The sequence below is a fragment of the Methylolobus aquaticus genome (assembly GCF_054172105.1).
The window spans coordinates 1-115,343 of the sequence record NZ_JBSYXP010000010.1; the positions used below are offsets into that span (position 1 = coordinate 1).

At 62.3% G+C, this 115,343-nt stretch carries 88 protein-coding genes and 1 tRNA gene; 52 read left to right on the forward strand and 37 right to left on the reverse strand.

All coding sequences use genetic code 11. The features are described 5' to 3' along the window. Positions 1-73 precede the first annotated feature (73 nt). The 4 genes from ACW73L_RS14065 to asnB form a co-directional block, all read right to left on the reverse strand. Positions 74-4,141 carry a PAS domain S-box protein gene (locus ACW73L_RS14065; protein ID WP_498922877.1) on the reverse strand — a complete coding sequence of 1,356 codons (4,068 nt, stop codon included), beginning with the start codon at positions 4,139-4,141 and terminating at the stop codon, positions 74-76. Next, positions 4,138-4,803 carry a class I SAM-dependent methyltransferase gene (locus ACW73L_RS14070; protein WP_498922878.1) on the reverse strand — a complete coding sequence of 222 codons (666 nt, stop codon included), beginning with the start codon at positions 4,801-4,803 and terminating at the stop codon, positions 4,138-4,140. Before ACW73L_RS14070 ends, ACW73L_RS14065 begins: the two co-directional genes overlap by 4 nt. A gap of 133 nt (positions 4,804-4,936) precedes the next feature. After that, positions 4,937-5,608, reverse strand: coding sequence for a HugZ family pyridoxamine 5'-phosphate oxidase (locus ACW73L_RS14075; protein ID WP_498922880.1), 672 nt, complete (start codon positions 5,606-5,608; stop codon positions 4,937-4,939). 77 nt (positions 5,609-5,685) lie between these two features. Continuing rightward, on the reverse strand, positions 5,686-7,503 hold the full coding sequence (asnB, locus tag ACW73L_RS14080) for an asparagine synthase (glutamine-hydrolyzing) (protein WP_498922882.1): 1,818 nt from the start codon (positions 7,501-7,503) through the stop codon (positions 5,686-5,688). A gap of 311 nt (positions 7,504-7,814) precedes the next feature. Here asnB and ACW73L_RS14085 point away from each other — a divergent pair, with 311 nt between their 5' ends. Then, the gene (locus ACW73L_RS14085; protein WP_498922883.1) at positions 7,815-8,591 is read left to right on the forward strand and encodes an RNA polymerase sigma factor FliA; all 777 of its coding nucleotides are present in this window, start codon (positions 7,815-7,817) and stop codon (positions 8,589-8,591) included. Between the two features lie 108 nt (positions 8,592-8,699). Continuing rightward, entirely contained in the window at positions 8,700-9,311 is a 612-nt protein-coding gene (locus ACW73L_RS14090; protein ID WP_498922885.1) for an ABC transporter substrate-binding protein, read from the forward strand. 42 nt (positions 9,312-9,353) lie between these two features. On the opposite strand, the gene ACW73L_RS14095 is transcribed toward ACW73L_RS14090, so the two are convergent. The 7 genes from ACW73L_RS14095 to ACW73L_RS14125 are packed head-to-tail and all read right to left on the reverse strand — an operon-like array spanning position 9,354 to position 19,290. Further along, positions 9,354-10,997, reverse strand: coding sequence for a CopD family protein (locus ACW73L_RS14095; protein WP_498922886.1), 1,644 nt, complete (start codon positions 10,995-10,997; stop codon positions 9,354-9,356). A 6-nt stretch (positions 10,998-11,003) separates the two neighbouring features. Then, complete coding sequence (locus tag ACW73L_RS14100; RefSeq protein WP_498922888.1) at positions 11,004-11,390, reverse strand: copper resistance CopC family protein; 387 nt, start codon at positions 11,388-11,390, stop codon at positions 11,004-11,006. A gap of 33 nt (positions 11,391-11,423) precedes the next feature. Next, the gene (locus ACW73L_RS14105; RefSeq protein WP_498922890.1) at positions 11,424-12,812 is read right to left on the reverse strand and encodes an aspartate aminotransferase family protein; all 1,389 of its coding nucleotides are present in this window, start codon (positions 12,810-12,812) and stop codon (positions 11,424-11,426) included. 34 nt (positions 12,813-12,846) lie between these two features. After that, positions 12,847-15,489, reverse strand: a complete 2,643-nt coding sequence (locus tag ACW73L_RS14110) for an MMPL family transporter (protein ID WP_498922891.1) — start codon at positions 15,487-15,489, stop codon at positions 12,847-12,849. Positions 15,490-15,527: 38 nt separating this feature from the next. Then, positions 15,528-16,247 carry a phosphorylase family protein gene (locus ACW73L_RS14115; protein WP_498922893.1) on the reverse strand — a complete coding sequence of 240 codons (720 nt, stop codon included), beginning with the start codon at positions 16,245-16,247 and terminating at the stop codon, positions 15,528-15,530. Next, on the reverse strand, positions 16,240-18,195 hold the full coding sequence (gene shc / locus ACW73L_RS14120) for a squalene--hopene cyclase (protein WP_498922895.1): 1,956 nt from the start codon (positions 18,193-18,195) through the stop codon (positions 16,240-16,242). The genes ACW73L_RS14115 and shc overlap by 8 nt, the downstream gene beginning before the upstream one ends. 24 nt (positions 18,196-18,219) lie before the next feature. Continuing rightward, the gene (locus ACW73L_RS14125) at positions 18,220-19,290 is read right to left on the reverse strand and encodes a phytoene/squalene synthase family protein (RefSeq protein ID WP_498922897.1); all 1,071 of its coding nucleotides are present in this window, start codon (positions 19,288-19,290) and stop codon (positions 18,220-18,222) included. A gap of 344 nt (positions 19,291-19,634) precedes the next feature. Between ACW73L_RS14125 and hpnH the strand changes: the two genes are divergently transcribed. After that, positions 19,635-20,747, forward strand: a complete 1,113-nt coding sequence (gene hpnH, locus ACW73L_RS14130) for an adenosyl-hopene transferase HpnH (RefSeq protein ID WP_498922899.1) — start codon at positions 19,635-19,637, stop codon at positions 20,745-20,747. A 178-nt stretch (positions 20,748-20,925) separates the two neighbouring features. Here the strand turns inward: hpnH and ACW73L_RS14135 are convergent, their stop codons facing one another. The 3 genes from ACW73L_RS14135 to ispA all read right to left on the reverse strand — a co-directional run bounded on the left by ACW73L_RS14135 (position 20,926) and on the right by ispA (position 24,413). Beyond that, positions 20,926-21,441, reverse strand: a complete 516-nt coding sequence (locus ACW73L_RS14135) for an adenine phosphoribosyltransferase (protein WP_498922901.1) — start codon at positions 21,439-21,441, stop codon at positions 20,926-20,928. Positions 21,442-21,443: 2 nt separating this feature from the next. Continuing rightward, positions 21,444-23,354, reverse strand: a complete 1,911-nt coding sequence (gene dxs / locus ACW73L_RS14140; protein WP_498922903.1) for a 1-deoxy-D-xylulose-5-phosphate synthase — start codon at positions 23,352-23,354, stop codon at positions 21,444-21,446. 156 nt (positions 23,355-23,510) lie between these two features. Next, positions 23,511-24,413: a (2E,6E)-farnesyl diphosphate synthase gene (ispA, locus tag ACW73L_RS14145; RefSeq protein WP_498922905.1), complete on the reverse strand. Its 903-nt coding sequence runs from the start codon at positions 24,411-24,413 to the stop codon at positions 23,511-23,513. A 242-nt stretch (positions 24,414-24,655) separates the two neighbouring features. On the opposite strand from ispA, the gene parE reads away from it, so the two are divergent. After that, a complete protein-coding gene (gene parE / locus ACW73L_RS14150) occupies positions 24,656-26,542 on the forward strand; it encodes a DNA topoisomerase IV subunit B (RefSeq protein WP_498922906.1) in 1,887 nt (628 codons plus the stop codon). 18 nt (positions 26,543-26,560) lie between these two features. On the opposite strand, the gene ACW73L_RS14155 is transcribed toward parE, so the two are convergent. Together ACW73L_RS14155 and ACW73L_RS14160 are read right to left on the reverse strand one after the other, a co-directional pair. Then, entirely contained in the window at positions 26,561-28,933 is a 2,373-nt protein-coding gene (locus ACW73L_RS14155; RefSeq protein WP_498922907.1) for a fatty acid cis/trans isomerase, read from the reverse strand. A gap of 4 nt (positions 28,934-28,937) precedes the next feature. Next, positions 28,938-29,843: a D-hexose-6-phosphate mutarotase gene (locus ACW73L_RS14160; protein WP_498922908.1), complete on the reverse strand. Its 906-nt coding sequence runs from the start codon at positions 29,841-29,843 to the stop codon at positions 28,938-28,940. Between the two features lie 193 nt (positions 29,844-30,036). Here ACW73L_RS14160 and ACW73L_RS14165 point away from each other — a divergent pair, with 193 nt between their 5' ends. From ACW73L_RS14165 to ACW73L_RS14180, 4 genes are all read left to right on the forward strand, one after another. Beyond that, positions 30,037-30,645: a CDP-alcohol phosphatidyltransferase family protein gene (locus ACW73L_RS14165; RefSeq protein WP_498922909.1), complete on the forward strand. Its 609-nt coding sequence runs from the start codon at positions 30,037-30,039 to the stop codon at positions 30,643-30,645. Then, entirely contained in the window at positions 30,645-31,586 is a 942-nt protein-coding gene (locus tag ACW73L_RS14170) for a phosphatidate cytidylyltransferase (protein WP_498922910.1), read from the forward strand. Before ACW73L_RS14165 ends, ACW73L_RS14170 begins: the two co-directional genes overlap by 1 nt. A 14-nt stretch (positions 31,587-31,600) precedes the next feature. Next, on the forward strand, positions 31,601-32,263 hold the full coding sequence (locus tag ACW73L_RS14175; RefSeq protein ID WP_498923110.1) for a lysophospholipid acyltransferase family protein: 663 nt from the start codon (positions 31,601-31,603) through the stop codon (positions 32,261-32,263). A gap of 159 nt (positions 32,264-32,422) precedes the next feature. Next, positions 32,423-33,085, forward strand: a complete 663-nt coding sequence (locus tag ACW73L_RS14180; protein WP_498922911.1) for a DUF2231 domain-containing protein — start codon at positions 32,423-32,425, stop codon at positions 33,083-33,085. 88 nt (positions 33,086-33,173) lie between these two features. Here ACW73L_RS14180 and ACW73L_RS14185 read toward each other — a convergent pair whose 3' ends face one another. The 3 genes from ACW73L_RS14185 to ACW73L_RS14195 form a co-directional block, all read right to left on the reverse strand. Continuing rightward, on the reverse strand, positions 33,174-35,570 hold the full coding sequence (locus tag ACW73L_RS14185; protein WP_498922912.1) for a TonB-dependent receptor: 2,397 nt from the start codon (positions 35,568-35,570) through the stop codon (positions 33,174-33,176). A gap of 287 nt (positions 35,571-35,857) precedes the next feature. Then, positions 35,858-36,955, reverse strand: a complete 1,098-nt coding sequence (gene nadA, locus ACW73L_RS14190; protein ID WP_498922913.1) for a quinolinate synthase NadA — start codon at positions 36,953-36,955, stop codon at positions 35,858-35,860. A 91-nt stretch (positions 36,956-37,046) separates the two neighbouring features. Next, complete coding sequence (locus tag ACW73L_RS14195; protein ID WP_498922914.1) at positions 37,047-37,826, reverse strand: ParA family protein; 780 nt, start codon at positions 37,824-37,826, stop codon at positions 37,047-37,049. Positions 37,827-37,971: 145 nt separating this feature from the next. Between ACW73L_RS14195 and leuS the strand changes: the two genes are divergently transcribed. Genes leuS through holA form a run of 3 tightly spaced genes read left to right on the forward strand, consistent with a single transcriptional unit; the run spans position 37,972 to position 41,978 of the window. After that, positions 37,972-40,422 carry a leucine--tRNA ligase gene (gene leuS / locus ACW73L_RS14200; protein ID WP_498923112.1) on the forward strand — a complete coding sequence of 817 codons (2,451 nt, stop codon included), beginning with the start codon at positions 37,972-37,974 and terminating at the stop codon, positions 40,420-40,422. 12 nt (positions 40,423-40,434) lie between these two features. Next, positions 40,435-40,950: an LPS-assembly lipoprotein LptE gene (locus ACW73L_RS14205; protein WP_498922915.1), complete on the forward strand. Its 516-nt coding sequence runs from the start codon at positions 40,435-40,437 to the stop codon at positions 40,948-40,950. Next, entirely contained in the window at positions 40,947-41,978 is a 1,032-nt protein-coding gene (gene holA / locus ACW73L_RS14210; protein ID WP_498922916.1) for a DNA polymerase III subunit delta, read from the forward strand. Before ACW73L_RS14205 ends, holA begins: the two co-directional genes overlap by 4 nt. A gap of 14 nt (positions 41,979-41,992) precedes the next feature. Here holA and pqqE read toward each other — a convergent pair whose 3' ends face one another. From pqqE to pqqA, 5 genes are all read right to left on the reverse strand, one after another. Then, complete coding sequence (gene pqqE, locus ACW73L_RS14215) at positions 41,993-43,126, reverse strand: pyrroloquinoline quinone biosynthesis protein PqqE (protein ID WP_498922917.1); 1,134 nt, start codon at positions 43,124-43,126, stop codon at positions 41,993-41,995. Beyond that, positions 43,095-43,376 carry a pyrroloquinoline quinone biosynthesis peptide chaperone PqqD gene (pqqD, locus tag ACW73L_RS14220; RefSeq protein ID WP_498922919.1) on the reverse strand — a complete coding sequence of 94 codons (282 nt, stop codon included), beginning with the start codon at positions 43,374-43,376 and terminating at the stop codon, positions 43,095-43,097. Before pqqD ends, pqqE begins: the two co-directional genes overlap by 32 nt. A gap of 4 nt (positions 43,377-43,380) precedes the next feature. Then, positions 43,381-44,109 carry a pyrroloquinoline-quinone synthase PqqC gene (pqqC, locus tag ACW73L_RS14225; RefSeq protein ID WP_498922920.1) on the reverse strand — a complete coding sequence of 243 codons (729 nt, stop codon included), beginning with the start codon at positions 44,107-44,109 and terminating at the stop codon, positions 43,381-43,383. Between the two features lie 14 nt (positions 44,110-44,123). Next, complete coding sequence (gene pqqB, locus ACW73L_RS14230; RefSeq protein WP_498922921.1) at positions 44,124-45,038, reverse strand: pyrroloquinoline quinone biosynthesis protein PqqB; 915 nt, start codon at positions 45,036-45,038, stop codon at positions 44,124-44,126. 85 nt (positions 45,039-45,123) lie between these two features. Continuing rightward, positions 45,124-45,198 carry a pyrroloquinoline quinone precursor peptide PqqA gene (pqqA, locus tag ACW73L_RS14235; RefSeq protein WP_129884644.1) on the reverse strand — a complete coding sequence of 25 codons (75 nt, stop codon included), beginning with the start codon at positions 45,196-45,198 and terminating at the stop codon, positions 45,124-45,126. A gap of 306 nt (positions 45,199-45,504) precedes the next feature. On the opposite strand from pqqA, the gene ACW73L_RS14240 reads away from it, so the two are divergent. Next, the gene (locus ACW73L_RS14240) at positions 45,505-46,134 is read left to right on the forward strand and encodes a hypothetical protein (protein WP_498922922.1); all 630 of its coding nucleotides are present in this window, start codon (positions 45,505-45,507) and stop codon (positions 46,132-46,134) included. Positions 46,135-46,230: 96 nt separating this feature from the next. On the opposite strand, the gene ACW73L_RS14245 is transcribed toward ACW73L_RS14240, so the two are convergent. After that, positions 46,231-46,809 (reverse strand): c-type cytochrome, encoded by a 579-nt coding sequence (locus ACW73L_RS14245; RefSeq protein ID WP_498922923.1) that lies wholly within the window; start codon positions 46,807-46,809, stop codon positions 46,231-46,233. Further along, complete coding sequence (soxC, locus tag ACW73L_RS14250) at positions 46,796-48,082, reverse strand: sulfite dehydrogenase (RefSeq protein ID WP_498922924.1); 1,287 nt, start codon at positions 48,080-48,082, stop codon at positions 46,796-46,798. Before soxC ends, ACW73L_RS14245 begins: the two co-directional genes overlap by 14 nt. A 310-nt stretch (positions 48,083-48,392) precedes the next feature. On the opposite strand from soxC, the gene ACW73L_RS14255 reads away from it, so the two are divergent. From ACW73L_RS14255 to ACW73L_RS14310, 12 genes are all read left to right on the forward strand, one after another. Further along, positions 48,393-49,085: a rhomboid family intramembrane serine protease gene (locus tag ACW73L_RS14255; RefSeq protein ID WP_498922925.1), complete on the forward strand. Its 693-nt coding sequence runs from the start codon at positions 48,393-48,395 to the stop codon at positions 49,083-49,085. 10 nt (positions 49,086-49,095) lie between these two features. After that, positions 49,096-50,592, forward strand: a complete 1,497-nt coding sequence (locus tag ACW73L_RS14260) for an FAD-linked oxidase C-terminal domain-containing protein (protein WP_498922926.1) — start codon at positions 49,096-49,098, stop codon at positions 50,590-50,592. After that, complete coding sequence (glcE, locus tag ACW73L_RS14265; RefSeq protein ID WP_498922927.1) at positions 50,589-51,680, forward strand: glycolate oxidase subunit GlcE; 1,092 nt, start codon at positions 50,589-50,591, stop codon at positions 51,678-51,680. The genes ACW73L_RS14260 and glcE overlap by 4 nt, the downstream gene beginning before the upstream one ends. Before the next feature lie 3 nt (positions 51,681-51,683). Beyond that, positions 51,684-52,928 carry a glycolate oxidase subunit GlcF gene (gene glcF, locus ACW73L_RS14270; RefSeq protein ID WP_498922928.1) on the forward strand — a complete coding sequence of 415 codons (1,245 nt, stop codon included), beginning with the start codon at positions 51,684-51,686 and terminating at the stop codon, positions 52,926-52,928. A gap of 128 nt (positions 52,929-53,056) precedes the next feature. Then, positions 53,057-53,593: a hypothetical protein gene (locus ACW73L_RS14275; RefSeq protein WP_139558630.1), complete on the forward strand. Its 537-nt coding sequence runs from the start codon at positions 53,057-53,059 to the stop codon at positions 53,591-53,593. Between the two features lie 122 nt (positions 53,594-53,715). After that, positions 53,716-55,107 (forward strand): tRNA (N6-isopentenyl adenosine(37)-C2)-methylthiotransferase MiaB, encoded by a 1,392-nt coding sequence (miaB, locus tag ACW73L_RS14280; RefSeq protein WP_498922930.1) that lies wholly within the window; start codon positions 53,716-53,718, stop codon positions 55,105-55,107. After that, positions 55,079-56,089 carry a PhoH family protein gene (locus ACW73L_RS14285; RefSeq protein WP_139558628.1) on the forward strand — a complete coding sequence of 337 codons (1,011 nt, stop codon included), beginning with the start codon at positions 55,079-55,081 and terminating at the stop codon, positions 56,087-56,089. Before miaB ends, ACW73L_RS14285 begins: the two co-directional genes overlap by 29 nt. Continuing rightward, a complete protein-coding gene (gene ybeY, locus ACW73L_RS14290) occupies positions 56,082-56,537 on the forward strand; it encodes an rRNA maturation RNase YbeY (protein WP_498922931.1) in 456 nt (151 codons plus the stop codon). Before ACW73L_RS14285 ends, ybeY begins: the two co-directional genes overlap by 8 nt. After that, positions 56,534-57,397 carry a CorC family transporter gene (locus tag ACW73L_RS14295; RefSeq protein WP_498922933.1) on the forward strand — a complete coding sequence of 288 codons (864 nt, stop codon included), beginning with the start codon at positions 56,534-56,536 and terminating at the stop codon, positions 57,395-57,397. Before ybeY ends, ACW73L_RS14295 begins: the two co-directional genes overlap by 4 nt. Positions 57,398-57,534: 137 nt before the next feature. After that, on the forward strand, positions 57,535-57,942 hold the full coding sequence (locus tag ACW73L_RS14300; protein ID WP_498922935.1) for a hypothetical protein: 408 nt from the start codon (positions 57,535-57,537) through the stop codon (positions 57,940-57,942). 74 nt (positions 57,943-58,016) lie between these two features. Continuing rightward, positions 58,017-58,418: a hypothetical protein gene (locus ACW73L_RS14305; RefSeq protein WP_498922937.1), complete on the forward strand. Its 402-nt coding sequence runs from the start codon at positions 58,017-58,019 to the stop codon at positions 58,416-58,418. 473 nt (positions 58,419-58,891) lie between these two features. Then, a complete protein-coding gene (locus ACW73L_RS14310) occupies positions 58,892-61,123 on the forward strand; it encodes a heavy metal translocating P-type ATPase (RefSeq protein WP_498922938.1) in 2,232 nt (743 codons plus the stop codon). Positions 61,124-61,190: 67 nt separating this feature from the next. Here the strand turns inward: ACW73L_RS14310 and ACW73L_RS14315 are convergent, their stop codons facing one another. Together ACW73L_RS14315 and ACW73L_RS14320 are read right to left on the reverse strand one after the other, a co-directional pair. Next, complete coding sequence (locus ACW73L_RS14315; RefSeq protein WP_498922939.1) at positions 61,191-62,249, reverse strand: FAD:protein FMN transferase; 1,059 nt, start codon at positions 62,247-62,249, stop codon at positions 61,191-61,193. A gap of 1 nt (position 62,250) precedes the next feature. After that, positions 62,251-64,128: a potassium transporter Kup gene (locus ACW73L_RS14320; RefSeq protein WP_498922940.1), complete on the reverse strand. Its 1,878-nt coding sequence runs from the start codon at positions 64,126-64,128 to the stop codon at positions 62,251-62,253. A gap of 351 nt (positions 64,129-64,479) precedes the next feature. Between ACW73L_RS14320 and ACW73L_RS14325 the strand changes: the two genes are divergently transcribed. From ACW73L_RS14325 to ACW73L_RS14360, 8 genes are all read left to right on the forward strand, one after another. After that, the gene (locus ACW73L_RS14325; RefSeq protein WP_498922942.1) at positions 64,480-64,965 is read left to right on the forward strand and encodes a (2Fe-2S) ferredoxin domain-containing protein; all 486 of its coding nucleotides are present in this window, start codon (positions 64,480-64,482) and stop codon (positions 64,963-64,965) included. Between the two features lie 239 nt (positions 64,966-65,204). Then, positions 65,205-66,842 carry an NAD(P)-binding protein gene (locus ACW73L_RS14330; RefSeq protein WP_498922944.1) on the forward strand — a complete coding sequence of 546 codons (1,638 nt, stop codon included), beginning with the start codon at positions 65,205-65,207 and terminating at the stop codon, positions 66,840-66,842. Positions 66,843-66,846: 4 nt separating this feature from the next. Then, complete coding sequence (nifJ, locus tag ACW73L_RS14335) at positions 66,847-70,434, forward strand: pyruvate:ferredoxin (flavodoxin) oxidoreductase (RefSeq protein ID WP_498922945.1); 3,588 nt, start codon at positions 66,847-66,849, stop codon at positions 70,432-70,434. Positions 70,435-70,445: 11 nt separating this feature from the next. Beyond that, on the forward strand, positions 70,446-71,435 hold the full coding sequence (locus tag ACW73L_RS14340; RefSeq protein ID WP_498922947.1) for a dihydroorotate dehydrogenase-like protein: 990 nt from the start codon (positions 70,446-70,448) through the stop codon (positions 71,433-71,435). Positions 71,436-71,594: 159 nt separating this feature from the next. Beyond that, on the forward strand, positions 71,595-71,945 hold the full coding sequence (gene rsfS, locus ACW73L_RS14345; RefSeq protein WP_498922949.1) for a ribosome silencing factor: 351 nt from the start codon (positions 71,595-71,597) through the stop codon (positions 71,943-71,945). 119 nt (positions 71,946-72,064) lie between these two features. Beyond that, the gene (rplM, locus tag ACW73L_RS14350) at positions 72,065-72,493 is read left to right on the forward strand and encodes a 50S ribosomal protein L13 (protein WP_129884636.1); all 429 of its coding nucleotides are present in this window, start codon (positions 72,065-72,067) and stop codon (positions 72,491-72,493) included. Between the two features lie 20 nt (positions 72,494-72,513). After that, positions 72,514-72,906 (forward strand): 30S ribosomal protein S9, encoded by a 393-nt coding sequence (gene rpsI, locus ACW73L_RS14355; RefSeq protein WP_129884637.1) that lies wholly within the window; start codon positions 72,514-72,516, stop codon positions 72,904-72,906. Positions 72,907-72,977: 71 nt separating this feature from the next. Then, positions 72,978-73,051: transfer RNA gene (locus ACW73L_RS14360), tRNA-Gln, on the forward strand. 310 nt (positions 73,052-73,361) lie between these two features. On the opposite strand, the gene ACW73L_RS14365 is transcribed toward ACW73L_RS14360, so the two are convergent. After that, a complete protein-coding gene (locus tag ACW73L_RS14365; RefSeq protein WP_498922951.1) occupies positions 73,362-73,730 on the reverse strand; it encodes a hypothetical protein in 369 nt (122 codons plus the stop codon). A 1,310-nt stretch (positions 73,731-75,040) separates the two neighbouring features. Further along, positions 75,041-76,141 carry a hypothetical protein gene (locus ACW73L_RS14370; protein WP_498922952.1) on the reverse strand — a complete coding sequence of 367 codons (1,101 nt, stop codon included), beginning with the start codon at positions 76,139-76,141 and terminating at the stop codon, positions 75,041-75,043. Between the two features lie 1,532 nt (positions 76,142-77,673). Here ACW73L_RS14370 and ACW73L_RS14375 point away from each other — a divergent pair. The 6 genes from ACW73L_RS14375 to ACW73L_RS14400 all read left to right on the forward strand — a co-directional run bounded on the left by ACW73L_RS14375 (position 77,674) and on the right by ACW73L_RS14400 (position 84,450). After that, positions 77,674-78,594 carry a tyrosinase family protein gene (locus ACW73L_RS14375; protein WP_498922954.1) on the forward strand — a complete coding sequence of 307 codons (921 nt, stop codon included), beginning with the start codon at positions 77,674-77,676 and terminating at the stop codon, positions 78,592-78,594. Between the two features lie 33 nt (positions 78,595-78,627). Beyond that, on the forward strand, positions 78,628-79,059 hold the full coding sequence (locus ACW73L_RS14380) for a hypothetical protein (protein ID WP_498922956.1): 432 nt from the start codon (positions 78,628-78,630) through the stop codon (positions 79,057-79,059). Positions 79,060-79,081: 22 nt separating this feature from the next. Next, positions 79,082-79,441: a hypothetical protein gene (locus ACW73L_RS14385; protein WP_498922957.1), complete on the forward strand. Its 360-nt coding sequence runs from the start codon at positions 79,082-79,084 to the stop codon at positions 79,439-79,441. A 265-nt stretch (positions 79,442-79,706) separates the two neighbouring features. Then, on the forward strand, positions 79,707-83,081 hold the full coding sequence (locus ACW73L_RS14390) for an ELWxxDGT repeat protein (protein ID WP_498922959.1): 3,375 nt from the start codon (positions 79,707-79,709) through the stop codon (positions 83,079-83,081). A 148-nt stretch (positions 83,082-83,229) separates the two neighbouring features. After that, complete coding sequence (locus ACW73L_RS14395; RefSeq protein ID WP_498922961.1) at positions 83,230-83,637, forward strand: hypothetical protein; 408 nt, start codon at positions 83,230-83,232, stop codon at positions 83,635-83,637. Between the two features lie 456 nt (positions 83,638-84,093). After that, entirely contained in the window at positions 84,094-84,450 is a 357-nt protein-coding gene (locus tag ACW73L_RS14400; protein WP_498922962.1) for a response regulator, read from the forward strand. On the opposite strand, the gene ACW73L_RS14405 is transcribed toward ACW73L_RS14400, so the two are convergent. Continuing rightward, on the reverse strand, positions 84,366-84,899 hold the full coding sequence (locus ACW73L_RS14405) for a DUF4410 domain-containing protein (RefSeq protein WP_498922963.1): 534 nt from the start codon (positions 84,897-84,899) through the stop codon (positions 84,366-84,368). The two genes, ACW73L_RS14400 and ACW73L_RS14405, sit on opposite strands and share 85 nt — an antisense overlap. Before the next feature lie 302 nt (positions 84,900-85,201). On the opposite strand from ACW73L_RS14405, the gene ACW73L_RS14410 reads away from it, so the two are divergent. Beyond that, entirely contained in the window at positions 85,202-86,134 is a 933-nt protein-coding gene (locus tag ACW73L_RS14410) for an ATP-grasp domain-containing protein (protein WP_498922965.1), read from the forward strand. A gap of 99 nt (positions 86,135-86,233) precedes the next feature. Here ACW73L_RS14410 and ACW73L_RS14415 read toward each other — a convergent pair whose 3' ends face one another. Next, entirely contained in the window at positions 86,234-87,253 is a 1,020-nt protein-coding gene (locus ACW73L_RS14415) for a sodium:calcium antiporter (protein ID WP_498922967.1), read from the reverse strand. A gap of 114 nt (positions 87,254-87,367) precedes the next feature. Here ACW73L_RS14415 and ACW73L_RS14420 point away from each other — a divergent pair, with 114 nt between their 5' ends. Together ACW73L_RS14420 and ACW73L_RS14425 are read left to right on the forward strand one after the other, a co-directional pair. After that, complete coding sequence (locus tag ACW73L_RS14420) at positions 87,368-88,390, forward strand: lipase family protein (protein ID WP_498922969.1); 1,023 nt, start codon at positions 87,368-87,370, stop codon at positions 88,388-88,390. Between the two features lie 100 nt (positions 88,391-88,490). Beyond that, positions 88,491-89,054 (forward strand): HdeD family acid-resistance protein, encoded by a 564-nt coding sequence (locus ACW73L_RS14425; RefSeq protein WP_498922970.1) that lies wholly within the window; start codon positions 88,491-88,493, stop codon positions 89,052-89,054. A gap of 31 nt (positions 89,055-89,085) precedes the next feature. Here the strand turns inward: ACW73L_RS14425 and ACW73L_RS14430 are convergent, their stop codons facing one another. Beyond that, complete coding sequence (locus tag ACW73L_RS14430) at positions 89,086-90,084, reverse strand: glycosyltransferase family 2 protein (RefSeq protein ID WP_498922971.1); 999 nt, start codon at positions 90,082-90,084, stop codon at positions 89,086-89,088. Positions 90,085-90,273: 189 nt separating this feature from the next. Here ACW73L_RS14430 and ACW73L_RS14435 point away from each other — a divergent pair, with 189 nt between their 5' ends. Next, on the forward strand, positions 90,274-90,741 hold the full coding sequence (locus tag ACW73L_RS14435; RefSeq protein ID WP_498922972.1) for a hypothetical protein: 468 nt from the start codon (positions 90,274-90,276) through the stop codon (positions 90,739-90,741). Between the two features lie 484 nt (positions 90,742-91,225). After that, positions 91,226-91,912 (forward strand): hypothetical protein, encoded by a 687-nt coding sequence (locus tag ACW73L_RS14440; protein WP_498922974.1) that lies wholly within the window; start codon positions 91,226-91,228, stop codon positions 91,910-91,912. A gap of 147 nt (positions 91,913-92,059) precedes the next feature. Here the strand turns inward: ACW73L_RS14440 and hxlAB are convergent, their stop codons facing one another. Next, a complete protein-coding gene (hxlAB, locus tag ACW73L_RS14445; RefSeq protein ID WP_129884177.1) occupies positions 92,060-93,229 on the reverse strand; it encodes a bifunctional 3-hexulose-6-phosphate synthase/6-phospho-3-hexuloisomerase in 1,170 nt (389 codons plus the stop codon). 261 nt (positions 93,230-93,490) lie between these two features. Here hxlAB and ACW73L_RS14450 point away from each other — a divergent pair, with 261 nt between their 5' ends. The 5 genes from ACW73L_RS14450 to ACW73L_RS14470 all read left to right on the forward strand — a co-directional run bounded on the left by ACW73L_RS14450 (position 93,491) and on the right by ACW73L_RS14470 (position 100,833). Further along, positions 93,491-94,261, forward strand: coding sequence for an HAD-IIA family hydrolase (locus ACW73L_RS14450; protein WP_498922976.1), 771 nt, complete (start codon positions 93,491-93,493; stop codon positions 94,259-94,261). 172 nt (positions 94,262-94,433) lie between these two features. Then, entirely contained in the window at positions 94,434-95,027 is a 594-nt protein-coding gene (locus tag ACW73L_RS14455; RefSeq protein ID WP_498922977.1) for a DUF937 domain-containing protein, read from the forward strand. Between the two features lie 364 nt (positions 95,028-95,391). Beyond that, entirely contained in the window at positions 95,392-97,920 is a 2,529-nt protein-coding gene (locus ACW73L_RS14460) for a glycogen/starch/alpha-glucan phosphorylase (RefSeq protein ID WP_498922978.1), read from the forward strand. A 457-nt stretch (positions 97,921-98,377) separates the two neighbouring features. After that, complete coding sequence (locus ACW73L_RS14465; protein WP_498922979.1) at positions 98,378-99,568, forward strand: capsular polysaccharide export protein, LipB/KpsS family; 1,191 nt, start codon at positions 98,378-98,380, stop codon at positions 99,566-99,568. Beyond that, positions 99,565-100,833, forward strand: coding sequence for a capsule polysaccharide biogenesis protein (locus tag ACW73L_RS14470; protein ID WP_498922981.1), 1,269 nt, complete (start codon positions 99,565-99,567; stop codon positions 100,831-100,833). The genes ACW73L_RS14465 and ACW73L_RS14470 overlap by 4 nt, the downstream gene beginning before the upstream one ends. A 17-nt stretch (positions 100,834-100,850) precedes the next feature. Here ACW73L_RS14470 and ACW73L_RS14475 read toward each other — a convergent pair whose 3' ends face one another. The 3 genes from ACW73L_RS14475 to ACW73L_RS14485 are packed head-to-tail and all read right to left on the reverse strand — an operon-like array spanning position 100,851 to position 110,736. Further along, positions 100,851-101,696, reverse strand: coding sequence for a formyltransferase family protein (locus ACW73L_RS14475; protein ID WP_498922983.1), 846 nt, complete (start codon positions 101,694-101,696; stop codon positions 100,851-100,853). Beyond that, positions 101,693-103,060, reverse strand: coding sequence for an aminotransferase class I/II-fold pyridoxal phosphate-dependent enzyme (locus ACW73L_RS14480; protein WP_498922984.1), 1,368 nt, complete (start codon positions 103,058-103,060; stop codon positions 101,693-101,695). The genes ACW73L_RS14475 and ACW73L_RS14480 overlap by 4 nt, the downstream gene beginning before the upstream one ends. After that, positions 103,057-110,736 (reverse strand): type I polyketide synthase, encoded by a 7,680-nt coding sequence (locus tag ACW73L_RS14485; protein WP_498922986.1) that lies wholly within the window; start codon positions 110,734-110,736, stop codon positions 103,057-103,059. The genes ACW73L_RS14480 and ACW73L_RS14485 overlap by 4 nt, the downstream gene beginning before the upstream one ends. A gap of 876 nt (positions 110,737-111,612) precedes the next feature. Here ACW73L_RS14485 and ACW73L_RS14490 point away from each other — a divergent pair. From ACW73L_RS14490 to ACW73L_RS14505, 4 genes are read left to right on the forward strand one after another with little or no spacing between them, the layout of a single operon-like run. After that, positions 111,613-112,791 carry an MlaE family ABC transporter permease gene (locus tag ACW73L_RS14490; protein ID WP_498922987.1) on the forward strand — a complete coding sequence of 393 codons (1,179 nt, stop codon included), beginning with the start codon at positions 111,613-111,615 and terminating at the stop codon, positions 112,789-112,791. After that, entirely contained in the window at positions 112,791-113,606 is an 816-nt protein-coding gene (locus ACW73L_RS14495) for an ABC transporter ATP-binding protein (protein WP_498923114.1), read from the forward strand. The genes ACW73L_RS14490 and ACW73L_RS14495 overlap by 1 nt, the downstream gene beginning before the upstream one ends. Further along, a complete protein-coding gene (locus ACW73L_RS14500; protein WP_498922989.1) occupies positions 113,603-114,622 on the forward strand; it encodes an MlaD family protein in 1,020 nt (339 codons plus the stop codon). The genes ACW73L_RS14495 and ACW73L_RS14500 overlap by 4 nt, the downstream gene beginning before the upstream one ends. Next, on the forward strand, positions 114,622-115,275 hold the full coding sequence (locus ACW73L_RS14505; protein WP_498922991.1) for a PqiC family protein: 654 nt from the start codon (positions 114,622-114,624) through the stop codon (positions 115,273-115,275). Before ACW73L_RS14500 ends, ACW73L_RS14505 begins: the two co-directional genes overlap by 1 nt. Positions 115,276-115,343: the final 68 nt, after the last annotated feature.

Here is a 115,343-nt window from a genome sequence, read left to right on the forward strand (position 1 = left end):
GCCCTGGAACTGCCCACCCGCGGATTTGATCACCACCTGATCCGCACCGCATAGCCTGGGGTTTGTGGAGCGCTTACGGTGCGACGGCCTGGCGTAGCCGCTCGAACTCAGGTTGCAGGCGCTCCGTCAGTCGCAGCAACTCGGCAGAACCCGTGTCGGCCGCCTGCTCAATACTGAGCGCAAGCGCGCTGAGTGCATCCGCTGCGACATTGGCTGCAGTGCCCTTGATCGTGTGTGCGTGGCGCTGTACGGCGGACAGGTCGCCGGCGTCGAGCGCGGTCCGCAGTTGCTGGATACGCCCGGGCAGGTCTTCGCAAAAGCTATTGATCACCTCCCAATACAGATCCTCGTCATGCAACACCCTCCGATGGAGGGCCGCGGCATCGAATACCCGGATGTCAGCGATGCTGCGCGCCGGGACCTCATCGTTGGCTACAGGTGCTGGTGGTGACTGCGGCTCGGGGAGCCACCGGTCAAGCGCGCTCCGCAAGGCTTTCACGTCCAGTGGCTTGGTGAGATAGTCGTCCATGCCCGCCGCGAGGCAGCGCTCGCGGTCGCCGCGCATCGCGTGAGCAGTCAACGCGATGATCGGGATATCGTGATTCCGGACTCCGGATTCGGCGTCACGAATCCGTCGGCTGGCGGAATAGCCATCGACTTCGGGCATCTGACAATCCATCAACACCAGATCGTAATCCCGCTGTGCCAGTTGCTCGAGACATTCCCGTCCGTTCTCCACGGCATCAGCGGTGTATCCGAGCTTGGCCAGGATGGCGAGCGTTACGCGCCGGTTAATCGCGTTGTCCTCGGCCAGGAGCACCTTCCGTGAGGTCGAGATCTGTGCGTCCCCCGGTGCGCTAAGGTTTCGGGGCGCCGTTTCCTGATGTTGCGGCGAGCCGGACAGAAAGGCCGCGAGGCAGTCGAACAGGCGCGACGGTGTGATCGGCTTGGTCAAACAGGCTTCGATGCCGGCGCTGCGCAGGGCCGTCAGTTGCGCTTTGCCGCTGTAACTGGTCAGCGCAATCCACTTGGTGCTTTCCAATAGCGGGAGCCGTTCGCCCGCATCGACATAGCGCACCAGCTCGTCGAGATCCGCCGCACCGAGGTCCACGATTGCGAACCGGTAGGACTGCTGCGCCCGTCGGGCCTCCTCGAGCCTGAGCAAGGCGCCGTGGCGACTGCTCGCGGTGTGGCAAGCACAACCCCAGGATGTCAGCCATTCAGCCAGGATGGCGATCTGGCTGTTGTTGCCGCCGACGAGGAGCACGCTCGGGGCAGTTGGCAACTGGGTCGGACCGTAGGGTTGTGTGGTACCGGCATGTTGCTTCTCGAAGACGGCCGTAAACCAGAATTGCGAGCCGGCGCCCAGCGCGCTCGCGCTGCCGATCTCCCCTTGCATCAGGTTTACGAGTGTTCTGGCGATCGCGAGGCCAAGTCCGGTGCCCCCGTACTTTCGGGTGATCGCGCCGTCGACTTGCATGAAGGGCTTGAAGAGTCCGGCCTGCCGGTCCGGAGCAATGCCGATACCGGTGTCGCTGACGCAAAAAAAGAGCGTCGTAAACTGTTCGTCTTCGCTGTCGACGCGTACACGCAGTGTGATCTCACCTTCTTCCGTGAACTTGATGGCATTGGACAGCAGGTTCATCAGAATCTGGCGCAAGCGGAGCGGATCACCCCGGAGCCGGGTGGGCAGGTCTACTGCGAAATCACAGATCAGTTCCAGGTTTTTCTCCTGTGCCTTCAGGCCCGCGAGCCGAATGAGTGCATCGAGGCTGTCGTGCAGATCGAAGTCGATGCGTTCGAGTTCGAGTTTGCCGGCCTCGATTTTGGAGAAGTCCAGGATGTCGTTCAGGATCGTGAGTAAACTCTCGCCGCTATGGTGAATGATCTCCGCATATTCGCGGTGTTCCGCGGTCAGTCCTCCGGACAGCAACAATTCGGCAGCGGCTAGCACGCCGTTCAGTGGCGTCCTGATTTCGTGGCTCATGTTAGCGAGGAACTCGCTCTTCGCACGGTTTGCGCTTTCGGCGCGTTCCTTGGCTACCTGGAGCGCCAGTTCGGTCTGTTTGCGCTCGGTGATGTCGCGCAGGAAGCCGACGAAGATTTTTCCTGCTTCACTCGTGGCGACATCGATCGACAGTTCGGCCGGGAATGCCGAGCCATCCGCGCGCATGCCGGACACTTCATTCCGTTGACGCAGCAGGTTGGCGACCCCGGTGCTCAGGTAGTGTTTCAGACCCTGGCCATCCGCTGCGCGATAGCCCGGCGGGATGATCAGCTCGGTCACTGGTTCACGGATGATCTCGTCGCGGCGATAGCCGAAGCAGGTTTCGGCGGCGGGATTGAATTCCAGGATACGCCCTTCATGGTCCACCACGATGATGCAGTCCATGGCGGCATCGACCGTGGCCTTCAGCCGATCCGACAGGCTGCGTAGTCGGGACTCGTACTCCTTGCGGGCGGTGATGTCGTGCTGAATGCTGAAAAACCGCTCCAGGCCGCCCGGACCGTACGAACCAATGACTTCCAGTTCCACCCAGTACTCCCGGCCCTCCCGGTTGCAGATCAGGATTTCCACCTTGATCGAATCGCTGATGTGGCTCTTCCGGCGGCGAGCGACTTCCCGCAAAAGGAAACGGACCGTCCGGGGTGATGTTGCGGTGCCCCGCAGCAATAAACCTGGCTTCCTGCCGACGACCTCGGCGGCGGTGTACTGGGTGAGCCGGGTGAAAGCGGGATTGACCCATTCGATGACGCCTTCGCGATCGGTGATCAAGACTGCGCTGCGTGTCTCCCGGGCGACGAAGGCGAGGCGCGTCAATTCCAGTTCATTGCGTTTTTGTGTCGTGATGTCCATCAGGGTGCCGCTCGCGGCGCCGGGCCGCCCATCCCCGGCGTGCGTTCGCTCGCCACGCTCATGGACGTGACGGATCTGCCCGTCCGGACTCAAAACCCTATATTGGATGTCGATGCGCCCACCCGGCTCCGTCAAGGCGACACGAGCGGCGCGCAGCACGTTGCGGTCGTCGGGGTGGACTCGCGCAAAGAAGTCGACGTAACGGGGGTCGGCTACAAGCGGAAAGCCCAGGATTCTCTTGGTTTCATCCGACCAGTACCATGTGTCTTCATCATGTGCCCATTCCCAGCTGCCGACGTGTGCAATGGCCTGCGCGCGTGCCAGGTGAGCTTCCTTACGGGCTAGCTGGTCAGTGCGCTCCGACACCTTCTGCTCGAGCAGTGCGGCATTTCGCTGGAGTTCCGCCAGCAGTCTTCTCCCGGCGCGATTTTGGGACATCACCACAAAGGCGGTGATCAGAAAGACCGCAGAGAAAAGCTGCGTCACGATCATCGACACTGCCGGTGAAGCCACCGCGAACTGGCCCTTTCCGTGAGTGGTTTCCCACATGGCAATGGCGACGACGAGGGTGCCGAAAAACGTGGTCCCGGCGGCGCCGTATTGCAGCGCCGACCATAAAAGGAACGGTAGCAGCACGAAGATAGCCGGCAGACGCTGCTCGAAGATCATCACCTCCAACAGGGCTGTCGCAAACAGCAGAATCGCGTAGCCGGACAGATGTCCCAGACTGTGATCGGTGAAATCGGGATTGCGCCACGCGTAGATTAGCGGAATCACCAGCATCGCACCGCTGAGGTTCCCCATCCACCAGGTCAGCAGCGGTACCAATAGCGGGGGCTCCGTGGCGTTCAGCAGAACGAGCGCGCCAACCCCGAAAAATACGCTGAGACTGTTGCCGAACAGAATGCTGAACACGAGGACGGCGAAGTTTTCAGCCGATTCGAAAATATCCTCGGAATTGGCGTAACGCCGGAACAGGTGTCCTGCCGCCACGGCCTCCAGGGTGTTGCCGAACGCGAACGGTAGTGCGAGCGCGGACGGCCCATCCATGACGGGCCCGTTGAGGGTCCAGGCGCCCAGGAAAACGCCTGGCCAGACCCACCGACCGAGTAGCAGCATGGCGGCCACACTAAGGCCGCAGGGCAGCCACAGCGCCGCTGCGCCGACGCCCGCCAGGGCGCTCAGCGCGTAGCTCAACCGCCCGAGCGCGACATAGGCCAGCGCGAGCCCCAGGCACCACAGCAAACGGCGGCGTCGGGACGGTGTCCGGCCAAGATCGCTCATGCGTGTTTCAGTGCCAGCATCAGGCCATCGGCAATCGGTACCAGACTGCAGGAAACGCGTTGATCATCGCGGATCTTGGCGTTTAGTGCGCGAATTGCGTTGGTGTCCGGATCGCTGTTCATGGCGTCAGCCACTCGCCCGCCCCAAAGGACGTTGTCGATCAGGATCAGTCCTCCGGGACGCAACAATTCCAGGCAACGTTCGTAGTACCCATCGTAGGCTGTCTTGTCGGCGTCGATGAAGGCGAGGTCGAAGTGTCCAGCCTCTCCGCCCGCCAACAAGGTTTCCAGGGTCTGAAGCGCGGGCCCGAGCCGCAGCTCGATGCGGTCCGCGACGCCGGCCCGAGTCCAATAACGTTGTGCGATAGCAGTCCAGTCCGGGTCGATATCACAGGCGACCAGTTGCCCGTCCACAGGCAGGGCCAACGCCATTGCCAGGGAGCTGTATCCGGTGAACACGCCGATTTCGATGATGCGGCGCGCGCCGGTCAGCCTGACCAGCAGCGCCATGAACTGCCCCTGTTCCGGGGTGATCTGCATCCCGGCGCCAGGGAGAGCGGATGTCTCTTCACGCAGTTCGGCCAGCAGGGGCGATTCGCGGACCGAGTTTGTCAGCAAGTATTGGTACAGTGGGTCGGACAGACCGACGCTCTTGTTGGCCATTGCTGTCTCCTTGCCGGGCAGGATCCCGCCGAGTGACGTTCGTCGGACGATCCGTATTGTACACAGCGCACTGCTGCAGTCGGGACTTCCGGTCCGGCCCTGTGCCAAGCCGTCATTGCGGCTCCCTGGCCCTTCAGTCCGGTGGCGTGCTTACTTCTTCAGTCTCCAACGCGGCAATGACTGCATCGGCCAGACTGTCGTCCGCAACCGGCGGGGATGCCAGACTGATGCGTTGGCGGGCGCCCCTCACGTCAAGGTCGAATCCCCAACGGTCGACGCCGAGCAACTTTTGCCCCGGCCTGACGCGAGCCGACAACTCGGCCAGTAGAGCCCCCTCAGCGGTTAGCGAGACCGGTTCCAGCAACGCGAGCGCATCGCCGTCCAGCCAGCCCATGCGGCCGAAGCCGCCGATGAAGCGAAGACGTTGCAGGTGCATCCGGAAAAAATGAAAGTCGCCCAGGGGCAGCAGGCGTTCTGCGTTGGGCTGGTAACGCAGGTAGCGATCGATCAATGCCGGTCCGGCGGCAAAGGGCCTGAGTTCGCCGATCAGTGTCAGGCGGGCACCGGCCTGGAGGTCACTCGTGCCCGGGTCGAACAACAGCAGCGATGCCCGTGCGTCTGACCGCAAATTCCGCGTGTGTTCGGCGAGATCGCTGATCAGCAAGATGGGACAGTGTCGGTCGTCGAGTACGACCGGTAACACGCTGAGAAATGGATAGCCCGACAGGTCACGGGCATTCGTCGCCAGGGAGGCATAAGCACAGCGATGTAGCAGGTCGACAATCGATCCAATATCAGGCTTCATCGTTCGGTCCGTTAGTGGGGGTATGCCGCGGCGGAAGTCCTGCGACGATGGGACCGCGCTGTGCCAGCGGAAGTGCCTTACCCAAGCCAGTCCAGTGGATCCTCATCCGCCGTGGGGCGCAGGCCCGGCTGCTCGACGAACAGAAGGTGCCAGATCGCGAACTGCAGCAGGGAAAAAATCTCGCGGCTCGCGCCGCGGCGGGTACGCTGCTGGTGGAAAAGCTCCGGCAGCCGGGCGCTGTCGAACCACTCGGCCACGGCCGTGTTGCGCATCAGCTTTTGTTCTGTTCGATCGAGGAAGCTGCCGCTCAGCCACTCATCCACCGGTACGTGAAAGCCGCGCTTGCGCTGGTAGAGATGATCGGCCGGAATGTGGCGTGCCGCCCAGCGCCGCAACAGGATCTTGGTCTGCCGCCCGTCTGCCTTGAGTGCGTCGGGCAAGGAGAGGCCAAATTCAACCAGACGGTGATCCAGAAAAGGCACTCGGCCCTCCAGCGCGAAGCCCATCATCATTCGGTCGGCCTTGACAAGAAGATTGTCGGGCAGCGCCGTGACCAAGTCGGTGTACTGACAGCGCTGAAGATGCGTCCAGGCCGGCGGCGTCGCCCTCCAGGCGGCGATAATCGGGCCGCGGGCTGCGCGGCGGTGTTGTCGCAAAGCGGGTCCCAGCAGGCGCCGCGACCAGCGTCCCTTCCAATGACTGCGGGTGCGGAAGCCACCGGACCCGGGCGCCATGAGATTCTTGAGCATGAACACGAGAGGATGCTGCCGGTAACGGCCGTAGCCGCCGAACGCCTCGTCGCCACCCTCCCCGGAAAAAACCACCTTCAGTTCATGCCCGGCCGCTTCCGACAGTGCTGACGTGGGCAGGCAGGCGTAGTCTCGCATCAACTCATCGGCTGCCCAGACCGTGTGCGGAATGCGGCGGAACACCGCCGAGCGGTCGAGCCGAAATGACGTGTGACGACTGCCGAACAGGTCTGCCATCCGCTCGGCGCCGTCCAGTTCATCGCCCATCTCGGCGTCCGTATAGCCGATCGAGAAGGTTCGGACCGGCTGCGATTGGAGCTGGGTCAGCGCGGCCAAGAGGATCGCAGAGTCATTGCCTCCGGAGAGGAACAGTCCGAAGGGTACATCGGACCGGATATGCTCGCGCATGACCTGTCCGAACAGCGCATCGAACTCGGCTTCTGCGGTCGCTGTGTCCACATCGCGGAGCACGATGTCGAGTGGGGTCCAGTAGCAGCGGGTATGGAGCTGAAGGTCAACGTCGATCTCGATGATCTCGCCTGGCCCGACGCGATGGATGCCCGACAGGATGGTCTCACGACCGGTGCTGAACTGGTTGTGCAGGAACTGTGACAGCGCAGGTGCATGGATACCCGGCACCCTGGGCAGCAAGGGCAGGAGTGCCTTCAACTCGGAGGCGAAGACGAAACGATCCGGCAGACAGGCGTAGAAAAGTGGCTTGATGCCGAGGCGATCTCGAGCCAGCACGAGTCGCTGGCGTGCATCGTCGTAAAGCGCGAAGGCGAACATGCCGTTCAGCCGCTCGACGAAGCTGAAGTGGTCTCGCGCGTAAGCGTGAAGAATGGTTTCGCAGTCGGAATGGGTCGCAAAGACGCGGTCTTGGGTCTCCAAGTCCTTGCGTAGTTCCAAGTGGTTATAGATCTCGCCGTTCGCCACGACGGCAAGTCGACCGTCGTCGGAGAATAGGGGCTGCGCGCCACCAGCGAGATCGATGATCGACAGGCGCGTGTGGACCATAGCGAAGGGTCCGCGCGTGAAATAGCCCTCACCATCCGGACCACGGTGGCGCAGCAGTGCCGCCGACCGATGAAGGTCAGTTGGCTCGGCTGCGCGACCGCGCCAAACGATACCCGCGATGCCGCACATGGCTACTCGTGTCCTCTTTGACCGAATCCGCGGGCGGCGTCCCGAGCCCCGCTCCGGCAGAATCGCACAGCCGGCAGCGTCACGTCCGCATACCCAGCCGAAGAGGGTGGGCAGGACACGAGAGAGCGCGGAGGGTCTGCTGCATCACTGTTGTCAAAAGGAATACGGGGATATCTGGATGGGGGTGACCTCATTCTGCCGGTACCTCCGAAAATGTACAATCCGCTGCGTCCGTGTCGTCGTGCGTGCCGAGCGCTGATGCGCGAGCGGATTGCGCGTACCGATAGGGGCACAGGGTCGTGGAAGTGGCAATGAGCGACGATAACGATTACTCGAAAGCATCATCCTCGTTAGATGAGTCTTCGATCAGGGGTAGCGATCTGGTTCGGCGCATTGCGTTGCACCTACTGAGCCGCCTGCCGTCCTCGGTCCAGTTGGATGACTTGATGCAGGCGGGCATGGTCGGCCTGCTGGAAGCGCGGCAGACCTACCGGGAAGGGCACGGTGCGAGCTTCGAGACCTACGCGGGTATCCGGATCCGGGGCGCGATGCTGGACGAGCTGCGTCGGTATGACTGGACACCGAGGTCGGTACATCGCAAGGCGCGTTCGGTTGCTGAAGCGATTCATGCGGTGGAGGCGCGAACCGGTCGCGATGCGCGTGATTGTGAGGTGGCAGCCGAACTCGGCTTGCCGCTCGCCGAATATCATGCGGTTCTCCAGGATGCTTTGGCCTGCCGGGTCCTCAGTATCGAGCAACTCGTGGACGCGGTCGGCGACAACGTGCTCGAGGCGTGGGCCGATGAAGGCGGCCAGCCCATCGACAGCCTGGCCCGAACGGGCTTTGCTGCGGCCCTGGAGTCGGCAATCGCGGGGCTTCCCGATCGGGAACGGCTGATCATCGTCCTGTATTACGAAGAGGAGCGGACGCTGCGGGAGATCGGGATCGCTCTGGGTGTTTCAGAGTCGCGTGTGTCGCAGTTGCAGGGGCAGGCGCTGCTGCGCTTGCGTGCGAGACTGGTCGGGTGGCGGGATGAGCCGCCGTCGTCGGATAGCGACAGCGAGGTACGACAGGGCCTCATTCCATGAGCGCTTCCCGCGGTCGCGGACCCGGGAAAAAGGAGCCAGCATGGCGCCGATAGTGCAGGCATGAGTGTGGTATATTTGGCACAATTTTCGCGAAAAATGAGAAACCCTATGTACCTGCGCATCGTGTTCGCCCTGCTGCTCGCGGCCTACTGCCAGCTGGTCTCGGCTGACAGCCCAGGAGTGACAGCGGCGCGCCAAACGGTCGACAAGCTGAATACAGCCCTCCTGGACGTGATGAAAAACGCCGACCGCTTGGGCTATCAAGGGCGGCTGAAGCGGCTCGATCCCGTTGTGCGGGACGTCTTCCAGTTCGAGGCGGTGGCGCAGATTGCGCTGGGTAGTCACTGGAAGAAACTGGATCAGTCTCAAAAGCTGGCGTTCATGGCCAAGCTGACTGACCTGAGCGTGGCGACCTATGCGGCGCAGTTCAATGCCTATGCGGGCGAGAAATTTCAGTATGAGTCTTCGGACGAAATCAAGGCCGACCGAATCACGGTGCGCTATGTGATGCTGGTCCCGAACGACAAACCGATCAAGTTCGAGTACATCGTCAATCACTTCAACGGACGATGGGTCATCATCAATATCATCGTTGACGGGATCAGTGATCTGGCTTTGAAGAAGGCGCAGTACACGAGCGTTATCGACCGCGAGGGTTTCGAAAAACTGCTGGAAAAACTGCAGCAGAAAATCACCGACTACGCGAAGAACAACAAGTGAGCTGGCCGCCCTGGCGCGGCAGCCCCCCGGCTTGTTTCCTGATCAGTAGAGCGGCTCGCGGTAGAACAGCAGGAAGTTCCCTATTACGAACATGGCCAGGATCGCCACGAATCCCGCTACACGGCTCTCGGTGTAACCCTCGGGTGTGGCGAGCCGCAATTCCAGCCAGCGTCCGCTGGCCATGATCACCGCTAGCAGACCCATCGCCGTATGGGTCGACTGAATCAGATATTCGCTCCTGAGCTCGAATTCGGCATGGGCATGGGTCAACAGCAAGACGCCGCCGAAAGCGCACAGGACCGGAAACATGAACGTTAGCTTGCGGGCGTCCGGGTTCGTGCGGGCGCGCAGTTCCATGACCCCGAGACAGAACGCCAGCAGGGTCGCGATGCGGTGTTGGAAAACCTCGCCGTTCCCGAAGGTGCTTTCCCAGAAGCCAATGGGCCCGAGCGGCCAGGTTTCGGCATCGCTGCGGAAGAACAGGAAGATGCTGAGGCCGATGAAACCCAGCGGCCAATAGCGCGCCCAGCCGAAGCCGAACAGGTAATAGAGCATCGCCACCAGCCCCATCCCGGTCAAAAAGATACCGGAGATATTGTGGTTGTAATCCGACCACAGGGTGGCAGCGGGGGAGGGTACCTTGCCGACGACCGCAACGCGGCCGGCTTCCCCAGCCAACAACTCTTCGTGGCTCGGCGACGTCAGGCGCGGTTCGTGAGGAGTGAACATCTCGATCACGTCCGCCACGGGAACCGCCAGATCCGGAATGTCCACGGAGGGCGGCTGGGAGGATAGCGTGGCGGCGATGAACAGGATGCCGACCAGGATGAAGGTCTCAGCTTCGATGTAGTAGGGGACTTTCGATACGATCGCGCCGCCGGTCGCTCCCTGACGCCAGGAACGTCCGGCGCTGTGATTGCGGTAGGCAAAGTACAGCGCGATCAACAACAGCAGTGATTTGGTCACGACCAGACTGCCGTACCCGGTTCCAAACAGGCCGTCCCAGGAACCGATGTAGGTCCAGGCCAGCGGCAGGCCCGTGACCAGCAAGAGAAGAACGGAAAGCCCGCCCAGCCAACCGAAACGGGAGATCGCCGTCGGCCAAAGCGCTCGCGCTTCACGATCGACAGCGCCCAGCCGCCACAAGGACAGCAATTGGGCGATGCCGCCCACCCACACGGCCCCCGCCAACTGGTGAACCACCGTCATGGCCATCAGGGGGCTGCGGAGTTCGAAACGCCCGACGGCGTGGACCAGCCAGGCGCCACTGATGACCAGCGGGATGGAGAGGGCCAGCAGTGTGTTCCAGTAGGGCCTATGCACGGGAGCAGCCCGCATGCGTCCCGTAAGCCAGACGATACCCACGGCCAGAACGAGCCGCACTAGACCGGCCTGGAACTGAACCGTGCTGGCATAGGCCGCCATCGGGAGCTCGCCGAGCGTCGCGGATAGCACCAGGGCCTTGATGACGAGCTTGGTGCCTTGGGTGGCAGCCAGCGCAATGGCTCCGAAGCGCAGCAACGCGATGCCGCGCGCAATGATCGTGGTGGAGGCGCGCTCCGACGGTGACCAGACACGGAGGATCCAGATGCTCCACAGCAGGCTCCCGATGACCAGCGCATAGCTGATCAGCATCAGTCCTCCGAGGAAGTCATCCAGAAAGTTGGCGAGGCCTTGCATGTACATGATGACTTACCGCTTGTTGCTCTCTTCCTTGACGAAAAACCGAATCACACTTTCTGTCAGATGCCCGTCGGCAGCGAAGATCTTGTATTTTATGGCATATTCCCCTTCGCTCAAGGCGGGCAGCGGGACCAGGATCTCGCCCGGCTTCCTGCCGGTTCGTGCCGTTATCGGTTGATACACGTCGCCCTTGCTGACCAGGAATATGCGCGAAAGCGACAATTCGACGCCGGCGTTGAACTGAAGCTGCACCGTAGTCGCGTGGCCCGGCTTGACCGGTTGGGTTTGCAGCGAGGACTCGGTCACTACCGCATGGGCTTGGGCCTGTCCGGGGGCGACGAGTGCAAGAGCGCTGCTCAGCAGCAGCGGCGCGATCGCGCGCAGTCGTGGCGTCATGAGATCGTCCTTTAAAGTTGAGAGTCGAAGCCTTCAGCCTGCCTTGGCTTTCAATGCATGGCCGGTGAGAGTTTTGCCGAGGTCCCAGATGGCGCCCGGCACCTTGTGACAGTCGGCGATCACTTGGTCCAAGGCGCCGAGGATCCAGTCCTTGTCCCGGTCGTTGATGACCAATGGAGGCAAAAACTTGACCGTATTCATGCCATGGCCGGCAACTTGGCTGAGGATGCGGTGATTCTTGAACAGAGGGATCGTGATCATCTGGCTGAACAGCCCCTTGTTGGCAGTCTCGAGGAGATTCCAGGCGGCTTTCAGCGAGAAACTCTTGGGTGAGCCGAACTCAAGCGCGACCATTAGCCCCTTCCCGCGGACGGTCCGCAGCAGTTCATAACGTTCCTGCAGTGCCTTCATCCCGGTCAACAGTTCTTGTCCGATCCGTGCGGCGTTCTCGACGAGGCGCTCGTCTTCGATGACCTGCAGGGTGGCGAGACCGGCAGCCATCGCCATATTGTTCTTCGAGAAGGTCGAGCCATGAACCACGGCTCGGTCCATGCGGTTGAACACCGCATCCATGATCGGTGCCGTCATCGCGACACCGCCGACGGGGATGAAGCCGCCGGACAAGGCCTTGGCCATTAGGATCATGTCAGGCTCGACGCCCCAGTGTTCAATCGCCCAGAACCTCCCGGTCCGGGCGATGCCGGTCTGGATCTCATCGGCAACGAAGAGGGCGCCGTAGCGGCGGCACAGACGGGCGGCCTCGGGCAGATAGTCGTCGGAAGGAATGTTGACGCCCTTGCCCTGAATGGGCTCCACGATGAACGCAGCGACATCCTTCCGGCTGAGGGCCGCTTCGAGGGCCGGCAGGTCATTGAAGGGCACGGCATCGCACTGCGGCAGCAGTGGGCCGAAGCCCTCGCGGAACACGGCCTCGCCATTCAGCGACAGGGCACCCAGTGTCAATCCGTGGAAGCCGTGTTCGCAATACAGAATCTTCTCGCGTCGGGTGGTGTAACGAGCGAACTTGATGGCCGCTTCGGTCGCTTCCGCGCCGGAGTTGCAAAAGAACATCTTCTCCAGCTTCGGCGGGCACAGGGCCAGGATCCGCTCCGCCAGGAGTCCGCTCAGCAGGGACACATCCATCTGCACCATGTCGGGCAGCTGGCTTTGCAGCACCTCGGTCAGCGCAGCGACGACCGTGGGATGGTTGCGGCCCAGTGCGAAGACACCGAAGCCGCTGAGCAGGTCCAGATACTCCGTGCCGTCCGCATCGTAGAGGTAAGGGCCGCTGGCCCGGGTATAGACCCGGTCGTAACCGATGGTCCTCAGCACGCGCACCATCTGCGTGTTCAGGAATTTCTCGTGTAGTTGAAAGTTGTCGCCGTGGCGCTGTGCCAGACAGTCGGCTATGAGCGAAGACATCGAAACCTCGTCAGGGCAGGGTTGATGGGCGGGTTCAGGCTCTTCGCCGCGCCGGTTTGAGCGTCCAAGTGCTGAAGGCCGGGAGTACGATCAGGGAGCAGACCAGCGACAGCAACAAGCCGATCGCCAGTAACATGCCGATGCTGGCAGTGCCCCGGTGATGGGTGAAAGCCAGACTCACAAAACTGAATACGGTGGTCAGTGCGCCGAAGAACACCCCTTTGGCTTCACTGGTACTCAATAGGTTCCGTTCGCCCTGGCGCAAATAGTGCAGCCGATGCGCCATGTGAATGCCGTTGTCGACGCCCAGACCGAAGAGCAGGGGCAGCACGATGATGTTCGCGAAATTGAACGGGATGCCAAGGACCACGGTCATGGCCGCCGTGAACAGCGATGCGAGCAGCAGCGGGAGCAGGACCAGCACCGTATCGCGCAGGCTGCGCAACATGATCAGGAGCAACAGGGTGATCGCACCGAAGGCGGCCGTGAAGGCCTCAGTGAATGCCTGCAGCACGGCCTCCATGGACTCCAGGTAGGTTACCGGCAGGTCGGTGACGTCCGGATCCAGGGCCTGCGCCTCACGGATGAACGTGCGCAGATTTTCCAGATCGGACAGGTCCTGCCGCGGATAGATCTGCAACCGATAAAGTCCATCCTTGCTGACCCAGCGCTCCCGCAGGTCGGCGGGTAGTGTCGCCTGCGCGATGGGCTCCGCGAGCAGGCTGGTTTGCAGATTGTGGAGGGTCAAAGGGAGGTCGCCGAGAACGGCCGTCTGCAGCCGCTGGAGCAAGGCCTCGCGCGCCGATGCGTCGAGTGGCTGCAGTGCCGTCAGGAAAGCGGCCAACGCAGTATCCAGGGCGCCGAGTGATGGCGTCCCGAGCGCAGCGTGCTGACGTTGGATCAAGGCGCGAAAGGCTTCCAGCGAGTCAAGTCGGGCAGGCGCGCTGCGTGGCATGTCGGGGAAGTGCTGTAACTGTGGACCGAGCAGCAGCGACAATTCCTCGATGATGGCAAGCTTCTCGTCCTGTGAGTCGGGTATCAGGCTGAGGACTGAAAACACGTGGTCGACGCTCGGAAGCGCCTCGAAACGCGCGGTCTTGTCGCGGACCTCGGCTTCGCTGGTGGCGAAGGCTGCCAGGGTCATCGGCGAGGTGTCCTTTGACTTCAATAGGTACTGGAAAGTCTGGACCGATTCCGAGTTCGGATCCCTGAGGTTGATGGGGTTGAAGTCGACCCGGACCCGCGTCAGCAACACGAGCGCGATCACGATCAGGACGATCGTGATCCAGCGTATCGACCCCGCGTTCTGGATCGGCCAGTCGGCCAGCATGAAACCCGCACGTTCCGGGTGCCCTGCAGCGCGGATACCGGCTTTTGGCGGCATCAGCTTGATCAGTGCCGGTAGCACAGTGAACGTTGTCCCGAGCGCGATGAACATGCTGGTGCCCGAGATCATGCCGAGTTCCGCAACGCCCACGTAGCTGGTTGGTATGAACGCGTAGAGACCGATTGCGGCCGTCATCGTGCAGAGCACCAGGGAGCCTCCGGTCGACAGAAAAGTGTTCCGCAGGGCTGCCGAGACCGGCAGGCCACGCAACATCAGCTCGCGGTAGCGCAGGCAGAAGTGAGAGGAATAGGCATCGCCCATACCGATGAACAGGACGGCGAAAGCAATGGAGATCATGTTCAGCTGACCGATGGCGGCGGCCGCGAAACCCAGGGACAGGATGAGGCCCATGGTCAGCGAAATCATCGTCGCCAGCATTAGCTTGAAGGAGCGAAAGGCAATCCAAAGCGTCAGACAGACCAGCAGCAGCGACCCGGCGCCGGCAGCGATCATGTCCATGCCGATGGTCGCCATTTCCTCGTATTCGAGCATCACCTCACCGGTCAGACGCACCCGGAAGTCAGTCGCAAGGGTCTGTTTAGCCTCGCCGATTGCCGCTGTGATCGCCTGATACGACTGCTCGGCCGGCATCATGCGATTGTAGTCCAGTACCGGCGTGACGAAGACGAGTCGCTTCGTCAAACCCAGGCCTTCCTGCTCCTTCATCATCAGTTGCTGCCAGGACAACCGGTAGGGGCGGTTCTGTTCAGTGGCCCGCAAGGCGTCGGTGAGGCGGCCGACGATGGGATCCAGATCGAGGTCGAGGTCCTGGTCCTTATGCGTCAGGGCATCGCCGATGATCGAGAACAAACCATTCAGACTGAAGTCCTCGGACAGTCGCCCGATGAAGGGTTGCGCGGTCGCCAGTTCATTGGAAAGCGCCTCGAGTTTGGGCAGATCCAGATAAAGCAACCCGTTACGAGCGAAGAACTCGCCTTCGTCGGGGATGTAGACGGACTTGATGAAGTCGCGCCGGCTGCGCAATGCGGTCGCGAGTTCTTTCACGGCCGACGCGGTCTGCTCTGGTGTGGCCGCTTCCACGACCATCAGAAAGGTACTGATGTCTTGTGGGAATTCCCGCTCCAGGCGCAAGCGATTCTTCTGAAAAGGAAGGTCGGCAGAAAGCATTTCCGCCGTGTTCGCATTGACGCTCAGGTTCTCCATTGCGTAGCGGAGCGTCCACGCAGTGCCGACGACAAACGCGAGCACGACCAGCAGCGGATAGCGGAGAACATGACCTTCCCACCAGTTGATCAGGCGTACGGCTGGACGGTGGGCGTTGGTACTCATCGCAGGAAATAAAAAAAGATAATGCGGCCCGCGCGAATTCAGTGCTGGCCGAGTCCCAGGCCCGCCTGCGTCTTGACTGCAGAGAGCGTCTGCATCGCCAGGCGAAAGGCGCGTCCCAGTCTCAGCAGCGGGGCGATCTCAGTGGGGGTCCGGAGCAGTTGCAGCAACAGGCGGCTGACGATCATTTCCCCGTCGCGATCGAGAGCCGCCTGTGCGGCGCGGGGAAGGGTCACCGCTGCCGCGTCGACGATCGACCGTATGGCTAGCCAGGGCACGCCATGTTTTTGGGCTGTCCGCGCCACGGCACCCGACTCCATGTCCGTCGCGATGGCACCGGATGCGGCGTGCAGACTGCGTTTGGCTGCGGAAGAAGCCACGATACCGACGCTCTCCGTAATCGACTCCGTGCGGATCGGGGTCGTCGGCTGCAGTCGTGTCAACAGCTGCTCATGCCACGGACCTGCCAGACGAGCTGTAGTGCCGTCGGCAAAAACCAGCTCGCGCGGGATGACAAGGTCTCCGGGTAGCAGCTCATCGCTCAGGGCCCCTGCGCAGCCCCAGGAGACGAGGCGGCGGACGCCCTGAGCGACCAGCGTTTCAGCGGCGGCGGCGGCATTGGCTGCGCCGGCGCCTGCCACCGCAACGCGATGCCCACTGTTCAGTGACAGAATGTCACCGCGACGGGCAGGCTCGGACGTCAGCGTGCGACACTCCGGCGGCAGCGCGACGACGTAGCCTATGGCCTCCGCATCATCCACGAGTCTCGTTCCGATACCGGGCCAGGGCCCAAAGCGGGAAGAACTTGTCGTATCCGTGATACTTCAGATAGAAGACTTTCGGGAATCCCGGCGCCGTGAAGCAGCCATCGGCCCAGAATCCGTCCGCTTGCTGCTGGCGCAGCAGGAAATCCACGCCGGCGCGAACTTCGTCCGAATCTGCCTCGCCGGCCGCCATCAGGGCGATCAGCGCGAGACCGGTCTGGAACGCCGTGCTGGTATGGAAGCGCCCACTGAGGCGGGTGTCGTGGTAGCTGTAGTTGTCTTCGCCCCAGCCGCCATCTTCCCGCTGCACGCTCTTTAGCCAGGCGACGGCCTTACGGACGCTGGGGTCGTCCTTCGGAATACCGGCCTTTTCGTAGCCGAGCAGGACCGACCAGGTGCCGTAAATGTAGTTCGTACCCCAACGCCCGAACCAGGAGCCATCGGGTTCCTGCTCCCGGCGCAGGTATTCGATACAGGCGTCGACGACAGGGCGGACTTCCGGCCGCTGTTCGAGTGTATTCGCCAGAAACATCGCACACCGGCCGCTGACATCCGCGGTCGGCGGATCGAGCAGGGCCCCGTGATCGGCGAAGGGTATGTGGTTCAGGTAATAGTGGGTATTGTCGGCGTCGAAGGCGCCGAATCCGCCGTTCTTCGATTGCATGCCGGCGATCCAGGTCGTGGCCAGTTCGAGCGTGCGGTCGAACTGCGGATCCTCGGCCTGCAACATGGCCTGAGCGACCACGGCGCTGTCATCGACGTCCGGATAATACGGGTTTTCGTACTGAAAGGCCCAGCCGCCGCCCTCAAGTCCCGGCCGGTTCACGCGCCAGTCACCCGGTGCGTCCGTGACCTGCTTGCTGGCCAGCCATTGCAGGCCGCGGGTCAATGCCGCCGACGTTTCGGCGTCGGGATCCAGCCGATTGGCTTCCTGCAGGGCCAGCGAGGTCAGGGCGGTATCCCAGACCGGCGATACGCAGGGCTGACAATAGGCCGTGTCCCCGTCGATGACCAACAGGCGCTCCAAGGCTTCCTTCGCGAGACGGCGACGCTCGTCCTCCGGTGGGACGCCGAGGTAGTCCAGTGCCTCGTAGGCGTTAACCATCGCCGGGAAAATCGCACCGAGGCCATCGACACCGTTCAGGCGTTCCGAAAACCAGTCCAGCGCCCTCTGCGTTGCGCGCTGACGCATGGAGCGGGGAATGAGCGGTTCCAGGCTTCGTCCGAAACGTTCCAGTCCGAGGATGGCTTTCCCCAGCGGCGTTTTCACATGGGAAAAATAGTTGCGCTCCTCGTTGGGATCGACGGTGAAGAGTTCACGCACATGGACCCCATTAGGATTGCGCGCCTTGACCTTGTAGCTACAGAGAATGAACAGCGGCACCATGACGGTTCGCGACCAGTAGGACACTTTGTCCAGATGGAAGGGAAACCATTTCGGCAGCAACATGATTTCGACCGGGATGAACGGGACGCCGCGCCAGGGAATCTGCTCGAACATGGCGAGCATGATGCGAGTGAACACGTTCGCCCGGGCCGCGCCGCCCTGTTCCAGAATCCAGCCCCGGGCCTTGACCATGTGCGGCGCATCGATCGAGTCCCCGGCGCATTTCAGCGCGTAGTAGACCTTTACGGTGCAACTGATGTCGCCGGGCCCGCCGGTGAACAGCGGGTAACTCCCGTCCTGCTGTTGCCGGCCGCGCAGGAAATTGGCGATCTTTGCCTGCAACCCGACATCGATCTCATCCATGTAATGCATCATCAGGATGTATTCGGACGGGATCGTGCAATCCGCTTCAAGTTCGAAGACCCAGAAACCGTCTTTGTGCTGCATCTGTAACAGCGCATCGCGGGCCTCGCGGATCGAACGGTCGAGAGGCGATTCCGAGGATGCAGCCGTTGCGGCGAAGTCGCTGTCGAAGGTGTCTATGGCGTCTTTGAACATAGGTCGTCCTGCCCCCGTGACGGGTTAAATGCGTGAAGTATCGGTGGTGTCCGGGGTGGGTGCGTGCACCTTGCCGGCGCGCGGCAAACCCAATCCGGCTAAATAGAAAACGCCCAGCAACAGGCTGTTGTGGCTGCGAGTCAGGCGGGAAGTCGCAATCGTGGTCTTCACCGCGCGTCGGGTAATCTTGACCTCGGAAGAGCGGGAAAAACGAAGGTTCCGGTGGATCTTGCGCAGGGTCAACACGGCCATGCCAAGGGCCCATAGGCAGAATTCGCGTATTCCGGTTTCGTGGGCCGGGATTAGCAGGGTGTACTGCAGCGCATTCTTGAGGTGTCCGTGCGCGACCCCAATCAATTGGCTGAATCCCGCGCGGAACGCATCGCTATCGTGGGATGAAGCCAGTTCGCACAAGTCGAAGCCGCTTTGTTCGAACACGTCTCGCGGCAGCCAGCAGACACCACGCGACTGATCATCCCACAGGTCCTTCAGAATGTTCGTCATTTGCAGACCCTGGCCGAAGGACACCGCGAGCCCTAGCATGTCATCCCGGTGGCGCGCGATTTCGGGCGAATACAGGCAGAACAGTTTCGTCAGCATTTCGCCAACTACGCCCGCCACGTAGTAGCAATAAAGGCCCATCTCTTCGAGCGTCGCCAGGCCGCAGCTGAGGTCGCGATCCTGGAAGGCAGCCATCCCGCCCGCCATGGTGGCCACGCAGGTGGCCAAGGCGGCCCGCTGCTCCGGCTCGAAGGAATGCGTGATGGCAATGACGCGGGGCATGACGGCAATCAGCGCATGCTCGGCGGGCAGGGTGTTCTCTGACAGACGGGGTGACAGTGCGGTTGTAAGACCTTGCGCATCCTCGGACCCATCGACAACGCGGGCGAACCGCTCACAGAGAACCCGCTTTTCGGCGCCATCGAGCGCGACCTCGTCTTCAATCGTGTCGACGATCCGGCAGAGAAGGTACGCGTTGGAAACCGGACGTGCGAGTGCGGGCGGGAGTTGCGGGATCGTGAGAGCGAAGGTGCGGGAAACGCCCTCGAGCAATCGGGCTTGCAATGCATCGTCATCGAGCGTGGCGAGAGCCAAGTGAGCATCGCCGGTCCAGCTTGCGCACGTCTTTGCAACAGATCCGCCGTTAGACTGGACTGCGGTGCCGTGGGCCTTCAGGGTCATAAACTCCGGAAAATTGTGATATTTTTACCAAATTGCTACAGCGCGTCAACGCTGTTGCATAATGACAAAATATTTGCCTAAAACGCAACTGTCGACTATGATGGCCTAGAGTTAGAGTGTAATCAAGTAAATATCGGACGCGGAGCTAATCCGGAGCGCACTCGTCAGGAATTGACGGATCAGGTATAGTGCGCAGTCAAATCCGGACAGTCCTTGATGAGCTTGGATGTCGTAAGAAAACCACAGGAGAGGCGACCATGAGCGTACCTTTGCGGCAACAGTTTACGGTAGCGAAATATCTGCTGAAGCAGAAACTGCAGGGCGTGAAACGCTATCCGTTGGTCCTGATGCTTGAGCCTCTGTTTCGCTGCAACCTGGCCTGCGCCGGTTGCGGGAAGATCGATTATCCGGACGAGATCCTGAATCGCCGGCTCAGCATCGATGAATGTTTGCAGGCAGTGGACGAATGCGGGGCGCCAATCGTGTCCATCGCCGGCGGAGAACCATTGCTGCACAAGGAGTTGCCCGAGATCGTAGAGGGCATCATCGCGCGCGGGAAGTATGTTTATCTGTGCACCAACGCGCTGCTGCTCAAGAAGCGGATCACCGATTATAAACCATCTCCGTTCCTCACGTTCTCCATCCATCTCGACGGAAACAAGGAGCGGCATGATGCATCCGTGTGCCAGCAAGGCGTGTTCGACCGTGCGGTCGAGGCGATCGAAATGGCAATGGCGAAAGGCTTTCGTGTGACCGTGAATTGCACGCTGTTCCAGGGTGAAGGCGCCGAAGAGGTCGCCGAGTTTCTGGATCACACGAAACGCCTGGGTGTCGAGGGCGTCACGATTGCTCCGGGATTCAGCTACGAGCACGCGCCGCAGCAGGACATCTTCATCAAGATGCAGGAGAGCAAGAATCTGTTCCGCAACCTTTTCAGGATCGGGCGCGGACGCAAATGGAAGCTGAATCACTCCAGCCTTTATCTCGATTTCCTCGCCGGCAACCAGTCGTACAACTGCACGCCCTGGGGTAACCCGACGCGAAATGTGTTCGGCTGGCAGAAGCCCTGTTACCTGTTGGTCGACGAGGGCTACGCACCGAGCTACAAGGCGTTGATCGAAGACACGCCGTGGCACAAGTACGGGAACTCTAAGAACCCGAAATGCGCGAACTGCATGGCGCACTGTGGCTATGAGGCCACAGCCGTAGAGGATGCGATGCGCAAGCCCTGGAAGGCAGCCTGGGTGTCCTTGATGGGGCCGCGGACATCCGGACCTCTGGCGCCTGAGGCGGTTCCGGAATATGAGTCCGATGTCCAGCCCGTGACGGCTTCAGCAAGGCCGTCAATCCGCATTCAAGCGGTCGACTGAGGCCCGAAGAAAAAACCCTTCAGGGGCTTCTGACCGGGATCAAGGGCGGGGCAGACCATTACCACCGGTCTGCCCCGCCTTTTGTTGTTCCGACGCTAATGTTCCAAAGCGCGGACACTCGGATGCTGCGGCCGCGCGGTTATGGCCGAGATTCCGGATCCAGGAAAAACGGCAGGCGTCAGAAAGCCAGCAGTGAGTGAACCGGGTAGTCGTCGAGCACTTGCCGGCCGCCCAAGTCTTCGAGTTCGATCACGAACGCGCAGCCGACCACCTCGGCATTGAGTTGCCGGATCAGGTTGCAGCTCGCTCTGGCGGTCCCGCCTGTTGCGAGCAGGTCATCCACGAGCAACACGCGGTCACGATCCCCCACGGCGTCGGTATGCACTTCCAGCGATGCCGACCCATATTCCAGATCATAAGAGACTGACTCGACGTCATAGGGCAGTTTGCCGGGTTTGCGCAGCGGCACGAAGCCGACACCCAGTTCCCACGCCGCCAGGGATCCGAAGATAAATCCCCGCGCTTCCATGCCACCGACGGCAGTGATGCCCTGATCGCGAAACGGCTGAACCAAATGATGAACCGCTAGCCGTAACGCGGCCGGATCCCGTACGAGCGGCGTGATGTCGCGGAAAACGATGCCCGGCTTCGGGAAGTCGGGAATCGCGCGAACTCGTTCGCGCAGGCGGTGCACTCCTACTTACTCTTCGATCGGGCCAAGACGGGCGGCTTGAGTTTGGCCGTCGCCTCGAGATAGCGGCGGACCGATTGTTCGATGCCGGCCGCATCGAGGCCGCTTTCGGACAGCAATTCCTCGCGGCTCGCGTGTTCAAGGAAGACATCGCTGAGGCCGAGGTGGACCACCGGAATCAGACAGTGATGTCGACTCAGGGCTTCGCTGACAGCAGCACCCGCACCGCCGGCGATTGCGTTTTCTTCGATCGTAACCAGTACATCATGGGTGCGGGCCATCTCGAGGATCAGCGCCTCGTCGAGCGGCTTCACGAAGCGCATATTCACGACCGTCGCATTCAGGGCCTCGCCGGCTTGCAAAGCCGGCTCGACCATCGTTCCGAAGGCCAACAGCGCCAGAGTCGATCCGTGGCGCTTGATTTCGGCCTTGCCGATTGGCAAAGCTGCCATTTCAGCGACAGGCGCGATGCCCGGTCCTTTACCGCGCGGATACCGTACGGCGGCGGGGCCATCATGCCGGAATCCCGTGTAGAGCATCTGCCGACACTCATTCTCGTCGGCAGGCGCCATGATCAGCATGTTCGGAATGCAGCGCAGATAGCTCAGGTCGAAGCTGCCAGCGTGCGTCGGGCCGTCCGGTCCGACCAGACCGGCGCGGTCGATGGCGAACAACACCGGCAGATTCTGTAGCGCGACGTCGTGAATCAGCTGGTCGTAGGCGCGTTGCAGGAACGTCGAGTAGATTGCCACAACGGGCTTGTAACCCTCACAGGCCTGTCCTCCAGCGAGTGTGACGGCGTGCTGCTCGGCGATTCCGACATCGAAATACCGGTCAGGGAAGCGCTTGGAGAATTCCACGAGCCCGGAACCCTCGCGCATGGCGGGCGTGATGCCGAGCAGTCGCGGATCCTGTTCGGCCATGTCGCAAAGCCATTGTCCGAAGATCTCGGTGTAAGTGGGCGATCCGGGTTTGGACTTGGGCAGATGGTCCTGCGTCGGATCGAATTTTCCGACGGCGTGATAAGCCACGGGGTCCGCTTCGGCGGGCGCATAGCCCTTGCCTTTTTGCGTCACGACGTGCAGGAAACGGGGCCCCGGCAGTTCACGAAGATTGCGCAGGGTCGTGACGAGCGTGTCGATATCGTGGCCATCGATAGGGCCGATGTAGTTGAACCCGAGTTCCTCGAACAGCGTCCCGGGAATTACCATGCCCTTCATGTGCTCCTCGGCCCGCCGGGCCAGCTCCCACACACTCGGCATGTGCCGTCGCAGCAACTGGCGGCTGCCTTCGCGGACCGTCGTGTATAACTTGCCCGACAGCAGTTTCGCGAGATAGTTGTTCAGCGCGCCGACATTCGGTGAGATCGACATCTCGTTGTCGTTGAGTATCACCAACAGGTTCGCGTCCAGCACACCCGCATGGTTCAGGGCCTCGAATGCCATGCCTCCGGTCAGACCCCCATCGCCGATGATCGCGACCGCATGGTTGTTGCGGTGGTCCAGACCGGCGGCAATCGCCATACCGAGCGCAGCGCTGATCGAGGTGCTGGAGTGACCGACCCCGAAGCAGTCGAACTCGCATTCATCCCGGTTCGGGAAGGCAGACAACCCATCCTTGCGGCGGATCGTCGAAATGCGGTCACGACGACCGGTCAGAATCTTGTGAGGGTAGGCCTGATGTCCGACATCCCAGACCACCTTGTCATGCGGGGTGTCGAAGACGTAATGCAAGGCGACGGTCAGTTCGATCGTGCCCAGTCCCGCCGCGAAATGTCCGCCGGACTGACTCACCGTCTCGAGCAGAAACGCGCGCAACTCCTCGGTCAGTTGGGGAAGCTGATCTTCACTCAAGCGGCGCAGATCCAGAGGGCTGTCGATGCTCTGCAGCAGTGGATAGGCGTGAGAGTCGGTCATGGGTGCTGTGTTCCAGTGTTGACTGAGGTGCGCCGGTCGGATGGATCCGGCAGGCACTCAGGGCGGGCGTCTCTGGCCCGCATTATGTTACGACGGATGGTCCCTTTCAAGGCGCGGAGCCCCGTCCTATCCGGGGGATACCGGCAGGCATGGGCATCAGTTTCGGCGTTCGATAACGAACTGCGCCAGGGCTCGCAACACGCTTCCGCGCTCACCCAGAGGTGACAGACTGTCCACCGCTTCCTCGTAGAGCTCGCGAGCCTTCTGCCGCGCGCCCGAAAGACCCAGCAGCGCCGGATAGTTCGGCTTGTTGTGGTCGCGGTCCTTGCCCTGCGTTTTGCCCAGCGTCTGGGTGTCGCTTTCCTCGTCCAGAATATCGTCCTGAATCTGAAAGGCGAGGCCGATCGACTTGGCATAGTGATCCAGCCGGTCGCTGGTTTCGTCCGGCAGATCCGGGTGAGCGAGGCACGCCAGTTTGACGCTAACCCGGATCAGCGCTCCGGTTTTCCGGATGTGCATGTTCTCGAGTTCAACGATGTCCAGCGCCTTGCCGACGGCATCGAGATCGATGGCCTGTCCCCCGACCATGCCGAACGAACCGCTGGCCAGTGCCAGTGCCTCGATCATGGACAGGCGCGCGGCTGCCGGAACCTTCAGTGTTGGATCGTCGGCGAGAACCTGAAACGCCAGCGTCTGCAGCCCGTCGCCGGCCAGGATCGCGGTCGCCTCGTCGTAAGCCTTGTGGCAAGTGGGCTTCCCGCGCCGCAGATCGTCATCGTCCATCGCGGGCAGATCGTCGTGGATCAGCGAGTAGACATGAATGAGCTCGACCGCGCATGCCGGCGCATCCAGCACCTCGAAAGGAAGTTCCAGGGCTCGACCGGTGGCATAGGTCAGCAGGGGTCGTAGCCGCTTCCCGCCCCCGAGGACGGAGTAACGGATGGCCTGGTGCAGGCGCTCCGGGGGCTTCGAGACCGGGGGCAGGCGTGCGTCCAGAGCGGCTTCCGCCCGTTCCTGGCATAGGAGCATGAACGCTTTGAGGTTCGATTCGGCAGTCATCGGGTAGGGCGATAAGAGGGAGTTACAAGAGATCGGGTGCTGACCAGCGTGCCGGTGCCATCAGTCGTCGCGCAAGCCGAAGGAATGCGCGCGCCGTCCGGCCGGGACGCGATGACGCTCGTGGCCATTCGGTTCGTCTTTTTTTCAACAGATTATCGCAGAGTTTGCAACTTGATTAAAATGACGGATTGAAATCCTCGTCCCTTCCCCGAGCCCATAGCCCCGGAGCCCCCTTAGCCGCGATGAGCCAGGCCTACGATGCATCAGCGATAGAAGTCCTTAGCGGTCTCGACCCGGTGCGGCGACGACCGGGCATGTACACCGACACGACGCGCCCGAACCATCTCGTGCAGGAGGTCGTCGACAACAGCGTCGACGAGGCGCTGGCCGGGTTCGCGACGCGTATCGAGGTTCGTCTGTTCGACGACGGGGGCATCGAGGTGCGCGATGACGGCCGCGGCATGCCGGTGGATACGCACCCGGAACTGGGTGTCTCGGGGGTTGAAGTCATCCTGACGCGATTGCATGCCGGGGGGAAATTCTCACACAAGACCTACCGCTTCTCCGGCGGACTCCACGGCGTGGGCGTTTCGGTCGTCAACGCCCTATCGCGGCAACTCGACGTGGAGATCCGCCGCGGCGGCAAGGTTTACGGTATGCGCTACGCGAGTGGCGACAAGCTCAGCGAACTGCAGGAAATCGGCACGGCGGGAAAAAGGGAAAGTGGAACGATCATCCGCTTCTGGCCGGACCCCAGCTATTTCGACTCCGCCCGGGTGTCCAGGGCGCGGCTCATCCATCTGCTGCGGGCCAAGGCGGTCTTGTGTCCCGGTCTGGCGATCCGACTGATCGATGACGAGAAGGCGACCGATGAAACCTGGTGTTACGAGAACGGCTTGACGCAATACCTGCACGATCAGATCGGCGCGGCCGAGTGCGTACCCGAGGAGGCGTTTCGCGGCTCGATGGAAGGGCGTCGGGAGGCGGCGGACTGGGCCTTGCTGTGGTCGCGTGATGCGGCCGTGCAGGTGGCCGAGAGTTACGTGAACCTGGTGCCGACGCCGCAGGGGGGGACCCATGTCAATGGTCTCAGGACGGGGCTCACCGAAGCGTTGCGGGAGTTTTGCGAATACCGCAACCTGCTACCGCGAGGGCTTCGGCTCGCGCCGGAGGACGTTTGGGAGTGCGTGCACTACGTCCTGTCGGTCAAGCTTGACGAACCCCAGTTCTCCGGACAGACGAAGGAACGGCTCAGTTCACGCGAATGCGCGGCTTTCGTATCCGGGGTCGTCAAGGATTCCTTCACTCTCTGGCTGAACGAACATCCGGCGGTCGGCGAGCAGATTGCCACGCTGGCCGTGGAAAGCGCGCAGCGGAGGCTGCGCGCGAGCCGGCAGGTGACGCGCAAGAAGATCAGCAGCGGTCCGGCTCTGCCCGGCAAGTTGGCCGATTGCGCGGCCCAGGACGGCGCACGCACCGAGCTGTTTCTGGTGGAGGGCGACTCCGCGGGCGGCTCCGCGAAGCAGGCGCGCGACAAGGATTTCCAAGCGATCATGCCACTGCGCGGAAAAATCCTGAACACTTGGGAAGTGGGATCGGAAGAGATCCTGGCCTCGCAGGAGGTGCATGACATCAGCGTCGCGCTGGGCGTCGACCCGAATTCCAGCGAACTCGCCGGCCTGCGCTACGGGAAGGTCTGCATCCTGGCCGATGCGGATTCCGACGGCAACCACATCGCCACCTTGCTCTGCGCGTTGTTCGTGCGGCATTTCCGCGCCCTCGTCGAGGCGGGGCATGTCTTCGTCGCGATGCCCCCCTTGTATCGCATCGACATCGGCAAGCAGGTCTACTATGCGCTGGACGAGGGTGAGAAGCAGGGTGTGCTCGATCGCATCGAGGCCGAAAAGATCAAGGGGAAGGTCAACGTGCAGCGGTTCAAGGGGCTGGGTGAGATGAATCCCTCCCAGCTGCGCGAGACGACGCTGAATCCCGATACGCGGCGCCTGGTGCAGATGACGCTCGAGGACCGCCAGGCTACCGATCAACGGCTGGATCTGCTGTTGGCCAAGAAGCGCTCCGCCGACCGGCGGGTTTGGCTGGAGGAAAAGGGTAACCTGGCCGAGGTCTGAGCGCGCCCGTCTTCCTCCTCAGCGGTTCTCGAAACGGTTGTAGTCGAACAGACCCGCTTCGATCGGTGTTTGCGTGCGGTAGATCCGGTGCAGCGCGTCGCTGTGCTCCCAGAAGTCGGGATGGGTGCGCCTGACGCCGAACTCGGTCAGCAGGCGCCCGAAATCGGCTTCACTACCGAGCCTTGTAATCGCATCGACGAAACGGTGTAAATCGCCGATGTCGACCTTGAAAAACGCATTCGGGTAGGCGCCGATGAAGCCCGGCGCGACTGTCATCCGGTCTTCCGCCGGAAGCCTCCGTTCCTTGAACAGATGCGAGATGTTCGCCCGCGCCGCATCCTCAAGCAGCGTGTAGACTCCGACGGTGCGTGCGCCGCCGGAACTGCGTTCGACGATCTCCACGAAGGAGGTCTCGGGCATCAGCGACAGGGCGGGGCCCTGTGCCTGGGTCAGACGCCGCAGCGGTTCCCGGACCCGCGCATCCTCGACTCGATCCAGATCGTGGCGGCGATCGAGCACGGGTGCCAGTCGTGCGCGCAGCATTCCGAAGAGTTCGGTCTTCGGATCCCGCGTCGCGTAGGGGATGCCGGTCTGTTGCCGAAAATCGATCCGCTGGCCCAACAGGTAGTCCTTGACCTCCTGGCTGGCATCCCGATACCAGAAATCGCGAACCTGTGTCCGGATCTCCTTCGGAAGCAGGATCAGGAAATTGAACTCACCCTCCATGCGCAGGAAGTCCATGTAGAGGCGCGAGAATAACTGGTGACCGACGTTGCCGTAAACATCGAAGCCGGCAACCAGCAGGTAGTGGATGCGCTCCAGCAGCGAGTAGGTCACGACCCAGGCGGTCTTCGGTGGCTCCCCGACCAGACCCTGCACCACCGACGCGCTGTCGAAGTGCCGGAAGATCGTCAGCGCGGCGTTGGGGTTGGTGCCGTCGCCGTTCCAGATCTTCTTCAGTGTGATGCTCTCGCGTCGGGGCAGGGATTCTTCCAGCTTGCGCTGCTTGGCCTGCAGTTGACGGTTCTGTGCTGCCGAATACCGCAGCCAGGTCGTCAATAGCAACGGGTTGCTTTCCTCCTCGGCCGGCAGCCTGAGATTGCCGCTTTGCCGGGCGAGGAAGTCGCCGCTACGCGCCATCACTTCGGAGTCTGGATCAAGAAACACAGCCCAGAAACGGTCGTCGATCACGTTCAGTGCGACCTGCCCGCGACACACCGGCCCCTTGATGAAGCCCATGACGATGAACTGGGCTTCGTCCAGCATGAAGCGGTAACGGCTGCGGACCGGAATCGCCTGGTATGCGACGAAGGGGTTCGATGCGACCTCGGGACGATAGGACGGCAACGCAACGACAGAGTAGGGCGCCTCCAGGAAAAGCGCACGCCACAGCGCCATGCGGGCCGCGTTCAGGGCATAGGGCATGTGCGTCTTGGCGAGCATCGTGCCGGGTGCAGGCTCGATGCGATAGTAGACGCGCGGGACTCCCGGGTCGTCGTAAGGGCGGCGCGTGAAGATCGGATCCGCTTTCTGTCCCGGTGGTGTGCGCGAGCGAACGATACGGAAGAAGGGTCCGCCCGGGTGCTCGGAAAAGTGCAAGTGCCCGAGGAATAGGTGTTCGTAGACGTAACGGCTCATCAACTGTTCCTTCAGCGAAGAGCCGTTCAGAAACCGCTCCCATTCGGCGATGGCATCGCGATACACCGTCGGGATCGCATCCGGCGCCGAATCCGGTGCGCCGACTTCCAGCCAGCGTAGCACTGTTCGGTGTTCCCGCGCATTGAGTCCAGGCAGGCCGTAAGGCATGCCCCAATCGGGATAGGACTCGGCAAACGAATCGAACTCTTCGATACGGGGGCACTGCTGCTTCCGGTCGAGCGAGAAATCGAAGCTGTCTGGCAGTCGGTCGACTCGTGGCAGGGGGCGGTCGTGCTTGAGCTGAAGCATCCGGGCCATCACGCCGCCGGCAAGGTTCGCCTGGGGTGTCTGCTCGCGCTCGTTCAATACCGGGTAGAACGAGCGCTCGCGCCATTCCGGCGTGGTTCGCGCATCCTCGAACAAGCGCGTCAAGCGTGCAGCGATCAGCCGCGAGCCGTCGTAGACCTTGGCCTTGTTGGCACCCCGATCGATGCCCTCGTAGGCCGTCAGATTGAGCTGGCAAGGCGCGTCGTAACAGCCGTGGCAGACCGCGCAGCGGCTGTCGAGGATGGGCTTGACGTCGCGTCGGAAATCGATCGCGCTGCCAGCAGCGGCGACCGGATGCAGACGGGGGCGCTCGACACCGAAGGCGCGGTCCAGCGCTAGCCGGTTCTGCCAGGCGCAGCCGGCGATGCCCAGCAGCAGGAGTAGCATCAGCGCGCGCCGAAACCCTGGCATGATTGGCTTGCGCATCGCGTTACGCGATCCGTTCAACGGTGTATGCCACGCTCAATGTATGCGTGTCGCCGGGAAGGAGCCGCACCGCATCGCGATCCGCGTTGCCGCTCTCGACGCAGACCATCTGGCGATAGCCGTCCGCGGGCATGTCGCTCAGTGAAGCCGTCTTGTCCTTGCCCGGGTTCCAGACGATCGTCGACGCGCTGCCGCTCTTCTCGATACGGATCCGGCGTCCGTATCCAGGATCGTCGATCCAGCATTCCCCGTTCACTCCGGTGTAGATGCGATCAGTCTCAGCTTCGAAGACGATCGCACCGGCTTGTCGCTTGGAGCGCTCCTGATCGGTCTTGTCCACGTAGACGGCATCCTCAAGTCCCTGCACGCGCACCGTGGCAATGTCCGAAACCCGGAAATAGGCATGCAGCGCCTCACTGAAGGTGATGGCCTCGGCACCCATATTGCGGGTCGACAGGGCGAGCTCAAGACGGGTGCCGATCCGGAGGCTGAGTGTCAGCGAGCAGGCGTGGGGCCAGAGTGCTTCGGTGGTTTCGTCGTGCAGCAGACGCAGTCGGACCGACACACCGCAGTTATCCGCGTCGGTGTGCTCCACGATCCAGAGGTGAGTCCGGGCGAATCCGTGAGCCGGAAAGGTCGGCTCCTCGGGATGGGCCCCGAACCAGGGCCAGCAGATAGGAATCCCGCCGCGAATGGCTTTTCCTGACGCATACTGAGCGGACGGCGACAACCACAACACCGGTTCTTCGCCTTGCGGAACCCATTCGAGGATCTGGGCACCCCGCAAGGCCACCCGCCCGGTGGCGTGTGGGTGCCGGATCTCGATGATAGCGGTCTCATTCGGTCCCGAGGTGAAGTGGATGGCATCGGGAATGCCGAAATGGGCGTTCAAGGCGGCGATATCGGGCATGGGGCGCACTCGTCAAAATCCGGGGCCATCTGTGCTCAGCGCGCACCGACGTCCTTGAGAATGGATACTAGGGTACTGTCTGGACGCTGCGGCGGGAAGCACGGCGCCAATTATGGACGCTGGCGCGCGGTGCGGGTGACAGTCCCTTGGCGGCACGCTAAGCTTCGCACCTCGTCCGGCGAAGGGGATGTTCATGCCATCGATCTACGAACTCAAACCCCGCTTCCAGGCCTTGTTGCGCCCCGCAGTGGCTCTTCTGGCGCGCAGCGGCGGCAACGCGAATCAGATCACGAGTCTCGCGATGGCACTCTCGTTCCTGATGGGAGGATTGGTGCTCCGGCATGGGGCGGTGAGGTGGGTCATGCTGCTCGTGCCGTTGGCCCTGTTCGTCCGGATGGCCTTGAATGCGATTGACGGCATGCTGGCGCGGGAACACGGTCAGCAATCCCGCCTCGGTGCGTTGCTGAACGAGCTTGGGGACGTGCTTTCGGATGTCGCGCTGTATCTGCCCTTTGCGACACTGCCGGGAGTCAATGGGGCGGCCGTCGTGCTGTTCGTCGTCTTCGCGCTGCTTGCCGAATTTTCGGGCGTGCTCGCGCTCGCGATCGGGAGTGCCCGTCGCTACGAGGGCCCGATGGGCAAGAGCGACCGAGCGTTCGCGGTAGGTCTGGCGGCCTTGCTCATGGCGTTGGGCGTCTCGCCCGGTACCTGGCTGAGCGTAGGTTTCGTCCTGCTGGCCGTGCTGTCGTCCCTTACGGTCATCAACCGCGGGCGGGGTGCGCTGCAGGGCGGCGGTGCGTGATGGGCGCTCTGGCGGTCAGTCCGAACGTGCTGTGGGTGTTTGCGGCGATCTGTGCCGCCCTGTTGTGTGCGTCGGCGATTTCCGCGCTGTTGGCTCGCAGCGCTGGCCGCGATGGCCATCGCGAACTGCGGCTCCGCGTTCGCTCCTGGTGGCTCATGGTGGCCGTGTTTGCTGCCGCGCTGACACTGCATCGCAACCTGACGCTTATCTTCTTTGCATTCGTCAGCTTTCTTGCGCTGAAGGAATATCTCAGCCTGATTCCGACCCGTCGCAGTGACCGCCGCGTGTTGTTCTGGGCCTATCTGACGATCCCCGCGCAATATGTCTGGGTCGGCATGGAGTGGTACGGCATGTTCATCATCTTCCTGCCGGTTTATGTCTTTCTGTTTCTTCCGTTGCGTATGGTCCTGGTCGGGGAGACGACTGAGTTTCTGCGGGCGGCGGGTACGCTGCACTGGGGCCTGATGACCACAGTATTCAGCATCAGCCATGTGGCCTTCCTGCTGGTGTTGCCCGAGGCGCGCAACCCGGTGGCTGGCGGTGCCGGTCTGGTGCTATACCTCGTACTGCTGACGGAATCCAACGATATCGCACAGTATCTGTGGGGCAAGAGCCTGGGACGGCGCAAGATCCTGCCGAAGGTCAGTCCGAACAAGACCTGGGCCGGTTTCCTTGGCGGCGTCGTGACAGTCACGGTCCTGGCGGTCATGCTGGCGCCCTATCTGACGCCCCTGGAGCCGCTGCAGGCCAGTGTCGCGGGGGTGCTGGTCGGGATTGGTGGTTTCGTCGGCGATGTGGTGATCTCGGCGGTCAAACGCGACATCGGTGTCAAGGACAGCGGCGCATTGATCCCGGGGCATGGCGGCATTCTCGACCGCATCGATTCCCTGACCTACACTGCGCCGCTGCTCTTCCATTACCTCCGCTACCTGAGTTTCTGATTGCGTTGCGTACCGTGATTCGAGCGCTCCGGTGGTTGTTCTTCGCCGTTGTTGCCCGCCTGATCGTGTTGGTGGTGCTCGGACTCAATGTCCGGCATCGCGAGCGCTTGCCGACCAGCGGTCCCGCCATCATCGTCGGCAACCACAACAGCCACCTCGACACGCTGGTCCTGATGACACTGTTGCCCTTGGAACTGCTGCCGCGAGTTCGGCCGGTCGCTGCGGCCGATTACTTTCTGGGCAAGGGTCTGCTGAGCTGGTTCGCCATCAATATCATCGGCATCCTCCCCTTGGAACGCCGGCCCGTCCGCGGAGTGGATCCTCTTGCGGCATGCAGTTCCGCACTGACCCAGGGGGAGATCCTGATCCTGTATCCCGAAGGGACTCGTGGCGAACCGGAGGAACTCGGCGCTTTCAAGAGCGGGATCGCCCATTTGGCTGTGCGGTGTCCGGAGGCACGGACGATCCCGGTTTACATGAAGGGGCTGGGTAAGGCGCTGCCTAAGGGGGAGGCCTTGCTGGTCCCCTTTTTCTGCGATGTCTTCGTGGGCGAAGCCCTGCACTGTGACGGCAATCGGCGGACCTACATGGCCTCCTTGCAAGCCGCTTATGAGGCGTTGGGAGAAGAGGCCGGAGACCGACGGCGTCCCAGAGCGACAGCCATGCCGCCGCCGTGAACCCGTCATATCCCATCGGGTGTGTGCCTTGCGACGAAACTTAGGCGCGAGGAACGGTCAAACGATAGGGAACTATCATTCGGCCACCGGGATCGGTGCAACAGACAGCATGTGAGCCTCGGGGCTCATTCCACGACACGCAAACAATATGGACCGCACATGAATCAGTATTGGCACTTACTCTACGGTTCCTTCGGCCTACCGCAATTGCACGGCGCCGGCGGAGATGAAGGTGGCGGTTTGGTGGGTTTGGTCGAAACCTTTCTGGCCGCGATTACCGATCTGCTCGATTCGAGCAGCCAATGGGTGCTGTTACCGGGAATCCAGGGCCTTGGCAGCAATCTGCATCCGATGATCGTGCACTTCCCCATCGCATTGCTGGCGACCTTTTTTCTTCTGGAGCTTGCGGGCTTGGGCTTGCATCGCCCTGCCTTGCGTCAAGTCGCGGCGTGGATGTTGTATCTCGGGGCGGCCGGCGCAGTGGTTGCCGCGACCGCAGGCTTTCTGGCCGCCGCCGAAGTTCCCCATGGCGGCCAGGTACATGAAATCATGGAATGGCACCAGCGTCTGATGGTTATCGTGTCAGTGTTGGCGGTCGTACTCGCGTTGTGGCGTGGCCTGGGCGGCATGGCGGTCTCAACCATGGCGGTGGGCCTTCACCTGTTCCTGGCGACCGCCATGATGGGTTTGATGGTTTTCGGCACTGATCTCGGCGGGTTGATGGTTTACCGCTACGGAGTGGGCGTCGCCAGTCTGCAGAGTCAGGAAGAGGCTCATCAGCACCTGCACTCCGCGGTTGAGGAACCCATGACTCGGCGCTAGCGGGCCAAATGGGCGCGGATCGCCTGGAGCGACCTCGCGCGGCCGGATGATGCTCCGGGCGTCCTAACTTCGTGTCCGGATGCGAGCCTTACATCGACAAGCGCACGCCGACCCAGCCGCCGAACGGTGCTCCGGCACCGACGAAGCGTGGATCCCCAAACTGCGGCCCCAGCACTTCCGATGCATTCCCGTAGGTACCGAAACTGTTGTAATGACGGTCGAACAGGTTCTCGAGCCGGGCATAGACCGAGAAATGTTCGTTGTACCGGTATTCACCACGCAGGTTGAAGACCGCGTACGGTGACGTCTTCGAGTTCAGATTGCCTTCGTCGCCCCGGAAGTATTGGCCGCTGTTGAAAAACATATCGAGACCGACGGTCAAGCTTGGAATGACGGCCCAATCGACAGACCCCTTCAGGATGTCGCGGGGCAGTCCGGGGATGTAGTCGCCCGACTGCACCGGCACAAAACCGTCAACGGCTTTGGGATTGTGCGGGCTGGCTGCCAGGAAGCCGTTCTGGAAGGTTGCGTCGAGCAGGGTGTAGTTCAGCATGAAGCGAACCTCTTCGTAATCGCCGGTCAGGCCGAGTTCCATGCCTTGGCGTAGCGTTTGCCCAACGTTGTCGAAGTAGCCCATGCCGCGCATGGTGCCGCTCGTGATGAACAGGATGTCGTTTGAGTTCTGGGTGTGAAAGAAGCCGGCATTCCAGTTGACTCGACCACCCCACAATTCCCGGAACTGTCCGCGAAAGCCGGTCTCCCAGGTCTTGGCGACGACTTGTTTCAGCGGGGGATCGGACACGAAGGCGTTCGGGAGACGGCAGGGTTCGTCCGGGTTGGCGCAGCTCAATTCGACCGCAGTCGGCGCGCGATTCGATTCCGCGTAGTTCCCGAACCAGGTGACCTCCGGCATGAACGCATAGGTCAGGCCCGCTGACGGATTGAAGCGGTCAAAACTGTGCCGGCCATCCAGGTCGGTGCCCAGCTGGTCGTGTAGCTGGATCCGGGTCAGGTTGTAACCGCCTGCGATCGTGAGGGCCAGCTCCTCAGTGACTGAGAGGGTGTCGGTGAGGTACCAGTTGTAGAGCTGGTTATTGGTATTGAGCCAGACGCGCGCTTGCTCGACGAAAAGTCCGCTACCGGATGTGCCGCGACTCGGCGTCAGCTGGGCCAGTTCGGAGTTGAAGTTGAAGTTGACGTTTCCCTCGTTCGCGCTCCCGCCGGTTACGAAGCGGTTAGGTAGGCCGAACAGGTTGTAATCCAGGGTGGCCTGGGCACTGCCGCCGTAGCTGCGCTGGTTGGTTTGAGCGATATTGTTAACGGCGCCTTCAACCGCGTCGCTCTCCTTTACGAAGCGACCGTTCTGGTCGATTACAGGCTCGCCGTCGCCATCCTCTCCGCAGATTAGTCCTTGGAAAGTTGGGTCTTCACAGTCCTCATAATCGGAATCATCCCCGTTGAAGTTACGGGTCAAGGTCTGCCGGAAGTACACGTTACCGGTCAGCTTCACATGTTCGGCGACCTGATAGGAGCCGTCCAGTTCGGACATGAAGAAGTTGTTATTCGTCAGGTCCGGGTGTGTGAAGACGGCTTCATAGTTGATGCGTGACAGCTGCACGGGCACGGTGCCATTGCCGGTGAGTGAGTTGCCGTTGCCGACCACGGTCAAATTGACTTCACCGCGATCGAAATGGAAGTTGAAGCTGCCGAACGCCTGTTGGACTTGCGTCGGAGAGTATTGGCGCCAGCCGTTTTCCTGGAAATTCCGCAGATCGACGAAGTAGCCGAAGGAGCCGTCGTTCCAACCGCTGGTGATTTCTTCGCTGTGCCGACCCCAGGATCCCCCGAAGACATCCACATGGTGCCCTGGGGCGCTGAAGCCGGTCTTCGTCTTGATCGCCAGGGCGCCACCGAGCGCGTTCAGGCCGTAGACCGGGTTCGAGCCCGCGTGAACCGTCATCTGATCGACCGCACCTTGCGGGATCAAATCCCAGTTCATCGTATCGCCGAATGGCTCGTTGAAGCGGATACCGTTGAAATACACCGCGAGTCCCTGTGGTACGCCGAGCAGCGGCGATGAACTGAAGCCGCGGAAGTTCACGTCCGGCTGGAACGGATTGTTCTGGACGTCGTTGACGTTGACGCTGGGCATCAAGCGCCGCATGTAATCAGGCAGGTTGATCGCCTGCGCTTCCCGCATCTGCTCGGCACTGGCCTCCTGCACCGGCGTTGGCAGCTTGTAACGTTCCACACCTCCGGTATCGATCGGCGTGGTCGCGACGACTTCCACCGCTTCGAGTTCCGCGACCTGACCGGGCTGGCTCGGCGTCGTCGTTGCCGATGAGGTCTTCGCCTTGCTTGCTGCGGATTTAGCGGCCGGGGCCGCGGGGGTTGCCGCGGTGGTGTCGGTCGTTTCATCGGTTGCTTCGGCCGCGCTCATGCACGACAGAAAGACACCGGGTATCAGGGGCAGGTAGCGGTTCATTGTTGTTGCCGTCGATGCGCAAAAGACACAGTGCGTATCGTAAAGGAGACAAGGATGGCAACCTATGGGAAAAATTCCCGAACCTTGGGTAAGGCGCGACGCGTCAGACTACGGGAATTCAAATGATATCGGGCGGTCGGCGACCGCCGGGTGCGACTCGACCGATCCCATCTCAGAGAGGAGGGTACGTTGTGGATAATGCGCGGACAGCTAGGGCGCTGCGGTGCGCCGAAAACGGGCGGGGAGAGCGGCGGTCGCAGGGGGAGGAAGGTGAATGTCGCGGTGGGTCAAGACACCGTGAGCATGTTGTTCAGCGCGAGTTTGGCATAGCGTGCGTCGGCCTCGTTGACGCGGATGCGGTTCACGACGGTTCCCTGAACCAGATTTTCAAGCACCCACAACAGGTGCTGGGGATCGGTGCGGAACATGGTCGAACACATGCAGATGGTCGGCGACATGAAGTGCACCTGCTTGCCCTGGTTGCGCACCTCATTCGCCAGACGATTCACGAGATTCAGTTCGGTGCCGACCAGCCAGCGCGTATTCGGCTCGGCTTCCCGGACGGTCTTCAGAATGTACTCGGTGGAACCGACATAATGTGACTTCTCGCAGACCTCGAAGCAGGCCTCGGGGTGCGATATGACTCGGGTGTCGGGATACGTCTCCAGGAAACGGTCGATGTGCTCCGGCTTGAACATCTGATGAACGGAGCAGAAGCCTTTCCACAAAATGATGCGGGCGCGTTCGATCTCGTCGACCGTCAGACCGCCCATGGGCTTGCCGAAATCCCAGGTGACCATCTCCTCTAACGGGATCCCCATGCGATAGCCCGTATTCCGGCCCAGGTGTTGGTCGGGGAAGAACAGCACCTTGCGTCGCTGGCTGAAACTCCAGTCGAGGATCGTCCGCGCGTTGCTGGAGGTGCAGACGATACCGCCGTGACGGCCACAAAAGGCTTTAAGGTCCGCCGCGGAGTTGATGTAGGTCACTGGCGTGATATCGCGATCGGGGTCGAGCACGGTGGCCAACTCGGTCCAGCATCGCTCGACATTCACGCGGTTGGCCATGTCGGCCATCGAACAACCGGCTGCGAGATCCGGCAGGATGGCAATTTGCTCGGGCCGCGACAGGATGTCGGCGACCTCGGCCATGAAGTGAACACCGCAGAACACGATGTACTGGGCGTCCGAACGCGCCGCCCAGTGCGAGAGTTTCAGGGAGTCGCCGCTGGTGTCGGCGTGCCGGAAGACTTCGTCGCGTTGGTAATGGTGCCCAAGGATGACGCAGCGGTTGCCGAGCGCCTTTTTTGCTGCGGTGATCCGTTCATGACATTCTTCGTCGTCGAGCAGCGCAAAGTCTTGGATCGCGAGGGCTGTGGCGGACATCGTGCGGGGTCTTGGGAAAACTAACGACTATTCGATAATACCACAGTGAAATGCTGCGGTAATGGATGTCGGCAGCCCCGTTTGGCCGTGCTCAGACGGCATGGATCTCGTCGTGCAAGGCTCGGAATTCGGCGGAGAGCTTATGATCCGGCGCGTAGTGAATCAACGGCTTGGACTCACTGTGGGACTCCCGCACCTTGACCGACGGCGATATCTTGGTGGACAGCACCGGATGCCCTTCGGACACGAGTTCGCTGACGAGTTGCTGGGGCAAGCTGGCGCGGCTCTGGTACTGGTTGACGACGATGCCCTCGAGTTGAAGCGCCGGGTTGTGATCGGCCTTGATCTCGGAGATCACGGCCAGCAGGTTGTAAAGCGATTCACGCGTGAAGGCGTCGCAATCGAAGGGAATCAGGCAATTGGTGGCGGCAATCAGAGCCGAGCGGCTGTAAAAGTTCAGCACCGGCGGCGTATCGATGTAAATCCGCTCGTACTGGGTCAGGGACTCGAGGGCTTCGCGGAGCTTGTAAATCTTCATGCGCTGATCGAGCCGTGTCTGCAAGGGCTCGAACTCGGGGTGCGAGGCCATGACATCGAGATTATCGAATGGCGTGGCGTGGATCGCCGCGTTGATTCCGCTGTCGGAATTGCTGCCGAACAGGTTGATGCTCAGTGTCTGCTTGAAGAAGCCGGCCAGGGTCGCGTCGGGTTCGATGATCTTGTGTCCCAGCAGGTAGTGGGTCGAATTCCCCTGGATGTCGAGATCGACCACCAGCGTGCGCCTGCCTTGCGCCGCGCTGACGGCCGCCAGATTGCAGGTGATGGTCGATTTCCCTACGCCGCCCTTCTGATTGAAAACTACTCTGCGCATTGTCGCCTCGGATGGGTGATTCATGACTGCCCTGGATACCTCAGTCCGCCAGCCCCGCTGTTTCGCCGAGGATTCCGCTCAAGCTTCAGCTTTGCCGCACCGTCCGGTATTCTAACGGGTTTCAGCGATGTTTGAATCGGCGGCGATGGACGATCTTTACAACCCGCAGACGATTGAGTCCGCGGTGCAGAAAATGTGGCAGGAAACCGGTGTTTTCCGGGCGACGGAGGATACGTCCCGGCAAAAATTCTACTGCCTGTCGATGTTTCCCTATCCCAGCGGTCGCCTGCACATGGGGCACGTGCGGAATTACACCATCGGCGACGTTATCAGCCGCTACCAGCGCATGCTCGGCAAGAATGTGCTGCAGCCGATGGGATGGGACGCGTTCGGGCTGCCGGCCGAAAATGCGGCCATGCAAAACGGGGTTCATCCGGCCGACTGGACCTACGACAACATCGCCTACATGCGAGACCAGTTGAAGCGGCTCGGCTTCGGCTACGACTGGCAACGCGAAGTGGCGACCTGCGCTCCCGACTACTACCGCTGGGAGCAGTGGTTCTTCCTCCGTCTGCTCGAAAAGGGCCTCGTCTACAAGAAGACCTCGCCGGTTAACTGGTGTCCGAACGACCAGACCGTGCTGGCGAACGAACAGGTGATCGACGGCTGCTGCTGGCGCTGCGACACGCCGGTCATCCGGCGCGAGATCCCGCAGTGGTTCATGAAGATCACTGCGTACGCCGATGAACTGCTGCGTGATCTCGACACGCTGGATGGCTGGCCCGAGCAGGTCAAGCTGATGCAGCAAAACTGGATCGGACGTTCGCTCGGTGTGGAACTCGAATTCGCGGTCCAGGAGACCGGCGAGCCGCTGAAGGTCTATACCACGCGGCCCGATACGCTGCTGGGCGTGACCTATGTCGCCGTGGCGGCCGAGCATCCAGTGGCCAAGCTGGCCGTGGAGCGCAATCCGGGTCTCCGCTCGTTCGTCGACCTTTGCCTGCAGACGCAGGCCTCGGAAGCCGCGCTCGAAACCATGGAGAAGCGGGGCGTGGATTCGGGCTTCCGGGCCGTGCATCCGCTGACCGGCGAGGTCGTGCCGATCTGGATCGCCAATTTCGTACTGATGGGTTACGGCACCGGGGCGGTGATGTCGGTCCCTGCCCACGACCAGCGTGACTACGAATTTGCCAAACAGTTCGGCTTGCCGATCAAACCCGTGATCTTTCCGCTCGATGGCGGCGGTATCGACCTCGAAACGGCAGCGTTTGTCGACAAGGGGCGGCTCGCGAACTCCGGCGCGTTCGATGGGCTCACGTCGGAAGAAGCGTTCGAGGCGATCGCCGACCGGCTCGAGCAATTGGGTAAGGGACATCGCCAGGTGCATTACCGGTTGCGGGACTGGGGGGTGTCGCGGCAGCGTTATTGGGGTGCTCCGATCCCGGTGATTTACTGCGAATGCTGTGGAACGGTGCCGGTGCCTGACGACCAATTGCCGGTGCTGTTACCCAAGGACGTCGATTTCGAATCACAGGGCTCGCCGTTGGCGCGGTTGGACAGTTTCGTGAATGTTGCCTGTCCGACCTGCGGCGCGGGCGCGCGCCGCGAGACGGACACCTTCGACACCTTCATGGAATCGTCATGGTATTTCGCGCGCTACGCCAGCGCGGACAGTGATACTTCGATGCTGGATGCGCGTGCAGGTTACTGGCTGCCGGTCGATCAGTACATTGGCGGCATCGAGCATGCGATCCTGCACTTGTTGTACGCCCGGTTCTACAACAAGTTGCTCCGCGACGCGGGCCTGGTGCCTGCAGCGGAGCCGTTCACGCGGCTGCTGACCCAAGGCATGGTGCTGAAGGACGGCAGCAAAATGTCCAAGTCCAAGGGCAACACCGTCGATCCGCAGGAATTGATCAACCGCTATGGCGCCGACACGGTGCGGCTGTTCATCATGTTCGCGGCGCCGCCCGAGCAATCGCTCGAATGGTCGGACAGCGCCGTTGAGGGCGCCTTTCGGTTCCTGAAGCGGCTATGGAAACAGGTTGCCGGGCACGTCAATGCGGGTCCGGCCACTGCGCTGAGCGTCGGCGATCTGGATCCCGCTCAGCGCGATATCCGGCGCCAGGTGCATGAGACGCTCCGGAAGGTTAGCGATGACATGGGGCGGCGCCAGACCTTCAACACGGCGATCGCAGCCAATATGGAGCTATTAAACGCGCTCGCGAAGTTCGACGACGTGTCGGAGCAGGGTAGGGCGGTTCGACAGGAAGCGCTGGAATTGGTCGTGTTGATGCTGGCGCCCATGGTTCCGCATATCTGTCACGAACTCTGGTCAGCCCTGGGGCATCCCGAGGCCGTAGTCGGAGCGGGTTGGCCAGCCGTGGACGAATCCGCTCTGGTGAAAGAGTCGATTGAACTGGTGGTCCAGGTCAACGGCAAACTCCGGAGCCGCATTACGGTGCCGGTCACGGCCGACAAGGCGGCAGTCGAGTCGGCCGCACTCGCCGACCCTGCGATACAGCGCTACGTCGAGGGACAAGCGGTCAGGAAAGTCATCGTCGTCCCCGGGAAACTGGTCAATCTGGTCGTCTGAAAACAAAGCTTTATGTTCGCCAATCTGACGATGCGCGTGCTGCTGATCTTGTCGATCGGTGCACTGGGTGGATGCGGCTACCATCTACGCGGCAAAGTCGATCTGCCCGAGCGGGCTAAGGTGGTGAAACTGACCGGCATTGCTCCCGGGCAACCATTCAGTCAGGAATTCATCGAGATCCTGAGTTTCGCCGGCGGGCGGCTGGCCGTGAATCAGGCCGAAGCCGGCAGCGTGTTCCACGTCATCAGCGGCATCCACCAGCGGCGCCAGATCTCGCTCAGCAGGGCCGGCAAGGCAAACGGCTACAATTTGAGCTATCGTCTCTTGTTCGAAGTGACGACGCCGAAGGGCGAAGTGTTGCTGCCGCGCGAGGAACTCGAGATCAGCCGCCAGTACTTCGTCGATATCCGCTTCCCGCTCGGACAGGGTGAACAAGAGACCCTGATGCGTTCGGAAATGGAACGTGAAGCAGCCCAGATCGTCATGCGGCGGCTACGCTCGGCGGTCCGGAGCCCAGACAAGGCATGAGGCTGACGCCGGCCGAACTCGGCGGCGCGCTGCGCCGACGCATCGCGCCGCTCTATCTGGTTTTTGGCGATGAGCCGCTGCAGGTCACGGAAGCCGTGGCGGCGATCCGCTCGGCTGCTCAAGCCAATGGTTTTCCCGACTGGGAGCTGTTTTTCGTCCAGCCCGGCTTCGAGTGGGCCGCGCTCAGGGACGCTGCCGCGACCTTGCCGCTGTTCGGGGGCGCACGGGTGCTGGACGTCAGGGTCCCGGAGAAGCCTGATCAGGGCGGCGCGGAGTTTCTGGCGGAGTACGTGGCGGCGCCGAGCCCGGATTGCGTGTTGGTGCTCAGCGCCGGCAAGCTGAGCGCGGACGACCAGAAAAAGGCCTGGTTCCAGGGCTTCGAACGCGCTGGTGTCGTCGTCCAGGCCAAGCCGCTAACGGGGCGTTCTCTGTTGCAGTGGCTGGACCACCGTCTGAGCGCGAAAGGCTTGCTGGTGGAGCAGTCCGGACTGGCTGCCTTGGCGGCCCGTGTCGAGGGGAATCTGCTGGCCGCCGCCCAAGAGATCGACAAGCTGCACATCCTCTACGGTTCGGGGATGATTGACGAGCGCCAGATCGTGGCCGCCGTTGCCGATGCCGCCCGCTTCGACGTCTACGATCTGGTCGACGCCGCGCTGGACGCCAACACGGTACGGGTCAAGCGGATCCTCGACGGTCTGCGTGCGGAAGGCACGGCTCCGGCGGTCGTGCTCTGGGCTTTGTCCGGCCACGCTCGGGCGCTGGCCAGCATCATCAATCTGGTCGGGCGCGGCAAGTCCTTCGATGAAGCCTGTGCCTTACAGGTGATGAAGTCGTTCGGTGCCAGGAAGTCCCGAATGAGCCAATCTGCGACTCGCATCGATCTGCAGCAGGCGCAATCCATCGTGCTCCTGTGTGTCGCTGCGGATCGACGGATCAAGGGGGATTGCGTCGGAGATCCCTGGGAGGCTCTATTGGCGATCAGCCTGGCCTTTTGCGGTTTCCCCGAGGCCTATCTGCCGACTGTTTGACCGTGCCTGTCGGCTCAGTCCGCCGCCAGTAGCCTTGAGTTACGGGTGTTCCGGAAGGTCAAGGGCTGGCCGGCGGGCGCCTGCTCCCCGGACTCCGTCGCCCCGATTACGCGATCGACCAAGGCGCGGTGGGGCGACAGCCCGCAAACCGGGTCGGTCGCATTCATGTCTCCGGTGAACTGGAAGGCCTGGCAGCGACAGCCCCCGAAGTCCTTCGTCCGCTCGGGGCAGGTGCGGCATGGCTCGCGCATCCAGTCCTCGCCGCGAAAGTGGTTGAACGCCTCTGAACGCAGCCAGATGTCCTCGATGCTCATGTCTCTGACGTTCGGGCAGTTCAGACCCGGCAGGTCACGCGCGGCGTGACAGGGCAGGGCCAGGCCATCCGGAGCGATCGTCAGAAAGGTCGTGCCCCAGCCGTTCATACAGGCCTTGGGACGGTCCTCATAATAGTCCGGCACGACGTAGTAGATTTTCATCCGGCCCTGCAAGCGCGCCTTGTAATCCTGCGCGATCGCCTCGGCTTCCTCGAATTGCGCGCGTGTCGGCAGCAGTTGGGCCCGATTCAAAAGCGCCCAGCCGTAGTATTGGGTATTCGCGAGTTCCAGATAATCGGCCTGCAGTTCGATCGCCATCTCCAGAATTTCGCGCATCTGATGGATGTTCTGGCGATGGATGACCACGCACAGCACCATCGGATAGCCATGCTTCTTGACGAGCCGTGCGACGGTCTTCTTGTTTTCGAAGGACTCGGTGCCGGCCAGTTGATCGTTCAGCGTCTTTTCGGGGGACTGAATACTGATCTGAATATGGTCCAGGCCAGCTTCCCGGAGTTCGACGACGCGTTCCTCGGTGAGACCCTGGCCGGAAGTGATCAGGTTGCTGTAGTAACCCAGTTGCCGGGCATGGCGGACCAGAATGGCCAGGTCGGGGCGGGTCAGCGGTTCCCCACCGGATAGGCCCAGCTGCACGGCGCCCATGGCCCTGGCTTCCGACAGCACCCGCAACCAATCTTCGGTGCCCAGTTCATTAAGGTGCTGTGCGAAGTCGACCGGGTTCGAGCAGTAGGGACACTGCAAGGGGCAGCGGTAGGTCAGCTCGGCGAGCAGCCAGCGCGGGTTAGTGATGCGAGCGTTCCCGGATCCAGCCATTGTGCAGTGCCGCCTCGAGAAATTCGGCTACGTCGTCCATTAGATCGGTGGTTTCGAACTTGTTCTCCAGCACGGTCACCATTTCGGAAAGGTCGCGAGTTCCGTCGCACAGCTTCAGAATTTCGGCTGCCGAGTCACTGAGTTCGACCAAACCCTCCGGGTAAAGAATCACGTGCTTCTGTTGCGTCTCTTCCCACTGCAAGCGATGGGTGGGCGAGAACTGGAAGACGCTGTTCGGGTCCAGGGCCATGCGACTACACCGGGATATTGAAGTAGGGCGGTCGCTGCTCGATGTACGCGAGGTGCATCGCATCCAGCATCGTCCACAGGATGTCGAGCTTGAACTGCAGAATCTCTAATGCGCGTTCCTGTTGGGCCCGGGTCTGGAAATAGTCCAGGGTGATCGCCAAACCATGTTCCACATCGCGGCTCGCTTGCGTGACTCGCTTGCGGAAGTAAGCAAGTCCGGTCTGGTCGATCCACGGATAAAGATCCGGCCAGCCGGCGAGGCGCTGCTTGTGTATGCGCGGTGCGAAGAGTTCGGTCAGAGACGAGCAGGCCGCTTCCTGCCAGGTCGCCGTGCGGGCAAAGTTCACGTAGGCGTCGACCGCGAATCGCACACCGGGGAGCACGTGTTTCAGGGACGTAAGCTCGTCCCGCTCCATGCCGCAGGCCATGCCGAGCCGGATCCAGGCCTCGATTCCGCCTTCGTCCTCACCGTAGCCGTCGTGATCAAGGATCCGCTGCAGCCATTTGCGGCGCACCTCGCGGTCGGGGATGTTGGCGAGGATGGCGGCATCCTTGCGCGGGATGCTGACCTGATAGTAGAACCGGTTGGCGACCCAGCCCTGGATCTGCTCCCGGTTGAGCTTACCTTCCGCCATCAACACCTGATAAGGGTGATTGATGTGGTAGAAGCGTTCCTTGTCCCGCAGCCGCCGTTCGAATTCCTCGCGAGTCCAGGGGCGTGTGTCCTCTGTCATTCGGTCTCCTCAGGCTAAACCGTGATTGCCATACCGTCGTAAGCCACCTCAATGCCATGCGTTTCGAGTTCGCGGCGCTCCGGTGACTCTTCGTCCAGAATGGGGTTGGTGTTATTTATGTGGATCAATATCTTGCGCGCACGCTCATGCTGGCGGAGCGTTTCGATCATGCCGCCGGGACCGGACTGCGGCAGGTGGCCCATCTCACGCGCCAGCTTGTGGACGATACCGGCGTGGGCCATTTCGTCTTCGCGCCAGAAGGTGCCGTCCACCAGCAGGCAATCGGCTTCCGCCATCGCCCGTTCGACGTGCGGTTCGATTTCGCCCAGTCCGGGCGCATAGTACACGCGCCGGCCCGTCGAAGCCTGTTCGATCACGACACCGATGTTGTCGCCTTCGTGCGGGTCGTGTCGATGGGGCGAATACGGCGGCGCCTTGCTTTTCAGCGCGTGCGTGCAGAAGCGGAGATCGTCGATGCCGGGGATCTCGAACGCGCCGCCGTCCAGCGGCACCGCATGATGCTCGACCCGGCAGTAGTGTCCGAGCATCGTGAAGACGGGAAAGCCGGAGGTCAGATCCGCCCGGACCATCTCGCTGCAATAAATCTGCAATGGGACTGTGGACTCCCGCAGCATCAGCAGGCCGGTCGTGTGGTCGATCTGGCTGTCGATCAGGATCACCGCCCGGATGCCGCTATCCCGGATGCCGCTTCGGGGGTGCACGTCGGAAAACGCTTCGAGCTGACTGCGAATGTCTGGCGACGCATTGAACAGAACCCAATCCACGCCATTGGAACTGACGGCGATCGATGACTGCGTGCGAGGTGAGGAACGCATGGTGCCGCGCCGGATGCGGCTGCAGTTATGGCAGTTGCAGTTCCACTGCGGGAAGCCACCGCCGGCTCCTGAGCCCAAAACACGTATCTTCACGTCGATTCAGCAGAAAAACAGGGGGCCTGAAACGCAAAACGGGGCGGCACATTGCTGTGCGCCCCGTCCCATCCGGCAACCGCGATTAGCGGTTGTAGATGTACATCGTGACTTCGAAGCCAAAACGCAGGTCTTTGTAAGTCGGTTTTTCCCAACGCATGCTCAACTCCTCACAGTCGTTCAGTGGTTAATCCGATCCCGTCGGTCGAATTCCGCGTGAGTATACGTGCACCCTTTTGACAGCGCAACACGCGCAAGGCCGCCCGGGAGGATGTCCCGGACGCATTTGCTGCGTGGGTACCGCCGGGCCCGCAGTACGGTACCTCGCTGGATCGACGCGCCGTCCGGTAGCGCTTGCCTTGGCTTGTTGGGTCGATTGTTGGTAAGGTCTGCCCGCGCGGCCGTGGAGGTCCGCACAGATGATGTTCACGTAAGAAACGAAGCATGGATCCGGGAGATTGACGCCATGAAAAAAGAATTGAATCGTTCCGAGTGGGTCGCCGCCTTGTGCTTGGTGTTGGCCTCGACCGCGCCATTCGCCGAGGAAAAGAGCGGCTGGCCGGTTGAAGGCGGTGCCGCCAAGACCCAGCCCACGGCGCCCGAGGCCACCCCGGCACAAAAACCCGCCGAGGGGATGGGTGGCATGCAGCACGGCGGGATGATGGGCGGAGCCTCCCAGGGAGGCGGCATGAGCGGGATGCAGCACGGTCAGATGGGTGGCATGAGCGGCGGGCAGATGCCGCAGGGCGGTGGCGGAATGACTGGGGGTATGTCTCAGGGCGGGGGGATGGCCGGTATGCAGCACGGCGGTGCGGGCGGTGGCATGATGGGCGGGGGCATGATGGGGTCCATGCCGGCCATGAGCGAGCAAGAGAAAGATGAGTTGCTCAAGAAGGCGCTCGAACTCGACCTAAAGCTGGGGCAGTTGCGCATCCGCATCACGCAGGCGGCGGACGAGGCCGAGCGGGAGCGGTTGAAGGGGGAACACCGCGCCGTGTTCAAGGAATATCTGCCCAAACTCCATCAGTTGATGATGCAGTCTCACATGGAGATGAAGATGCAGGGCGGAACGGCCGGTCAGCCGATGAAGCACTGAGTCGGGTGTAAAGGAACGCCGCAGCGTATCCGTTCGTCGCGGCGTTTCTTCGTAGGAGCCCGTCGACGACCGCGTAGCCTTATGGTGCGAGCGGGTTCAGCGGGCGTCGACCGGGATGAAACCGTCCCGATTGGGCATGCGGATACGTGCCAGCGATACGGCATCGAGCGTATCGCCCTCGTTAATGATTCCGTTGAGAGACAACAGATAAGCTGTGAGCGCATACACCTCGTCGTCGCTGAGACTGCGGGGGGCGGTGGGCGGCATGCTGCGGCGGATATAGTCGAACAAGGTCGTCGCATACGGCCAGTAGGTGCCGATCGTTTTGTCTGGAGGATTGCCGCGCAGTCCGTGCGCGCCGCCAGCCAATTCGTCGGCGCTCCCACCCGAACCGCGCACGCCATGGCAGGCTTCGCAGCGAGCCGCGTACAGCGCCTGTCCGTCCGCAACAGTGCCCCGCCCCGGCGGCAGTCCCGCACCGTTCGGGAAGACATTGATGTTGATGGCCGCGACCTCGGCCGCTGAGAGGGCTTGGCCCAAGCCGGGGCCAGCGACCGGGAAAGCGGGTGCAGTAAGCACTCCCAGCACCAGCATACAGGCGAACTGCTGCCCGCGACGTGCGGCGCGTTCCCCGAGGCGCGCAGCGGATGGGGCTGAGGACTCAGGCATAGACATGGCTCAGGCTCCCGTCCTCCGACACTTCCCAACTAACGATCGCATTGTAATGAAAGTAGCCGTGGCGTCCGCGCTCGGCGATGAGCGCTGCCCGCGTCGGCTGGACGTAGCCGGTTTCGTCGGTGGCGCGGCTCTGCAGAATGCAGGATTCACCATTCCATCGCCATGGCAGCCGGAATCGCGTGAAGCAGCGGGGCAACACCGGTGTCTGCAGGTCGGCGTCAATCCAGTTCTTGCCGCCATCGGTCGAGACCTCGACGCGTTTGATGACGCCGCGACCGCTCCAGGCGAGGCCGCTGATCGGGTACCAGCCGGGAGCGGCCAGACGCTGGCCGGGGGACGGCCGGGTGATCACCGACTTGGCCTCGATGACGAAGGTGAACTGGCGCGCCTTGCCCGATGGGAGCAGTTCGGTGTACCTCGCGGTCTCGTTGCGGGCCATGACGGGTTCCGTCGCGGCCTGCAGGCGGCGCAACCACTTGACGCTGAGCACGCCTTCCCATCCCGGCAGAACCAGACGGAGGGGGTAGCCATTCTCCGGTCGGAGCCGCTCGCCATTCTGATACAGGGCCAGTAACGCGTCGCCGCGCGCCTTTCCGATCGGAATGCTGACGTTCATGGCGGCCGCGTCGGCGCCTTCGGCGATCAGCCATTGCGCGTCGGGTTGCAGACCGCATTCTTCCAGAATCACGGTCAGCGGCACCCCTGTCCATTCGCTACAGGAGGCCAGTCCGTGCAGGCTGCCGGCCGGTGCCTGCAGCGGCTCCTCGTTCCATCCGCTGTTGCTGTTGCCGCCGCATTCGATGAAGCACTGCTGCGACACCATGGGGTAGCGGAGCAGGTCGTCGATCCCGAAGGACAGGGAACGCTCGAACAGTCCGTGCAGATAAAGGCGATGTCCTGCCGGGTCGATCTGTGGAACCCCATTGTGGTGCCGCTCGAAATGCAGGCCGTTCGGTGTGAGGGTCCCTTCCAGGTCCTGCAGCGGTGTCCATGACAGGCCGTTCCCGGGTACCGCGTTGTTGGCGGCGATCAAGCGGATGACGGCCTTTTCATGAGGTGAGGGCAGACCATAGTTCGAGAACGGCTGACCGGGGCGGGTCATCCATTGCGGGGTCGCGGATGCAGCGCGTGACTCCGGAGCCAGTCCGGCGAGTACCGCGGCACCTCCGGCAGTGATGCCGCGACGAAGGAATTCACGCCTCGCCGCGGCTTCCTGATCGGCTGATCGGGAGGTATCGGACTCGGTCTGGGCTTCTTCGGAGGCGTGCATTGGGGATCCGGCGGGTGATTCGGGTTTACGCAGGTGCCAGCTCAGCGATTATGCCGGAGGATCGTAATGGCGCCCAGGGTGTCTTCGGGAAAACCCCGCCGCGCCCGTGGACCGCCTCGGCCATTCCTGTAGCCTCGGATGCCGACCTGCAATAGGGCTCAACCGGAGTTTGCCGAGCAGCGTTCCGCCACGCGCATCGCAGGGTTTTTCTTGAGCCCGGTCTGCGTTAACGTAACCGAGGCACGCGGGATTCGGATGCACCGGACCAACGGCGCTGAGTCTTCAACGGTCGACTAGAACGCGAGTCCTCATGATCCCCTATCGGGATACGATCCCTTGCCGGTATACGCCCTGGATAACCTGGACCCTGATCGCGGTCAACGGCGTCATTTTCCTGTACACCTCGTTGCTGTCGGAGCGCGTCCGCGGCGAACTTTTCTATCGCTACGGTCTGGTGCCGGCCCGCTACACCTGGTCGGGCTGGGAGCAATGGGCCCATCTGACGGCACCCGACTATGCGTCATTCGTCACCAGCATGTTCCTGCACGGCAGCTGGATGCATCTGATCATGAACATGTGGTTGTTGTGGATTTTCGGCGATAACGTCGAGGACCGCATGGGCGGGATACGCTTCATCAGCTTCTATCTTTTCTGCGGTTTGTTCGCCGGTATCCTGCAGATCTATTTCAGTCCGTCATCGTTGGTGCCGACCGTCGGTGCCTCCGGTGCGATCGCCGGAGTGATGGGCGCGTTTTTCTTCCTTTACCCGTATGCCCGTATCGTCATCTGGGTCTTCTTTCTTCCACTGTTCGTGCCGGTGCCAGCGATCGGTTTCGTTGGGGTCTGGGTGATTCTGCAACTTTATAAGGCGACCACCGGCTTCGTGAATGCCGCCGGTTATGCGGACGTCGCCTGGTGGGGGCATGTCGGTGGTTTCATCGCTGGCACCCTGAGCTACCGCCTGTTCCTGTTGTGGGAGCGTCGGCCGGGTAACGCCCGCTGAAGGGGTACCCTTGACGCCTCGGTCGCATCCTTCGGAACAGCTCGCACACCACGTCGACAAGGACGCCTTCGTCCGCGCGTTGCGCCGAAAACTCGGCCCGGAAGCAGTGCTGGCGGATCCGGAGGACCTCCGTCCGTACGAGTGCGATGCACTGTCCGCTTACCGCACACTGCCGTGGATCGTGGTGTTGCCGCAAAGCACGGCAGGGGTGCAGGCGGTCATGCGGCTGTGCCATGCGGCGGGCGTGCCGGTGGTCGCGCGGGGTGCCGGAACCGGCTTGTCGGGGGGCGCGCTGCCGGTCGAGAATGGCGTCTTGCTCAGCCTGACGCGGCTGAACCGGATCCTGGCGATCGATGCCCCGAACCGCTTGGCAAGGGTCCAGCCCGGGGTCCGGAATGCCGCCGTGACCGAGGCCGTCGCGCCGCTCGGCTTGCTGTACGCCCCGGATCCGTCGTCCCAGGTTGCCTGCACGATTGGCGGCAACGTTGCCGAGAATTCCGGCGGTGTGCATTGCCTGAAGTACGGGCTGACGGTGCACAACCTTACCGAGATCAAACTCGTTACGGTCGAAGGCGAGTTACTGACCGTCGGCGGGATGTCGCTCGATGCTCCGGGTTACGACCTCCTGGCCTTGCTGACGGGTTCGGAAGGGCTGCTGGGCATCATCGTCGAGGTGGTCGTCAAGCTGATCCCGCAGCCGGCGTCTGCGCGGGCACTGCTGGCCGCCTTCGACGACATCGGCGCAGCCGGGGCTGCGGTTGCGAACATCATCGGCGCTGGGCTGCTGCCGGCGGGCTTGGAGTTCATGGACGGGGTGACCATACGCGCGACCGAGGCGTTCGTGCATGCAGGCTATCCGGTGGAGGCAGCAGCGATTCTGTTGTGTGAGTTTGATGGCTTGCCGGAGCAGGTCGACGCCGACCTCGCCGCGGCCGAAGCGATCCTGGTTGCGGCCCGCGCGACCGAAGTCCGCCGCGCCGCAGATGACGCGGAGCGCTTGCGCTTCTGGATGGGGCGCAAGGCCGCCTTTCCCGCGGTGGGACGGATCGCCGCGGATTACTACTGCATGGACGGAACCATTCCACGCCGCTGTCTCGCGGATGTGCTGCGTGGAATCTCGACTCTTGCGGAGGAATTCGGGCTCGGTGTGGCGAATGTCTTCCATGCCGGGGACGGCAACCTGCATCCACTCATCCTTTACGACGCCAACCGCCCGGGGGAGTTGGAGCAGGCTGAGCGGCTCGGGGCGAGAATCCTGCAATTGTGCCTCGACGTCGGTGGTACGGTCACAGGCGAGCATGGTGTCGGGGTGGAGAAAATCGACCTGCTCTGCCGCCAGTTCGCTGCGGCGGAACTGGCCCAGTTTCAAGCCGTTAAGCGGGCTTTTGACCCGCACGGTTTGCTGAACCCGGGGAAAGCCGTGCCCAGCCTGCGCCGCTGCGCGGAACTCGGCGCGATGCATGTGCACGGCGGGCAGCTCCCGTTTCCGGAACTCGAACGCTTTTGAACGCGACTTCTGGTGGCATCGCAGCACTGCCGGATGCAGATTGCGAAAGCGCGCTGCAGGACGGTGTCCGGGACGCTCTGGCGCGGCGACAGCCACTGCGCATCGTCGGCGGGGGTAGCAAAGGCTTTCTCGCCCGTTCGGCCGAGGGCGAAGCGCTGTGCGTGGCGGACCACCGGGGGATCCTCGCCTATGAACCAACGGAACTCGTGGTGACAGCGCGGGGCGGGACGCCGCTGGCGGAACTGGAGGAGGTACTAGCGGAGGGAGGACAGATGCTCGCCTTCGAGCCACCGCACTTCGGGTTGAGCGCGACGATCGGGGGCGCTATTGCCTGCGGCCTATCAGGGCCGCGTCGCCCCTTCTCCGGTTCCGCCCGGGATTTCGTGCTCGGAGTGAAGCTCCTGAATGGGCGGGCCGAGACGCTCCGGTTTGGCGGTACGGTCATGAAGAACGTGGCCGGCTTTGATGTGTCGCGCCTGATGGTTGGGGCCTATGGCACTCTGGGCGTGCTGCTGGAAGTCTCGCTCAAGGTCTTGCCGCGACCCCGCTGCGAGTTGAGTCTGAGCTTCGAGATGAACCCTTCGTCCGCGCTGCAGGCAATGCAGAGCTGGGCTTCAGGGTCCTGGCCAATCTCGGGGCTGGCCTATGACGGACGGCTCCGGGTTCGTCTGTCGGGCGATGAGGTCGCGGTGCAGGCGGCACGGCGCCGTCTCGGCGGCGAGCCGGCCGATTGCGAGGCCGATTATTGGCGCGCGCTACGGGAACAAGACCTGCCATTTTTTGCGGGCGCGGCCGATCTTTGGCGACTGTCGGTGCCGCCCGCTGGCCGACTGGCTCCGCTGCCGGGGGAATGGCTTTACGACTGGGGTGGTGCCCAGCGCTGGCTGCGCACGAGCGCTCCGGACGCCGAGGTCTTCGCCGCGGCGGCGTCGTGCGGGGGCCATGCGATGCTTTTCCGGACACCAATGGCTTCGGCGGCCCGTTTTCAGCCGCTGGAGCCCCGCCTGATGGACCTGCACCGATCTCTGAAAGCGGCTTTCGATCCCGATGGCTTGTTCAATCCCGGACGGATGTACGAGGGTCTTTAGAGCGTGCAGACTCGGCTGACCGATGGGTTCCGTAACACGCGGGACGGCGCCGCAGCCGACGCGGTGCTCCGCGCCTGTGTGCATTGCGGGTTCTGCAACGCCGCCTGTCCGACTTACCGTCTGCTCGGTGACGAGCGTGACGGACCGCGTGGCCGGATCTATCTGATCAAGCAGGTTCTGGAGGGCGCCGCCGCAACACAGCGAACCCAGACGCATCTGGACCGCTGCCTCAGTTGCCGGGCATGCGAGACCGCCTGCCCCTCGGGAGTCGAATACGGCAAGCTGCTCGAGATCGGGCGAGAAGTCGTCGAACGCGATGCCGGCCGGCCGTGGATCGAGCGAGTCCAGCGCGCTGCGCTGCGCGCGATTCTGCCGTATCCGCGCCGCTTCGCGCCGCTCCTCGCACTGGCGCGCGCGGCTCAGCCGCTGCTGCCGGTCGAATGGCAGCGCAAACTGCCGGCGCCGCGTCGCGCGCTGACTTGGCCAGCGCGGCGGCATGCCCGTCACATGGTGGTGCTGAACGGCTGCGTCCAGTCGGTCACTGCCCCGGGCATCGATGCGGCCGCGGCCCGCGTGCTCGATGTGTTGGGAATTTCGCTGGTCCACGCGGCGGCGAGCGGTTGCTGCGGCGCACTGAGCCAGCATTTGGCTGGCCGCGACAAGGGCTTTGGTTTCGCGCGGCGGAATATCGATGCCTGGTGGCCGGAGATCGAGCGAGGCGCCGAGGCCATCGTGGTCACCGCCAGCGGCTGCGCCGTAACGGTCAAGGACTATGGCCGCCTGCTCCACGACGATCCGGTCTATGCGGCCAAGGCAGCGCGCGTGGCCGGCATGGCGAAAAGCCTGGGAGAGGTGCTGGCCAGCGAGCCGATCGGGGGTCTCGCCGGCAAACTCTCGGGCCGGGTCGCATTTCATGCGCCTTGCACCTTGCAGCATGGCCAGCGACTGGCCGGCTGTGTCGAAGGGCTGCTGACGCAAGCTGGACTCGATCTGGTGCCCGTGGCCGATGCCCAGTTGTGTTGCGGCTCGGCCGGCAGCTACTCGTTACTGCATCCCACGATCTCGGCACGGCTGTTGGCCGACAAGATCGCCGCGCTGGAACGCAGTCAACCGGAACTGATCCTGACCGACAACATCGGTTGTCTCCTGCATCTTCAATCCGGGACGAAGACGCCAGTGAAGCACTGGATCGAGGCTCTGGCCGAATCGATTGCGGCGAACAGCGACTCCGACGCCTACCCCGGTTGACTATTGACAGCCGCGGGCATTGGGCATACACAGCGATTTCCGGTGTCGTGCGTCAAGGGCGGCATCCGGGATTCCGAACAAGACAAGCGCCGCCAACGCAGTGGCGTCATCAGTGGAGGAGACTTTTCATGCAGAGACTCTATTACCTCACGGGCAACCTCGACAGCACCGAGCAGATCTCCATCGATCTACATGCCGCGGGCATTTCGGACTGGAATTTCCATGTCTGGAGCAAAGACGAGGCCGGGCTCTACAAGCGCCATATCCACTCGGCGAACTTCATACAGAAGCTGGACGTGGTGCGCTTCGCGGAGCGCGGTGCGCTGATCGGTTTCCTGTGTGCCCTCGCGGCGACCGGTTATGTCATCGTCAGCGACCCCTTCGGCCCGCAGGTGGGCGGGCTCGTCTATGTTGCGATCTTCGGCTTCATCACCCTGTTCGGTGCCTGGGTTGGGGGGTTGATGGGCTTGGCGAAGGAGAACCAGAAGCTTGCCGCCTACCATGACGAGATCGATGCCGGGAAGTATCTAATCATGATCGATGCCCGACGCTCGGAGGAAGACAGAGTACGCGGGTTGATGGCCGCAAAACACCCTGAGGCCGTCTATCTCCGCACGGGTTCGACGTTGGTGAATCCATTCAAACCCGCACCCAAGCTGGCCTAGCCTGGCTACGGTGCTCGGCGGGGGGGGCGCCGAGTCGCCGGCAGGGTCCCGAAATTCTGATAGAATACCGGCGCTCTCAGATCAGGCCCAGGCCGAAAGCCGTCACTGCGAGCGCCCACTGAATGACACTCAAGCTTTATATCGAAACCTTCGGTTGCCAGATGAACGAGTACGACGCCGCCAAGATGCGGGACGTGCTCGCCAAGTCGCACGGCTTCACCGAAACTCGAATACCCGAAGAGGCGGACCTGCTGCTTCTGAACACCTGTTCGATTCGCGAGAAAGCCCAGGAGAAGGTCTTCTCCCAACTCGGTCGCTGGAAGCCTCTCAAGCAGAAGCGTCCCGGCGTGCTGATCGGCGTTGGGGGGTGTGTGGCCAGCCAGGAAGGCGCGGCACTGCAGGAGCGTGCCGATTACGTCGATCTGGTGTTCGGACCGCAGACGCTGCACCGCTTGCCGCAAATGCTCGATCAGGTGCGTCATTCGGGAAGGGGGGTGGTCGACGTGTCCTTCCCGGAAATCGAGAAGTTCGACGCGTTGCCGGAGCCGCGGGCCGAGGGCCCCAAGGCTTTCGTGTCGATCATGGAAGGCTGCAGCAAATACTGCACGTTCTGTGTCGTGCCCTACACCCGTGGCGCCGAGTTGAGCCGGCCGGTCGATGACGTGGTCGGCGAGATTGCCGCGCTGGCGGCGCAAGGGGTGCGCGAGGTGAACCTGCTGGGACAGAACGTGAACGCCTATCGCGGCGTCACTGCCGATGGCGACATCGCGGATTTCGCGTTGTTGCTGTTCTATGTCGCCGCGATCGACGGGATCGAGCGCATCCGCTTCACGACCTCGCATCCGGTCGAGTTCAGCGACAACCTGATCGATGCCTTTGGCGCAATTCCGGAACTCGTCGATCATTTGCACCTTCCGGTGCAGAGCGGCAGTGACCGCATCCTGGCATTGATGAAAAGGGGCTATACGCGGAGCGACTACATCCGCAAGATCGAACGGCTTCGCGCGGTTCGCCCGAATATCAGCCTGTCCTCGGATTTCATCGTCGGATTTCCCGGCGAAGACGAGACCGACTTCGAGCAGACGATGGATCTGATCGAGACAATCGGCTTCGATCAGTCGTTCAGTTTCGTCTACAGTGCGCGACCAGGAACCCCCGCGGCCGAAATGGCCGACGACGTGCCGCTAGCGGTCAAGCGAACCCGGTTGGCGCGGCTTCAGTCCCGGATCAACGACATGGCCGCCGATATTTCACGACGCATGGTGGGTAGCCGCCAGCGGGTGTTGGTCGAGGGCCACTCGAAGAAGAGCTATGCGGAACTTTGCGGGCGCACCGAAAACAATCGGGTCGTCAATTTTCCCGGTAATCCCCAATGGATCGGCCATTTCGTCGACGTGATGATTGCCGAGGCCCTGCCGAACTCCCTGCGTGGACGTGTCTGGGACGATGGCGTCGCTCCCGCGCCGTCGGTGCACGCCGAAACTCATGACCAGGTCGCTGCTGTCCTTGCTTAGTCGTCATCCCCACGCACTGCACCTGACCCTGGAACCGGCCGATAACGCGCGGCTAGCCAGTGTCTGCGGACAGTTCGACGAACATTTGCGACAGATCGAACGACGTCTCGGCGTCGAGATCGCCAGTCGCGGGAATCAGTTCGAGATCATCGGTTCAATGGAGCCGGCGCGCGCCGCGGTAGGCTTGTTGCAGAGCCTGTTCGAAGAGAGTCTCAACGAGCCGATCACACCCGAGCGAGTCCACATGTCGCTGCAGCAGGCGAATGTCGAGGCCCTCGCCGGTGGCGAGGCGCCTCTGGATGACACGGCCGCAATACGGACCAAGCGCGGCGCCATCATCGCGCGCGGGCCGAATCAGCAGGCCTACCTCGCGAACATCCGGCGTTTCGATATCAACTTCGGCATCGGGCCCGCCGGCACGGGCAAGACTTATCTTGCCGTTGCCTGCGCGGTCGCCGCGCTCGAGCGGGACGAAGTCAGGCGACTGGTGCTCGCGCGCCCCGCAGTGGAAGCCGGGGAAAAGCTCGGATTTCTGCCGGGCGACATGGCGCAGAAGGTGGACCCCTATCTTCGGCCGCTCTATGACGCGCTGTACGAGATGATGGGTTTCGAGCGTGTCGCCAAACTGCAGGAACGGAACATCATCGAGGTCGCGCCGCTCGCCTTCATGCGGGGACGGACTTTGAACGACGCGTTCGTGATTCTCGACGAGGCGCAGAACACCACCACCGAGCAGATCAAAATGTTCCTGACCCGCGTCGGTTTCGGCTCGAAGGTCGTCGTTACCGGTGACATTACCCAGATCGACCTCCCGCGACACCGGGAGTCGGGCCTGCGGCATGTCATCGAGGTGTTACGTGAGGTCGAGGGCATCAGCTTTACCTTCTTCAATACGCGTGACGTCGTGCGGCACCCGCTGGTGCAACGCATCGTTGCGGCCTACGAGGCCTATGCGCAAGATTCCAACAGTTCGGATGCTTGAACTCGAACTGCAACTCGCGACGGACTGTCAGTCGGTACCGTCGCGTGAGGATTTCCAACGGTGGTCCGCGGCGGCTGTCGCGCAAGCGGACGCGGAGCTGGTGATCCGTGTCGTCGATCGGGACGAAAGCGCCGACTTGAATTCGCGTTACCGGGGCAAGGCAGGCGCCACCAATGTGCTGAGCTTTCCCTTCAATGTGCCGGAAGGCGTTGTCACCGAACTCCTAGGGGACCTCGTTCTTTGCGCGCCCTTGGTCGCAGAGGAGGCCGCAGCGCAGGGCAAGACCATGGAAGCGCACTGGGCCCATCTGACCATCCATGGTGTTCTGCATGTCCAGGGCTATGATCACCAGTCCCCAGACGAGGCGGAGATCATGGAGGCGAAGGAGGTGGCGATCCTGGCTCAACTCGGCTACCCGAACCCCTACGAGGAACTCGCGGGCGCATGAGTGAAGGTTCGAACGTCGAGCATCGGAGCTGGCTGGACCGGCTCAGTCATTTTCTGGCCGGCGAGCCCGAGGATCGGGATGATCTGCTCGAGTTGCTGCGCGACGCCGAGAAGCGGGGGCTGATCGAAACCGAGGCGCTCGCGATGATCGAGGGCGTGATGCAGGTTTCGGAACTTCGCGTGCGCGACATCATGATTCCGCGGGCGCAAATGGTCGTTGTTCCGCAGGACGCACAGCTCGAGACCATCCTGAGCCTGGTGGCCGAGTCGGCCCATTCGCGCTATCCGGTCATCGCCGAAGACCGCACCGAAGTCGTTGGCGTATTGTTGGTCAAGGATTTGCTCGTCCACAGTCTCAGAGATCGGCAGAGGCCGGTCCGCGACATCATGCGGCCAGCCCAGTTCGTGCCGGAGAACAAACGTCTGAACGTCCTGTTGCGCGAATGCCGGACCAATCGCAGCCACATGGCGATCGTCGTCGACGAATACGGCGCGGCGGCCGGACTCGTGACCATCGAGGACGTACTCGAACAGATCGTCGGTGAGATCGAGGACGAGCACGATTTCGGCGACGAGGAATACATCTTCCGGAAAAGCGATCACGAATACACGTTGAAAGCGCTGACGCCGATCGAAGAGTTCAACGAGTATTTCGGCACCGATTGGAGCGATGACGCCCATGACACCATCGGCGGGTTGATCGTCCATCGTCTTGGGCACGTGGCACGGCGTGGCGAGAAGGTCGATATCGGACCGTTTTCGTTCACGGTACTGCGCGCCGACAGCCGCCGTGTTTACATGCTGAAGCTGGTCCGACTGGCCGCGGGCGAAGGCGTCTCCGATGCCGGCCGTGGCGACTGACGGTCGGCAGCACGCGTCACACCATGGCGCTGATTCCCATGTCAGTGGTTCCGGTATTGGGATATCGTCATCGCCGAAGCGAGCGGGGCGGGAGTGAATCTGCCCCCAAACAACCCAGTTATCAGGAGGAGCAACCGATGAAAGTCCCCGAGAACGCTTTTCGCATGCCCGTCAAGGGTGGTCGGTTCCGGAGCTCCGGCCGTGTTCTGCTCGCGCTGTTGGTCATCAGTGGTGCCGCGGGTCCGTGCCGTGCCGAGGCGCCGGGACCGGCCTGTGCGCCGGATGCTGAAACCACTGCTGAAGGCATCGGGCTTCAGGCCGCGAGTGTCGTGTCCAGCGTGTTCTATTTGCCCGCCAAGTCGATGATGGCTCTGGCCGGGGGGCTGGCCGGAGGGATTGCCTATGCGTTTTCTCTGGGTAATCTGGAAATCGCCGAGGGTGTGTGGGGCCCCAGTGTCTATGGCACGTACCTGCTGACTCCGGAACATCTGAGCGGCTGTAAGCCGATCGAATTCTTCGGCACCGTACCGACGGGAGCACGCTGACGTTCTGTTGGAGGGTTCACAGTGGCGGCCAGCCCGCCCTATCTTCGAGTCCTGACGAACCCAGGGGTCCGCTAATGGTCCAACGCAGCGAGGCAGGGGTTATCGTGCCGCTGCGCACGCTGGAGACGAAGTTTATGGTTTTTGACGAAGCGGGTCACGAGCACGCGCGCAGCGACGAATTGACCCGTTATTTCATTCGCCGTCTCGATGAACTCGATGTGCGTGTCGAAGACGATGAGCTGAGTTACGACTGCAATACGCCGTACGACTATATGTACTTCCGGTTGCTATCGGATGCTCAGGTTCATTGGCAAAAGCATTTTGGCTTTGTGCCGACGCCAGGGGAATTGACGAAGGCCTTTTTCGGCGCGGAGTATGAGCGGTCGAAGCGAGACCGGCTGGCCAAGCTTAGCTGGGTCGCGAAACTCAGCGATTACTGGCACCAGCGCCGGCGACGAAGAACGCTGACGGCGTAGGTATCAGCAACCCGCGGCGCGCGAGCGCGAACCCGACGTGGCCACAAAGTCTGCCCGCTGGCTGCTTGGCTGCTTGGCTGATGCCGCCGGCGCGGGAGGGAGGCCAAATGCCGGCTCGGGCTCCGGGCGGCAAGTGTCTTTGTAGTTCATCGCCGGTAGCGCGGTCGGAGTGGGAACTGTCCCCTTGTTGTCACGCGCCGTCTGAGCCTTGCGGAACTCTGCATCGGCGTCGCAGCACGTCGCGAAGCCCGGCGTCCGGCCCGATTTACCCCGGTCACCCGTCAGATCCGAGCTTTCAGATGTGATACCGTGCTGACAGGCAACGACCGCTGAGCGCTGCGCTGTCATCGCTGGGCTTCGCGGCCCGCGACGGGCCTCAGTCACTCCGTGACGCCGCGCTTGGTAACATGCCGCGGAGGGGCGGGGCGCCGCAGTTGCTCGCCTCAGGACAAGTTTTTGCTGGAGGATTCCCGATGACCGCCACAACCGCTGACGATGTAACGCCCATCCGACTCTCGGTGCTCGGCATGCGCTGCGCCGGCTGTGTGCAGTCCGTTGAGGATGCGCTGAAAGCGGTCGTTGGCGTTGAGACTGCCGAAGTCAATTTCGGCGACCACACGGCGGTTGTCCGCGGCGCAGTTGATCCTGCAGTTCTGAAAGCCGCGCTATTGGACGCCGGTTATGACGGCGCGGTGATGGAAGGTATCGAAGACGTGGGCGCGCAAGAGGAACTCGAGGAGCAGCGCTACCATGACCTGATGAAGAAGGCCCTTGTCGCCGGTGCGCTGGGGATCCCGCTGATGCTCGGCGCCCATTTGAACTGGCTGCCCGAGTTGGGCACCCCCGCCGGAACCCGCTTCTGGACGCTCGTGTCGCTGATGACACTGGGCATCCTGTATTACGCTGGCGGCCATTTTTTCCGCGGTGCGCTGAAGTCCTTTCAGCATCGGCAGGCGAACATGGATACGCTGATCGCGCTCGGGACCGGCGCGGCGTGGTTCTATTCGACGATCGCGATCGACTACGCGGCACTCCTCCCGGCCGCAGCCAAGCACGCGTATTTCGAAGCGGCCGTGATCATCCTCGCCTTCATCAATTTCGGCCAAGCGTTGGAGACGCGCGCCCGCGGCAAGACCTCGTCGGCTATTCGCGAACTGGTCGGTTTGCAGCCGAGGACCGCACGCGTCGTGCGTGAAGGCCGGGAATTGGATATTCCGATCGCCGATGTCGGCCTGGAGGAAACGGTACGGGTTCGTTCCGGCGAAAAGATTCCGGTGGACGGGGTGGTTCTCGAAGGTCACTCTTCGGTCGACGAATCGATGTTGACCGGGGAGCCGATGCCGGTCGAGAAGGGACCGGGCGAGGAAGTCGTTGCCGGGACCTTGAATCAGAGCGGTACCTTTCTGCTCAAGACGACCCGCATCGGTCGGGATACCGTGCTGGCGCAGATCATCGCCAGTGTCCGGCAGGCTCAGGCCAGCAAGCCCGAGATCGCAAGGCTGGCTGACCGCATTGCAGCGGTTTTCGTGCCGGCGGTCGTGGCAATTGCGGTGGTCTCGTTCCTGATCTGGTGGATGGTTGGTCCCGACCCCTCCTTCGGTTACGCCTTCGTTGCCGCGATGACGGTGCTCGTGATCGCCTGCCCCTGTGCGCTCGGTTTGGCGACACCGATCTCCGTCATGGTGGGCGTGGGCAAGGCGGCTCAGAAGGGCATCCTGATTCGCAATGGCGATGCCCTGCAGACGGCCGGCAAGCTCGACTGTATCGTTCTGGACAAGACCGGCACGGTAACCGCCGGGAAGCCGACCGTGGCGGTGGTCGAGGGTATCGACGAGTGGAGCGAGCAGCGCGTACTGGGTTGGGCGGCGGGTCTGGAAAAGGGCTCGGAGCACCCACTGGCCGCGGCCGTGCTGGCCGCGGCGGTCGCCAAAGGGGTCGAGCCCGCCAGCGTGGACGGGTTTGCCGCCATTCCGGGCTATGGCGTCGAAGGGCGGATCGACGGGCAAGTGGTGCTGCTCGGTAATCCCGCACTGATGCGCGAAAGGGCGGTCGATGGCGGGCGCTTCGAACAGCGTCTCGCTGAGCTCACAGCGCTCGGACAGACACCGATGCTGCTCGCTGTCGACGGATTGCTGGTCGGTCTGGTGACAGTGGCCGATCCGATCAAACCCGATTCGAAACAGGCCATAGCGCGGCTGAAATCGGCGGGTGTGCGGGTGCTGATGGTGACGGGCGACAATGAGGTCACAGCGCGCGCAATCGCCGAAGCGGCCGGTATCGACGATATCCGAGCGCAGGTCCTGCCGGCCGACAAGGCCGTGGTCGTCAAGGGGTTGCAGGATCAGGGCGCGACGGTAGGCATGGTCGGAGACGGGATCAACGACGCGCCGGCCTTGGCGCAGGCCAACGTCGGCTTTGCGATCGGGACCGGGACGGATATCGCCATCGAGAGTGCGGACGTGGTCATCATGGCTGGCTCACTTTCGAAGGTGCCCGAAGCGATGCATTTGTCGCAAGCCACGCTGAAAAACATCAAGCAGAACTTCTTCGGTGCGTTCCTGTACAACGCTCTGGCGATACCAGTGGCCGCAGGCTTGCTGTACCCGATGTTCGGACTGCTGTTAAACCCGATGATTGCCGGTGCCGCGATGGCCATGTCATCCGTGACCGTCGTGACGAACGCCAACCGTCTACGTTGGTTGTAGCCGCGAACGACCGGATGGCCGAAGTGCCTCCAGATCGCCGCTACGAAAATTTCATAAGGAGCGCCGTTCAGCGCGGTGTCGCAGCGGCGGATGACTCGTCGTCGGTCGTCAGGAAGGTCGAGCTCATATGCTCCTTCAGATCCTTGCCTTCCTGGTAGATCAGCAGGGCCTTGAGCTTTTCCGCCTCGGCGATGCGAGCGGCTTCTGCTTCGCCCACGCACAGCAGCGCCGTGTCCCACGCGTCCGCCCAGGTCGGGTCTTCGTGCAGCACACTGACGGATAGCAGGTGGTGCGTCACGGGCCTCCCGGTCCGCGGATCGAGGATGTGCGAATACACCGTGCCCCGGTCTTCGAAAAAGTTGCGGTAGGTGCCGGCGGTCATGACAGCCGTGCCTCGTTCTTGATGGAATTCCAGGACCCGCTGCACTTCCCGTGTGAACGGTGTCGGCTTTTCGATTGCGATGCGCCAGGGCGAACCGTCCGCCTTGCGACCGCGCACCTTCAGTTCCCCGCCGATCTCGACCATGTAGGCATTCAGGCCTTGTCGTTCCAGCAGCCCGGCGACCACGGCCACGCTGTAGCCCTGGGCGATGGACGATAGATCGATCCGTATTTCGGGGTCGGATTTGCGCAGCCGGTGGTTCTCGCGATCCACCTCGATCCGCGACATGCCCACATGCGCAAGCGCCTGCCTGATTTCTTCGTTGCTGGGGACGCGGTTCTCGTGCCGCGAAAAGCCCCACAGGTCGAACAGCGGCTTAACGGTAAGATCGTAGCAGCCGTTCGAGCGATCGTAGACCTGCCGCGCGATGTCGACCACTTCGGCAATCTCCGTAGAAACCTCCACCCAGTCGGTCGTGTGCCTTGCATTGAGTTGCGAGATCTCGGAGTCGTCCCGGTAGTTCGAAAGCTTCCGGTCGATGTCCGCGAAGGCGGCTTTGATCTGCGCGTGAAGGGCCTCGCGCGACACGGGGGTGCCGTTCGAAATGACCTTGACGTGGTAAGTCGTACCTTGAATCTCGCCTTCCAGAGCGAGCTCCGGTTCGACTGGCTGGCAACTGATCAGAGTCAGCGCGAGCGATAAGGCGACGGTCGCACTTGCGGGGCGCCGGGCGGCTGATGCCATTTCATACCTCGATGACGCTACCCAACTCGATGACGCGTCGGGGCGGTAGCCGAAAAAATTGTAATGGGCTCGCGGCATTGCGGTACAGCGAAATGAAGAGCTTCTCCTGATAGCGGTTCAGTTCGCGGTCTCGGGTCGGGATGACGGTTTCGCGACCGAGGAAGAACGTTGCCTCGTCCAGGTTGATCGCGAGTCCCGCCAGCGGACACAGGGCCAGCGCCCGTGGTACGTGCGGTACCTGCATGAAACCGAATTTCGCCGTGACGCGGAAGAAATTCTGTTCGAGGTTCTCGACCATCAGTCGATCCTTTTCCGAAACGAACGGGATGTCCTCGAAGATCACCGTCAGCAGAATGATCCGCTCGTGCAGGATGTGATTGTGCTCGAAATTCTGTAGTAGTGCGAAGGGAAGGCTAAGGTGGCGTGAGTTCAAAAAGATTGCCGTGCCCGGAACCCGTATGGGTGGGTAGGTCGCAATCTGTTCGAGAAAGGCGCCCAAGGACACGGACTCGCGCTGCAGGCGATGCTGCAGGACCTCCCGTCCCCGCTTCCAGGTCGTCATGGTCAGGAAGGACGCGCCGCCTAACAACAACGGAAACCAGCCGCCTTCCGGAATTTTCGGGATGTTTGCGGCAAAGAATGACAGATCGATAAAGAGGAATATGCCCATCACGGCGGTGGCCCAGCGGATGGGCCATTTCCAGCTATCGATCGCCACGATGAACGCAAGCATCGTGTCGATCGCCATCGCCCCGGTGACGGCGATCCCGTAGGCTGCTGCCAGTTCGGCAGAGGAACCAAAGAACAGCACGAGTCCAATGACGCCGAACATCAGAACCCGATTGACGGCCGGCACGAAAATTTGACCGATCTCGGATTCCGAGGTGTGAATCATCCGTTGCCGCGGCAGGTAGTCCAACTGGATCGCTTGCCGCGTTATCGAGAAGGCCCCGGAAATCACCGCCTGGGATGCGATGATCGTTGCCAGGGTCGCGAGTGCGACCATCGGGTACAAAGCTCCCTCGGGTACCAGCAGGTAAAAGGGATTCTGCATCGCCTCCGGATTGCGCAGCAGCAGTGCGCCTTGGCCCAGGTAGTTGATCAACAGTGCCGGGAGGACGAACAGGTACCAGGACCAGCGAATTGAGGCCAGACCGAAATGGCCCATGTCGGCATACAGGGCTTCGCCGCCGGTCAGGGCCAGGACCACGGCGCCCAGGATGAAAAAGCCCTGCCAGCCCTGGTTCTGAAAGAATTGCACGGCGTACAGTGGATTCAGCGCCTCAAGCACCTCCGGGTTCTGGATCAGGCTGCAAAATCCCAGATAACCCACGGCCAGAAACCACAGGACCATGATCGGGCCGAACAGGATGCCGACGCGGCTTGTGCCGTATCGCTGGATCGAGAACAAGGCCAGCAGCACACCCACGGCGATGGGCTGGATGAAGGGATGCAGTTGCGGTGTGCCGATCTCCAGGCCTTCAACTGCACTGAGCACGGAGATAGCCGGCGTGATCAGGCCGTCGCCGTAGAATAGGGCTGTGCCGAAAAGGCCGATGCCCATGATCCAGGCTCGGTGACTCCGCCGATGCCGCCGGTGCAGAGCCAAGGCCATCAACGCCATGATGCCGCCCTCGCCGCGGTTATCGGCGCGCATGATGAACAGCACGTACTTGATGGAGATCACCATGGTCAGCGCCCAGAAGATCAGGGACAGCGCACCCATGACATTGCTGGGGCTGGGGTCGGTAGCGAGCGGACCGCTGAACATCAGCTTCATCGTGTACAGCGGGCTGGTTCCGATGTCGCCATAAACCACGCCGATGGCGCCCACGATGGTGGTAATCAGCCGCTGAGGTTTGTCCTTGTCGCTTTTCATCGGGGAGCGGGGGTCATGTCGGAGGCAGTGATCCGGCGCGGGCTGCCGCTTCGTCATTTTTGCAAGGGGGCAGCGAAGCTACGCGATTTCCCGGGGTACGGGCGATGCGGCGTCGGGTGGCGCTGTTGGCCGGGCGATAGTGTACGCCGGGAACGGCATCGATGGGCAGTCGAAGTGCCTAATCCCCGCCACGCCGCATCGCATCGACGTAGCGCGGCGCTTATTCGGCGAACTGAGGAAGCCCGGCGGCGATCAAGTCTGCGTGGATCCATGTCGGCGTTACGATCTCTATCTGCCGCAAGATGCTGCCGGGTCAGGAACGATCTGCAACGGATCCGACCCAGTGCAGCGGTGGCTGAGCCGACGACCCAGGCAATGCCCTGCCCGGTGGTGGTAGAATCGGAGGCCTTGTGGCGCTCCGAGCGGGCGCATGCGCTTCAGACCAACGTCATGACCCCAGCCCCCGAAGACGACTCCGCGGACCTCGGCAAGATCGCTGCAGCGCTCGCGATCGGCCAGACCCAACGACACCTTTTCCTCTGTTCCGATCAGACCAAGCCTAAGTGCTGCGACAAGGCCTCCGGGCTGGAATCCTGGGAGTACCTCAAGCGGCGGCTCGACGAATTGAAACTCAGCGGACGCGGTGGGATTCAGCGCACCAAGGCCAACTGCTTGCGGATCTGCCTGAAAGGCCCGATCGCCGTGGTCTATCCGGAGGGCGTCTGGTATCACTCCTGTACGCCGACAGTGCTGGAGCGAATCATTCAGGAACACCTAGTGGGCGGACAACCGGTTGCCGATTACATGATTCCCATCGGCGAGCGACCGCCCTGCTGAGTCTGCTAGGGCCCCATGCGACGCAGCACCACGGAAATGCAGCCTCCGGCCGGTTCAGCATACGGGGCCCGCGCTACGTTTGCCGCGACGCCATCCGTCGTCGGACCGCTTCGCCGGTGGTGTGTTGGGGCACGGTCGCGGTCCGCTGCGATTCCGGGTCACGGCAAGCGCATCGTCGGTCTCGGCCAGGACGAAGCCACAGGTCTTTGCCCATTTCCCCAACTCGAAGGGTCCCACTTATGAGTAGCCCCAAAGCTCGCGACATGACCCGCCCGGCTGATTTGCTGCAGCATGGGCGCGGCACCGGTCCGCTGCGTTCGCAACGTCCCGTTTATCTCGATCTGTTGCCGCCATGCAATCACGCATGCCCGGCGGGCGAGAACATCCAGTTGTGGCTGTCGCATGTTCAGGCGGGGCGCTACGAGCGGGCGTGGCAGGCGCTGATGCGCGACAACCCGATGCCGGCCATCCACGGCCGCGTCTGCTATCACCCTTGCGAGACGAGTTGCAACCGCGGTGTCATCGACGATTCGGTCAGCATCCATGCGGTCGAGCGGTTTCTCGGCGATCTCGCGCTGCGCGAGGGCTGGACCATAACGCCTGACCAGCCGCCCAGTGGCAAGCGCGTTCTGATCGTCGGCGCCGGCCCCAGCGGACTTTCGGCCGCCTACCACCTGGCACGGATGGGGCACAGCGTGGAGATCCGCGAGGCCGGGCCGGTGGCCGGGGGTATGATGCATTTTGGTATCCCGGCGTATCGCTTGCCGCGTAGCGAACTGATGGGTGAAATCCGGCGCATCGAGCAGATGGGGGTCCGGATCACCTTGAACCACAAGGTGGAAAATCTGCTGCAGGAGCAATTGCAGGGCGGGTTCGATGCCGCGTTCGTTGCGGTCGGCGCCCATCTCAGCAAGCGCGTCGACATTCCCGCTCGAGATGCCGGGAAGATCCTCGATGCCGTGAGCTTCCTGCGGCAGGCGGCGACCGGTGAGGCGCCCTTGCTCGGACGGCGCGTGGCTGTCTATGGCGGCGGCAACACCGCGATGGACGCAGCGCGGACCGCGAAACGCCTGGGTGCCGAGGAAGCGCTGATCATCTATCGTCGCGACCGCGACCATATGCCGGCGCATCCCTTCGAGGCCGACGAGGCCATCGAAGAAGGCGTCAAGATCAACTGGCTGCGGACCATCAAAGAGATCGAGGAAACGCGGATCACGGTCGAAATCATGGCGATCAATGCGGAGGGCTATCCGGAACCCACCGGCCGTTTCGAAACGCTGGAGGCTGATGCGCTGATCCTGGCGCTCGGTCAGGACACGGATAGCGGGTTTCTGCGTCAGGTCCCCGATATCGAGTTCAAGAAGGACGGCACCGTGATCGTGGACGCGAGGATGATGACCGGCCATGCCGGGATTTTCGCCGGCGGCGATATGGTGCCAAGCGAGCGGACCGTGACGGTTGCCGTGGGGCATGGCAAGAAGGCTGCCCGGCATATCGATGCCTATCTCCGTGATAGCGCGTATGCCAAGCCGCCGTCCCAGGAACTGGCGACCTTCGAGAAGCTGCATCTTTGGTATTTCACGGAGGCCGATCAGCGGCAACAGGCAGAACTTGATCCGAGCGTCCGGGCCTACGGTTTTTCGGAAGTGCTGTCGGGCCTCAGCGAAAACGAGGCCGTGTTCGAAGCCCGGCGATGCTTCTCCTGCGGCAACTGCTTCGAGTGCGACGGCTGCTACGGGGCCTGTCCCGAGCAGGCCATCGTCAAGCTCGGACCCGGTAAGCGCTACCGTTACGACTACGACCGTTGCACCGGATGCGCGGTGTGTTTCGAACAATGCCCGTGTCATGCGATCGAGATGGTCGCGGAGGGGGAGTGAGGCAATGAGCGACCGTAAAGTGATGACGCTGGAGGGCAACGAGGCCGTGGCCTATGTGGCGTACCGCGTCAACGAGGTGTGCGCGATTTATCCCATCACGCCATCCTCGACCATGGCCGAACTGGCGGATCAGTGGTCGGCCGAAGGCAAGCGCAACATCTGGGGCGAAATACCGCTCGTGGCCGAGATGCAGAGCGAAGGCGGTGCGGCTGGGGCAGTGCATGGAGCTTTGCAGACCGGCGCGTTGACGACGACCTTCACGGCTTCTCAGGGCCTGCTACTGATGATCCCGAACATGTACAAGATTGCCGGCGAATTGACGCCGACGGTCTTTCATGTCGCGGCGCGGTCGCTGGCGGCCCAGGGCTTGTCGATATTCGGGGATCACTCCGACGTGGCAGCCGTGCGGCACACCGGCTTCGCGCAGCTGTCGTCCGCATCGGTACAGGAGGCCCATGATTTCGCCTTGATCGCGCAGGCGGCGAGCCTGGCGTCCCGTGTACCGTTCGTGCACTTTTTCGATGGGTTCCGGACCTCGCACGAGGTTAGCAAGATCGATCTGATCTCGGATGTCCAGTTGCGGGCAATGATCGACGAGCGGTTGGTGCGCGCCCACCGTGCCCGCGCGCTGAATCCGGATGCCCCGTTCATCCGCGGTACGGCGCAAAACCCGGATGTCTATTTTCAGGGGCGCGAGAGCGCAAATCCGTTCTATGCGGAGTTGCCCGCCATCGTCCAGCAGACCATGGATCGTTTCGGTGAGTGCGTGGGTCGGCACTACCGTCTGTTTGATTACTACGGTCACCCGGAAGCCGAACGCGTCGTCGTCGTGATGGGCAGCGGTGCCTACACGGTTCGTGAGACGGTGGCCTATCTGAATGCGCGCGGCGAGAGGGTGGGCGTGATTCATGTCCGTTTCTGCCTGCCATTCTCGGCCGAGCACTTCCTTGCGGCCCTGCCATCCACGACCCGCGCGGTCGCGGTCCTCGACCGGCTCAAGGCGCCGGGCAGCACTGGCGAACCACTCTATGCGGACGTCGTCGCGGTGCTCAGCGAGGCCTACACGAGGGGCGCGCTGGCGCTGCCGGGGCTCCCACGCACGATCGGTGGCCGCTATGGTCTGTCCTCGAAGGAATTCAATCCGGCCATGGTGAAGGCGGTGTTCGACGAGCTGGCTAAAGCGCAGCCGAAGAACCGCTTCACGGTCGGCATCAACGACGATGTCTCCCATACCAGCCTCGTTTACGACTCGGCGTTCGACATCGAGTCGGACAGCGCGGTCCGTGCCCTCTTTTTCGGGTTGGGCGCGGATGGCACGGTCGGTGCCAACAAGAACAGCATCAAGATTATCGGCGAGTCCACAGATTTGTATGCTCAAGGGTATTTCGTCTACGACTCGAAGAAGTCCGGCTCGCAGACTGTCTCGCACGTGCGCTTCGGACCCGAGCCCATCCAGGCTCCGTACCTGATCGAGTCAGCCAATTTTATCGGTTGCCACCAGTTCAACTTCATCGAGAAAGTCGACGTGCTGGCGAAGGCCAAGCCCGGCGGAACCTTCCTGCTGAACAGCCCGTTCGGTCCGAGCGAGGTCTGGGACCATTTGCCGTGCGACGTCCAGCGTCAGTTGATCGCCAAGAAGCTGAGGTTCTACGTGATCGATGCCTCGGCCGTCGCGCAGGCGACGGGCATGGGTACGCGGACCAACACCATCATGCAGACCTGTTTTTTCGCTTTGTCAGGGGTGCTACCTCGCGAAGAGGCCATCGGCAAGATTAAGGACGCGATCAGGAAGACCTACGGCAAGAAGGGCGACGAGGTCGTGCAGAAAAACTTCCGTGCCGTCGACCAGACGCTGGAGAATCTGTTCGAGGTGAGCGTCCCTGCCGCGGTGACCAGCAGCCAGGAACGCCCGCCGGCGGTACCGCCAGGCGCCCCCGAGTTCGTGCAGCGCGTCACGGCGATCATGATGGCCGGTCTCGGCGACGAGTTGCCTGTGAGTGCGATGCCGGTGGATGGCACCTATCCGTCTGGTACCACCCAGTGGGAGAAGCGGAACATCGCGCTGTCGGTGCCGCACTGGGAGCCCGATCTGTGCATCCAGTGCGGGAATTGCAGCTTCGTCTGCCCGCATAGTGTGATCCGCGCCAAGTTCTACCACGAGTCGCGGCTGAAGGCCGCGCCCGAGGGTTTCCAGTCGGCGCCGATCAGTGCGAGGGGCTTTCCGGGCACGCGCTACACGCTGCAGATTTATGCCGAGGATTGCACTGGCTGCAGCCTGTGCGTCGAGGTCTGTCCTGCTCAGAGCTTCAAGGAGAGCGGCGTCAAGGCCATCAATATGGCGGAGAAGCCGGATCTCGACCAAGCGCGGAGTCACATTGCATTTTTCGAAAAGCTCCCGGTGAACGACAGAGCCCGAGTCGATTTCTCGTCGGTGCGCGGCGCGCAGTTTCTGGAGCCCTTGTTCGAGTTCTCCGGCGCCTGCGCGGGTTGCGGCGAAACGCCCTACGTGAAGCTGCTGTCGCAATTATTCGGTGATCGGTTGATCGTCGCGAACGCGACCGGCTGTTCTTCGATTTACGGTGGGAACCTGCCCACGACGCCATGGTCGGTCAACGGCGAGGGCAGGGGACCGGCCTGGTCCAATTCGTTGTTCGAGGATAATGCAGAGTTTGGCTTCGGTTTCCGGCTGACGGCGGACCAACACTTGAGCCTCGCGCGTCAACTCGCGAACGGGCTCAAGGGCAAGGTCGATGCGCAGCTGGTCGATGAGATCGTCAGTGCGCCGCAGTTGACCGAGTCGCAGATCCGAGCGCAGCGCGAGCGCGTCGCAAAGCTGAAAGCGCAGTTGCTGGTCCTTGATGATGAGATGGCGCGGGATCTATTGTCCGTGGTGAATCATTTCGTCCGTCGAAGCATTTGGATGGTAGGCGGCGATGGCTGGGCTTACGACATCGGCTCGGGAGGTCTGGATCACGTTCTGGCCAGTGGCCGCGATATCAATGTGCTGGTGCTGGACACGGAGGTCTACTCGAATACCGGCGGACAAATGTCGAAGGCGACGCCGTTGGGGGCAGTCGCGAAATTTGCCGCGGCAGGGAAGCCGGTCGCCAAGAAGGACCTGGCGCTGCAGGCGATCGCTTACGGCAGCGTCTATGTCGCACGGGTCGCGATGGGCGGCAATCCCCAGCAGACCTTGCTCGCTTTGCGCGAAGCGGAAGCGTATCCCGGTCCCTCGCTGATCCTGGCCTACAGCCACTGTATCGCCCACGGCATCAACATGCAGCACGGGATGCGGCAGCAGGACCTGGCCGTTGCGAGCGGCTACTGGCCGCTGATCCGCTACAACCCGGCGCTGCGCGACTCTGATCGCAATCCGTTCGTGCTGGACTCTCCGCGGCCGCGGGTCAAGTTCAAGCACTACGCGCTCAATGAGCTGCGATACAAGATGCTGAGTCGGACCAACCCGCTGGAGTCCGACCGACTGATGGCGATGGCGCAGACCGCCGTCGACCAGAAGTGGCAAATCTACGAGGAGATGGCGAGCCGCGATAGCAGGCAGTTCTCTCCCGACGCCAGTGTGAAGAGCCGCTGAGGACGACGCGCATGAACCTTAAAACTCGCTACATGGGGCTCGAACTGCAACATCCGGTCATTGCCTCGGCTTCGCCCTTGTCCGAATCGCTCGATGGCATTCGGCAACTCGAGGATGCCGGCGCCGCGGCGGTCGTGATGTTCTCGCTGTTCGAGGAGCAGATCCGTAACGAAAGCGCAGCCTTCGAGCATTTCATGGAGCACGGCACCCTAAGCTTCGCGGAGTCGCTGAGCTATTTTCCGGAGATCGACGACCAGCCGGCCGGGCCCGATGCCTACTTGGACCTGATCCGGCGCGCGACGCAGGCCGTCGGCATCCCGGTGATCGCCAGCCTCAACTGTGTCACCGCCGAGGGCTGGACGGATTACGCCCGGCAAATCGAGCAGGCCGGTGCCCAGGGCCTGGAGTTGAACATCTACGGCATCGAAGCCAACCTCACGACCTCCGGCCAGGAGGTCGAGCAACGCTATCTCGACATTTTGCAGACAGTGAAGGCGGCGGTGAAGATTCCGGTCGCGCTGAAACTGAGTCCGTTTTTCAGCGCGATCGGCCACATGACCAATCGGCTGGACGAAGCCGGGGCGGACGCGCTGGTGTTATTCAATCGCTTCTACCAGCCCGACCTCGACATCGACCGGCTCGAAGTGGCGCCGACGCTGAAACTGAGTCAAGCGGGAGAGATTCGCCTGCCGCTGCTGTGGATCGCGCTGTTGCACGGTCACGTCAAGGCTTCGTTGGCCGCGACGCGCGGCGTGGAAACCTCGGCCGAGGTCATCAAGTATCTTCTGGCCGGAGCTGATGCGGTCATGACGGCCTCTGCGCTCCTCCGGAATGGTCCCGGTTACGTCAGGACACTCGTTTCCGGCCTGAGCGAGTGGCTGCACGACCGGGAGTTCGAATCAGTGGATCAGATCCGTGGCATCATGAGCCATCGGAAGGTCAAGAACCCCGCCGCTTTCGAACGCGCCAACTACATCAAAGTCTTGGAAAGCTACAAGTGAACAAGCTTGCCGCACACATCTCAGAGTGCGCGGCAAGGCTTGCAGCGGACGCCGCATCTTCTAAGCTATCCGCTCAGGCATGACGCCCAGAGTACGTCCTTGCGTCTCGTGGCCAGTAACACAACGCTCGTTGAGGCTTGCCTTAACCCTCTTCAAAATATGCAAACAGAACAACTACTCGCAATCGCCATCAAGGCACTCGATGAGGGCAAAGCCATTGATGTGCGCGTCATCGACGTGCGGGGCAAGACCAGCATCGCCGACTACATGGTCATCGCCAGCGGAACCTCGGACCGCCACGTGAAGTCACTCGCCTCGCGCGTCGTTGAAGATGCCAAACACGCCGGCGTGCCTCCGCTCGGCGTCGAAGGTGAAATCACCGGGGAATGGGTGCTCGTCGACCTGGTAGATGTCATCGTGCACGTCATGCAACCGCGAGTACGCGAGTTCTATCAGCTCGAGAAATTCTGGCAGGCTGATTACGCAGAGCCGAAGGCTGCGTCGGCGTGATCCTTGGCGTCCTGCCTGGCATGCCCCCAAAAGTGAAGCGGGCCATAGGCTTGCCTCGAGCCGCTCAAGACGTTATAATGGCCGACTTTTAATCCGGCCTTCAGACTGGAACACAAGAAATGAAGACCTTTAGCGCCAAGCCAGCCGAAGTCAAGCGGGACTGGTTCGTCATTGATGCCGACGGCAAGACTCTCGGCCGGTTGAGCACAGAGATCGCCCGCCGACTGCGCGGCAAGCACAAACCTGTTTACACCCCGCACGTCGATACCGGCGACTACATCATCGTGGTCAACGCCGAAAAGGTGCGTGTCACGGGCACCAAGGAGCAGGACAAGGTGTATTACAAGCACACCGGATACATCGGGAACATGAAGTCGATAACGCTGGGCAAACTGCGTCAGCGCAAGCCGGAGCGCATCATCGAGACTGCCGTTCAGGGTATGTTGCCAAAGAACCCACTGGGCCGCGCGATGTTCCGCAAGCTCAAGGTTTATGCAGGCCCCACCCATAATCACCAGGCGCAGCAACCGCTCGCGCTGGAAATCTAGTCGTCGAGTTCACAGCACACATGGCACAGATCAGCTACTACGGTACCGGGCGCCGCAAGAGCGCCGTCGCGCGCGTTTACGCGAAGCCGGGCAAGGGACAAATCACGATCAACAACAAGGTTCTCGCCGACTATTTCGGTCGGAAGACCGACCAGATGGTCGTGTTGCAGCCACTCGAACTGGTCGATCTGGCTGACAAGGTCGACGTGAACGTGAAAGTTTGCGGTGGCGGTCCGTCCGGGCAGGCCGGCGCCATTCGTCATGGTCTGACCCGTGCGCTGATCGAATACGACGAAGCCCTGCGCTCCGACCTGCGCCGCGCCGGTTACGTCACGCGCGATGCCCGTGAGGTCGAGCGTAAGAAGGTCGGCCTGCACAAGGCCCGCCGGCGTCCTCAGTACTCGAAGCGATAAGCTTCAACGGTCGCGTCGCAGCGCTTTACCCGTAGTGAGTGCGTTGCGTCCGGCCCGCTTCACCCGATACTTGGGGGATCGTCTAGTGGTAGGACAACGGACTCTGACTCCGTTAACCTAGGTTCGAATCCTAGTCCCCCAGCCAATCAAAACAGCAACTTACTTGTTGCTGGCAATCGCGGGCAGTTGTGGATAACTGCCCTTTTTTGTGTCCGGTGGCATGAACTTGCTACGCTGGACCGGGAGACCCAGACACCTGACGCGCCCACGCTTGTTTGGGTAACTCGTTTCACCGACAGACTAGCCGCCCGCCCGCCAGCTCGACACGCACGATGGGGAAAAGAAATCGGGCTGAGCGCCGGGAGTCTTGTGGCGGTCCGCGGGCTCGCGCCATTAATCTATCTATGCCAATCGCCAATCGCCCTTCGGGGGCAGCCCCGACTCGGGGCTCTCTATCAGCGAAGATCCCAGCGCGGCTGGCCAACCAGCCGGCAAACCGCCTGCACCAAGCATTCGGCTAACGCCGCGATCAAAATGAGGCCCGGGAAGACCTTTTCTCCTGTCTTGATATACTCCAGCTCTTTGCTCTTATAGAGTTCGTTTAGGCAGCGCAGGGCCTCTCTCTGATCGCCGGACAGCTCCAGGTGCGACGAGAGGCCCCGAGCCGTCGCTTCTCCGAGAGCTTTCTCCAGGTCGTGGCCGATTAGCGGTAGATCCTCCAGTGCAAGGCCACGGTGCAGCAGGAAAGCCTTTAGCGACAGCTCTATGGAGTGTCCCAGAAGATACAGAGCAGGAATGACCACCCTCTCGGAAACAGGACCCATCGGTCCCCAATCCTCATCAGGGCCTCGGCACATTGAGGCCGCCTCCAAAAAGCTTTGGGCATAAAAGGTCAACCCCTGGGGGGTGGTTTTGGCCCGCTCGGCAGGCCCACAGCGCTGGGGTTTTTTTTCCTGGGCATCGCATGAGGGTAAGCCATGGGCAGTGGCAGAGCAAACTCGGGAACAACTGAGGCGCTGCCTCGGCAATAAAGCGCGGGTCAAATAGGCGCTTGAAACCTGCAAGTAGTGATGACCGACAGTGCAGCCGCGATGGCGGGCCCTTTAGGACCTTGCCAGGCACTGGCTTTATGGTAGACAGGTTCGACAGTACCAGAAATCCAGCCACTGTCGGATCGCAGTCGGCTAGATTAGAGGCTGGCAGGAAGACCGGCTTGAGGCGAGCATCATGCCTGCGTTGTGTAGGTCAGTTGGCGCCGCTTCGTCGGCGCCACGTCGGTATGGGGCCATGTCAGGCGGCCGTTCTAAGCCTCCAGTGCTTAACGCGCCAGTATTCATCGACCGACATGCGCGCTTCGCTAGCCCATTGTAGGCGGTCTGTCGGACTGCCACTCCCTGGATGCCCATCGTATCTGTGCCACCGCCAAACCGGTCTTTGCATCTGTCGGGATCGCCGGAGCCCGGCTCTCCGAGTATCGTACGTTTTCACGGATCGGCCCGCTGCACAGTGAACGCCGCTATATTGCAGCCGCCCGCAGAAATGGTAGCTCACGCCCCGGCTAGAACGTTTGGTCCAATGCGGTCAGCGATCCGCTGCGTCTGATTTGCTGTGTCAGTGTTGCGGAGTTACTGACGAAAACGCGATTGCCCAAGAACCAAATGCGACCGCCCTTGCGTGCTGCGGATTCGATGACCGTTGAAGGGATATTGTTGGAGCAGACGCCGGACTTGGTTCCGGCAAGGCGTATGAAGACGAGCAGGTCGTTTTGGTGACGAGTCATGAAAGTGGTGCGATCAATCAAAAAAAGCCAAGCGTAGACGCCTCAGTCATTGTCCGCAGCGAACTCCTTCACACTTTCGCTAGCACGCAAATATTGCGGCCCTGGATGGCGAGCAAACGACCCTGCGGCCTGAAAGGGTTGATGCGGTCTGATGCCGCGTTCAGAGGCCAGCAGAGTGGGCTAATCTCGGTCTATGCCGCTAGATTGCCGAAACCGGGGAAACGCCCGTGGCTAACTTCTTCTGCCTCGGTGGCATGCCTGTGGCGGGTCGCCGCGGGGAAGGCGAGGGACTCAAATGCGTGGGGCCCCTCGCATGACCAACCCACAGGTGCGGCTCCTTCACACCACCCAGCGTCACGCCGATAACAAGGGCTGGTGAACAGGCTGATCAAGCCGCGCTGCGTCAACGCCCTCTCTGGGTTTCCATGGAAGGTTACGCAGGGCTTCATTGAACGCAATGGCGAACAGTTCGTGGCTCGGCTCGCGCTTGTCGGCGATCTCCGGGTTGCTGATGTAAGGCACAACGACCGGGTTGGTGTTGATCTCCCATACGGCGATACGGTTCATGCGGTCGACGCTGTAGTCAATTCGGCCGTATTGAATGTTTGCTAACTCGCATACTCTTTGCAATTGTTTGGCATGCGGATTGTCCCGGATATAGTCCAGCTCTCGTTGGCAGTACTCCGGTTCCTGACGCGAAGAGCCAAACTTGACCACCCAGTTTTCCGAAAACCACAAATGCGCGGGCACGATGCGACCATTAACGACGAATGCGCCATATTTGTGATACAGTCCGTTGGCGTCCGATGTATCGATGAATTCGCATACCACGATGTCTTTCGGCCGCTGCAGACGGCGTCTAATCCGACACAGTCGGCCCATCAGGGAGTTGTCTTTCGGTAGTGAAATGTCCAGCCGAGCGGATGACCTTTTTTCCGGGGAGGCGGCCGAGTCACTGTTAGCTTTTCTCTTTCGCGAGAACAGGCCTTCCCATCTAAAACCCGTCAAGGCACGAATCTCGGATTCGACGTCAGCCGGGTTATAGAGCAATTTCGTGCGCGGTGCACCATGGTCGTCGGCAATGCGAACAAAGACCGGAAAGCGAGCGCCACTCCAGTCCTGATCAGCGCGATAGACCCGGAACCGATTCACATCGGCTTCTTTAAGTACGGACAGTAGGTCATATCGCAGCAGCGAACTTTGAGGAGAGTTAATTAGCGTGATATCGGGCCTTTGGCGCGAGATCTCCCGATGAACCTTGATCGCCGCACGTTTGTGACCAAGCACCAAGCGCTCGAGATCAGTGAAAATTACCGTGCCGGCCGGGATGGACCTTACGTCGACCTTTTCGCCATAGGGTATAAATTTGACTCGGGACGCGATGGAATCACCATGTGTTGCGAGATAGGTTCCCCACGTGTAGGTGTGTTCCGACGAGATGAAGATCGTGATCATATTGGCGCGAACCTGTGTATAGCGATATTGGATATAAAGTCACATTCGACAACGAACATACCCCTTCCCTCGGCACGTCCTGATGTATTTCGGTCGTACCTTAGCGTCCCGCCTGCATTACGCCGGGCACTCTCAACGTATTCCTCCCGGGTCGACGTGGCATTTCCGTTTGCCAGACTCGTTCGTGGCCCCCCCTTGATCAAATGAGACATTTGGTCTTCATCCGAAAGCAGGACGGGCGAAGCGCACAGCGAGAGGAAGGTTATCGCCTGTCCAGCGTGTACCGTAATTCCTTCGCGCTACCTGTTAACGCTTTGGTTCAACGCCGTGCTAGTTCAACGCTAGCAACAGTGGTGCCAATATCCCAAGCTATTGGTTTTTAGAGCTAAAAACGCTTATCACAGATCCGGAGAGGAGGAATTGTAAAATTCTCCGACTGACGAACTACTGTAATGGGCCCGCGTGGCGGTTTGGTGGGATCCAACCGGGTAGGCATGCGGGTCACGACGATTACCGTTCTTGGCAGCGCCGATACGCTCAGTTTTGCTATTGCCGAACGGGCTGACGTGCAGATGGAATGGATTTCTCGGCGATCGGAACGCCAAAGCTGCTTCTTTCATCACTCTCCCCCCTCGTAGGCATAAGGTCGTAACGAGTCGATGCCGAGCGCTCTTTCCAATTTGAAATGACCGCTGGAAGGTCTTCCGAGACGCTTGCTCTTGCGTTGATGAAGTTCGGTTCGGTGTATCGGTCAATTCACCGAAGATCAAAAGCTAACGAGGTCCGGGAACCGAGACCCCATCAAGCACAGCAACCCAGCCCGGTCAGTTAATTCTTTCTGATTACGCATCATGGCCCATCAGAGGGCTGGAACCTAACAGAAGCCGTTCCGGGCGGCAATACGTAGAAACACGTAGTTGTGAGTCCGGCCGCCAAGGCGTCACGCGCTAACCACATTAATCACAGGTGAGGTTTCGCAGGGCTGCTGGCGTGGTACCGACGTGTGGCGGGTAGCCTGGGTTCGCGAGCTGGTACGCCGCGACGCGAAGTACATGGGCCGGAACTCATCATCTGAAACGGCGGGCGCGGCCAGACTTGGCCTCGACTTCAGCGCGCGGTTGTGGAACATCCCATGGTCCGCGTGCGCGGACTAGGACGTGACAACGAGGCATCCCTGGGCGGGCGTCTTATCGTTCTGGTGGAGGTATTACGAAAGGCCAGGATAGGCAGTCGAGAAATTTTACAGTCCGGCGTGATGCGCTTGGACGTAGGCGGAAAAGAATAATAAAAACAGCGGGAAAAAATTTTGGCCCGCAGCTTGCTGAAGGATGGCTACAGGAAACTCGCGGGCATGATGGCGAATAACGGGGAACCCGACATCAAGCACCGGTTCCGCCCTGGAAACAATCAAATTGGTACCGCCCCACTTCGTGGAACGCACCCGCCTGGTGTTTTCAAGGCGGGTGCACGGTCACCGATGTCAATCACGGGATAGGCGCCATTTCTCGAACGCAACGGGGAGAGACAACTGCATGACGACGATTCGAAGAGACATCACCACTCTGACCGATGACGAATGGCGGCGATTCGTAGACGCGCTGAACGCCTACAAGGCAGCTATCGACCCGGAAACGGGGATGTCCTTGTACGACTTGTTCACCAAGCGGCACATGGAGTCGATGATGGAGCTCACGCTCTTTCCGGGTGAGACCGGGACGCAGCGCAATGCCGCTCATCGGGGCCCGGTATTTCTGCCGTGGCACCGCGTAGCGCTACGGGATCTGGAGCTTGATCTCCAGCGCCCCGAGTTCGATCCCTGGGGACCGCTGCACAACGCGTATTACGATGCAAGCAATCCGCCTGAGCCGTTGGCGATTCCCTACTCTCGGTTTTTCGGCATGGGCAACACCTGGCAGACGCACGCCGTCTGGGACCGAATCGGCCACAACGGTTCTGCGACCCAAGGTCGTCGCGTGGTGGACGGTCCTTTCGCGCACTGGACATCCATCATCTGGAATGATGCGACGCAGTCGTTCGTCCCGAGAGACGGCGTCCTGCGCAACTTCCGGACTGGGTCGGTGATGCCCGGAGTGCCCAACGTGCGTGCGCGAGCAAACGCGGTATACGACACGCATCCGTGGAACGAACTCAATACCACCGGGTTCCGCAACATGCTCGAAAGTCGACATAACACCGTTCACAACATCATTGGGGGTGACATGCTGGCCGGGACGTCGCCGAACGACCCGGTGTTCTGGCTTCATCACTGCAACGTTGATCGATACTGGGCCGCATGGCAGCAGGTACGTGGCATGACGACCTACGCCCCAAACGGTGAAGGCCCGCCGGGCCACAACCGTTACGATCAGCTGAGCCACACGTTCTTGCCGGTCACGGTCGACGAAGCGCTTGATCTCGAGGCCAGCGATGTCGCCTACGACAGCTACGCCTGATAGCCAATAACCGAAGCAAATTTGGGAAACCCTATGAAGCGCAGAGAATTTATTCGTACCACGGGTATCTTTACGGCACTTGGCGTCGCGACCGCGACCTTTCGCCGCACGGCGAACGCGGTAGAAGAACAGACTGCCGTTCAGGCAACGCCGGCGCCCCATCCCCATGGCCACCTCCATGGAAATGGGCCGGAAAACTCCGAGCCGGCAACGGTGCTGGATGCGTTCAGTTACCGGGGAAGGCGCGTCAAGGTGCTGCATCGCGGTGGCCGGGGTCGACTCTTCAGGAAACGGACAGCCGAGTGCGAAACCCTGGCCATCGATGGTCACGAGAAGAGCCCGCATATCTTCACGCGGGTCGGAGAACACTATGCCTCGCATATGCTCCCGTACGAGACGTATCGGAACCCACGCGACCTGGTCAAGCGGCTGGTGGATGAAGATGGCCGCTTTTTCATCCTGTGACCTGATTGTTGTGCGCGGTGGCATGAAAAACCGTAAGTGGCTGTTTGCGATGGTGTATCTCGGTTGGTTGAGTGTTGCCGCGGCCGATGGCGGCCCGCTTTGCGACGCGCCGGTCGACGGTGGGCGTGGGGCCGAGTCCTCGGTCGTTATCGAGCGGTTCGTCTACCGGGGCAAGAGCATCGCGGTTTCACGAACGGGTAGCGGTGCAGATGACGCCGTGCGGGTCTGCGTCGACGGCCGCCAGTGGCCAGCCGACCTGATTGTGCGCGTCGGCGATGGGTTTACGTCGAAACTGTTGCCCTATCAGCAGTTCCCGAAGCTCCCGGACCTGATCAAGACGCTGATCGATAACGACGGCGTGCTGTTTCGGATCGGACCGTGACGCTGCGAGAGCCATACGTGTTCCCGGTGGGGGCGTCAGGTGTTCCGGGGCGATGGACATCGAGCGCGGCTCGGCCCGGAGCCAGGTTCACCGCCCGTCGAGGAACGCCTGCGGGTAGGCGCCGGGATCACGGCGAACAGGGAACCCGATGGCGACCGGTCTGGGCTCCAGCGCGTCACCCCGGTTAGCAGAAGCCACTCGTCAGAACCGTCGGTCATCCTTTACTTCAACGCTCAAGTAGTACGCAGTCTTCCGGAGAGTCTCTATGTCCGTTCAGGCCAACCGCTGGATCTTCCAGGCATCCGATTCCACCAACGGTACCGAGTTGTGGATCACCGACGGCACGACGTCTGGCACTCAGTTGCTCAAGAACATCAACCCGGGTTCCTCAGGGTCAGTGCCGCTTTATCTGTCGACGTTCGGGAAGGACAAGGTCCTTTTTTCGGCGACGGACGCAAGCAACGGCCGAGAACTGTGGATTTCGGACGGGACCGAGGCGGGAACGCGGCTGGTCAAGAACATCAACCCCGGGACTGGTGGCTCGTTGCCCCAGAATTTCACCGATTTAGGTAATGGGCATGCGATTTTCACCGCCTCGACTGGCGATACCGGTGCCGAGTTGTGGATCACCGACGGGACCGAGGCGGGTACAAGGCTGCTAAAGGAACTGTTCAACGGCACCGGCAGTTCTTCACCGCAGAACTTTACCGCGCTCGGTAACGGGCTTGTGCTGTTCACTGCGGAGGACGGCGTTAGTGGGCGCGAATTGTGGGTCACGGATGGTACCGAAGCAGGCACGGTTCTGATCAGTGACATCTTCACTGGCACGTCCGGATCAGCGCCCACCAGCTTCGTTCCGATCGGAGAGGGGCGAGCGCTCTTCAGTGCAAGCTCTTTATCCGCGGGCGGCGAGTTGTGGATCACGGATGGAACCGCGGGCGGCACGACGCTCGTGAGCGACATACTTCCGGGCTCCGAGGGCTCCAATCCGACGAACATCACCGCGCTCGGCGATGGCAAGTGGCTGTTCGTTGCCGAGGACAATGCCAATGGCAGTGAGTTGTGGATTACGGACGGCAGCGCGGCCGGCACCCAACTGGTTACCAATATTCGTTCAGGGGCCACAGGTTCATTCCCCTTGAATGTAACCTCCCTGGGTAATGGCAAGGCGCTGTTCACGGCGGACGACGGCGTCAGAGGCGCCGAACTGTGGATTACGGACGGCACGGCGGGCGGCACGATGCTGCTCCGGGACATTGCGCCGGGTGCGTCGGGTTCGGGCGTGCAGTACATCACGGCGCTAGGTGACGGCAAGGCCGTGTTCCGTGCCAACAACGGCAGCAGCGGGGCTGAACTCTGGATCACGGATGGCACCAGTGCCGGCACGCTTATGGTGAAGGATATCAATCCCGGTGCCGGGAGTTCCGCTCCTCAGTACATTACGGCGCTGGGTGACGGCACGGCTCTGTTCCGTGCGAACAATGGCAGCAGCGGTGCGGAGTTGTGGATCACGGATGGCACCAGCGCGGGCACCACGCTATTGAAGGACATCAACGCCGGTCTCGCGGGTTCATCCCCAATTGGATACGTGGGGCTGCGCGTGAATTCTTCCCCCACGGCGAATCCGGACACGTTGGCGGCGGTCGAGGATACACCGATCGTGTTTACCGCGGCGGAACTGCTCGCCAACGATACTGACCCGGATGGCGATACGCTCACAATTGCCAGCGTGGCTTCAGGAGTCGGGGGGACGGCTGTCCTTCAGTCGGATGGGAGCGTGCTCTTCACGCCGAATGCCAACTTCAACGGTACTGCCGATTTCACCTATACGGCTACCGATGGGACCGCCTTCTGTGAGCCGGAGTTGGTCACCGTGGAGGTGGCCGCGGTCAATGATCCAGCCATGGTTAGCGGCGATGTCACCGGCACCGTGTTGGAAGACGGCGTTCCGGGCTCGGTGAGCGGTGCCCTGATCTCGGAGGATCCGGACGGTCCGTCGAGCTTCGTCGCTGTCGCATCGCTGACCGCGAGCGATCTGGGCTACGGCTCCTTCACGATTACGGCAGAGGGGATCTGGACCTACGTCCTCGATAACAACAACGCCACGGTCGATGCGCTGGACGCTGGGCAGGAACTTACGGATACCTTTACCGTAGTCACGGGCGACGGGACCGAACAACAGGTGACCGTCACCGTTCATGGCCAGACCGACGTCACGGAGTCTGCGCCAAGCGATATTCGCTGGCTAGCCTCGAGCCCGAACAATCGGAGCATCCCCGCGGCGGGCGAGCCGATTGCGCTGCTCACGGCAATAGATCAAGACTCCTCGGACTTCAACTACACCCTGCTGGCCGGAAGCAGTCCCGGTTTTTCCCTGACCAACGGCGTCGTCACGCGCAACTCGGCATTCGGCGCGGGGCAGACCTACACGCTGAATCTGCGGGCGACCGATCCGACGGGTCGGTTCCATGACGAAGCGTTTACGATCCGTACCGGAACCTCGGCTGCCGACGCAATGCACGGTACGAGCGGGGACGATGTCATGTATGGACAGGCCGGTAACGACACCCTGAATGGTGGGGCAGGGGATGACAGCCTGTTTGGGGGCGCAGGTGCCGACATCGTCAATGGCGGCGATGGCAACGACATTCTGGGCGGGGGCAACGGTAACGACTCGCTCTACGGTGGTCTGGGCGATGACACCTTTCTCTACACCGTTGGAGAAGGCGCGGATCTGGTATCCGGTGGTGACGGAACCGACACGCTCATTGCCAAGGGCACTGCGGTCAATGACACGCTAGTTGTGCGGGTGACGGGCGGGCAAGTCGATTTCCTGGCGGGAGGCTCGGTTACCGGTATCGAACATCTCGAGCTCGATATGGGGGCCGGCGTCGACACCCTTAGCTATGCCGGCAGCAGCGCCGGAATCAGTGTGAACCTCGGTTCCGATGCCGCCACCGGTTTCGATCGGATCTCCGGCGTGGAAAACCTCATCGGTGGTGCCGGCGCCGACGTCCTGTTCGGCAATGACTCATCTAATTCGCTGAACGGCGGTGCCGGCGGCGATACCCTTTGGGGGGGCGTTGGTGTTGATACGATAGACACCGGTGCCGCGAACGATAATCTCGTGGACCGTATCGTATTTGGCGACGCTCAGGAGGGCGGTTTGGGCGAAACGATCCTGCGTTTCGACAGCACCGGTACGGCAGAACAGCGCGATACCATTGACTTCACAGGCGTGCTGAGGACACTACTCGACGCGAATCAGGACGGAGAACTCGGTTTCGGGCTCAGCGCCACATCAAACAACAGTAACACGATCGTAGATCTGGCGAACGTCGAGGCCTTGTACCTCGCTGGCACGGCCAACGACGGTGTCGCTACGATCGATTTGACCAATGCGGCGGCTGTGGCCGCCGAATTCAATGCGGAGTTCAATCTGACGGTCACTCAGGGGGAACAGACGTTGCTGGTGATCAACGACAATGTCAGCGGAAGTAATCAAGCGGCGCTGTGGCTCTACACCGAGTCGGGTGCCGGCATCAGCAGCGATAACCCGATCGCAGCGACTGAACTGACATTGATCGCCGTAGTTCAGGCGAATGCCACGGTCGTCAGCGGCCAGTTCGATTTTGTTTGAAAAATCCATGGTGTCCGGGCCGGTTCCCCAGGGATCCGGCCCGGGCGTCATCCAGGGGTCTGCGAAATTCGCGACTGAGCCAAAGCCCCGGAGCTACGGCGCGTACTTCGCGGCTCCGGGCGGCCGTTAGTCGAACGACGGAAATTCCGTGAAGACCACCGGCCTCCTATTGGGCAGGACCTTTCCTTCCGCCCAAGCGGCGATGCTCTTGCTGGCCATCGTCTTCCCTCCGCGCGCCCTGTCGGGCGTACCCAACGGCGAAATCGAGCCATTCGCCGCCTTCGTGAAGAACGGCACCGTGGCTGACAGGATTGTGCCGGACTTCGTCGTGAAGTTCCGTATTCCCATGGATACTCGATGGAGCGTCAGCCCGGTTACGGAACGGGCCAGGGCAACCTTCGCCAAGAGTTCTGCCAAAGCCCGAACTGTCGCGAACGAAACAGTCGTCACTGTGGTCGCCGGTGGACGGGCGCGACGGGCGGGCGGCTATGGACGGTGCAACGCGTGGGCCTACGCCAAGGAATTGAGGGTGCGCTACGACCTGCGGACGCACTGATCGGCGCCTCGGCGCCCAGGTCTCGACCCCAGCTCGCGTCGGTGCGTTTCAACCAGTCAACGAAAGCCTCCGTCACTGACGGGCGGAGTCGTTCAGCTTCTGTTCAGCGAGCCCCCGCTATTGTTTTTGTACCGGCCGCTTGGCGGCCGGAACGCCCTCGGATTCGTAACGGAGCACGGTCCATGAAACGCACTCTGGTCACCGTCTTCAGCGCGGGGAACACTGCCCGCCGCGCCGCCATGAACACAGTTCGCTGTCGCTGGTTGCCGGGGGCATCCTTGGTGGAGTGGTAGGAGACGAGGTGGGTTATGGCCATCCGGCCGCAATCATCGGCGGTTCGGTGATCAGCCATGAATTGGGTCGACGTTAGAGGGTTGGGCTGCCGCAAAATCGGACAGCCAAGCCGTCCCGACGAAATGTACTAGTTTCCCGGCAGTTAAGCCCCCGACCATGCGTTTGCTGCTGATCGAAGACGATCCCGAATTGGCCCAGCAGATCGGATCCGGTTCGCGCGACGCAGGGTACGCGGTCGATTGCGGCCGCGATGGTCAGGACGGCTGTTATCTCGGGCAGGCAGTTCCTTTCGGCCTCGCGGTCCTCGATCTGGGCATTCCCGGGCTTTCCGCGATCGACGTGATCCGCCGCTGGCGCGCATCGGGGATGGCATTCCCGATCCTGATCCTGACGACCGGGGACTGCTGGCAGGACCCCGCGCGCACCTTCAGTGCTTACCGCCGCGGCTGCGTCAACGCTGCGGCGATGCCCTCGGCGAAGCCCTCTTCTACGGTTTCGATCGTGGTGCTGCCTCCATAGATTCCACCCCAGGCAAATGTCTTCTGGACCTTGAAGTCTGCCAGGCGCGAGTTATTGGGCAGAGCCAACAGCGTGACCTCCGCATCGATGTGGATCTGGCCCAGCCCCGCCAATATGAGTCGGGCAACGGCGTTTCCCTTGTCGTAGCGAGTGAGCAACACCTCGATCCGGTAGGGTTGGGGTTCTTCCGCCGCGGCGTTCCGTTGTTTCAGAATGTCTATCCGCGCGGCGATACGCTGAGACAACCGGTCGCGTTCCTGTTGGATCAGCGCGATGCCGGGTTTGGCGCTCACCGTCACCGTGACAGTGTCGTTGCTGTCGACTACCGCGCCCGTGGGTGGCGTATGCGTGAAGTGGGCTTCAGGCGCTGTGGTGGCGCATCCGGAGACCAAGGCTGATGCGACGAGGATGCCAGTAATGCAGTTCTGGCGCGTTCTGCAGATGTTCATTGTTGTCTCCCGCGGGCGTCTCGGGCGATCAGCCCAACCCTTCCGGATGGCAACGGACGGGGTGCACCGCGGCGCTTCGGCCCGCGTCCCGTGCGTTCCCGAGCGCGCATGTACGACCATGCGCCCGTGCGGAAAGGCGGTCAATAGGCTCTATTGCCTAGGCCTCGAGACATTGGCTTGCCTTTGTGTTGCGCTCACGATCCATGCGTCGACCGACATTTATGCGATAGTTGATCGTTGTATCCAGAGCGGCCCCTGCGGATCTGTCGCAGCCACCTTAAACCAGTGAGTCACCCCGACCTATGTCGGCGAGAATCGCCTTTGCCCACCTGGGGCAGACACACGACGAGTTTCCAGCTGTCAGAACGGCATTGACGGCACGGGGTATCGCCTGCGAACTGGTCCATCTGGATCGTCTCGATACCCGGGGGCCCATTGAGTACGCGGCGGTTAACGTGCGCGAATGCCGCGGCTATCACCTGGATGGCGGGTTCCTGGACAAACTCGAGGTCATGACGCGGCGTACGGCAGCCGCCATCTGCATCAACTCCTTCGCGGTGGCCAGGGGCACGCTGGACAAAGCCGCTTACCTGCCGGGTCTGGAAGAAGCCGGTATCGATCTGGTTCCCACGCATTGGATCTCCGAAGGCGACGACTGGACTCTGGAGTCGGTCATGCGTGAAACGGGCTGGCTTGATTTGGTCGTCAAGCCCTGTGTTTCCTCCAAGAGCTGGCAGACGTTTCGTCTCAGACAAACTCCGATGGGCATCGAACTGTTCGCGGCCGGGCTGCCCACGCAGCCGGCGCTGCTCTGTCGGGCCGCAGCCAATGAGACGTTGCGTCAGGCGCTTGCCGGCCGTGCGGTATGCGTCCAGCGTTTTCTGCCCGAGATCCAGCGGCATGGCGAAGTCTCTTTCGTCTTCCTGGGGGGCGCGTTCAGCCATGCCATACGAAAGACCGTTGCGGAGGGGGGCTGGTTGGCACACGAGTTCTATGGCGGACGGAATGCCGTCTGTGAAGTCGATGCCGCCGATATCGCCTGGGCCGAGCAGGTTCATGCAGCGATCGTGCAGCGTTTCGGCGATTTGCACTACGGCCGGGTCGATGCGATTCACGAGGGGAGGCGCTGGCGGTTGCTGGAGTGCGAACTGGTCGTACCGCGCCTGTTCTTGCGTGAGGGGCGGGCGGTGGAACGCTATGCGTCAGTGCTGGCGGGAGCGATTGCAGCAAACTGAGTCGAATGCCCGCCGACGTCGACAGACGTCACCGTGGAGGCGGGGCGCGCGATAGGATGACGCGCAGCGACCGGCCAGGGCTCGGGCCGATCCGGGCGATCATTCGCTGAGCAGATAAAGCCCGAGGGAATTCAGCACGTAGATGGCGAAGAGCCCCAGGCTGACCCAGCCGACGGTACCGAACACGCGGTTGCCGGTACGGCCGAACAACCCGACGATCGCGAGGCTGGACATGATCACGGCCGACAGCGCCGAGACGCCGTGGATGGGCGAGACATGGGATAGGATGGGGCCGGGCAGGAATGCCAGGTCGTCGATCGCTATGATGACGATGTCGAACAGATTGCTGCCGAGGAGATTGGCGATGGCCATGTCGATTGCCCCGAGTCTGAGGGCGCTAACAGTCACGGCAAGTTCCGGCAGGGAGGTGGTTGCGGCGACCAGGAGTGTGCCGACGAAGGTATTGCTCCAGCCCATCATGGTGGCAATATCCCCGGCGACAAAAGGCAAGGCGACTCCGGCGGCCGCGACGACACTTCCGGCAACGACATACCCCAGGCTAGCCGCGCGCAGCGTAACCGCCGGATAGCGTTCGGTGACGTCTTGGACGAAGACCGACATCTGCTCCCGCTCGTACAGGAAGATGGAACGCATCGCCGCGAAATACAGCAGGACGATGACGGGAGAGTAGAGGCCGACGTGACCCAGTGTCGGCAACACGATCTTGCCGTCGATCAGGAGATTGGCGCCGACGAAAGAAATCAGGGCGATCCCGTACGCAGCCGACAACACATGCCCTTGACGGGCGCGTCGGTAGATTGATTCCTCCCGAGACAGGAAGTCGATGACCACGAGGATAGACAGATTGAACACGCAGCTGCCGAGCACGTCGCCAACCGTGATATTCGGAGAGTTGGCCAACGTCACGGAACTGATGCCGGTGATCAGCTCGGGGAGGGACGTCGCGGTCGCGAGAAGAACGAGGCCGATCCAGTTCCCGGAGAGGCCGGTCTTTTCGGCGATAATGTCGCCGTACAGGGAGAGCCGGGTGCCGGCCAGGCCAATGGCCACGACGCAGCCGATGAATTTTGCCCAGACGACCAGTTGGGCGGGCTCCATGACGATCCGTTCCTTTGCCTGTGGCGCTGCCGCTGGGTTAATGACGCCGGGTTAACGGGTGAGATCACGGTTGGATCATAGCGTATCGAAGGGGCGCAGTGCGCGGGTCAGGTCGTGCCGATAGCGGACCTGCTCACCGCGCGTCGTCTGTTATGCGCCTGTAATCTGGCCTATGGCGTGACGGCGTACGTTCGCTCGCCGGATGATCTGGCAATCACACCACCGGTGCTGGCGTCCCGCGAGGTGATCGCCGGACTGGCCGCGGCGGTGAACTTCGAACCGGGCTCCTTTTGTGCCTATCAGTCTTCCAGTCGGGCCGGGATCGATGCGTTTCTGTACGGGGAGACTGACGAGTCCGCCATTCTGGCATTCCGCGGTACCTTGCCGGCGCGGCTCGTGGCCGATCGGGATCGGCTCGACCGGATATTTGCGGACTGGCTCAACAATGCGCGAGCGCACCTGGTCGCGGGTGACCGCATTGGCGTGCCGGGCTACGTGCACGAGGGGTATGCACAGTCCTTGGATGCATTGTGGTGGGGAGCCGGTGGCCTCGGGGAACTGTTGCCCCGGATCCGGCTCGCCGTCGCGCAGGGGCGCCGTTTGCTGCTCACCGGTCACAGCAAGGGCGGCGCGCTGGCGCAGCTGGCCGCCTTGCGGTTGGCGGAGGGAGGGCACGGACTCAGGCCGGCCGCAGTCCATACCTTCGCCGCGCCGCGGGCTGGAAATCACACCTTCGCAAACGCTTTCGAAGCCGTGTTGGCGGGAAGTGCCTGGCGCTTCGAGTTCCAGGACGACCTCGTTCCTCACCTTCCGCCGACCGAGGCTCTCTGGTTTGCGGTGCGGTCGGCGCTGCAGGGCAACGAATCATCCCGCAACGAAGGTTTCGGCGAGGGTGCCTGGGCGGCACTCAAGGCGCGGAGTCAGGCAGTCGGACAGATCGGCTCCTATGAGTCCGCAGGGCAGCTCCAGTTCATCGATTGGGAGGACCATCTTCGTGACGGCGACACGCCGGCTTTGCGGGACGAGCGAGTCCTGCGCCTGGTGCGAGCGTTGGCACTGTCGCTGCCGGAGGTTTCCCGAGCCCATTTGCCGATGCAAGGTTATGGCTATATGGATTTTCTCGAGCGCAAAACCTGAGTGCGCAGCGGCGCAATTCGGCGGGACATAGACCCTTGCCGGGTCAACCCGTGTAAGATCACGGCCTCCAGACATGTCGAGTTACAGGAGGATGGGATCGATGTTCGGACAATCGCTAACACAATACTGGTGGTTACTGCTGCTGCGCGGCATCCTGGCGCTGCTGTTCGGGCTGGGCGCCTTCGTGGTGCCGGGGCTGACACTGGCTTCGCTGGTGCTGCTTTTCGCCGCTTTCGCGTTTGCCGACGGTGTGGTCGAGGTCTACCATGCGATCCGCATCCGCTCGCACAGCGAGAATTGGTGGCTGCTGTTGCTCGAAGGTTTGCTTGGTATCGCCTTCGGTGTGATCACGTTCCAGGCCCCGGACATCACGACGCTAGTGCTGCTGATCTACATTGCGGCATGGGCGATCGCGTCCGGAGTGATGCGCATCGCGCTGGCCATACAGGTGCGCAAGGAGATCGAAGGGGAATGGATGATGGCGCTCGGGGGGCTGGCATCGCTGCTGTTTGGCGTGCTGATGCTCGCCCGACCCGGAGCCGGCGCCATGGCCGTGATCTGGTACATCGGCGCGTGGGCCATCGCGATCGGCCTGTTCCTGATCGTCGTCGCGTTCGAGGCCCGCGGACTCGGCAAGCGCCGCGAGGCCGCGCGGGCAGCCTGAACTCTCTATCGACCGCGGGCGGGTCGGCTGTCTATCGGCCGATCAGCCTTTTGACGCGGGCCTTGAGGCTACGGGCTTTCTCGGCCTCGACCTCGTCGAGGTAGGCGCGCAGCCGCGTGTGCTGCTCGACGAGGTCGCCTTGTGCGGCCAGCCAGTCCCACAGCACTGCCTTGTTCGCGACCAGCGCCTTGAGCCAGCCCAGGGCAAGGCGGATTTCAGCGTCTTCGGGAGCGGCCGCTGCCAGTGCAGCGATTGCTTCGTCGTTCAAGCGCAGAAACAGCTCGCGCTGTTCTCGCGGATGGGATTCCTTGAATTGCCACCCCAGACAAAAATTCGAAACGCATCTGGGGTGGATGGCCAGCCGCAACCGCGCACAGTTCTGCAGGCCCCAGGCCGTGTCTCCGGCGTGTCCGAATTCGACCGGAAAGGGGTGGTGCTGCAGGAACTCGGTTCGGTAGACGTTGGCAGCACTGCTGCCAAGCACGGAACCCGTCACGTAACTGCACAGCACCATGATGGTTTCGAGCCGTGTCAGCAGGCGTGGAGCCTCATCGAAGGCAAAGGCCTCGCCAATGTCGTGGACGGGCCAGCGCACGGCGGCGGGCGTACGGCCGTCCTCCTGGACCATCCGCGGGGGAGAAACGACCACGTCGGCATTGAGTCGTTCCGCGCTTGTCAGCAGGTCCGCAATTCCCTCGCAACTGATCGTATCCCCGATCGTCGACACATAAGTCCAGGGCGCTCCGGCCAGCGCGATGGCCGCATTCCATGACTGATAAAGTCCCGGCGGTTTCGACAGGATCGTCGCATTCAAAGGTGCCAATCGTTCGCGCAGGAGTTCGGCCGTGCCATCGGTGGACTGGCTGTCGACCGCGATGACGCTCTCGACCTCGGGGAGCCACGTGCCGACCGCATCGAGGTGACGAGCCAGGGCGTCGCGGCAATTGAGCGTGGGCAGGATGACGGATACCGGCAACGACATCGCGGCATTAGACCACGGAGCGACACGTCGGGCCAGCGCGGACCTCATGGTGAGTGCACGGCGACAGCTGAACGCCGTTCTCCGAGATGAGGCGACGGCTTGCCCGCACACCAGATTGCAGGTAAGGGGGACCCGGTCGACCTCCGCACGGAGGCTGCCCAGTCCGGCCGCCATTCCGCGGACTAGACTTGTGGCCAGCGAGTCACATCCGGCTCGATCGTTGCGGGAGCAGCAGCCATGACTACGAAGTGCCTCACTGGATTCGATCCCCCCGTTGGCCCGCGCTCGACGCTGGCCGATCATGATTTTCCGCGGCCCATTCGCTACCGCATCAGTGGCTCTCGTACCCATTCCGCACGCACGCGCTCACGTCCGCTTTGGGCCGAGGCGTTGCGGCTTGACACGCGCGGCGCCGAGGCGGGCGTCGTGGCGCTGCTCGGGTTTGGCGCTGCCGCCTATTTTGGCCTGTATCAGGGGGTTGCGCTGGGCATGGGCGAGATCCTCGAACAAACACTTGGCCAAACGGTCGGCGCCCTGGAACTGCTCGAGGGACTGGTTCGAATGATGGTCGGCTGGATCGTCTTTCTGGTCATGGGCTTCGCAACGATCATCCTCAGCCGGCATTGTCTGACCGCCAGCGAGCCACCGGCGTTGCCAGAGCCAACGCCGGAAGGCGAAAAGGAACATGGTCTCGGCTACGACTGATCGGCCTGAGCGCGCGTTGATCGTCTTCGCCATTTCGTTTCCAGCCGCGCTCCGACCCGGTCTCCTCAGCGCGCCGCCCTGTCCCAGTCGCCGCGGACGGTAACCCCAGCGCCAACCGGATACCCCAACAGCGACAATCTGCAGCAGGGTCCCGCAACAACGTCATACCGGCAGGGAAGCACGTATGCGGCAGCCAGGGATGGCATGCCCGGTACCGCCCTTGGCCCTGGACTCCGGTAATCCCTGCCGGAACGACAACTTTCTTTGAATCGGCTGAATAACCTCGCGAGTCAGGACGGGATATGGGGTCTTGGCGGGCTTTCTCGACACTACGGCCGGCGGCATCGCCAGCGAGTCAATCGTGTCAGTACACGGTCCGCGCGGTGAATAGTTGACCGCGCGGTAGTGTCTTCGCGCCTTATCGTTCTTCCACCGGGCAATTCGCTCGGTCACCGACAGCTTTTTCGTCACGGGAGTAGCGAACATGGCGCAAATACAGAAATCCAGAACGATACGGGCGGCTCATTGGCTGATGTTGGCGGCCGCGGGCCTGGTCGGAATTCCGCAGATAGTAACGGCCGCGCCGGCCTGCGGTCCCGAAATCAAGGCGGAGATCGCCAAGCAACTCAACAGTGCCGCGAATTTACCCGAAGCCGAGCAGCTCAAGTTGCAGGCTCAGTTGTACGAGCAATATCAGTTCTGTGCCAAGGACGATACGCCGCCGGCGAGTGCCTTCCTCACGGCTGCTCGCATGTGCGGTGCTGCGGTGGGTTATACCGGTAGCCTGTTCTACGAGGAGATGAGTTGCTGCGGCTACGATCCCCAGCGGCGCACTTTTGCGTGTCCGGTCAAGGTCAAACAGACCTTCGGCTTCGGGCCAGCGCCGAATCCAGGTAGCCGGGAATACGTTTTGAACTGTGTCGCGGATGATGCGGGGGTGCTCCGGCCCGTGGGCTACGACAGCGTCCACCTGGCCGATTCCCGGTTGCGGCCCACCTGGCAGTTTGCCGTGGTGGCGAATGCTGTCGATCACCTCGGTCTGGTGCAACCGATGAACGGCGGGCTCCGGCGCGCGCGGTCGATCCTGTCGTGGGATTTCAAGCCGACCGATTGCGATTACAAGCCGATCTGGGGCAACTGGCTGGACTACCGGATCCGTCTCGATCAGTGAGCGTTCGGGGGATGTCAGGGCCGAGCGGCCGCAGCCATGGAGCGGCCTTCGTCGGCCACTCCTCGCTGTTTGTGCCTTTAGCGGACCACCGGGGTTCCCGAGATGCCCCGGTAGTCCGCCAGCACTGCAAGTGTGAAGTTCTTGATTCTATTCGAGGTTGGCGTGTCGGGTGCGCATCTGCTCCTCGGGAATCTTCTTGGCATGGATCACATGCGAGATCGTCGCCTCGAGAAACAGGAGGGTCGACAGCTCGAAGGTCGTGCCCATCGGCATGCCGACGATGCGGCTGTATTGCTCCGGAGTGCCGATCTGGAACACCACGTTGGCCATGTCGCCCATGGTGGAACTCTTTTTGGTGCTGATCAGGGCGATGGTCGCGCCCTGTTCCTTTGCCTTCTTGACGAAGGCCAGCATGGTTTCGGTCTCGCCCGACCCCGAAATCACGATCAGCAAGTCCCCCGAGCGAATGCTGGGTGTGACGATCTCGCCCACGACGTAGCATTCGTATCCGCCATGCATCAGGCGCATGCCGAAGAACTTCGCGATCAGTCCGGAGCGGCCGGCGCCAGCGACGAAAATACGCTTGCTGCGGTCCAGCAGGTTCGTCAACTTGGCGTCGTAGGTACGATCCGTGGCAGCCAGAACACTGCCGATCTTGCCCATGATGAACTTGTGGTGGTTGGCATCGAGCAGTTCGCGGATCTCGCGCGCCGCGTCACCCGGTGACTTCGCTCCGTAGATCGCGGCGCCGACGACGACGATATTCGCGCCGGCCTTGGCCACCCGCGTCGCCGTGGACTGGTTGATGCCGCCCGCGACCGAAATGCGCACCGGGAGACCCAACTTGGCGACCGCCTGCAGATCGGCGAACGGTGTCTGACCGGCTGCCTGAGCGTCGAGGCCCGTGTGGACGCCGACGATCTGCGCGCCGAGACGTGCCGCTTCGCGCGCGCACGCGAGTTTGTCCGGCACATTGATGAGGTCAACCTGAACCTCGGCATTGTGAGCGTTGGCGGCCTTGACGACACCGGCGATGGTTGGGGAACCCGAAACGCCCAGCACGGTGCAAATGTCGGCGCCGGCGGCGTAAAACGGGGCCGCTTCGTATTCACCCGCATCCATGGTCTTCAGATCGACCAGGACCAGTTTGTCGGGGAAGCGCTTCTTCATCTCGGCGACGATGGCGATGCCGTTGTGCTTGATGCTGGGGGTGCCGATTTCAAAAATGTCGACATAGGGGGCCGTCAAGGCCGCCAGCTTCATCGTCTGAGCGATGTCGAGCGTGTCCAATGCCAACTGAATTAGAGGTCTAGCCATGATGGTGCTCCAATGGATTCATGTTCGTTCCCGACGGTCTCGTGAAGTACGACCCGCTGAGGTCACTGGGGCGGGCGACGGTCTGGATATGCGCAGAGCAACCGGGGGCCGGTCGACGCCGGGCCATATCCTAGCAGAGTAATCTCCCAAAGTGACGAGGGGGACAGGGTTGCCGGACGCTTCCGGTTGACGCCGGCTCGAAGTTGGGGAAGATACACTCGGACATACCTGCAATTTCATTTAAAAAAGGGGAAAACCAGCGTGTTGACCGGCGTCATTCTCGATCTCGATGGAACCGTATACCTCGGTTCGCAACAAGTCCCCGGTGCGTCAGACTTCGTGGCATTTCTTGCCGACAAAGGCATTCAGTGCCTGTTCGTCACCAATCGGTCGAACCGGAAGCCCGAGGACGTGGCCGGGCATCTGCAGGAATACGGGATCCCTTGTGAGGTCGAGCATGTGCTGACCTCGTCTCAGGCTGCAGTGCAGTACCTCAAAAGCGGTAGCGCGTATGTGATCGGAGAGGAAGGGCTGACCTCGGAATTGTCCAAGGCGGGAATCGACATCACCGACCGCGACCCGGACTACGTGATCGTCAGCCTGGACCGGCAGTTCAGTTACGAGAAGCTGACGACGGCCTGCAACCTGATCGCCGGCGGGGCGACCTTCATCGCGACCAACCCGGACAAGGTGCTCAAGGTAGCGACGGGTCTCAATCCGGGTACCGGTTCGATTGTCGCGGCTGTCGAAGCCGCCTCGGGGGTCAAGCCGTTGGTGATCGGAAAGCCCGAGAAGCTGATCATGGAAATGGCGTTGGCGCGCATGGGGCTCGCGGCGGAAGACGTGTTGGCGGTCGGGGACAACGTCATGACGGATATCCCGGCGGGCGCTGCGGCGGGCATGCGCACGGTTTTGCTGCTGACCGGCGTCAGCCAGCGGCACGAGGCGGATTCCGGGCCCTTTCGCCCCGACTGGGTGCTCGACGGTTTCGCCGAACTCACCGCCCTGGTGCGGGAACTCACCGAGTCGTGATCCGACGTCCACGGCCGGAGGCCGTTCGGCTGTCCCTCCGCACGTTGACAGGGATGACAAAGCCCTCTTTACTAGCCGCGCCCCTCGGCAGGGCCGTTGCAATGGCGACGCTCTGTGTGCGGCGATCAGCGAGCAAACATAAGGTCGAAAAATACAGGAGCGAGGAACACCGATGGCCATCAATTTGATCGATGCCGTGATGGAAAATCTGAAGGGACCCGTGCTGGAGCAGTTGGGGTCCTGGATTGGCGAAAGCCCCGAGAAGACACACGAAGTCACCAGCGGGCTCGTCCCGACGATTCTGGCGGGCCTTGCCGAGAAAGTCGCCGAGCCGGAGGGCTCGTCGCTTTTCGGCACGATTCTCGATCAGGTGGACGACGGTCTCCTGGACAAGCTGGGCTCTGTCTTCAAGGGTGATGAAGCGGAGAAGGTGTCGGAAACAGGCGGCGGTTTGTTGACCTCGCTGTTCGGCGACAACCTGCTGACCACCGTCATCGCCGGCGTCGCCGGTGCCGCGGGGCTCGGCTCCGGAAAGGTGAAGACGCTGCTCGGTTTCCTTGCCCCGGTGGCGCTGGGTGCCCTGAAGCGCCTGATCACCCGCAAGGGTCTGAGCCTCAGCTGGCTCGTCGGCCTGTTCGCCAAACAGAAAGGCAGCATCACCAGCATGCTACCAAAAGGCGTAGGCGGACTGCTGACCGCAGCGGCGACGGCCGCCGCGGCTGCCATCGGCGGTGAGGCCGAAGAGCCGGCCGTCGAGGTCAGTTGATCCGGCGAGCTGATTCGGATCCGGCGGTACCCTCGCAACCATTCACGATCCGGATGCCGCCGCCGGATCTCCAGGATCCAGAGTCTGCCTAGGGGTCGTCGTCGCCAGATGGCTTGTTGCGACCATTGATGCCCGATTGCAGCGGGTTTCTCCCGCGCTCCAGTTTGGGACTCTCGTCCCGGTTGCAAGGATCTAAATTGGTGCGTCGCCGTGCGCGGCGCATCGACACTTTCCGCTGGCAAGTTACCAACAGGCCCACCACTGCGCCGCATCCGGCGAGACGGCGGCAGCCCACCGGGGGCGTGTGTACGGAAGTTGCTTGCGCCCATAGAAACTTTTCTTTCAGTCACCAACACGACACGTCATGGGCAAAACGTCCTCACCTGAAGCGCAAGAAGGCGACATCAGTACCGATCGAACCGGTTCTACGCCGGCGTCGATCAAGAAGGCATTCTGGGATCACCTGCTCTACATCCAGGGTAAGTTTCCCGCGCTGGCCACCCGCAACGACTATTACATGGCCTTGGCCCATACGGTGCGGGATCGCATGCTTCACCGCTGGGTCAGCACGGCCGCGGCATATACGACCCAGGGTTCGCGGACCGTCGCCTATTTGTCGGCCGAATTCCTGATGGGTCCGCATCTCGGAAACAACCTGATCAATCTCGGGTTGTACGAGGTCGTCGATGAAGCCATGCAGGAACTCGGTCTGAAACTCGACGACCTGTTGGCGGAAGAGGAAGAGCCGGGTCTCGGGAATGGCGGCTTGGGGCGTCTGGCGGCCTGTTTCCTAGATTCGATGGCGACGCTGGAAATTCCGTCGCTTGGCTATGGCATCCGCTACGAGTTCGGCATCTTCGATCAGCAGATCGTCGATGGCTGGCAGGTCGAGAAGACCGACAAATGGCTGCGTTACGGCAATCCCTGGGAGATCATTCGGGCCGAGTGGGCGGTCGAGGTCAAGCTGGGCGGCTACACGGAAACCTTCATCGACGAGCGTGGACGCAGCCGCGTGCGCTGGGTGCCGGCGAAGGTGGTGCTGGGGATACCCTATGACACCCCGATCCTGGGCTACCGCAACAACACCGCCAACACGCTGCGGCTGTGGCGAGCGGAGGCGCCTGAATCCTTCGATTTCGAAGTGTTCAACCGCGGTGACTATTACGGTGCCGTCAACCAGAAGATCGCTTCGGAAAATCTGACCAAGGTGCTTTATCCGAATGACGAGCAGATTCAGGGCAAGACGCTGCGGCTGGAGCAGCAGTTTTTTTTCGTGTCCTGTTCGCTACAGGACATGATCCGGATCCTTCGGGTTCAGAAGATCCCGCTCGAGCGCTTTCACGAAAAATTCACGATCCAGCTCAACGATACCCACCCCTGCATCGCCGTCGCCGAATTGATGCGTTTGTTCCTGGATGAACACGGCATGGACTGGGACACGGCTTGGTCGATCACCCGGCAGACCTTTGCGTACACCAATCACACCCTGCTCCCCGAAGCCCTGGAGCGGTGGCCTCTCGGCATGTTCGGGGCTGAGCTGCCGCGGCATCTGGAGATCATTTACGAGATCAACGCGCGTTTCCTGGACGAGGTGCGGATGCGTTTCCTCGGCGACGACCAGCGCGTGGCGCGGATGTCGCTGATCGACGAAGCCGGTGAACGCTATGTGCGGATGGCCCATCTCGCCTGCGCCGGGAGCTACGCGATCAATGGCGTCGCCGAGTTGCATTCCGAACTGTTGAAACAGGATGTGCTAAAGGACTTCTTCGAACTGTGGCCGGAGAAATTTAGCAACAAGACCAACGGCGTGACCCCGCGGCGCTGGATCGCGCTGAGCAATCCCAAACTCACGCGGCTGTTGAACGGGACGATCGGGCCCGAGTGGATCACCGATCTCGATCGGTTGCGCGCGCTCGAACCCTATGCGGAGGATGCCGCCTTCCGCCAGACGTGGACCGAGATCAAAAGGGCGAACAAGGTCATTCTGGCACGGCACGTGTTGTCCCAAACGGGCATTTCGATCGACCCCGATTCGCTGTTCGACGTTCAGGTCAAACGGATACACGAGTACAAGCGGCAGCATCTGAACATCCTGCATGTGATCGCGCTTTATCACCGGCTCAAGAGCAGTCCGAATCTGGAGATGGAGCCGCGCACCTTCATCTTTGGCGGCAAGGCGGCGCCCGGTTATTTCATCGCCAAACTCATCATCCGGCTGATCACCGCGGTCGGCGAAGTCGTCAATCGCGATCCGGCGATCCGCAACCTCTTGAAAGTCGTGTTCGTGCCGAACTTCAATGTCACGACGGCGCAGTCCATCTATCCTGCCGCCGATCTGTCCGAACAAATCTCAACCGCCGGCAAGGAGGCGTCCGGCACCGGCAATATGAAATTCTCGATGAACGGCGCCCTGACGATCGGCACGCTGGACGGGGCCAATATCGAGATCCGCGAGGAGGTGGGCTCGGAGAACTTTTTCCTGTTCGGGTTGACCACCCCGGAAGTCGCTCGGCTGAAGAGTTCGGGCTACCAGCCGGTTGAGTGCTATCACACCCAACCGGAATTGCGCGAAGTTCTGGATCTGATTCGGAATGGCTTTTTCTCGCGAGGAGACACGGACCTCTTCCGGCCGCTGGTCGACGGTCTGCTGTACCACGATCCCTTCATGGTGCTCGCCGATTTCGCCTCCTATGCGGATTGCCAGATGCAGGTGAATCAGGCCTACCGGGATCGCGACCACTGGGTGCATATGTCCATCATGAACGCGGCCCGCACCGGGAAGTTCTCCTCTGACCGGACGATTGCGGAGTATGCGGAAACCATCTGGCGCACGGAGGCGACCAAGGTGCCGCTGGTGACGCCCGACGAGGTCAATTTCCGCGTGCTGCAGTAGCCAGGATGCAGGAATGGTAACGCCCTGCCGCCAGCGCAGGGGGGTAATGATGGGAAAATCAACACGCGCGTGTTTGAGACCGGCTATGCCGGGCGGGCAGAGTCTGCGGGAGCCCTGTCTCAGGCTGGATCCCCTGCGTGGACGCGAGGTAGGGAAGTCTGGATTGCGCCTTGAAGCCGAGTGTTGTGGGAATGGTCCGTTGGCAGCCCGGGCCATCGATCCCCGCTGTCGCGGCGCTGTGGCGATCGCGATTTGCGCGCGACCGACCGGCTGAGCGGGTCTGTTTACGCCCCAAAATGGGTCGTATCCTGGTAAAATTCGGAACGATGGAATTCGTGCTCATCCTGGGATCCGGCCGTTCCCCGTCACCCGCCAGCATCGGCTCTCAAGTTCGCGGAACACGAGAGGGGATCCCCACCGACGCTCCTTGCGTTGGTTCGCGTCGGCGCTTCGGATTTTGAGTCCCAGCCCCGCTCTCACAGCGGAGCGCAGCGATCTCGGTGCTTCGATCCGCCCAATCAGCATTTGTCATGGGTTCACGCTCTGGCGCAGGGTGATCGTCCGCTCGTTGCTGGCCGCCTTCGATAGCCGCGCGCAGTTCACGGGGCATGGCGAAGACCCGGTGCCGCGTGCCAGGAGTAGGGAGGCCGGCATCGTCGTCTGGGCCAGCGAGGAGCCGCCCGGGCTCGCCCGGCAATGCTCCGAGGAAGGCGTTCCGCTGCTCAGGATGGAGGATGGCTTCATCCGTTCTGGCGGTCTGGGCTCGGATTTCAGCTGGCCCTATTCGATGGTCCTCGACCGGGGTGGAATCTACTTCGATCCCGAGTCGGACAGCGACCTTGAGCAGATCCTTGAAAACACTGACTTCGATGCCTCGATGCTGCAGCGCGCGGCCAGGTTACGCCAGCGCGTCGTTTCGGACCGGGTGACCAAGTACCAGCAAGGAGGGGAGGCGCCCGCCCTTGGCCAATTGCCGTCCGACCGTAAGCGAATTCTGGTGCCGGGACAGGTCCCGCAGGACGCCTCCGTGGTCCGCGGCGGGGGTGAAATCCGGAGCAACCTCGCTTTGCTGGCAGCGGTGCGCCGCGCCAATCCGGAGGCGTACGTCCTTTACAAGCCTCACCCCGATGTCGCGCGGGGCAATCGGAATGGCGCCGTGCACCCGGACGATCTGCTGCGGCTAGCGGACCGGGAGGTCACGGGCGTCCCGATCGCGTCGCTCTTTGCGCAGGTCGACGAGGTTCACACACTGACCTCGCTGGCCGGATTCGAAGCCTTGCTGCGCGACAAGCCGGTACACACCTACGGGCGGCCCTTTTACGCGGGCTGGGGTCTGACGCGGGATCGATACGACTTCCCGCGTCGCAGCCGGCAGCTTACCGTCGACGAACTGGTGGCCGGGAGCCTGATCGCCTATCCCCTGTACTTCGATTGGGCACGCGGGGACTTGCAGACGGTCGAGTCGGCGCTCGATCAGCTCGCGGCCGCGCGGTTGCCCTTGCCGCTGCGTTTGCGCTCGCGGCTTTTCTTCACCGGTCGGGCCTTGCTGAAGGCCACCGGCTTGATGAATGTGCTGCGCCGGTGCAAAGGGAAAGCAGACGAAATTCCTCGTGTCGAGCGCAATGGCGCGCAGCGGGGAGAGGAATGACAGCGTCCCGGTCCGGTGAACCCCAAACCGCGCGCGCCTTTCTGTTCCTGCAGGGCCCGATATCGCCGTTCTTCACGCGCATCGGCGAGGAGTTGGTGCGTCGCGGTCACGGAGTCCATGCAGTGCACCTGAGCATCGGCGACTGGATGCTGTGGCGCCGGCCAGGGGGTGTCAGTTACCGGGGACGCCTCGCGGAGTGGGGGGACTTTATCGCCGGCTTCATGGAACGCCATCGCATCACGGATCTGGTCCTGCTCGGCGAGCAACGCGATTACCACAAGCAGGCGATTGCGCTCGCAGCCGAGCGGGGAATCGCTGTCACGGTGACCGACTTCGGCTATCTGCGGCCCGACTGGATCACATTCGAGCGGGACGGCATGTCGGCGTGCTCGCATGTTCCGCGCGATCCCGATGTAATCCGCCGCTTGGCTGAGGGCCTGGCCGAGGCCGACTGCTCCCGGCGCTATCAGGACAGTTTCTGGACCATGGCGTTTTGGGACATTGGCTACCATCTCGCCAACTATTTCCTATGGTGGCTGTATCCGCATTACCGCAGCCACAAGATGGCCAATCCGGTCCTGATCTATCTGGGAACCGGCTTGCGACTGCTGCTGGCGCCATGGAACCAGCGGCGGGCGGAACGCGCCTTGCGGAAACTGACCGCCGGTAACAAGCCGGTGTTCGTGTTTCCGCTGCAGATGGCCTATGACTTCCAGTTGCGGGCCTACTCGCCCTTCAAGGATCAGGACCAGGCGATCGACGAGGTACTGACCTCGTTCGCCGCGCATGCTCCGCGCGATAGTCGCCTGCTGGTCAAGGTGCACCCGCTGGATCCTGGCATGCGCAGCTGGGGCGGTCTGGTCCGTAGGATCGCGCGCCGTCTCGGCATCGAGCAGCGCGTCGCCTATATCGACGGCGGGAATCTCGATCGGATCATCAAGACCGCCGTCGGTATGGTCACCATCAACAGCACTTCAGGGCTGCGCGCAATCTATCTCGGCTGCCCGGTGATTACTCTCGGTGACGCGATCTTCGACATCGAGGGGCTCACCTTCCAACAGGGCCTTGATCGCTTCTGGTCGGAATGCGCGCCGCCCGATCGGGCGCTCCGTGCTGCGTTCGTGAACCTGCTCGCAGCGACGATTCAGTTGCGCGGCGTCTACTACAACGAGCCGGGCTTGCAGGCGGCCGTGAGGGCGGCGGCTTACCGGCTGCATCACCGCGCGGTCAACGAGATACTCCCACCCGACAGTCCCGGACGCTGAAAGTCGTCGCCAGTGCTTCAGCCGGTTGTCGGGTGCCCCGGCCGGCCGGTCAGGGATGCCATGAGGTCCTGCCACCTGACCAGGCAACCGCCGGTTTCACGCAAGGTCGCCACGTCGGCGGCACTCGGCCAGCTGTCATAGCTGCCGGAATCTTGTTGAGACCGTCCCCGCTCCGCCCGCAGAAACGCCCGTAGTCGCTCGGTCACGAGGTGGGTTCCGGACACATAGAGGTCAAGGGTGGTGCGCAGCACGCTGTCCGTCGGGCCGGGCACATGCTCGGACTGTGCGAGGATTTCGCCGGTGTCCAGATCCGCATCGATCCGGTGGACGCTGACCCCGAAGCGCGCCGTGCCTCGCAGGCGGGAGTAAAACACCGGATCGACCCCGCGAAACTCGGGGAGTAGCGAGGGGTGGATGTTGATCCCTCCGTTCGGCGCGATGGCGTACGTCTCAGGGGCGATACGCTGGTTGAAGAACGCCGACAGCAAGACCTCCGGTGCCCGTGCGGCGATGAAGTCGCGTCCGGGTTGAGCGTTCAAATCCCGTGTCGTAAGTATTGGGATCCGCTGCGCGGACGCGATCGAGCTCACGGCACCGGCAGGGCCACAGCGTCCGATCAGATCGCTAAGCCCTGTCGCACACCAGAGGTAGAGCGCGTAGTGCAGCCCGCTGGTCCGGATTTGCTGCCAGGCTCCGCGAGACCATCCATACCGTGCCGATAGCACGCGCGACGACAGTATCACTCCGGTCACGGCAATGTCCGGGCTGGACACCACGCTGCGCAGCACGCTGGCGCCGATGACGCCCTCGGTGGTGCAGAGCACGACCCGGACCGGCGTTGGTGCCCGGTCCACCGGATTCACAGGCGGCGGTACTCCTCGGCCAGTGCGGCGACAGCCTGGAGCACATCGGCTTCGCTGTGCTCGCATCCGATGAAAAAGCGCAGGCGAGCGGCTTTCTCCTCTACGGCCGGATAGAGGATGGGGGCAACGTTGATACCGCGTTCGAACAGCGCCTGGACCAGCCGCCCGGCGCGAATGGAACTGCCGGTGATGGCGGGAATGATTGACAGGCCTTCGCTACGTCCGGTGTCGATACCTTCGGCCTTGGCACTGTTCAGGAACAGGCGAGCACGGGCACGCAAGCGCTGAGCCCGCTCCGGTTCGGCCTGCAGGATGCGTAGTGACGCCAAGGCGGCGCCGGCCGCAGCCGGGGACATGCCGACGCTGTAGACGAAGCCGGGTGCGGCCAACTTCAGATGCTCGATCAGGGCGGCTTCTCCGGCAATGTAGCCGCCGCAACTGGCCATCGCCTTGCTCAGCGTGCCCATCCAGATATCGACGTCGTGGCCGTCCATGCCAAAGTGATCGGCGAGCCCGAAACCACGCGGTCCCATGACGCCGAACGAATGCGCTTCATCGACCATCAGGAAGCAGTGATGGCGCTGCTTGATCTCGACGAAACGGGGTAGGTCGGGAAAATCCCCGTCCATGCTGTACAGGCCCTCGATCATGATCACCACGCACTCGTAGCGCCGGCGATGCTCCGTCAGCAGCGCATCCAGTGCCGCCCAGTCATTGTGCGGGAACGACAGGCGTCTGGCGCCGGACAGCTGGATGCCTTGCAATGCGCTGTTGTGAATCAGCGTGTCATGCACGATCAGGTCCTTGGGGCCGAAGAGATAACCCACGGCGGTGACGTTGGTCGCATGCCCGCTGACGAACACGACGCAATCCTCGACGCCGTGGCTTTCGGCCAGGGCCGCTTCCAACTCGCGATGGATCGGGCGCTCCCCCGACACGAGGCGGCTGGCCGAAACCGAGGTACCGTATCGGTCGATCGCGGCTTTCGCAGCGGCCCGTATCTCGGGATGCCCGGACAGCCCCAGATAGTCGTAGCCGGAGAAATTGAGATAGTCGTGCCCGTCGATGCGCGTAGTGCGTCCGGCGATGCCCTGATGCACGCGAAAATACGGATTGGGGATACCCAGGTTGGCCGCACCCTCCTTGACGATGCGCAGCTTCTGATAGTTCGGATGCAGAGCCAGCCGATAACAGCGCTCGGGGATTGCCGGGTCATGCCCGGACAGCGCGTCGCCGAATCCTGTTGGCCCCGGTTGCGCTGCCTCCTTGTCGACACGGCGGGCACGGCGCTCGAGCGCCTGATGGATGAGATGATCCTTCAGTTGACTGGTGAGACCCTGTAAGCCTTTGCCTTTTGCCTTCACGGGCCGCCACTTCCGGTTCTGCTGTGCTTGAAGCGCTGTTCCACGTCCGCGGTGATGGCATCGACGTGCTCGCGGCTCAACTCTTCGGCATGGACAGAGGCCATGTGACGTACCTCCTCCGCCAGCGAGTGGCCGGTCGCCGGTTCAGCCCCGCTGCTGCCGCCACGCAACTGGCGAGTGATCCTTTCGGCGAGTCGGGCAATGCTCGGCCCTTCGCTCAGCAGCATGACCGGCACGCGGACGCCCACGCGCTTTTCGAGCGCGGTGATCAGTTCCATGCCCATCAGCGAATCCATGCCCAGGTCATGCACCGAGCGGTGCTCGTCGAGACGATCCTGAGCGATCCGGAGGATCTCGGCCACTTCGCGCTTCAGGATTTCGATCAGCCGGGGAATGAACTCTTCGTCCGGCATTTCCGCCAGCCAGCGGCGAACGGTCTCGGCGTCGGTGGCGTCGTCGACGTTCGCTTCGGTATCCGGGAGCAGCGCGCGATACTTCGGGGCGTTTGCCGTCGGCATCATCCGGCGCAGGGCGCTCCAGTTCAGATTCACGACCCCGAACCCGGATTGCTCGTTTGCGAGCATGCGCTCCAGCCAGTCCAGCGCTTCGACGGCCGTCAAGGCCTTGCCGCCCAGCCGCTCCTCGAGGTTCTGGCGAATCCGATCGTGGCGGGCCAGGTAGCCGGCATCGGCGATCGGTCCGAAAGCAATGCAATACGCACGCAAGCCCTCGGCGCGCAGTTCCTCGGCCAGCGCCTCCAGGTAATGATTGGCGCCGACATAGTTCGCCTGACCGGGGTTGCCGAACAGCGTCGTTGCCGACGAGAAGAACACCAGGAAGTCCAGCGGCGTGCGGCGGGCATGGTCGGCGAAGGCCTGTGCGCCGAGGATCTTCGGCGCGTAGGCCTGCATGATCTGGTCTCCGGTGAGCGCATGACTCATGCCGTCGGCAATGACTGCGGCCGCATGGATGACGCCTCCCAAGGGCGCGGCCGCGTGCTGTTGCAACTCGGCGAGCAGCGCGTTGACCGCGCTGCGGGAGGCGACATCGCAGGCCAGGCACCGGATGTCGACACCCTCGGCCGCCATTGCGGCAATCCGTGCCTCACCGTCGCTCGCCGCCGCGCCGCTGCGGCTGATCAGCGCCAGGTGGCGGGCCCCTTTGGCAACCAGCCATTCCGCGGTCTTGAGGCCGAACCCGGACAGGCCGCCACTGATTAGATAGGTTTTGTCAGGGCTCAATGCCAGCGGCGGTGACGGCGCCGATACGTCCGGCCAATGGACCGCGTCCGGTTCCATGGTGACGACGATCTTGCCGATATGCCGGGACTGCTGCATGTGCCGGAACGCGTCGACGATGTCCTGCGACCCGAAGGCGCGGTAGGGCAGCGGTTTCAGCGATTCGTTTTCGAAGAGTTCCAGAAGCTCGGAAAAGAGGCGACGCGTCAGATCGGGCCGCTCGGTCATCAACTGATCGGCATCGATCCCGAAATACGAGATATTGTTGCGGAAGGGCCGCAATCCGATCTTCGTGTTCTCGTAGAAGTCGCGTTTGCCGAGTTCGAGGAAGCGACCGAAGGGCCGCAGAACCCGGAGATTGCGATGGATGGCTTCGCCGGCGAGCGAGTTCAGCACCACGTCGACGCCGACACCGCCGGTTCGCTCAAGAATCTCGTCGGCGAAGTCCAGCGAGCGGCTGTCGAAGACATGGTCAGCGCCCAGTAAGCGAACGAAGTCGCGCTTCTCGTCCGAGCCCGCGGTCGCGAAGATCTCCGCGCCGCAGTAGTGAGCGAGCTGAATGGCGGCTATGCCGACGCCGCCGGCGGCACCGTGGATCAGAATTCGCTCGCCTTCGGCCAGTTGCGCCAGATGGCGCAGCGCGTAGAACACCGTGAAGAAGGCGATCGGCACCGTCGCCGCGGCAGCAAACGACCAGCCCGCGGGTTTGTGCGCCACCGCGCCGGCCGGCGTCACCGCGCGGGTCGCGAAGCTGGACGGGGCGAAGGCCATCACGGCGTCTCCCGGCTTGAAGTTCCGGACTTCGCTGCCGGTCGCGATCACCGTGCCCGCGAGTTCCATCCCGAGCGTCGGCCCGGCGAAGCCGGCTTCCACGGCCTCGTCCGACAGCAAGCCCATGGCGTACATGACATCCCGGAAGTTGAGTCCGGCCGCCCGGACCGCAATCTCCACCTGATCGTTGGCGAGGGGCGTCGAGGCAACGCGCCGCCAGACCAGATTCTTCAAGGGTCCCGGAACCGAAAAGTCGAGTTTGAACACGCCGTCGCACGGTTCCGATGGCTGGCTGGTGGCAGCTAACGGCGGTACGGCCGTCTCCACGAGTCGCGGGGCGAAACGGCCGCTTCCGGTCAGCACGATCTCGTCCTCGTCCTGCGGCGTGAGCAGTTCATCGACGAGGTCGGCTGCCATGCGCTCCAGGCGGTCCGGATCGGCGCAATCGACCAGACGGATGGGAATGTCCGGATATTCATTCATGACCGTGCGCATGAACCCCCAAACAGCCGCGTCGTCGCAGCGAGGGGGAGCCGACAGGCTGGAACGCACGGCGGTTGGCAAGAGGTGTGCCGCCGCTCCGCGCGTGACCAGCCAGCACGGGGTGTTGCGCCCCAGTGCACGGCAACGATTGAGGATGTGGAGCGTCGCTGCGCTGCGCTGGCATTGCTGTTGGAGGCGGTGCTGCGGGCTATCGTCGGCGGCTTCGGGGTCGCCCAGTAGCACGATACCTGTTACTTCGCGCCCCTGAGTCAGCAGCGCATCAAAGCGCGGCAAGGGCTTTTGCGTCGCGCTGCCATCCTCTTCCGGCTCGTGCGTGAAATCCAGGCCCGGACGGGCGGCGATCACCCGATGGCCTAAGGAACGCAGCTTCGACGCGACGGCATTCCCGAGGGCCTGTGCGTAGCGAGTGGGTTGTGGGTCGTGGACGACCAGCCAGGTTTGTGCGGGCGTCTCCGGGTCGACGGTGGTCTCCGGCGGGCAGGCCGCGTTCCGGGCGAGCAGCAGGAAATATCCCGAGTCGACGCCTGGTAGATCTTGAATTATCCGCGTTTGGGCTAAGCCCGAGCTCGCCACCAGGGCGCCCCAGTGGTGCGGCGGCCGCAGGCGGGATATGGGTCCCGCGTGCGTGCCGGCAAGCCACCAGTCGTGCTGTGCGCCCCAGACCAGGTCGGCGCGACGGGAGGGGTATTCGTCGATCGCTAGCAGCAGACCATCCTGGGCCAGCAGCCGTTCCGTGCAACCCAGCCAACCGCGGGGATTGTCCAGCTCGGAGAAGCCTTCCGTCAGCACGAGGATGTCCGCGATGGGCAGCTCGGGTTCCAGCGACAGGGCATCCGGTGCCATCAGGTCGAGCTGCCGCGTCCGAAGGTAGCGGAAGCGCTGGAGCAGGGCAGTGCGATCCGCAGGACCTGCATCAGTTGGCGTGATGATCAGGTAATCCACTCGCGTCTGGTCGACCTGTGTCAGCACGTAAGGCGCCAGGGGCGTCTGTCCGCAGGATACTTCGACGATGCGCAAGCGTCTGTGCGGCGGCATCTGGGCGACGGCCGTCAGGACGATGCCGGCTGCTGCCGTGCGAAAATCGCCGGCACCTGGATCATTTCCGCGCACCGATACCCGGTTCAAGTCGCCCGGTTGCAACAAGGCAGCGGCATCGACCTGTCCGGACAGCACCTCGAGGAGATGCAGTCCAACCCGACCGGCCGTGATGACCGGAAGCGCGTAGTCCGGGTAATCGCCGATCAGGCTGGCCCAGACCGCCACGGGTTCCGGCGTCCCCGAATCGGGACACCAGCGCCAGACGCCATCGGCAGGCTCGACGATCCCGTCTTCCTGCAAGAACTCCAGTAAGCGATGCACATAGGGTCCCATGCCCGATCCGAGCGCCGCGCTGGCGGCAAGGCGAGCCGGGTCGATCGGCTGGTCCTCGGGACAAAGCGAGCGCAGTGTGCGCTCGGCAAACGCGGTGCAAAGAACATCGACGAGCGGCTCGACTTCCTCGTAATAGCGCTTCCGCTCCAGGATGCGCGTCGCGCCATGCAACGCGGCCTGGGCGCTGGCGCAGAGCATATCGGTCGTCGGCAGCGCGGCCTGGGGTGCCCTCAGGGGCATCGGCACCGCGGCGAACTGTAGCGGCCTGAGCGGCTCAACCGAGCCCTCCGCGAGATTGACCTGCCTGAACCGAACGCCGTCCAGTTCCATTACCGGGGTGCCGAGTGCATCCCGGAGCGCAAAGTCGCCCAGCAGGGATCTGGGGTTTCGCCGCCGAAGGCTGGCCTGTGCCAGGGCGCCCGGTCGTTCGCCTGAGTACTGGACGATCCGCGCGGCGCCGGTTGGGACGAAGGCAGAGGCTTCTCCGGTGCGGCTCCGGGCCTGCGCGACGATGCCCAGGAGCAGTTGAAAACTGCCATCCAATTGGGGGAGCGTTACGCGCTCTGCGCGGCTACTCGATTCGACGCGGACCTCCGTTCGCAGCTGAGCGATTGCGCCAGACGGTCCCAGCCAGATCTTGTCCAGGCTCTGAAAGGCGGGGCCGTAATCGAGCCCGAGGGCCTGGCAGGCGGCGTAGTGCGCCGAGGCCAGCAGGTCCGGCGGTCGTCGCGGAGGCGTCCTGCGCGGCAAGGCCTTGACGGCGTGGCCGGGCGTGAGCAAGCGGCCGACTGCGTTGAGGTGCCATAACCCGCCTGCCGATCGTTCGCGGCTACGGATCGAGAAATTGCCGTACTCATCGTCGATGGCGAGACGTACCGTTTTCGAGGTCGCGGCCTCGAGTAAAAGCGGCGCCCTGATCTCGAAGTCCTCGATGGTCTGCGACGCACCGCCGAACCGCAACTCGGCCGCCGCCAGCGCCATCGCAATGAACCCGGCGGCTGGAAAGACCACCGACTCACCGATGCGATGATCGGCCAGGTCCGGGAATCGGGTGCAATCCAGATGGTTTTCCCACTGCCATGGGTTTTCGGCCAGCCGGTAGCCAAGCAGCGGATGTTCGGCACTGCGGTGGATCAGGTCGTAGGCATCCGGGGTGATCGGGTGCCAGCAGCGCTCGCGCTGCCAGGGATAGTGAGGAATCTCGGCCAGACGACCGCGGTGCGGAAACAGCTTGCCAAAATCGACCGGGCTGCCGGCGATCATGACCTGAAACAAGGCGTCCCGGACGCGTTCCACCCGGTCGTCCGAGCGCAGCATCGCCGGTATCACCCGGCCTTCGGTCGCGCTTTGCCGCAGGCAATCGCCGATGTAGTTGCGCAACACGGCATGCGGACCGATCTCAACGAACACATTGGCGCCCCGCTCGATCAGGGTCTCGATAGCGGCCTGGAACTGGACGGGCTCGCGAACATTACGCCACCAGTAACTGCCATTGAGCTTGTCGCCGGGCAGGGCGCCGCCGGTCACCGTCGAGAAGAAGGGAAGGCGGGCCGTCCTCGGCTTGAGGTCTGCGAGGCTGTGCTTGATCGGGTCCTGAAGCGGGTCCATGGCGGCGCTATGGAACGGGTAGTCCAGCGGCAGACGCCGGAAGTAGACTTCGCGCTCGGTCAACAGGCATTCGACCCGGCTTAGCGCGGCCAGGGTGCCCGCCAGGGTCACGCCGCGCGGGCTGTTGATCCCGGCGACGGCCGGTCGCTCGTCCGGCGGCAGGGTGTCCAGGATCTCCCCGATGGCATCCTGCGACAGTCCGACCGCCGTCATGCCGCCGGTGCCGCGGGTGTGGCCCTGTTCGAGGCTGCGGACATGGACGACCTCGACCGCCTGAGGCAGCGACAGCGCCCCGCTGGCCCAGGCTGCCGCGACCTCGCCGACACTGTGGCCAACGAGCGCCATCGCTTCGACACCCCACGCGCGCAGCAGGCTCGTCAGACCGACCTGCACGGCAAACAGCAGCGGTTGAGCGATTTCGGTCGCGTCGAGACGCTGCGCCTCGTCGTCCGCGGCCAACTCCGACAGGATGGAAAAGCCGCCGCGGGCGCAAAATAATGCATCGACCTCCTCAACGGCGTGGCGAAAGCCGGGCTCGGCCTGCAGCAGATTTCTCCCCATCCCGGCCCACTGTGAGCCATTCCCCGAATAGACGAATACCGGCTTCGAGGCCCGGCTCAGGGCGCGTCCCGAACTCACCCCCGGGGTGTCCTCTGCGCCGACCGTTCGCACCAGCAGGGCCGCTAAGGCTTCGCGCGTCGGGGCCCACGCGACCATTCGATGGTCGTGATGATCGCGGTGGAAGGCCGCGGTGTAGAGGGCATCGTAAAAAGAAGATACCTGCGGGTTTTGCAGGTATTCGGCGAACTCCCGTGCTGCGGTCCGCGCCGCCGTGTCGCTGCGGCCGGACAACAGCAGCGGCGCGGAGAAATCATCGACGGCATCCGAGCGGGTATCGGTCCGGCCGGGCGGCGGGCTCTTCAGGATCACGTGCGCATTGGCGCCGCCGAAGCCGAATGAGTTGACCCCGATGACCAGGGTTTTGTCCGTGGGCAGCGGTGTCACCGCGGACACGACACGGATGTTCAACGTGTCGAACGGGATGCGTGTGTTGGGTGTCTGGAGATGGATCGATGGGGGTACTGTCCGGTGCTCCAGGCAGAGCAGCGCCTTGACCAGTCCCGCCACGCCGGAGGCGGCTTCGAGATGACCTAGATTGCTCTTGACGGAACCGATCAGCAGCGGCTTGTCGGGGGCACGGCGCTGGCCCAGGGCCCGGCCGATCGCGGTGGCTTCGATCGGATCGCCGACGCGGGTTCCCGTGCCGTGAGCCTCGAGATAATCGAGTTCCTCAGGACTGACTCCTGCTCCGGTGTAGACCTCCCGCAACAGACGCGCCTGTGCGGCATCACTCGGTACGGTCAGACCCTGCGTGCGCCCGTCACAGTTGCTGCCAGAGCCAGCCACGACGGCCAGAATCCGGTCGCCGTCGGCGATGGCTTGATCCAGATCCTTGAGCAGGAACAGTCCGCCGCCCTCGGAACGGACATAACCGTCGCCGGAGTCGTCGAACACACGGCAGGTGCCGTCTGGAGAAAGCATGGAAGCCTTCGAAAAGCCGACGAAGGCGAACGGGTGCAAATGCAGGCTGATGCCGCCGGTCAGGGCCTGCGTGCACTCGCCGCTGCGGATTGACTGGCAGGCGAGATGGAAGGCGACCAGCGCCGAGGAACAGGCCGTGTCGACGGTGACGCTCGGTCCCTTCAGATCGAAGAAGTAGGAAATCCGGTTGGCGGCGATGCTGGCCGTGTTGCCGGTCATCGTCGAGGCATCGATGGAACCGAGATCGTCCGCGCGGCGGTATGCGTAATCAATGCTCGACAGGCCGATATAGACGGCACTGTGACTGCCCTGCAGCGCGCTGGGCCGGATCCCGGCATGCTCCATTGTTTCCCAGGCCAGTTCGAGCAGCAGACGCTGTTGCGGATCCATCTGGCCTGCTTCGCGCGGCGAAATACCGAAGAAGCCGGCATCGAAGCCAGTGACGTCACCGACGGAACCGGCGGCAAAGGTGTAGGTGGAGCCGGGTTCGTTGCGATTCGGATGCAGGTAGTGATCCTTGGCCCAGCGCCCGTCGTCGACGGTACTGACGAGATTGCTGCCATCGCAGAGCGACTGCCACAAACGGTCGGGGCTGGCGCCCGGGAGACGGAATGCATAGCCGACCAGAGCCACTTGTCTCATCGGTCCCACCTCGGCCGGGCGTGCGGTTTGCAGCTTCCTGATGTCGCGGCGTCGGCGACTCGGTCGCTGACATTCCGGAGGGGTTTGCCGATCGGCAACGGCGGTCGGCCTATGGGGTTAAACCGGTCTGGCATGCTGTCTCAAAAAGTCGCGAGGATGCACTCGTGACCCGGGTTCACGGTGCTGCCCAAACGATGAACGCGGCGCCCCTTCCTTTTCGAGAAGGTCACCTCCGGGGGCGAATGGGATGGGACGGTAGAGCTGGTTCGATCGGAGTCAACCGAGCTTGCGTCCGTGTCTGGGAAAGCGCTGTTTGCAATGTGTGCTCCACGCGCCTGATCCCGTTGAGTCATCGTGTGGCCCTTATGAGAGATGTGGACTTTCCCCGCATACGGCGCTGTTTTCGTAGCGGCCGAGTGGCGCGACGAGCATCCCGAGCGGTTACCGCTTCCTCAACGTGTCAGGATTATAACCTGCCCGGAGGTATGTCGCGGAGCTTAAACCACGATCGAGGGTCGACGGTACGCCGTGATGTGTAATAAAGACAAAGACATGGGATCTGGTGTCCGATTGCGAATGACAGGCACGCCGCTCCTGGTTGCAGCGCCGGGCACCTGCACTCAGAACAGTCCTGTCGAGCCCAGACGGATTTTCGCCATGGACCTACCGCCTTGGACAATCCAGGTCTCGTTTGGCAGAATCGCGGACGGCTACACGGCACGGCGTTAATGGGCGCCGAAATGAGTACCCACCACCGACCCGAAGATGGCGGGGTTGTCCGGCGATATCGCCGCAAACTGCTGAAATCGACACTTCTGCTGCGCCGCGGAAGAGTTTCCCGCCGGCTCAATCTTCTCTTGCGCCTACGGTGTCACGATGGCTTCCCCGAACGATGGACAGCAACCCGGGTTCCCAGCGGAGTCCGCTGCGCATGAGCCTTTCGTAGACGTTCGCAGCGACGCGTCGGGCCGTCTGGCGGTGTCTTTCGGCGGGGACTGGCGCATCGGGTCCGTCCTTCCGGATCTGACGCCCGTGCATGCCGCCCTGAGCGAAAGGACGCCCCGGATCCTGGTGCTGGCGGCGCCACGCCTTAGCGCCTGGGATAGCCGCTTTCTGACCCAGTTGATCGGACTGGCCGATCTCGCCGAGTCACGCGGGATCACTGTGGACACGGCGCAGTTGCCACGCGGGGTATGCAGTTTGTTGCAGCTCGCCCACGCCGTTCCCGAGCGCATGGACACAGGCCGCGAACCGGATGATCCGAGTTGGCTTGCCGCGGTGGGCCGTTGGAGCCAGTGGCTGGTGCGGGATTTCCGGGACCTCCTCGCCTTCGTCGGCGAGGCGACCCTGAGCATGGGGAGCGTCGTCGTTGGCAAGACCCGGTTTCGTCGCGTCGACCTGCTGCGTCTGATGCAGGACTGCGGCGCGATGGCTCTGCCTATCGTGTCGTTGATCAGCCTTTTGGTCGGTCTGATCCTGGCGTTCGTCGGTGCGGTGCAACTGCAGATGTTCGGTGCCCAGGTCTACATCGCGGACCTGGTTGGACTGGGGATGACCCGCGAAATGGGCGCCCTGATGACGGCGGTGATTGTTTCGGGGCGGTCGGGCGCAGCGTTCGCGGCTCAGTTGGGCACGATGAACGTCAATCAGGAGATCGATGCCTTCAAGGCGATGGGCATATCGACCTTCGATTTCCTGGTGGTGCCGCGCCTACTCGCGCTGATCTCGATGATGCCCATCCTGTGCCTGTATGCGATGCTGATGGGTATTATCGGGGGAGCGATCGTCGCGGTGGCCTTTTTCGATATCTCCGTATCCGAATACATCACCGAGACCCTCCGGGTCGTCCAGATGCGCCATTTTCTGATCGGACTGTTCAAGGGGCTCGTGTTCGGCGTACTCGTCGGTACCGCCGGATGCCTGCGGGGCATGCAATGCGGACGGAGCGCGTCCGCGGTCGGTGATGCCGCGACATCCGCCGTCGTGACGAGCATCGTGTTCATCGTGGTCGCAGATTCGGTGCTGACCCTTGTGTTCAATCGTCTGCGCTTGTGATGCAGCCCAATCCCGATCTCGGCGAGACCGCCTACATCGCCGTCAGAGATTTGACGATGGCCTTTGCCGATCGCGTGATCCAGAAGGATCTGAACTTTGCCGTCCGGCGCGGGGAGATCTTCGTCGTGATGGGCGGTAGCGGGTGCGGCAAGAGCACGCTGCTGCGCCATTTGCTGGGCTTGCAGCAACCGACTCGGGGCGAGGTGCTGTACGCGGCGCGCAGCCTCTGGGAGTCGCCGCCGTCGGAGCGCGCGGCAATCCTGCGGAAGACCGGCGTGCTGTTCCAGAGCGGTGCCCTGTGGAGTTCGATGACGCTGATCGAGAATGTAGCCCTCCCCTTGAGCCAGTTCACGGACCTGCCGCCAAGCGAGGTGGAGGCCATCGCGCGCCTCAAACTGGCGCTGGTGGGACTGGCCGGTTTCGAAGAGTATTACCCGGCCGAGTTGAGCGGCGGCATGCAAAAGCGGGCGGGACTGGCCCGGGCGATGGCGCTTGATCCTGACATCCTCTTTTTTGACGAGCCCTCGGCTGGCCTGGATCCGCTCAGTGCCAAACGCCTGGATGACCTGATCCTGAGCCTCCGCGACAACCTGGGGGCCACCATCGTCGTGGTGACGCATGAACTCGCGAGTATCTTCGCGATTGCCGACAATTCGATTTTTCTGGATGCCGAGAGCCAGACCATCATCGCATCGGGAAATCCCAGGGATTTGCTGGCCGATTCCACGGACGTGCGCGTGCGCGAATTCCTGACGCGTGGCCTGCACGATCGCAGCGGTCGCGGCCTGCGGAGAGCGGAAGAGGGCAGGGTATGAGTCGCCCTGTCAGCCCCAGCCTGATCGGCGCGTTCGTGCTCAGTGGCTTGGCGCTGCTGTTGGGTGGCATCCTGCTGTTCGGCGGCGGCAAGTTCTTCAGAACGAAAGTCAGCTATGTGGTCTATTTCGATTCCTCGCTGAACGGCTTGATGATCGGCGCACCCGTTTCGATTCAGGGGGTTCAGGTCGGTAGTGTCAAGGATATCGACATCATGTTCGACCGGGAGCACAACGCGGTGCTGAAGCCGGTCGTGCTGGAACTCGACCTAGAAACCCTGCGCGATGAACAGGGACGCGGGTTTCGACCGGCCTTCACGTTGCAGAAGCGTAAGGAGAACCTGCAGAAGCTAATTGATGCCGGCCTGCGGGCGCGCCTGGAACCGCAGAGCTTCCTCACCGGACGACTGTACGTCGAACTGAGCTTCTATCCGGGCGAGCCGCTGCATCTGGTCGGTCACGACTACCAGGGCTACCTCGAGATCCCCAGTGTGCCGGCCCGCGGGGATGAACTGCGCAACACGCTGGACGAAGTGATGCGTCAGTTTCGGCGGATTCCCTTCGACAAGATTCTCGGGGACGTCACGGTCACGCTGGAACGCATCCGGGTCTTCGTCTCCTCCGACGATCTCGACGCGGCGCGCAAGGATCTCGCGCTGGCACTGCGGGATGCCCATGCGCTGCTGGCCAACCTGAACCATCAGGTGGGTCCCCTGGCCTCGGATGCACGTCGCACCAGCACCGAAATGCGGGGGCTGGTGCAGGATCTGCGGGAAGAACTGAAACCGCTGGTCAAACGCACCGATGCCGCGCTGATCACGAGCCAGCAGACCCTCGAGACGGCGACCGCGACCATGAAGAAACTGCAAGGCACGCTCCATGCGGCAGAGGATTTCACGGCACCGGACTCCAATCTCGATCAGGCGATCGTGGAATTACGAGAAACGGCCCGGGCCGTGCGGGATCTGGCCGATGCGCTCGAACGCAAACCCGATTCGCTGCTGTTCGGGAAACAGTGATGGGTGACATGGTAAGGCCGGAGACCCCGATGGTGACCTTGCGTATTCGCTGCCTGGCGTTGACGTGCGCCGCCGCCCTGATGTCCGCCTGCGCCAGCCGGACGCCGCCCCCGTCCTACTACCTGCTGCAGGCGACGGACCAGGCAGGCCCGAAGGCAGCCCAGGCCGAGACCGTAGCGCCTGCCGTGGGCGTAGGTCCGATCCGGTTTCCCCGCTACCTCGACCGCCCGCAGATGGTCGTGGCCCTGCCTGACGGGGAATTGCGTCTCCGCGATGGTGAGCGCTGGGCCGACAATCTGCGCGAAAACTTTGCGCGGGTGTTGGCCGAAGATCTGGCAGCCAAGTTGACAGCCGAGCGGATTCTGGTGCATCCCTGGGCCCGCACCGAGTCGGTCGACTTCAAGCTGAGCTTGCGCGTCAACGAGTTCCATTTGAGCGAAGACGGGCGAGCGCTGCTGGACGTCCGTTGGGACCTCTACCGCAAGGAGGGGCTCGTGCTTTCCCGCAAGTCGCGGTTGTACGCGCAGGCCGAGCCCAACGTCCCGGCATCGGGCGTTGCAGCCTTGAGTCGCACGGTCGATGCACTAAGCCGGGAATGCGCCGACGCGATTCGCCGCACCCTGGCAGCGCCTGCCCAGGGAAGCTCTGGATGAATCGGCGCCTCGCTAGCGCCGGCTCAGCGGGATGCCGCGGGCGGTGCCATGCACTGACGCCGGCCGGC

What these genes read in the sequence shown, in the direction of transcription:
- ACW73L_RS14390 (WP_498922959.1), top strand. Translation starts at nt 79,707, where the DNA reads ATGTCCGTTCAGGCCAACCGCTGGATCTTCCAGGCATCCGATTCCACC.
- ACW73L_RS14470 (WP_498922981.1), top strand. Translation starts at nt 99,565, where the DNA reads ATGACAGCGTCCCGGTCCGGTGAACCCCAAACCGCGCGCGCCTTTCTG.
- ACW73L_RS14100 (WP_498922888.1), bottom strand. Translation starts at nt 11,390, where the DNA reads ATGACGCCACGACTGCGCGCGATCGCGCCGCTGCTGCTGAGCAGCGCT.
- rpsI (WP_129884637.1), top strand. Translation starts at nt 72,514, where the DNA reads ATGGCACAGATCAGCTACTACGGTACCGGGCGCCGCAAGAGCGCCGTC.
- nadA (WP_498922913.1), bottom strand. Translation starts at nt 36,955, where the DNA reads ATGTCCGCCACAGCCCTCGCGATCCAAGACTTTGCGCTGCTCGACGAC.
- parE (WP_498922906.1), top strand. Translation starts at nt 24,656, where the DNA reads ATGAGCCAGGCCTACGATGCATCAGCGATAGAAGTCCTTAGCGGTCTC.
- ACW73L_RS14410 (WP_498922965.1), top strand. Translation starts at nt 85,202, where the DNA reads ATGTCGGCGAGAATCGCCTTTGCCCACCTGGGGCAGACACACGACGAG.
- leuS (WP_498923112.1), top strand. Translation starts at nt 37,972, where the DNA reads ATGGACGATCTTTACAACCCGCAGACGATTGAGTCCGCGGTGCAGAAA.
- ACW73L_RS14095 (WP_498922886.1), bottom strand. Translation starts at nt 10,997, where the DNA reads ATGTACATGCAAGGCCTCGCCAACTTTCTGGATGACTTCCTCGGAGGA.
- ACW73L_RS14300 (WP_498922935.1), top strand. Translation starts at nt 57,535, where the DNA reads ATGAAAGTCCCCGAGAACGCTTTTCGCATGCCCGTCAAGGGTGGTCGG.
- ispA (WP_498922905.1), bottom strand. Translation starts at nt 24,413, where the DNA reads ATGACTGCCGAATCGAACCTCAAAGCGTTCATGCTCCTATGCCAGGAA.
- ACW73L_RS14240 (WP_498922922.1), top strand. Translation starts at nt 45,505, where the DNA reads ATGAAAAAAGAATTGAATCGTTCCGAGTGGGTCGCCGCCTTGTGCTTG.
- ACW73L_RS14275 (WP_139558630.1), top strand. Translation starts at nt 53,057, where the DNA reads ATGCAGAGACTCTATTACCTCACGGGCAACCTCGACAGCACCGAGCAG.
- ACW73L_RS14380 (WP_498922956.1), top strand. Translation starts at nt 78,628, where the DNA reads ATGAAGCGCAGAGAATTTATTCGTACCACGGGTATCTTTACGGCACTT.
- nifJ (WP_498922945.1), top strand. Translation starts at nt 66,847, where the DNA reads ATGAGCGACCGTAAAGTGATGACGCTGGAGGGCAACGAGGCCGTGGCC.
- ACW73L_RS14065 (WP_498922877.1), bottom strand. Translation starts at nt 4,141, where the DNA reads ATGAGCGATCTTGGCCGGACACCGTCCCGACGCCGCCGTTTGCTGTGG.
- ACW73L_RS14405 (WP_498922963.1), bottom strand. Translation starts at nt 84,899, where the DNA reads ATGAACATCTGCAGAACGCGCCAGAACTGCATTACTGGCATCCTCGTC.
- ACW73L_RS14430 (WP_498922971.1), bottom strand. Translation starts at nt 90,084, where the DNA reads ATGAGGTCCGCGCTGGCCCGACGTGTCGCTCCGTGGTCTAATGCCGCG.
- ACW73L_RS14315 (WP_498922939.1), bottom strand. Translation starts at nt 62,249, where the DNA reads ATGGCATCAGCCGCCCGGCGCCCCGCAAGTGCGACCGTCGCCTTATCG.
- soxC (WP_498922924.1), bottom strand. Translation starts at nt 48,082, where the DNA reads ATGCACGCCTCCGAAGAAGCCCAGACCGAGTCCGATACCTCCCGATCA.
- rplM (WP_129884636.1), top strand. Translation starts at nt 72,065, where the DNA reads ATGAAGACCTTTAGCGCCAAGCCAGCCGAAGTCAAGCGGGACTGGTTC.
- ACW73L_RS14180 (WP_498922911.1), top strand. Translation starts at nt 32,423, where the DNA reads ATGAATCAGTATTGGCACTTACTCTACGGTTCCTTCGGCCTACCGCAA.
- ACW73L_RS14165 (WP_498922909.1), top strand. Translation starts at nt 30,037, where the DNA reads ATGCCATCGATCTACGAACTCAAACCCCGCTTCCAGGCCTTGTTGCGC.
- ACW73L_RS14415 (WP_498922967.1), bottom strand. Translation starts at nt 87,253, where the DNA reads ATGGAGCCCGCCCAACTGGTCGTCTGGGCAAAATTCATCGGCTGCGTC.
- ACW73L_RS14490 (WP_498922987.1), top strand. Translation starts at nt 111,613, where the DNA reads ATGGCTTCCCCGAACGATGGACAGCAACCCGGGTTCCCAGCGGAGTCC.
- ACW73L_RS14370 (WP_498922952.1), bottom strand. Translation starts at nt 76,141, where the DNA reads ATGATCACGATCTTCATCTCGTCGGAACACACCTACACGTGGGGAACC.
- ACW73L_RS14090 (WP_498922885.1), top strand. Translation starts at nt 8,700, where the DNA reads ATGTACCTGCGCATCGTGTTCGCCCTGCTGCTCGCGGCCTACTGCCAG.
- ACW73L_RS14245 (WP_498922923.1), bottom strand. Translation starts at nt 46,809, where the DNA reads ATGTCTATGCCTGAGTCCTCAGCCCCATCCGCTGCGCGCCTCGGGGAA.
- ACW73L_RS14185 (WP_498922912.1), bottom strand. Translation starts at nt 35,570, where the DNA reads ATGAACCGCTACCTGCCCCTGATACCCGGTGTCTTTCTGTCGTGCATG.
- ACW73L_RS14075 (WP_498922880.1), bottom strand. Translation starts at nt 5,608, where the DNA reads ATGAAGCCTGATATTGGATCGATTGTCGACCTGCTACATCGCTGTGCT.
- pqqC (WP_498922920.1), bottom strand. Translation starts at nt 44,109, where the DNA reads ATGACAGAGGACACACGCCCCTGGACTCGCGAGGAATTCGAACGGCGG.
- ACW73L_RS14425 (WP_498922970.1), top strand. Translation starts at nt 88,491, where the DNA reads ATGTTCGGACAATCGCTAACACAATACTGGTGGTTACTGCTGCTGCGC.
- ACW73L_RS14205 (WP_498922915.1), top strand. Translation starts at nt 40,435, where the DNA reads ATGTTCGCCAATCTGACGATGCGCGTGCTGCTGATCTTGTCGATCGGT.
- ACW73L_RS14285 (WP_139558628.1), top strand. Translation starts at nt 55,079, where the DNA reads ATGACCAGGTCGCTGCTGTCCTTGCTTAGTCGTCATCCCCACGCACTG.
- ACW73L_RS14340 (WP_498922947.1), top strand. Translation starts at nt 70,446, where the DNA reads ATGAACCTTAAAACTCGCTACATGGGGCTCGAACTGCAACATCCGGTC.
- holA (WP_498922916.1), top strand. Translation starts at nt 40,947, where the DNA reads ATGAGGCTGACGCCGGCCGAACTCGGCGGCGCGCTGCGCCGACGCATC.
- ACW73L_RS14155 (WP_498922907.1), bottom strand. Translation starts at nt 28,933, where the DNA reads ATGCGCAAGCCAATCATGCCAGGGTTTCGGCGCGCGCTGATGCTACTC.
- ACW73L_RS14070 (WP_498922878.1), bottom strand. Translation starts at nt 4,803, where the DNA reads ATGGCCAACAAGAGCGTCGGTCTGTCCGACCCACTGTACCAATACTTG.
- ACW73L_RS14365 (WP_498922951.1), bottom strand. Translation starts at nt 73,730, where the DNA reads ATGGGTCCTGTTTCCGAGAGGGTGGTCATTCCTGCTCTGTATCTTCTG.
- ACW73L_RS14295 (WP_498922933.1), top strand. Translation starts at nt 56,534, where the DNA reads ATGAGTGAAGGTTCGAACGTCGAGCATCGGAGCTGGCTGGACCGGCTC.
- hpnH (WP_498922899.1), top strand. Translation starts at nt 19,635, where the DNA reads ATGAGCGTACCTTTGCGGCAACAGTTTACGGTAGCGAAATATCTGCTG.
- ACW73L_RS14170 (WP_498922910.1), top strand. Translation starts at nt 30,645, where the DNA reads ATGGGCGCTCTGGCGGTCAGTCCGAACGTGCTGTGGGTGTTTGCGGCG.
- ACW73L_RS14330 (WP_498922944.1), top strand. Translation starts at nt 65,205, where the DNA reads ATGAGTAGCCCCAAAGCTCGCGACATGACCCGCCCGGCTGATTTGCTG.
- dxs (WP_498922903.1), bottom strand. Translation starts at nt 23,354, where the DNA reads ATGACCGACTCTCACGCCTATCCACTGCTGCAGAGCATCGACAGCCCT.
- ACW73L_RS14160 (WP_498922908.1), bottom strand. Translation starts at nt 29,843, where the DNA reads ATGCCCGATATCGCCGCCTTGAACGCCCATTTCGGCATTCCCGATGCC.
- ACW73L_RS14305 (WP_498922937.1), top strand. Translation starts at nt 58,017, where the DNA reads ATGGTCCAACGCAGCGAGGCAGGGGTTATCGTGCCGCTGCGCACGCTG.
- ACW73L_RS14485 (WP_498922986.1), bottom strand. Translation starts at nt 110,736, where the DNA reads ATGAGACAAGTGGCTCTGGTCGGCTATGCATTCCGTCTCCCGGGCGCC.
- ACW73L_RS14495 (WP_498923114.1), top strand. Translation starts at nt 112,791, where the DNA reads ATGCAGCCCAATCCCGATCTCGGCGAGACCGCCTACATCGCCGTCAGA.
- pqqD (WP_498922919.1), bottom strand. Translation starts at nt 43,376, where the DNA reads ATGGCCCTGGACCCGAACAGCGTCTTCCAGTTCTCGCCCACCCATCGC.
- rsfS (WP_498922949.1), top strand. Translation starts at nt 71,595, where the DNA reads ATGCAAACAGAACAACTACTCGCAATCGCCATCAAGGCACTCGATGAG.
- ACW73L_RS14455 (WP_498922977.1), top strand. Translation starts at nt 94,434, where the DNA reads ATGGCCATCAATTTGATCGATGCCGTGATGGAAAATCTGAAGGGACCC.
- miaB (WP_498922930.1), top strand. Translation starts at nt 53,716, where the DNA reads ATGACACTCAAGCTTTATATCGAAACCTTCGGTTGCCAGATGAACGAG.
- ACW73L_RS14110 (WP_498922891.1), bottom strand. Translation starts at nt 15,489, where the DNA reads ATGAGTACCAACGCCCACCGTCCAGCCGTACGCCTGATCAACTGGTGG.
- ACW73L_RS14105 (WP_498922890.1), bottom strand. Translation starts at nt 12,812, where the DNA reads ATGTCTTCGCTCATAGCCGACTGTCTGGCACAGCGCCACGGCGACAAC.
- ACW73L_RS14320 (WP_498922940.1), bottom strand. Translation starts at nt 64,128, where the DNA reads ATGAAAAGCGACAAGGACAAACCTCAGCGGCTGATTACCACCATCGTG.
- ACW73L_RS14375 (WP_498922954.1), top strand. Translation starts at nt 77,674, where the DNA reads ATGACGACGATTCGAAGAGACATCACCACTCTGACCGATGACGAATGG.
- ACW73L_RS14385 (WP_498922957.1), top strand. Translation starts at nt 79,082, where the DNA reads ATGAAAAACCGTAAGTGGCTGTTTGCGATGGTGTATCTCGGTTGGTTG.
- ACW73L_RS14435 (WP_498922972.1), top strand. Translation starts at nt 90,274, where the DNA reads ATGACTACGAAGTGCCTCACTGGATTCGATCCCCCCGTTGGCCCGCGC.
- ybeY (WP_498922931.1), top strand. Translation starts at nt 56,082, where the DNA reads ATGCTTGAACTCGAACTGCAACTCGCGACGGACTGTCAGTCGGTACCG.
- ACW73L_RS14255 (WP_498922925.1), top strand. Translation starts at nt 48,393, where the DNA reads ATGATCCCCTATCGGGATACGATCCCTTGCCGGTATACGCCCTGGATA.
- hxlAB (WP_129884177.1), bottom strand. Translation starts at nt 93,229, where the DNA reads ATGGCTAGACCTCTAATTCAGTTGGCATTGGACACGCTCGACATCGCT.
- pqqE (WP_498922917.1), bottom strand. Translation starts at nt 43,126, where the DNA reads ATGGCTGGATCCGGGAACGCTCGCATCACTAACCCGCGCTGGCTGCTC.
- shc (WP_498922895.1), bottom strand. Translation starts at nt 18,195, where the DNA reads ATGTTCAAAGACGCCATAGACACCTTCGACAGCGACTTCGCCGCAACG.
- ACW73L_RS14440 (WP_498922974.1), top strand. Translation starts at nt 91,226, where the DNA reads ATGGCGCAAATACAGAAATCCAGAACGATACGGGCGGCTCATTGGCTG.
- asnB (WP_498922882.1), bottom strand. Translation starts at nt 7,503, where the DNA reads ATGTGCGGCATCGCGGGTATCGTTTGGCGCGGTCGCGCAGCCGAGCCA.
- ACW73L_RS14500 (WP_498922989.1), top strand. Translation starts at nt 113,603, where the DNA reads ATGAGTCGCCCTGTCAGCCCCAGCCTGATCGGCGCGTTCGTGCTCAGT.
- ACW73L_RS14310 (WP_498922938.1), top strand. Translation starts at nt 58,892, where the DNA reads ATGACCGCCACAACCGCTGACGATGTAACGCCCATCCGACTCTCGGTG.
- ACW73L_RS14460 (WP_498922978.1), top strand. Translation starts at nt 95,392, where the DNA reads ATGGGCAAAACGTCCTCACCTGAAGCGCAAGAAGGCGACATCAGTACC.
- ACW73L_RS14085 (WP_498922883.1), top strand. Translation starts at nt 7,815, where the DNA reads ATGAGCGACGATAACGATTACTCGAAAGCATCATCCTCGTTAGATGAG.
- ACW73L_RS14505 (WP_498922991.1), top strand. Translation starts at nt 114,622, where the DNA reads ATGGGTGACATGGTAAGGCCGGAGACCCCGATGGTGACCTTGCGTATT.
- ACW73L_RS14195 (WP_498922914.1), bottom strand. Translation starts at nt 37,826, where the DNA reads ATGCGCAGAGTAGTTTTCAATCAGAAGGGCGGCGTAGGGAAATCGACC.